General features: G+C 68.6%; 104 protein-coding genes, 1 tRNA gene and 1 pseudogene. 61 read left to right on the top strand and 45 right to left on the bottom strand.

The window, feature by feature from the left end; all coding sequences use genetic code 11:
- Positions 1-31: 31 nt before the first annotated feature.
- Entirely contained in the window at positions 32-1,183 is a 1,152-nt protein-coding gene (locus J7I98_RS29995) for a toll/interleukin-1 receptor domain-containing protein (protein WP_214928175.1), read from the bottom strand.
- A 586-nt stretch (positions 1,184-1,769) separates the two neighbouring features.
- Here J7I98_RS29995 and J7I98_RS29990 point away from each other — a divergent pair.
- The 3 genes from J7I98_RS29990 to J7I98_RS43025 all read left to right on the top strand — a co-directional run bounded on the left by J7I98_RS29990 (position 1,770) and on the right by J7I98_RS43025 (position 4,050).
- The gene (locus J7I98_RS29990) at positions 1,770-2,354 is read left to right on the top strand and encodes a hypothetical protein (RefSeq protein ID WP_214928174.1); all 585 of its coding nucleotides are present in this window, start codon (positions 1,770-1,772) and stop codon (positions 2,352-2,354) included.
- A 539-nt stretch (positions 2,355-2,893) separates the two neighbouring features.
- Positions 2,894-3,178, top strand: a complete 285-nt coding sequence (locus J7I98_RS29985) for a hypothetical protein (RefSeq protein ID WP_214928173.1) — start codon at positions 2,894-2,896, stop codon at positions 3,176-3,178.
- A gap of 557 nt (positions 3,179-3,735) precedes the next feature.
- Positions 3,736-4,050 carry an HAD family hydrolase gene (locus J7I98_RS43025; protein WP_374225189.1) on the top strand — a complete coding sequence of 105 codons (315 nt, stop codon included), beginning with the start codon at positions 3,736-3,738 and terminating at the stop codon, positions 4,048-4,050.
- Here the strand turns inward: J7I98_RS43025 and J7I98_RS29975 are convergent.
- The 6 genes from J7I98_RS29975 to J7I98_RS29950 all read right to left on the bottom strand — a co-directional run bounded on the left by J7I98_RS29975 (position 4,029) and on the right by J7I98_RS29950 (position 6,753).
- Positions 4,029-4,871: an NAD(P)-dependent oxidoreductase gene (locus tag J7I98_RS29975; protein WP_214928172.1), complete on the bottom strand. Its 843-nt coding sequence runs from the start codon at positions 4,869-4,871 to the stop codon at positions 4,029-4,031. The two genes, J7I98_RS43025 and J7I98_RS29975, sit on opposite strands and share 22 nt — an antisense overlap.
- Entirely contained in the window at positions 4,868-5,314 is a 447-nt protein-coding gene (locus J7I98_RS29970; RefSeq protein WP_214928171.1) for a guanylate kinase, read from the bottom strand. The genes J7I98_RS29975 and J7I98_RS29970 overlap by 4 nt, the downstream gene beginning before the upstream one ends.
- 137 nt (positions 5,315-5,451) lie before the next feature.
- Entirely contained in the window at positions 5,452-5,598 is a 147-nt protein-coding gene (locus tag J7I98_RS41475) for a hypothetical protein (protein WP_251021405.1), read from the bottom strand.
- A 228-nt stretch (positions 5,599-5,826) separates the two neighbouring features.
- Complete coding sequence (locus J7I98_RS29960) at positions 5,827-5,970, bottom strand: hypothetical protein (RefSeq protein WP_214928170.1); 144 nt, start codon at positions 5,968-5,970, stop codon at positions 5,827-5,829.
- A gap of 44 nt (positions 5,971-6,014) precedes the next feature.
- Positions 6,015-6,518: a hypothetical protein gene (locus J7I98_RS29955; RefSeq protein ID WP_214928169.1), complete on the bottom strand. Its 504-nt coding sequence runs from the start codon at positions 6,516-6,518 to the stop codon at positions 6,015-6,017.
- Positions 6,519-6,600: 82 nt separating this feature from the next.
- Entirely contained in the window at positions 6,601-6,753 is a 153-nt protein-coding gene (locus tag J7I98_RS29950) for a hypothetical protein (RefSeq protein ID WP_214928168.1), read from the bottom strand.
- Between the two features lie 713 nt (positions 6,754-7,466).
- Here J7I98_RS29950 and J7I98_RS29945 point away from each other — a divergent pair.
- Positions 7,467-8,924 (top strand): helix-turn-helix domain-containing protein, encoded by a 1,458-nt coding sequence (locus J7I98_RS29945; RefSeq protein ID WP_214928167.1) that lies wholly within the window; start codon positions 7,467-7,469, stop codon positions 8,922-8,924.
- Between the two features lie 11 nt (positions 8,925-8,935).
- A complete protein-coding gene (locus J7I98_RS29940) occupies positions 8,936-9,421 on the top strand; it encodes a hypothetical protein (RefSeq protein WP_214928166.1) in 486 nt (161 codons plus the stop codon).
- Between the two features lie 234 nt (positions 9,422-9,655).
- Here the strand turns inward: J7I98_RS29940 and J7I98_RS29935 are convergent, their stop codons facing one another.
- From J7I98_RS29935 to J7I98_RS29915, 5 genes are all read right to left on the bottom strand, one after another.
- The gene (locus J7I98_RS29935) at positions 9,656-10,867 is read right to left on the bottom strand and encodes an NlpC/P60 family protein (protein ID WP_214928165.1); all 1,212 of its coding nucleotides are present in this window, start codon (positions 10,865-10,867) and stop codon (positions 9,656-9,658) included.
- Positions 10,868-11,035: 168 nt separating this feature from the next.
- Positions 11,036-13,732, bottom strand: a complete 2,697-nt coding sequence (locus J7I98_RS42345; RefSeq protein WP_214928164.1) for a PQQ-binding-like beta-propeller repeat protein — start codon at positions 13,730-13,732, stop codon at positions 11,036-11,038.
- Positions 13,733-13,807: 75 nt separating this feature from the next.
- Complete coding sequence (locus tag J7I98_RS29925; RefSeq protein ID WP_214928163.1) at positions 13,808-14,086, bottom strand: hypothetical protein; 279 nt, start codon at positions 14,084-14,086, stop codon at positions 13,808-13,810.
- 18 nt (positions 14,087-14,104) lie between these two features.
- Positions 14,105-14,833, bottom strand: coding sequence for a TetR/AcrR family transcriptional regulator (locus tag J7I98_RS29920; RefSeq protein ID WP_214928162.1), 729 nt, complete (start codon positions 14,831-14,833; stop codon positions 14,105-14,107).
- Positions 14,834-14,884: 51 nt separating this feature from the next.
- Positions 14,885-15,814 (bottom strand): diiron oxygenase, encoded by a 930-nt coding sequence (locus tag J7I98_RS29915; protein ID WP_214928161.1) that lies wholly within the window; start codon positions 15,812-15,814, stop codon positions 14,885-14,887.
- Positions 15,815-15,981: 167 nt separating this feature from the next.
- Between J7I98_RS29915 and J7I98_RS29910 the strand changes: the two genes are divergently transcribed.
- Complete coding sequence (locus J7I98_RS29910; protein WP_214928160.1) at positions 15,982-17,079, top strand: ferritin-like domain-containing protein; 1,098 nt, start codon at positions 15,982-15,984, stop codon at positions 17,077-17,079.
- Positions 17,080-17,083: 4 nt separating this feature from the next.
- Here J7I98_RS29910 and J7I98_RS29905 read toward each other — a convergent pair whose 3' ends face one another.
- The 7 genes from J7I98_RS29905 to J7I98_RS29875 form a co-directional block, all read right to left on the bottom strand.
- Positions 17,084-17,557: a DUF3291 domain-containing protein gene (locus tag J7I98_RS29905; RefSeq protein WP_214928159.1), complete on the bottom strand. Its 474-nt coding sequence runs from the start codon at positions 17,555-17,557 to the stop codon at positions 17,084-17,086.
- A gap of 150 nt (positions 17,558-17,707) precedes the next feature.
- Positions 17,708-19,165, bottom strand: a complete 1,458-nt coding sequence (locus J7I98_RS29900) for a penicillin-binding transpeptidase domain-containing protein (RefSeq protein WP_214928158.1) — start codon at positions 19,163-19,165, stop codon at positions 17,708-17,710.
- A complete protein-coding gene (locus J7I98_RS29895; RefSeq protein ID WP_214928157.1) occupies positions 19,162-20,547 on the bottom strand; it encodes an FtsW/RodA/SpoVE family cell cycle protein in 1,386 nt (461 codons plus the stop codon). The genes J7I98_RS29900 and J7I98_RS29895 overlap by 4 nt, the downstream gene beginning before the upstream one ends.
- 135 nt (positions 20,548-20,682) lie before the next feature.
- Complete coding sequence (locus J7I98_RS29890; protein ID WP_214928156.1) at positions 20,683-21,177, bottom strand: SH3 domain-containing protein; 495 nt, start codon at positions 21,175-21,177, stop codon at positions 20,683-20,685.
- Positions 21,178-21,324: 147 nt separating this feature from the next.
- Entirely contained in the window at positions 21,325-22,620 is a 1,296-nt protein-coding gene (locus J7I98_RS29885) for a HAMP domain-containing sensor histidine kinase (RefSeq protein ID WP_214928155.1), read from the bottom strand.
- Complete coding sequence (locus tag J7I98_RS29880) at positions 22,617-23,405, bottom strand: hypothetical protein (protein WP_214928154.1); 789 nt, start codon at positions 23,403-23,405, stop codon at positions 22,617-22,619. Before J7I98_RS29880 ends, J7I98_RS29885 begins: the two co-directional genes overlap by 4 nt.
- Positions 23,406-23,546: 141 nt before the next feature.
- A complete protein-coding gene (locus J7I98_RS29875) occupies positions 23,547-23,873 on the bottom strand; it encodes a zinc-ribbon domain-containing protein (RefSeq protein ID WP_214928153.1) in 327 nt (108 codons plus the stop codon).
- A gap of 118 nt (positions 23,874-23,991) precedes the next feature.
- Between J7I98_RS29875 and J7I98_RS29870 the strand changes: the two genes are divergently transcribed.
- On the top strand, positions 23,992-24,819 hold the full coding sequence (locus J7I98_RS29870; protein ID WP_214928152.1) for an NERD domain-containing protein: 828 nt from the start codon (positions 23,992-23,994) through the stop codon (positions 24,817-24,819).
- Between the two features lie 228 nt (positions 24,820-25,047).
- Here the strand turns inward: J7I98_RS29870 and J7I98_RS29865 are convergent, their stop codons facing one another.
- Positions 25,048-25,989, bottom strand: coding sequence for an RNA ligase family protein (locus J7I98_RS29865; protein WP_214928151.1), 942 nt, complete (start codon positions 25,987-25,989; stop codon positions 25,048-25,050).
- A gap of 51 nt (positions 25,990-26,040) precedes the next feature.
- Complete coding sequence (ligD, locus tag J7I98_RS29860; protein WP_214928150.1) at positions 26,041-26,934, bottom strand: non-homologous end-joining DNA ligase; 894 nt, start codon at positions 26,932-26,934, stop codon at positions 26,041-26,043.
- A gap of 41 nt (positions 26,935-26,975) precedes the next feature.
- On the opposite strand from ligD, the gene J7I98_RS29855 reads away from it, so the two are divergent.
- The 3 genes from J7I98_RS29855 (at position 26,976) to J7I98_RS29845 (ending at position 31,018) form a co-directional block, all read left to right on the top strand.
- On the top strand, positions 26,976-27,983 hold the full coding sequence (locus tag J7I98_RS29855; RefSeq protein WP_214928149.1) for a Ku protein: 1,008 nt from the start codon (positions 26,976-26,978) through the stop codon (positions 27,981-27,983).
- A 185-nt stretch (positions 27,984-28,168) separates the two neighbouring features.
- Positions 28,169-30,229 carry a phosphocholine-specific phospholipase C gene (locus tag J7I98_RS29850; RefSeq protein ID WP_214928148.1) on the top strand — a complete coding sequence of 687 codons (2,061 nt, stop codon included), beginning with the start codon at positions 28,169-28,171 and terminating at the stop codon, positions 30,227-30,229.
- A 147-nt stretch (positions 30,230-30,376) separates the two neighbouring features.
- Positions 30,377-31,018, top strand: coding sequence for an HAD family hydrolase (locus J7I98_RS29845; protein WP_214928147.1), 642 nt, complete (start codon positions 30,377-30,379; stop codon positions 31,016-31,018).
- 47 nt (positions 31,019-31,065) lie between these two features.
- Here J7I98_RS29845 and J7I98_RS29840 read toward each other — a convergent pair whose 3' ends face one another.
- Positions 31,066-31,530, bottom strand: a complete 465-nt coding sequence (locus J7I98_RS29840) for an ATP-binding protein (protein ID WP_214928146.1) — start codon at positions 31,528-31,530, stop codon at positions 31,066-31,068.
- Between the two features lie 142 nt (positions 31,531-31,672).
- On the opposite strand from J7I98_RS29840, the pseudogene J7I98_RS29835 reads away from it, so the two are divergent.
- From J7I98_RS29835 to J7I98_RS29820, 4 genes and pseudogenes are all read left to right on the top strand, one after another.
- Positions 31,673-32,550: pseudogene (locus J7I98_RS29835) on the top strand (helix-turn-helix domain-containing protein).
- Positions 32,547-32,741: a DUF397 domain-containing protein gene (locus J7I98_RS29830; RefSeq protein ID WP_214928145.1), complete on the top strand. Its 195-nt coding sequence runs from the start codon at positions 32,547-32,549 to the stop codon at positions 32,739-32,741. Before J7I98_RS29835 ends, J7I98_RS29830 begins: the two are co-directional and overlap by 4 nt.
- 303 nt (positions 32,742-33,044) lie before the next feature.
- A complete protein-coding gene (locus tag J7I98_RS29825; RefSeq protein ID WP_214928144.1) occupies positions 33,045-33,446 on the top strand; it encodes a hypothetical protein in 402 nt (133 codons plus the stop codon).
- 844 nt (positions 33,447-34,290) lie between these two features.
- Entirely contained in the window at positions 34,291-34,584 is a 294-nt protein-coding gene (locus J7I98_RS29820; RefSeq protein WP_214928143.1) for a GYD domain-containing protein, read from the top strand.
- Between the two features lie 214 nt (positions 34,585-34,798).
- On the opposite strand, the gene J7I98_RS29815 is transcribed toward J7I98_RS29820, so the two are convergent.
- Positions 34,799-34,870, bottom strand: a tRNA-Arg gene (locus J7I98_RS29815).
- Positions 34,871-34,928: 58 nt separating this feature from the next.
- Here J7I98_RS29815 and J7I98_RS29810 point away from each other — a divergent pair.
- The 26 genes from J7I98_RS29810 to J7I98_RS29685 all read left to right on the top strand — a co-directional run bounded on the left by J7I98_RS29810 (position 34,929) and on the right by J7I98_RS29685 (position 62,523).
- Positions 34,929-35,468 carry a response regulator gene (locus J7I98_RS29810; protein ID WP_214928142.1) on the top strand — a complete coding sequence of 180 codons (540 nt, stop codon included), beginning with the start codon at positions 34,929-34,931 and terminating at the stop codon, positions 35,466-35,468.
- A gap of 78 nt (positions 35,469-35,546) precedes the next feature.
- A complete protein-coding gene (nrtL, locus tag J7I98_RS29805) occupies positions 35,547-36,491 on the top strand; it encodes an ArgS-related anticodon-binding protein NrtL (RefSeq protein ID WP_214928141.1) in 945 nt (314 codons plus the stop codon).
- 16 nt (positions 36,492-36,507) lie between these two features.
- Positions 36,508-37,899: a diaminopimelate decarboxylase gene (gene lysA / locus J7I98_RS29800; RefSeq protein WP_214928140.1), complete on the top strand. Its 1,392-nt coding sequence runs from the start codon at positions 36,508-36,510 to the stop codon at positions 37,897-37,899.
- Between the two features lie 98 nt (positions 37,900-37,997).
- A complete protein-coding gene (locus J7I98_RS29795) occupies positions 37,998-39,296 on the top strand; it encodes a homoserine dehydrogenase (protein WP_214928183.1) in 1,299 nt (432 codons plus the stop codon).
- Positions 39,297-39,302: 6 nt separating this feature from the next.
- On the top strand, positions 39,303-40,373 hold the full coding sequence (gene thrC / locus J7I98_RS29790) for a threonine synthase (RefSeq protein WP_214928139.1): 1,071 nt from the start codon (positions 39,303-39,305) through the stop codon (positions 40,371-40,373).
- A gap of 279 nt (positions 40,374-40,652) precedes the next feature.
- The gene (thrB, locus tag J7I98_RS29785) at positions 40,653-41,573 is read left to right on the top strand and encodes a homoserine kinase (RefSeq protein WP_214928138.1); all 921 of its coding nucleotides are present in this window, start codon (positions 40,653-40,655) and stop codon (positions 41,571-41,573) included.
- Positions 41,574-41,904: 331 nt separating this feature from the next.
- Complete coding sequence (rho, locus tag J7I98_RS29780; RefSeq protein WP_214928137.1) at positions 41,905-44,007, top strand: transcription termination factor Rho; 2,103 nt, start codon at positions 41,905-41,907, stop codon at positions 44,005-44,007.
- A gap of 221 nt (positions 44,008-44,228) precedes the next feature.
- The gene (locus J7I98_RS29775; RefSeq protein WP_308377993.1) at positions 44,229-45,986 is read left to right on the top strand and encodes a trypsin-like serine protease; all 1,758 of its coding nucleotides are present in this window, start codon (positions 44,229-44,231) and stop codon (positions 45,984-45,986) included.
- Positions 45,987-46,140: 154 nt separating this feature from the next.
- On the top strand, positions 46,141-47,265 hold the full coding sequence (locus tag J7I98_RS29770; RefSeq protein WP_214928136.1) for an LCP family protein: 1,125 nt from the start codon (positions 46,141-46,143) through the stop codon (positions 47,263-47,265).
- A gap of 136 nt (positions 47,266-47,401) precedes the next feature.
- Positions 47,402-47,620, top strand: coding sequence for a 50S ribosomal protein L31 (gene rpmE / locus J7I98_RS29765; protein ID WP_214928135.1), 219 nt, complete (start codon positions 47,402-47,404; stop codon positions 47,618-47,620).
- 114 nt (positions 47,621-47,734) lie between these two features.
- Positions 47,735-48,814, top strand: a complete 1,080-nt coding sequence (prfA, locus tag J7I98_RS29760) for a peptide chain release factor 1 (protein WP_214928134.1) — start codon at positions 47,735-47,737, stop codon at positions 48,812-48,814.
- Positions 48,815-48,840: 26 nt separating this feature from the next.
- A complete protein-coding gene (prmC, locus tag J7I98_RS29755; protein ID WP_214928133.1) occupies positions 48,841-49,686 on the top strand; it encodes a peptide chain release factor N(5)-glutamine methyltransferase in 846 nt (281 codons plus the stop codon).
- A gap of 44 nt (positions 49,687-49,730) precedes the next feature.
- Positions 49,731-50,378, top strand: coding sequence for an L-threonylcarbamoyladenylate synthase (locus J7I98_RS29750; protein WP_214928132.1), 648 nt, complete (start codon positions 49,731-49,733; stop codon positions 50,376-50,378).
- Positions 50,375-51,022, top strand: a complete 648-nt coding sequence (locus J7I98_RS29745; RefSeq protein WP_214928131.1) for a protein-tyrosine-phosphatase — start codon at positions 50,375-50,377, stop codon at positions 51,020-51,022. The genes J7I98_RS29750 and J7I98_RS29745 overlap by 4 nt, the downstream gene beginning before the upstream one ends.
- 117 nt (positions 51,023-51,139) lie before the next feature.
- Positions 51,140-52,414: a serine hydroxymethyltransferase gene (gene glyA, locus J7I98_RS29740; protein ID WP_214928130.1), complete on the top strand. Its 1,275-nt coding sequence runs from the start codon at positions 51,140-51,142 to the stop codon at positions 52,412-52,414.
- 113 nt (positions 52,415-52,527) lie between these two features.
- Positions 52,528-53,862: an MraY family glycosyltransferase gene (locus tag J7I98_RS29735; RefSeq protein ID WP_214928129.1), complete on the top strand. Its 1,335-nt coding sequence runs from the start codon at positions 52,528-52,530 to the stop codon at positions 53,860-53,862.
- A gap of 264 nt (positions 53,863-54,126) precedes the next feature.
- Positions 54,127-54,564 carry a hypothetical protein gene (locus J7I98_RS29730; RefSeq protein WP_214928128.1) on the top strand — a complete coding sequence of 146 codons (438 nt, stop codon included), beginning with the start codon at positions 54,127-54,129 and terminating at the stop codon, positions 54,562-54,564.
- Between the two features lie 228 nt (positions 54,565-54,792).
- On the top strand, positions 54,793-55,602 hold the full coding sequence (atpB, locus tag J7I98_RS29725) for a F0F1 ATP synthase subunit A (protein WP_214928127.1): 810 nt from the start codon (positions 54,793-54,795) through the stop codon (positions 55,600-55,602).
- A gap of 79 nt (positions 55,603-55,681) precedes the next feature.
- Complete coding sequence (gene atpE / locus J7I98_RS29720) at positions 55,682-55,936, top strand: ATP synthase F0 subunit C (protein WP_214928126.1); 255 nt, start codon at positions 55,682-55,684, stop codon at positions 55,934-55,936.
- Positions 55,937-55,977: 41 nt separating this feature from the next.
- The gene (locus J7I98_RS29715; RefSeq protein ID WP_214928125.1) at positions 55,978-56,523 is read left to right on the top strand and encodes a F0F1 ATP synthase subunit B; all 546 of its coding nucleotides are present in this window, start codon (positions 55,978-55,980) and stop codon (positions 56,521-56,523) included.
- Entirely contained in the window at positions 56,520-57,335 is an 816-nt protein-coding gene (locus J7I98_RS29710) for a F0F1 ATP synthase subunit delta (protein ID WP_214928124.1), read from the top strand. Before J7I98_RS29715 ends, J7I98_RS29710 begins: the two co-directional genes overlap by 4 nt.
- Positions 57,336-57,464: 129 nt before the next feature.
- Positions 57,465-59,060: a F0F1 ATP synthase subunit alpha gene (gene atpA / locus J7I98_RS29705; RefSeq protein ID WP_214928123.1), complete on the top strand. Its 1,596-nt coding sequence runs from the start codon at positions 57,465-57,467 to the stop codon at positions 59,058-59,060.
- Positions 59,061-59,080: 20 nt separating this feature from the next.
- On the top strand, positions 59,081-59,998 hold the full coding sequence (locus J7I98_RS29700; protein WP_214928122.1) for a F0F1 ATP synthase subunit gamma: 918 nt from the start codon (positions 59,081-59,083) through the stop codon (positions 59,996-59,998).
- Positions 59,998-61,440, top strand: a complete 1,443-nt coding sequence (atpD, locus tag J7I98_RS29695) for a F0F1 ATP synthase subunit beta (RefSeq protein ID WP_214928121.1) — start codon at positions 59,998-60,000, stop codon at positions 61,438-61,440. The genes J7I98_RS29700 and atpD overlap by 1 nt, the downstream gene beginning before the upstream one ends.
- 132 nt (positions 61,441-61,572) lie before the next feature.
- Positions 61,573-61,947 (top strand): F0F1 ATP synthase subunit epsilon, encoded by a 375-nt coding sequence (locus tag J7I98_RS29690; protein WP_214928120.1) that lies wholly within the window; start codon positions 61,573-61,575, stop codon positions 61,945-61,947.
- Between the two features lie 129 nt (positions 61,948-62,076).
- Positions 62,077-62,523, top strand: coding sequence for a DUF2550 domain-containing protein (locus tag J7I98_RS29685; protein ID WP_214928181.1), 447 nt, complete (start codon positions 62,077-62,079; stop codon positions 62,521-62,523).
- A gap of 77 nt (positions 62,524-62,600) precedes the next feature.
- Here J7I98_RS29685 and J7I98_RS29680 read toward each other — a convergent pair whose 3' ends face one another.
- The 3 genes from J7I98_RS29680 to J7I98_RS29670 all read right to left on the bottom strand — a co-directional run bounded on the left by J7I98_RS29680 (position 62,601) and on the right by J7I98_RS29670 (position 66,472).
- Positions 62,601-64,451 (bottom strand): glycoside hydrolase family 18 chitinase, encoded by a 1,851-nt coding sequence (locus J7I98_RS29680; RefSeq protein ID WP_214928119.1) that lies wholly within the window; start codon positions 64,449-64,451, stop codon positions 62,601-62,603.
- Positions 64,452-64,625: 174 nt separating this feature from the next.
- Positions 64,626-65,276: a response regulator transcription factor gene (locus J7I98_RS29675; protein ID WP_214928118.1), complete on the bottom strand. Its 651-nt coding sequence runs from the start codon at positions 65,274-65,276 to the stop codon at positions 64,626-64,628.
- Positions 65,273-66,472 (bottom strand): histidine kinase, encoded by a 1,200-nt coding sequence (locus tag J7I98_RS29670; RefSeq protein WP_308377992.1) that lies wholly within the window; start codon positions 66,470-66,472, stop codon positions 65,273-65,275. Before J7I98_RS29670 ends, J7I98_RS29675 begins: the two co-directional genes overlap by 4 nt.
- 151 nt (positions 66,473-66,623) lie before the next feature.
- Between J7I98_RS29670 and J7I98_RS29665 the strand changes: the two genes are divergently transcribed.
- Entirely contained in the window at positions 66,624-67,169 is a 546-nt protein-coding gene (locus J7I98_RS29665) for a hypothetical protein (protein ID WP_214928117.1), read from the top strand.
- Between the two features lie 270 nt (positions 67,170-67,439).
- Here J7I98_RS29665 and J7I98_RS29660 read toward each other — a convergent pair whose 3' ends face one another.
- From J7I98_RS29660 to J7I98_RS29650, 3 genes are read right to left on the bottom strand one after another with little or no spacing between them, the layout of a single operon-like run.
- Positions 67,440-68,012: a cob(I)yrinic acid a,c-diamide adenosyltransferase gene (locus J7I98_RS29660; protein WP_214928116.1), complete on the bottom strand. Its 573-nt coding sequence runs from the start codon at positions 68,010-68,012 to the stop codon at positions 67,440-67,442.
- Positions 68,013-68,025: 13 nt separating this feature from the next.
- Positions 68,026-68,781: an ABC transporter permease gene (locus J7I98_RS29655; RefSeq protein ID WP_214928115.1), complete on the bottom strand. Its 756-nt coding sequence runs from the start codon at positions 68,779-68,781 to the stop codon at positions 68,026-68,028.
- A 12-nt stretch (positions 68,782-68,793) separates the two neighbouring features.
- On the bottom strand, positions 68,794-69,576 hold the full coding sequence (locus J7I98_RS29650; protein WP_214928114.1) for an ABC transporter ATP-binding protein: 783 nt from the start codon (positions 69,574-69,576) through the stop codon (positions 68,794-68,796).
- A gap of 79 nt (positions 69,577-69,655) precedes the next feature.
- Between J7I98_RS29650 and J7I98_RS29645 the strand changes: the two genes are divergently transcribed.
- From J7I98_RS29645 to J7I98_RS29630, 4 genes are all read left to right on the top strand, one after another.
- A complete protein-coding gene (locus J7I98_RS29645) occupies positions 69,656-70,297 on the top strand; it encodes a TetR/AcrR family transcriptional regulator (protein ID WP_214928113.1) in 642 nt (213 codons plus the stop codon).
- Between the two features lie 138 nt (positions 70,298-70,435).
- On the top strand, positions 70,436-71,284 hold the full coding sequence (locus J7I98_RS29640; RefSeq protein WP_214928112.1) for a 3-hydroxyacyl-CoA dehydrogenase family protein: 849 nt from the start codon (positions 70,436-70,438) through the stop codon (positions 71,282-71,284).
- A 144-nt stretch (positions 71,285-71,428) separates the two neighbouring features.
- Positions 71,429-71,752, top strand: a complete 324-nt coding sequence (locus tag J7I98_RS29635; RefSeq protein WP_214928111.1) for an STAS domain-containing protein — start codon at positions 71,429-71,431, stop codon at positions 71,750-71,752.
- Positions 71,753-71,991: 239 nt separating this feature from the next.
- Positions 71,992-74,583: an ATP-binding protein gene (locus J7I98_RS29630; RefSeq protein ID WP_214928110.1), complete on the top strand. Its 2,592-nt coding sequence runs from the start codon at positions 71,992-71,994 to the stop codon at positions 74,581-74,583.
- A 96-nt stretch (positions 74,584-74,679) separates the two neighbouring features.
- On the opposite strand, the gene nucS is transcribed toward J7I98_RS29630, so the two are convergent.
- Positions 74,680-75,351 carry an endonuclease NucS gene (gene nucS, locus J7I98_RS29625; protein ID WP_214928109.1) on the bottom strand — a complete coding sequence of 224 codons (672 nt, stop codon included), beginning with the start codon at positions 75,349-75,351 and terminating at the stop codon, positions 74,680-74,682.
- 211 nt (positions 75,352-75,562) lie between these two features.
- On the opposite strand from nucS, the gene J7I98_RS29620 reads away from it, so the two are divergent.
- Complete coding sequence (locus J7I98_RS29620) at positions 75,563-75,955, top strand: SCO5389 family protein (RefSeq protein WP_214928108.1); 393 nt, start codon at positions 75,563-75,565, stop codon at positions 75,953-75,955.
- Positions 75,956-76,014: 59 nt separating this feature from the next.
- Here the strand turns inward: J7I98_RS29620 and J7I98_RS29615 are convergent, their stop codons facing one another.
- On the bottom strand, positions 76,015-77,049 hold the full coding sequence (locus tag J7I98_RS29615; protein ID WP_214928107.1) for an LLM class flavin-dependent oxidoreductase: 1,035 nt from the start codon (positions 77,047-77,049) through the stop codon (positions 76,015-76,017).
- 213 nt (positions 77,050-77,262) lie between these two features.
- On the opposite strand from J7I98_RS29615, the gene J7I98_RS29610 reads away from it, so the two are divergent.
- On the top strand, positions 77,263-77,595 hold the full coding sequence (locus tag J7I98_RS29610) for an ATP/GTP-binding protein (RefSeq protein WP_214928179.1): 333 nt from the start codon (positions 77,263-77,265) through the stop codon (positions 77,593-77,595).
- Positions 77,596-77,609: 14 nt separating this feature from the next.
- Here J7I98_RS29610 and J7I98_RS29605 read toward each other — a convergent pair whose 3' ends face one another.
- The 7 genes from J7I98_RS29605 to mce all read right to left on the bottom strand — a co-directional run bounded on the left by J7I98_RS29605 (position 77,610) and on the right by mce (position 87,455).
- The gene (locus J7I98_RS29605; protein ID WP_214928106.1) at positions 77,610-78,455 is read right to left on the bottom strand and encodes an ABC transporter permease subunit; all 846 of its coding nucleotides are present in this window, start codon (positions 78,453-78,455) and stop codon (positions 77,610-77,612) included.
- Entirely contained in the window at positions 78,452-79,696 is a 1,245-nt protein-coding gene (locus tag J7I98_RS29600) for an ABC transporter ATP-binding protein (protein WP_214928105.1), read from the bottom strand. Before J7I98_RS29600 ends, J7I98_RS29605 begins: the two co-directional genes overlap by 4 nt.
- A 142-nt stretch (positions 79,697-79,838) precedes the next feature.
- Complete coding sequence (locus J7I98_RS29595; protein WP_214928104.1) at positions 79,839-80,609, bottom strand: ABC transporter permease; 771 nt, start codon at positions 80,607-80,609, stop codon at positions 79,839-79,841.
- Positions 80,610-80,611: 2 nt separating this feature from the next.
- Positions 80,612-81,526 carry an ABC transporter ATP-binding protein gene (locus J7I98_RS29590; protein ID WP_214928103.1) on the bottom strand — a complete coding sequence of 305 codons (915 nt, stop codon included), beginning with the start codon at positions 81,524-81,526 and terminating at the stop codon, positions 80,612-80,614.
- A 181-nt stretch (positions 81,527-81,707) separates the two neighbouring features.
- A complete protein-coding gene (locus J7I98_RS29585; protein ID WP_214928102.1) occupies positions 81,708-82,646 on the bottom strand; it encodes a cellulose-binding protein in 939 nt (312 codons plus the stop codon).
- A gap of 183 nt (positions 82,647-82,829) precedes the next feature.
- On the bottom strand, positions 82,830-86,846 hold the full coding sequence (scy, locus tag J7I98_RS29580) for a polarized growth protein Scy (protein ID WP_214928101.1): 4,017 nt from the start codon (positions 86,844-86,846) through the stop codon (positions 82,830-82,832).
- A 168-nt stretch (positions 86,847-87,014) separates the two neighbouring features.
- Complete coding sequence (gene mce, locus J7I98_RS29575) at positions 87,015-87,455, bottom strand: methylmalonyl-CoA epimerase (RefSeq protein WP_214928100.1); 441 nt, start codon at positions 87,453-87,455, stop codon at positions 87,015-87,017.
- A 145-nt stretch (positions 87,456-87,600) separates the two neighbouring features.
- Between mce and J7I98_RS29570 the strand changes: the two genes are divergently transcribed.
- Together J7I98_RS29570 and meaB are read left to right on the top strand one after the other, a co-directional pair.
- The gene (locus tag J7I98_RS29570) at positions 87,601-88,803 is read left to right on the top strand and encodes an acetyl-CoA C-acetyltransferase (RefSeq protein ID WP_214928099.1); all 1,203 of its coding nucleotides are present in this window, start codon (positions 87,601-87,603) and stop codon (positions 88,801-88,803) included.
- A gap of 50 nt (positions 88,804-88,853) precedes the next feature.
- Positions 88,854-89,810, top strand: a complete 957-nt coding sequence (gene meaB / locus J7I98_RS29565; RefSeq protein ID WP_214928098.1) for a methylmalonyl Co-A mutase-associated GTPase MeaB — start codon at positions 88,854-88,856, stop codon at positions 89,808-89,810.
- A gap of 236 nt (positions 89,811-90,046) precedes the next feature.
- On the opposite strand, the gene J7I98_RS29560 is transcribed toward meaB, so the two are convergent.
- Positions 90,047-90,475, bottom strand: a complete 429-nt coding sequence (locus J7I98_RS29560; RefSeq protein WP_214928097.1) for a PepSY domain-containing protein — start codon at positions 90,473-90,475, stop codon at positions 90,047-90,049.
- A 124-nt stretch (positions 90,476-90,599) separates the two neighbouring features.
- Here J7I98_RS29560 and J7I98_RS29555 point away from each other — a divergent pair, with 124 nt between their 5' ends.
- Positions 90,600-91,262, top strand: coding sequence for a response regulator transcription factor (locus tag J7I98_RS29555; protein ID WP_214928096.1), 663 nt, complete (start codon positions 90,600-90,602; stop codon positions 91,260-91,262).
- Positions 91,259-92,692 (top strand): HAMP domain-containing sensor histidine kinase, encoded by a 1,434-nt coding sequence (locus tag J7I98_RS29550; protein WP_251021400.1) that lies wholly within the window; start codon positions 91,259-91,261, stop codon positions 92,690-92,692. Before J7I98_RS29555 ends, J7I98_RS29550 begins: the two co-directional genes overlap by 4 nt.
- 233 nt (positions 92,693-92,925) lie before the next feature.
- Here the strand turns inward: J7I98_RS29550 and J7I98_RS29545 are convergent, their stop codons facing one another.
- The 4 genes from J7I98_RS29545 to J7I98_RS29530 form a co-directional block, all read right to left on the bottom strand.
- Positions 92,926-93,402, bottom strand: coding sequence for a MarR family winged helix-turn-helix transcriptional regulator (locus J7I98_RS29545; protein ID WP_214928095.1), 477 nt, complete (start codon positions 93,400-93,402; stop codon positions 92,926-92,928).
- Positions 93,403-93,518: 116 nt separating this feature from the next.
- Complete coding sequence (locus tag J7I98_RS29540; RefSeq protein ID WP_214928177.1) at positions 93,519-94,307, bottom strand: AIM24 family protein; 789 nt, start codon at positions 94,305-94,307, stop codon at positions 93,519-93,521.
- Between the two features lie 8 nt (positions 94,308-94,315).
- Entirely contained in the window at positions 94,316-94,966 is a 651-nt protein-coding gene (locus tag J7I98_RS29535; RefSeq protein ID WP_214928094.1) for an AIM24 family protein, read from the bottom strand.
- Position 94,967: 1 nt separating this feature from the next.
- A complete protein-coding gene (locus J7I98_RS29530) occupies positions 94,968-95,606 on the bottom strand; it encodes an AIM24 family protein (RefSeq protein ID WP_214928093.1) in 639 nt (212 codons plus the stop codon).
- A 135-nt stretch (positions 95,607-95,741) separates the two neighbouring features.
- On the opposite strand from J7I98_RS29530, the gene J7I98_RS29525 reads away from it, so the two are divergent.
- From J7I98_RS29525 to J7I98_RS29510, 4 genes are all read left to right on the top strand, one after another.
- Positions 95,742-96,086, top strand: coding sequence for a DUF3817 domain-containing protein (locus J7I98_RS29525; protein ID WP_214928092.1), 345 nt, complete (start codon positions 95,742-95,744; stop codon positions 96,084-96,086).
- A complete protein-coding gene (locus J7I98_RS29520; RefSeq protein WP_214928091.1) occupies positions 96,083-96,376 on the top strand; it encodes an MTH1187 family thiamine-binding protein in 294 nt (97 codons plus the stop codon). The genes J7I98_RS29525 and J7I98_RS29520 overlap by 4 nt, the downstream gene beginning before the upstream one ends.
- A 168-nt stretch (positions 96,377-96,544) precedes the next feature.
- The gene (locus tag J7I98_RS29515; protein WP_214928090.1) at positions 96,545-98,323 is read left to right on the top strand and encodes a glycosyltransferase family 2 protein; all 1,779 of its coding nucleotides are present in this window, start codon (positions 96,545-96,547) and stop codon (positions 98,321-98,323) included.
- A gap of 3 nt (positions 98,324-98,326) precedes the next feature.
- Positions 98,327-100,282, top strand: a complete 1,956-nt coding sequence (locus J7I98_RS29510; RefSeq protein WP_214928089.1) for a kelch motif-containing protein — start codon at positions 98,327-98,329, stop codon at positions 100,280-100,282.
- A 109-nt stretch (positions 100,283-100,391) separates the two neighbouring features.
- Here the strand turns inward: J7I98_RS29510 and J7I98_RS29505 are convergent, their stop codons facing one another.
- The gene (locus J7I98_RS29505; protein WP_214928088.1) at positions 100,392-101,435 is read right to left on the bottom strand and encodes a glycoside hydrolase family 6 protein; all 1,044 of its coding nucleotides are present in this window, start codon (positions 101,433-101,435) and stop codon (positions 100,392-100,394) included.
- Between the two features lie 197 nt (positions 101,436-101,632).
- Between J7I98_RS29505 and J7I98_RS29500 the strand changes: the two genes are divergently transcribed.
- The 3 genes from J7I98_RS29500 to J7I98_RS29490 all read left to right on the top strand — a co-directional run bounded on the left by J7I98_RS29500 (position 101,633) and on the right by J7I98_RS29490 (position 104,324).
- Positions 101,633-102,142, top strand: a complete 510-nt coding sequence (locus J7I98_RS29500; protein ID WP_214928087.1) for a MarR family winged helix-turn-helix transcriptional regulator — start codon at positions 101,633-101,635, stop codon at positions 102,140-102,142.
- Positions 102,143-102,203: 61 nt separating this feature from the next.
- Complete coding sequence (locus J7I98_RS29495; protein ID WP_214928086.1) at positions 102,204-102,530, top strand: DUF3817 domain-containing protein; 327 nt, start codon at positions 102,204-102,206, stop codon at positions 102,528-102,530.
- Positions 102,531-102,623: 93 nt separating this feature from the next.
- A complete protein-coding gene (locus tag J7I98_RS29490; protein WP_214928085.1) occupies positions 102,624-104,324 on the top strand; it encodes a methylmalonyl-CoA mutase in 1,701 nt (566 codons plus the stop codon).
- Here J7I98_RS29490 and J7I98_RS29485 read toward each other — a convergent pair.
- Entirely contained in the window at positions 104,321-104,779 is a 459-nt protein-coding gene (locus J7I98_RS29485; RefSeq protein ID WP_251021398.1) for an ATP-binding protein, read from the bottom strand. The two genes, J7I98_RS29490 and J7I98_RS29485, sit on opposite strands and share 4 nt — an antisense overlap.
- A 108-nt stretch (positions 104,780-104,887) precedes the next feature.
- Here J7I98_RS29485 and J7I98_RS29480 point away from each other — a divergent pair, with 108 nt between their 5' ends.
- The 3 genes from J7I98_RS29480 to J7I98_RS29470 form a co-directional block, all read left to right on the top strand.
- The gene (locus J7I98_RS29480) at positions 104,888-105,712 is read left to right on the top strand and encodes a helix-turn-helix transcriptional regulator (RefSeq protein WP_214928084.1); all 825 of its coding nucleotides are present in this window, start codon (positions 104,888-104,890) and stop codon (positions 105,710-105,712) included.
- A complete protein-coding gene (locus J7I98_RS29475; protein WP_214928083.1) occupies positions 105,709-105,960 on the top strand; it encodes a DUF397 domain-containing protein in 252 nt (83 codons plus the stop codon). Before J7I98_RS29480 ends, J7I98_RS29475 begins: the two co-directional genes overlap by 4 nt.
- Positions 105,957-106,902 (top strand): RNA-guided endonuclease TnpB family protein (locus J7I98_RS29470; protein WP_214928082.1); only part of this gene is annotated, 946 nt, incomplete at its 3' end. The genes J7I98_RS29475 and J7I98_RS29470, both read left to right, overlap by 4 nt.

The raw sequence follows: 106,902 nt of genomic DNA, 5'->3' as shown, positions 1-106,902 counted from the left end.
CATTTACGGGACAGCCCTTAGCTTGCCCCCGTCAACCGATTGGAGGGCCCTCATGTGCTTCGCCAGCCTCAGCTACCGGTTGACCAAGCTCGTCAATCATCCGCCCCCACTCCTCGATGAGGGTCTGTCCGTCGATCACCTGTTGTGCAGCAGTCTGAATTGAGTTCATCAGAGGCCGCAGGGCTCGACTTCCAGAGGCCATAACTCTCGCCCCATCACTGACACTCTGCAAGTTCGGGACGGCTTCGCGCGCCGCTACGATCATCCCCATTAGTTGAGTGAAAAATTCGCGTGCCGTTTCCTCTTCTTCTTGAGTGACCTCACCCTCACTGATCATTCGAATAATCGTGATGATTCCCGGATCGATTCTGGATAGCTCTGCCGAATACCTCCCCCCGAGCTCCGACATCTTGGCAACTGGTTCACCCAGATCGGCCGCCAGCTCGTTAGTCACCCGCAAACGACCGGCGAAGCCTCCGCCGCGATCATCGGATTGCTGCATCAGAGCCGCCGAGTTTAGCGTCTTCTGATTGAGCGATTCAAGAACCTCGCCGAACTCCTGCACCGTCTCCGCCCACTCAGGGAGCGATACTTCCATTTCGGCGAGCGAGTCAAGGAAACCGGGCTGATCGACCTCTGTGTCATTCGAGGGGATTACGATGGGACCGCTAGCAGGCGGTGTCTCCAGAATCCCTTTCAAGCGCAGAGCGAGGTCATTGACCGCTTGACGGTACTCTGGGGAGTGTTCGTCTTCGAGACGAAGCTGACGCCAATCCACCCACTGGCGTCGCGCGATCAGTTGAACAACCTCGTCGCTAGAGTCCCCCTCGGTCAGTTGAGGAACATTCACATAGTGAATCGGAAGGATTAGGTCGTCAAGGCCGAGGCTTGCAGCGTGACTACTGAAGGTAATGATTTCGCGTCGACACTCCTGACTCTTAAGGAATTTCGGAGTGACGATTGGGATTAGAAAAGTTGTACTAGTGAGAGCGGAATCCAGGCGTGCACGCCACTGTTCACCCCAGGCGATGGAGTTATTGTCCACGAATACGTGGAGCTCATCACCTGTCGTAATCTCGAATGCGTGCGCGATGGCCTCGGCGAGGCGCCGAATGCGCCCCCCGTCAAGGTGGTCGTCGCGGTGGGTGTAGCTCCAAAACCCGGCGGGCCCAATGGCGTTCATGGCGCCGCATCTTATTCGACTCCACATGATTGATCATGGCCCCATAAGCTTCCGGCGAGTCGGGCAGTCTGTGGACCTGCCCGGTAAAGCACGACGTTGGGACCATGATCTTGCAGGCTCGCCCCAAAGTGGCTGCCTAGAGCCTGGAGCGGACCGCCCCAGTCACAGAGAGTGTCTCCCCCCTCATGCCCGCGCCGTGCGCGGGCCTTGATGAAGTAGAGAAAGTTCTACCGCACTCGGGCAGTGACGGTTTTCAAGACCAGTCCACCTACGGTCCCAGCAATGCGCTGACCTCGACAGACGGGCCGCGTCGCACTCTTCACCGGCCTTTCTGGCCAGAGGTTGGCCGCGATGGCCCGCGTAGCGGACCCTTACCCCCTCAATGCGAACTCCAGGTGAGCTGGTCGCTGAGGCGTCTCGGGTGCCTCCCCGCGTCCTGGCGAGCCAGGCTCCCGTCGAGACATACCGGGCCGCCGGATGGTCGCAGGTGATGACGCGAGCAGAGCGCAGCCGTCGGGCTTCTCCAGTTGCCAGCAGAGATCACAGACTCGACCATGAATGAGAGGCGTGAGGTAGGTGAGGCGTCATGGGCCTGCACATCTCCTGGGGAAAGTGCCCGCACTCTCCTCCCGAGCCGCCGCCGCCCGCGTTGCGCTGGCACGACCCGGGGCCCTTCGGCCTGACACCCGCTCGGCAGTCGATGTCCGGCGGAGCGGGCGCCCTCCTGGCAGGCTTTTCCACCGCACTCGTCGGAGTCATTGCTCAGGCTCCGGACAAAATCCGCTACTCGGGCTGGGCTTTGCTTCTCCTCACTCTCGCCGCAATGGCATTCGTCGCCTGCGTGCAATGTGGGTTCAATGCGCGCGCTCGCATGTACTCACACGCGGAGATCACGGAATGGCGCCCACTTCCGTGGACTGAAGATGAAGCCCAGAGTCTTCATAACGACCAGGAAGTGGAAGCAAAAACGGGGCGCAGATGGGAGCAGGCCGCCGAGTGGACATATCACTTCGGAATCATATTGCTGGCAGCTGGCATCGCTCTCGTACTTATACCCATGGGAGACTCGCAAGAGAACCAGCCCCGCTGGGTAGCTGCGTACGCGACCATGGCAGGCGGGTTCGTGAAGTTTCTCACCTACATAATAGGCTGGTGCAAAGACAGGAAGTGAGATAAGCCATGACTGACCGCGAGTCTCGGAGTACGCGGGCGCAGAATAGACAGGTACCCACAAAGGAAGAACGGCGGAAGGCTCGTGCGGCAGCAAAGGCGACGCGTCGACCCTTGAAACTCAAGGGCATAACCAAAGCGATCCGGCAAGGGCAACGTTGCAAAGACCATGGAGCGACGCACTGTAAGGAGTGTCCGAAGAAGGGACGCTCGCGGCGGCGGTCCAGGGCTATCAATCTGGAGCTAGCGCCCGCCTAACAACGGCTAATAATCCAAGAAACCAAGCGTGTTGTCGGGTCGGCGCTACGGGCAGGGAGGGATTTCGCCAGCGAGAGGGCGCAGTTCCGGCTTCCGCTGACGCCCTGGCAGCGCTTGACGAGGTAGGGAAAGTTCTACCGCGTTGGCTCCGTGACGGCCTATTGAGTTCTCCGGGTGCAGGCATAACTGCACCATAGCCACTCACACCGGCAAATCTTACTGAACGGCGCAAAATGGGCACATGATCGTCGATCCAGTACGACGTCCGGAGCGGAGATCCAAATGACCACACAGACTCTCGGTAGCGGCAGTACCACGAGTGCGGAAAACTTCTGGTACATCCTCGGATGGATCGCGTTCGGGGCGTCTTATTTCGCGAAGGTCCCCACCAAGAAGGCACTGTGCGAATACGGGCTCGTTGAAATGACTACGGCGGAGAGGTTTTGGTACGTCGTGATGAACATCGCCTTTGGCTCCGGGTACTTCGCCAAGGTCATCACGAAGAAAGCTCTCTCTGAAGTCGAACGAGCAGGCACAGGCAGTCAGCCATGGATAGCAAGGGGATGAGTCACAGTCCGTAGCTCTAGCGAGATCGGTCAGTGACGGTTGGCGCGTGGCGGGCAGTTCACCCCATCGGCTTTGACGTGTCAGACAGCGGCGCCTCCAGGCGTGTTGCACCGGATCGCGAGCAGCTCCAGCTGCACACGCGGTAGCTACTGAGGAGGTCTGAGGCAGGCCTCGCGTATCCTTCGCCGGGTGCAACGGCTCGCTCTCTTCGACCTGGACAACACGCTGATCGACAGGCAGGGCGGCTTGGTCGATTGGGCCCGTAGCTTCAGCGCGTCTCGCGCACTGCCTCCCCATGCGCAACGCCTGATTATCGATGTGCTTCGCGAGAGGGCGTACCCGGCCGACTTCGAGCGACTCAAGGATTCCCTCGGCCTCACCGAGCGGGTCGCCTCACTGTGGGGCGATTACGTCGTGGGTATGGCTGCCCGCGCTCGTTGTCGAGTGGGGGTGCTCAGTGACCTCAGCAAAATGCGGGCGGCTGGCTGGACGATCGCGGTTGTTTCACGAATGGAGCGACTGACATACAGACGGCGAAGCTGGAGGCAGCCGGGCTCGTGTCGCTGCTGGATGCCGTGTGCATCTCCGAGGAAGTCGGAGCGCGGAAGCCGTCCGTGGCGATATTCAACGTAGCGGCTGTCCGTTGTGGCGTCCGCCTTGCCGAGGGCGGGTGGATGGTGGGTGACAACCCCAAGACGGATGTCGAGGGGGGCCGGTCTGCGGGGCTGCGGACAGCATGGATCTCGGCCGGACGGCGGTGGCCGACTGATGCCCGCAGCCCCGATTTGAGGGCGGCGGACGTCTCAGCCGCGATCGGATCCCTGCTGGAGTGGGATGCACATTCCGATGCTTACCGCTCCGAGGCCTCGTGAAGCTGTGCGAGCGCCTCGCTCAAATCGAGCGGCCGATCTCTGGACATCGCCCACCGTTCCATGACTGCGGCGGAGGCCTGTGCCAGTTCGGCCGGCAGGCCTGCTTCGTACAGGGCGCTCTCAGCTTCACGCATCTCCGGTGCCCATCGCCACGCCCGTGCGGCGACCTTTGGGATGTACGCCGCCTCAGCGAGGTAGCTGCCCGTGCGGTCCTTCGCGACCTCTAGGAGTTCTTCTTCCAATCCGTGGTCGCTGGCAAGAGCGTAGGCGACAGCTGCGAGCATTCGACTGGACTTCTGGTAGCTGCTGTAGGCCAGCTTCAGTGCCGATGCCTTGCCGATCCCCCCGGCCAAGGGACGGGTTTGCACGGACGTCCCCTCGAAAAGCAGAGCGACGGACTCCAAGGCAGATTCTGGGCCGGACAAGTACATCCGGGGAGTCTTCGACGCTGAGGGCGGCGAGCCGATGACCGAGCCGTCAACAACGGCAGTGCCTGTACGCAGCAGGAGACCGCTGATGCGCGCCATACGGGCCGGGGAAATTGCGTTGCCCTCGATGTAGACCCCAGAGAAAGACTCTGAGGCAACAGCGGCTGCTACGTCTTCTGCGTTGGCTGGTGGGCAGAGACTGAGGATGATGTCGCAACGTCGGGACATCTCCCCGAGGTCACGCACGGGCGTGAGCCCATACCGCAGAGCCCTATCCTTGGTTGCTGCGCTCCGCCCCTCTGGGCACCAAAGGACTTCCGCCCCTCGTTCCCTTGCCTGTGCCGCAACGGCGGCACCCATGCTTCCGGGGTGCAAGATGCCCAGTGTCGTCATCCGACCAGTTTCCTGATGTTTCGTACTTCGGGCAGCGTCCCGACTGTGAGGGCGCCGTTGATGTTGCGGGCGGCCTGCGCTGGGGTGAGCCGATGGGTCTCGATGACGAGCGGCCATGGTTCGCCTGCGTGATCCAAGAGGTCCTGCCTGGTCTCGTGCCAGACCTTGAGCCGCACGTCTACGTCCTTGTCGCCGCGTCCTTTGCAGCGCTCCTCCGTGACCGCTTGAGGGCACCAGAGGAGGACCTTCGCCCACCGAATCGGGAACGCTCCGATGGCGCTCGCACCAGCGACCTGGCCCATGTGCAGCACGGGAATCCGACCGCCCTCCACTAGGTCGGACACCCCGCGTTGGTCAATGGCGTACTCGGCGTCGTACCGAGCATTGCGATACAGCAGCTCTCCCGCCTGCGAGAGCTCTTCGATGTGCTCACAGGTGGTCATTCGGTATCCAGTGGTCCGACCGGGACCGGCTTTGAGCCGCTGGAAGAGCGTGTACTCGGGGCGGAGGCACGCCAGTTCGGCCGTAACCGTGTCCTTCTCTGAGCCGGGAGGCCCATACAGGATCACGCCGGAAGGTGTCACAGGTCGCCTCCGCTAAGTACGTCCTTCGCCTCATCGACCATGGCCACGGCAGCGCCGAGCCGGAGCTGGACGGCGGATACGTCGACGCCGACTGCGCGGGCGCCGAGGGTTGCGATGTGTGCGAGGTTGTCGCCCTGCCGCACCCGAGGTCCAGGACCTCGGCGCCGGGGCCGTTGCCGAGGGCTTCGGCGCCGGGTCCGTGGTCGGGGTACTGGGTCCAGTTGAACCAGGTGGTGGCGCCGGCGGCGTTGGCGGGCGGGCGAGGTTTGACGCGCAGGGCGTAGTCGTCCCAGGCGGTGGTGGTCATGGGGTCTCCGGGCAGACAGGGGCCCCGGTCGCTGGCCGTGCGACCGGGGCCTGGTCGGGCGGGCTCAGTCGGTGGTGGGCAGCTGGTAGACGAAGCTGCGGAACCGAGGAGGCTCTTCGCCTTTGGGTGTCCGCTGCTTGGCCTCTTCCTGCTGCTCACGCACGAACTTCACGAGTTCCGCGTACCGGGGGTCTGTCCACTCCGTCATGGTGTGTCCTCCCATCCGGTAGCAGGGTACGCGCGGGGTTGCGGTCAAGCAGCTGTGCCAGGCAGGCACTCCGGCTTGGGGCCCGGCTTGATGGTGCAGTTCGGCGCGTGCTGGCAATTGGCGCTCACCTCGATAAGCGTGACGTCAGGCGGTGCCACCCACAGCTCACGGTCGACACTGAACCGGGCGGTCTCGATGGCGGCCATGGTCCGGTCGATGAACTCGGGGCCGTACCGACCGGCGTCCGGAAGCTCGGGGTAGTAGTGGACGAACCCGCCGCCGAGCCGATCGCATAGGCGGCCGTACAGGTCGGTGTGCAGGATGAGGGCGTGCCAACCCTCATCGACGATTCGGGACGGGGCGATGCCCTTGGCCCCCTCCGCCGCCACGGCGACGAACTTGATCGCCTCCAGCGTGATGCGGTCGGCGACGGCCGGAGCCATGTCGGGGTTGTCCTTCTGGACGGTGGCGGAGACGCCGGCGAACTCTGCGGGGGTCAGGTACGACCGGGCGTCTCGTACTGCGGACGCCGTACTGGTGGTACTCATAGTGGTGTTCTCCCGTTCTCTGGATGGGATGGACGTCCGCCTCGGCCGGGGTTCCTGGCCGGATGCATCGGCCGGGGCGGGGTCAGTCGGGCGGCCGCCTATGGCAGTCGCAGTCGCAGCGCAGCGTCTCGACGGGCAGCGCTATACCGGGCAGCCGGACGTCGCCGGGGCCGTGGCAGAGCTCGCACGCGTCGGCGCGGCATTCCGGCGTCTTGTACGTGGGTCTGCTGGGCACGGTGGTAGCGGTCACTGTGACTCGCCCGCCCTGCGCGGCCATGACGTGCGCGTCGGCCAGTGGTAGTGATCAGCGCGCCTGTGGTTCGGCTCCAGGGTGCAGCGCAGAGGCCGGCCGGACTGCGGGATCCAGCAGACGTGAGTCATCTGCACGCGCCGCACGGTCTGTACGGCGCTCACGACCCGTACCTCGCGGCGTTGGCGGCAGCAGCCTCGCGGCACGACTCGCACGCCAAGGTCTGCATCGGCGGGCCCGAATTCGTCTCGCCCCACAGTGCGTCGAGCTCAGTATCGGTAGGGCCGTTGTGCCACTCGCACCAGTCCTGAGGGACACCCATACCGGAGGCTTCGGGCGGCGCCTTCACCGGCTGGCCTCACAACGCCGGCACGTGCATTTGTCGCTGTCGTTGAGGGATTTCGGCAGCCGCTCGGGGTCGCCCTGCGGAACTGTCACCGTCGGCCCGACGTCACGCCGTTGCCCGTCGGCCGCTACCCGGTAAACCTTGATCGTCATCGTCATTGCTACGTCTCTTCCGACCCTCGGTATCTGTACTGGTCGCCCGGGGCGCTCCTCGGCTCCGGTCGCTCTTGTAGCGTCGACCGATCCGGTCAACTGCGGTATGACCGACGGGGGTTACCGAACCGGTAATACACTCGTTGCAGCTCCTGCAAGGTGCGCCCGCGTACATAAGATCGCTCCGGAAGTCGGCCCACATGGATGCCACCACCCCCGGCCCGCTCAACCCCGACGTACTCGACAGAGACGACGTCCGACGAGCCCTCGCTGAGCATGACTTCGCTGCCGCCTTCACCCTGATCAAGAAGTGGGGCGGCCTGTCGCAGAACCGGATCGGGGCGGCCTGCCAGCTCACCCCCGGCAAGGTGTCAACGATCATTAGCGGGGCGCAACGGGTCACGTCCTTCGAAGTGGTCTGCCGCATCGCCGACGGGTTACGCATCCCCGGCAGCCTGCTCGGGCTCGCTCCCCGACCGTGGGAGAAAACCACCGAGCCACCGGTCGTTCACCCGCCGATGCCGTCGGGTGAACGACCAGCCACAGACGACATTCCGTGGCGCCCCGACGCCACCGTCGATCTTGCCTCGCACCTGACTGGAAAAGATCTCGTGATGGACCGACGCGCGATGACTCGCGCACTAGCTGGAGCAACTGTCACCGGTGCTTCCCTGCTCGATTCCCTGGAAGGGTGGCTGCAGCCCGCCGCCGCGGTTCCGAGGCCACGCCGCCGGGGGCGCCTTGGCATGACCGAAATCAGCGAACTGGAGACGACGGCACGAGCGTTCCGACAGTGGGACCACCGCTTCGGCGGCGGCCTGCGCCGAAAGGCCGTACTGGGGCAGCTGAACGAGGTGTCGGCGAACCTCGACGAGCACCAGGCGCCGGACGTCGAAGCGCGCCTGTACCGGATCATGGCTCAACTCGCCGGAACCGCAGCCACGATGTCATGGGACTCCGGACTGCAGAGCCGCGCGCAGGACTACTACCGCCTCGCGCTGCGTGCCGCACATGCCGGGGGCGACGCTGTGTTCGGCGCGAACGTTCTCGCCGGGATGGCTCGGCAGATGCTCTACCGCGATCGGCCTGACGACGCGCTGCAGCTCATCAACCTTGCCCAAGAAGGCGCCCGCGACGTCATCGGGTCATGCGTTCGGGCGATGCTTCACACCCGCGAGGCATGGGCGTACGCAGCGCAGGGCAGGACTGCCGGCTTTCAACGAGCGACGGCGCGGGCCACCGAGGCGCTCGCCGCAGCAGTGCCGGGCGAGCAAGAGCCGTACTGGATTGCCTACTTCGACGAGGCAGAGCTCGCCGGGGTCACAGGGGGCAGACTCCTCGACATGGCCCGGCAGGACCCGCATCGGCACGCCGAACGAGCCGCCGCAGAGATCCGCTGTGCACTCGCTGCTCGCGGCCCCGAGGCCGGCCGTTCCCACGCACTTGACCGTATCGGCCTCGCCGAGTGCCGATTCCTCGCGGGAGACATCGCAGGGGGCGCAGAGGAGGCCCGACGGGCGGTCGGCGCTGCGCGGCGCACACAGTCCGGCCGGGTGCGCACGCAGCTTGGGCAGCTCTACCAGTACACCGTGGGGCACAGCGAGTCGCGAACGGTACGCAAGGCGCGCGATAGTATCCGCGACCTGCTGTCGAGCTAGGGAGGGGCCGCATGGTGACACTGGCCGTAACCGGTCACATGGATCTGACCGACGAGAGCGTGCCGCTTGTGAAAGCAGCCCTGCGCGAGCTGTTCCAGCCGTACCGCGAGGATCTCGTCGGCGTCTCGTGCATCGCAGCCGGCGCAGACTCGCTGTTTGCCGAGGCGGTTGTCGAGGCGGGCGGTCGGCTCGTCGTCGTGCTGCCCTCCCAGGACTACCGGCAAGCGAAGGTGAAGCCCGATCACGCCGAACTGTTCGACCGGCTGCACGCGGCTGCCGACGAGGTCCTCATCATGCCGCACGAGACCGCGAACCGGCAGGCATACGAGACGGCGAACGCGGTCTTGCTTGAGCGGGCAGACCGACTCGTCGCGGTGTGGAATGGCTCCCCTCCGTCAGCCAAGGGCGGCGGTACGGCGGATGTCGTGGTTGACGCGCGCGCGGCCGGTCTGCCGGTTGACGTCGTGTGGCCGGAGGGTGCCGAACGTCGGGCCTGACCCGAACGCACGAAACCGCCCCTGACCCGGCCGTAGCCGGAACAGGGGCGCGGTGCATCACGATCGGGCTACGTCGGCAGGTAGCCCGATCGCGCTGCGGCACTTCTACACGTCAGCCCTCTTGTACTGCGGCGAGAACATCAAAGCCGTGAGCGAGTACCTGGGGCACAGTGCGGAAGTCGGCACGTCGACGTAGCCCTAGCAGGGACCGGGCCTGGGGGCGGCGCCGGGTACTCACGCCCTCGGCGCCGCCTCCACCCCGTACCCCCGGTCCGACCCGATCGACGCACCGCCCGGGAGCCTCGGCGGGCTGTACGTCGCCAGTGCCCTCAGGCGCGGGTCGGGGCGGACCGCGCCCAGCACGGGATTCGCCGCGATCGGGGAGACCTTGACGCGGGCGCCGGGGCGAGGTGCCTGGATCACCCGGCCCTTGCCGAGGTAGATCGCCACATGCGTGGCCTTGGGGAAGTAGATCACCAGGTCACCGGGGCGCAGCTCCTTCAGCGAAACCTTCGGCAGCTGCCGCCACTGCTCCTGGCTCGTCCGTGGAATCTCACGCCCCGCATGCGCCCACGCCTGCGAGGTGAGCCCCGAGCAGTCGAAGGAGCGCGGCCCCTCCGCGCCCCACACATAGGGCTTGCCGATCTGCCGGGCGGCGTACGCCAGTGCCGCCCGGCCCAGCCGCGAAGGCTTCCGCGCGTTGGCCGACGCCGGGCTGCCGAGCGCCCCCGAGGTCAGCAGTTCACGCTGCGCCTCACCCGTCACTCGCGCCTCCAGCAGCGCGATCTCGGCGAGCTGATCCTGGGTCAGCGAAGCCAGCAGCCTCTCCACCTCGGACAGCCGCGCGCGCACCGCGTCCTGCTGGTTCTTCTGCTGCCGGGCCAGCGTCTGCTGCCGGGCGAGCGCGTACCGCTCTCTCGTCGCCAGCGCGTCGGCCTGCTTCTCGCCGCTCTCCAGCCGGGCGATGGTCGCGGCCCGGTCGGCCGCGGCCCGCTGGAGTACGTGTCCTTGGGACAGCGCACGATCCGGGTTCTTCGCCAGCAGCAGCCGCAGGTAGGGGGAGAGGCCGGTACGCCCCTGGTACTGCTCGCGCGCCAGCCGCCCCGCCGCACTCCGGCTTGCGGCGAGATCGGTCCGGGCCTTGGAGAGACCGGCGGTCACTGTCCTGACCTCGCCGAGCTGTTCCCTGATGGTTTCCTGAGTCGCCTTGTACGCCTCACTGGCCTCCTCGGCCCTCTGGTACAGCTTCTGGAGTTCGGTCAACAGCTCCGCGACGGTCGGCTCGGCGGACAGAGATTCGGCCGGCAGGGACTCGGCCGGCAGCGGCTCGGCGGGCGGCGTGGGCATGGCCGGTACACCTGCGGCGGATGGTGCCGGTACCGCCGCGATCACCGTTGCGGCAGCCAGGGCCACCGTACAGACGGACCGGGAAAGCTTGCCTGACACGTCATCACCTCCGGTTTCGCGGCCGGAAGCTCCGGCCTACTGGCGATGATGTGCAGGCATGCGAGCGGGGCGGATGGTGAGTGGTCGGGTTGGGCCAACGCCGTCACCCGTGCAGGGCCAATTCGCGACGCCACCGGCGTGGCGCCGCGTGCCCCCACCCGCCCCCTGTCAGTCGAGAGGCAGCGCGTAGAAGTTGCGGCCCCGCCACAGGACGGCTGTGCTGCCGGAGGTCTGTGCCCGGTACGAGGCCGGGTTACCGGGGTCCTCGGCGCCCGCGTCCTGGAACTTCCACAGGCGTCGGCCGTCGCGCGCGTTGATCGCGGTGGCCTGCGTGTCGTTCAGGGCGAAGACGGTACGGCCGCTGCCGCTCAGGACGACCGAGGGCGTGGAACGGCCCGGGTACTCCGTGTCGCGCTTCCACTGCTCGGTGCCGGTCGCCGTGTCGACGGCGTACACCTCGTTGCGGCTGTCGGCGACGTACAGCGTCTTGCCGCTCACGACGCCATGGCTGAAGCGGCCGGAGGTGTTCTTGAGCTTCCAGAGCTTCTTGCCCTTGCGCGTGTCGTACGCCTGCAAGTCGTCGTCCACCGCTGCGTACAGCTGCCCCGACGTGTCGTCCGTCGTGTCCGCGCCCTCACGCACCCCGTCGAAGTACTTCTGCCACAGCGTCTTGCCGCTCTTGCGGTCGATGAGGACGAAGGACGACCTGCCCTTGGCCTTCTTCTTCTGGGCCGGGGTCAGGGAGTCCGCCTCCTGGCGCAGGAGCAGACTGTCGGGGCGGATGCCGACCGCTTCGTAACGGGGGAAGGGGCCGGAATGTACGTCCGCCATTTCGGACCGCCACAGTTCCTTGCGCGCGGCCATGTCGTACGCGAAGAGGTAGACGCGCGTACGCGTCACCTTCTCGGTCTTCTTGCCCTTCTTCTTTACGTCGGCCGTCTCGATCCTTCCCGCGAACCAGGCCACGGGGCCGTCCACGGCCAGTTTCGCCCCGAGGGTGAACTCGCCGTCCTCTCCCTTGGTCAGCAGCGGGCCGTACGGGAGACGGTGCTTGACCTGCCCGTCCTTCGCGGACAGCCACACGAAATCGGTGCGGGTGATGACGAAGCAGTGGGTGTCGTCGGCGGCTTCGGGCCTGTACCCGGTGCCTGCGGCCTTCTGCGCCCAGAGGCGGCGGCCGGTACGCAGGTCCAGTGCGGTGGTCTGCTCCTCGCCAGGGATCAGCAGCAGCTTGTCGCGCCAGATGCGGGCGGAGGGACCGCCCGAGGTGAGCTCGACAGGGTGCCGGTAGTGCCAGAGAGGGGTCGGAGCCATGCCGGGCAGCGGCTTCTTGGCGGCGGCGGGCTTGGCGTCGGGGGATGCGGGCGGGGTGTCCTCACCGCCGGCGAGGGCCAGCGCACCGCCGCCGCCGATCACGAGCCCGGCGGCGCCGGCCGCGATCGCGGCGAAGAGGCCGCGTCGGCTGAGGCCGCCGAGGCCGTTGCCGACCGGAGCGGTGGCGGTGCGGGTGGATGGCAGGGCCGGAAGCTGCGGTGGCTGTGCGGGAGCGGTGGGTGGGAGGGCGAGTGCGGTGGCGGGGTGCGTGAGGGCCGGCCCCGAACGGGCTTGGGGGTCCCCCCGGACGAAGTCTGGGGGAGTGTCCTCGAACGCCGGACGGGCTGAAATACCCAGCCCCTCCGGCGGAACATTCAGCCCCTGGGGGTCCCCCCGGACGAAGTCTGGGGGAGTTTGAGGAGCGGGGTCCGGGGCGGAGCCCCCACTTGGCGGCAGCCGCAAATTGTCACTGCGGGAAGGGGCGGGTAGGGGAAGAACTCGCTCCCCACGCCCGCCACGCAGTGCCCCCGCACGGATAACCACGGTCGCGCCCGACCTCACGTCACCACCGGCACCCGCACCCGAGTCGGCACCCGCACCCGAGTCGGCACCCGCACCTGAGTCAGCACCGGCACCCAAGTCACCACCGGCACCGGAGCCCGCCCCCAGCCCCATCACCCGTCCCGCCTGTTCCGCCAGCGCCGTCAGCAGGCCGTCCGGGAGCCAGCCTGTGCGGGCCATCGCCGCCGCGCCCTCCAGGGCCAGATCCGCGGCCACCGTGCCTGGCGTCGGCCGGTCCTCCGGTGACTTCGACAGGCACCGGGCGATCAGCGGACGCAACTCCTCCGGAACCGCGGCCAGTTCGGGATCGGCGTGGGCGATGCGGTCGGCGGCCGCGTCCTGCGGGCCCGCCGCCAGCGGGGTCGCGCCCGTCGCGGCGTACGCCAGAAGCAGGCCGAGTACGAAGATGTCGGACGCGGGGCCGGGCTCCTGGCCCGCCACCTGCTCCGGCGTGAGGTAGTCGAGGCGTACGGACAACTGGCCGCCGGGCCCAGCTTCGGCGGCCGTCGCCGCACCCAGCGCACCGAACGCGGTCAGGCGCGGCCCGTCGGAGGCCAGCAGCACGGTGTCCGCGGCGAGGCCGTGGAGCACGGCGCCGGTGGCGTGCGCCCGGGAGAGGGTCTCGGCGAGGCCCGCACCAAGGATGCGTACCGTCCGCTCCGGCAGCGGCCCGGCGAGCGCGATCGCCTCGCCCAGGGTCAGCGCGGGCACGTACCCGCTCGCCGTCCACAGTTCGGGCCCCTCGGTACGGGAGCCGAGCTGCGCCTCCACCCAGCCGCCGGCCAGCCGTTCGGCAGTCTGCGCCTCCGCCTGGAAACGGCGCCGGAAGGCGGGCGACCCCGCGAGCGCGGGCCGGGCGACCGACACCACGGCCGGGGCACCGTCAGGAGCGTGCGCGAAGTACTGCACGGCGCTCGCGGTCTCGCGCAGGCGCAACAGCGTGGCGTACGGCCCGATTCGGCGTGGATCGTCCTGACGCAGCGCTTCCAAGGCGCACCCCCCGTGGTCACCGTGCCGGGGCCGCTCCTTCGTCCACAGCGGCCACATCCGGCACAACAGCCGATCTTATGGTGTGCCGTCGGGCTTCGACCAGGGCCACCTCGGCCGGTGACGACGCTCGCGCCCGTCCGGCGCGTATTCGTACTTCCAGCCGCGCTGGAGCCCGAGCCGCTTGGTGTGACCGGCGGGGACGCGGAGGTAGGCGTGCACGGTCGGCGGCCCGCCGGCGTCGTCCGGCACCGGCACCTCGTACCACTTCGGCGGGTGTCCGGTCGGCCCGACGAGGACCGGCAGCACGCGCCCGTCCAGGGGTCCGCCCACGAAGGGCGTGTTCTCGCTTCTCACCCCGTCAGTCTTACAGGGTCACAGGAGGTGGGCCGCCTCCGCGATCACCGGCAGCACGCGTCGTGCCAGCACCCCTGCCGAGCCGTCCGCCGTCTCGGTCGCCAGCGCGGCCCTCGTGACGGCCGCCGCCTGCGCGTCCGTGGCCGCGGTCGCGGTGAGCAGGGCGACGAAGTGGTCGACGAGCCAGTCCCGGAGCTCACCGACCGGCGGCTGCTTGCCCTCGTCGAGCCAGATGAGGGAGGCCGCCTCGACCGCCGTGATCCAGGTGCGGACCATCATCCGCAGCCGGGGTCCCGCCGTCCCCGCGACGTCGAGATGCGTCAGGATGTGCTCGGCCGCGGCCCGGCGCACCCCGTCGACGGTCGCGGTCGTACGGGAGGTCTCGGCGACGCTGCCGCCCTGGAGCAGTGCGCTGAACCCGGTGTCGTGCTCGTCGACGAAGCTGAGATAGCGGTCCAGGGCGCGGATGAGGCGCCGGGTGAGGGGCCCGGTCTGCGGTTCGGCGAAGCACAGCTTGAGTTCGTCGGCGGCGGAGCCGAGCGCGGCCTCGTACAACTGCTGCTTGCCGCCGGGGAAGTAGCGGTAGACGAGCGGCCGTGACACCCCGGCCGCCTCCGCCACGTCGTCCAGCGAGACGTCCTCGGGCGCCCGGTGTGCGAAAAGCGACAGGGCGGCGCCGAGGAGCTGGCTGCGACGCTCCTCGACACTGAGCCTGCGGTACGCGGGGGACGCTGCTGCCGGGGTCATGTCCGCAGCGTATCCCCGCGTTTGGACGGTTTGCGGTGTGCGGTCCGCGGCTTACGCGAGGAGGCCGGAACTCTTCCAGAGCCTGCGGCCGACGCCCTGCAGAACGCCGATGTCGTCCAGGAAGTCGGTGAGCCGCTTGGCGCCGCTCTGCATGACCTCGGCGCGGTGGCCGCTCGCCTTGACCTGGGCGACGGCCTCGCGGCGGTCGAGGCCGACGTTGTCGTACACCTTCGGGTTCACGAAACAGGTGGAGAAGACGCGCGCGGCCTCGCCGCAGCTGACCCGGGTGAGCTCCCGCTCCCAGAGCGGCGCGGTCACCATCTGGCGGCGCAACTCCTCGCGGGCGTACCGGACATGGCGTGCTTCCTCGACCACATGGATACGGGTGACGCCGCGCACCAGCGTCTGCACACGCTCGTCGGGGAACGTCAGCCGCTGCATCCAGTCGAGGATCTCCTCGCCGAGCAGCGTCGCCGCGAACGACCCGGGCGTGGTCGAGACGGTCTTCAGGACGCGGGCGAGGTTGTGGTAGAGCCTCGGCACCGGATACGACGGTGCGCCGGCCTTCTGGATCATCTTGGCGAACATCATCGAGTGCCGGCACTCGTCGGCGATCTCGGTGAGGGCGTATCGGACGTGGTTGCTGGTCAGCGACTTGTCGTAGATGTGCCTGACCAGCAGCTGCATCAGGATGATCTCGAACCAGATGCCGAGCGAGGCGAGCGAGGCGGCTTCGTGCCGGGCGAGGTCCATGCGCTGGTCCTCGGACATCTTGTGCCAGAGCGGAGTGTCGTAGAGCGATACGAGCTCGGGCGGCCAGAACCACTTGCCGTCCTCGACCGGGGCGGCCCAGTCGAGTTCGGTCTCGGGGTCGAACGAGTGCTTGGCGGATGACTCCAGCAGGCGCTCGGCGACCTGCTCACGGTCCTTGAGGAGGCCGAGTGCGTCCCTGAGTACGTCGCGTTCGGTCACTGTCGTCATGGCGGGGGGGCACCTCACGAGTGGGTTACCTGGGGTCACGACTTATGAGACTGCTTGTCAGCAAGGCAGTCAATCCCTCGTGCACGACTTGTTGACCCGCTGTCTACCAACGTGTGAGTCTGCCAACTGTCCGTCCTGTTAAGGGATATGCGGCAAGGGAGACGTCAATGTCGACGTACGAGCTCTACACCACGGCCCCGTCGGACCCCCTGTGGCAGGTGCCGGCCTCCGGCGCGGCCCGCTTCAGCTGGGAGTACGACGAAGGGCGCGCCCGCCTCCTGGCCCTCTACCAGAAGGGCAAGGACAAGCAGTGGGACGGCGCCACCCGCATCGACTGGGACGTCGAGGTCGACCCGTACGACCCGCTCGGCACCCCCGACGACGCGCTGAGCCTCTACGGGACCCGCCACTGGGCCAAGATGACCGAGAAGGACAAGGGCGTGCTGCGCCGCCACTACACGTCCTGGCAGTTCAGCCAGTTCCTGCACGGCGAGCAGGGCGCCATGGTGTGTGCGGCGCGGATCGTCGAGTCCGTCCCCGACCTGGACGCGAAGCTGTACTCGGCGACGCAGACGATGGACGAGGCCAGACACGCGGAGATCTACAGCCGCTTCCTGCACGAAAAGGTCGGGATGCTCTACCCGGTCAACGACAGTCTCCAGAGCCTCCTGGGCGACACCCTCCGCGACTCCCGCTGGGACATGCCGTACCTGGGCATGCAGGTCCTCATCGAGGGCCTCGCACTCGCCGCCTTCGGCATGATCCGCGATACGACGGACAAGCCGCTGCCGAAGCAGATCCTGGCGTACATCATGCAGGACGAGGCCAGACACGTGGCCTTCGGGCGGATGGCGCTGCGCGACTACTACAAGCAGCTGAGCGACGCCGAACTGCGCGAGCGCGAGGAATTCGTCATCGAGGGCTGCTACTTGATGCGCGACCGGCTGCGGGGCGTCGAGGTGCTGGAGAACTTCGGCGTGACGAAGAAGGAGGCCGAGGAGTACACGGAGCAGTCCGAATTCCTGCACCTCTTCCGGAAGCTGCTGTTCAGCCGGATCGTGCCGTGCGTGAAGGACATCGGCCTGTGGGGCCCGCGCCTCCAGAAGGCGTACGTCGACATGGGCGTCTTCGAGATGGGCAATTCCAACCTGGACCTCCTCATGACCCAGGACGAGGAGATCGCCGAACAGCTCGACAAGGAGCGCTTCGAGGCGGAGGAGCGGGAGCGGCTCGTGGAGATCGAGGAGGCGATCGCGCAGGCGTGACGGCTCAGCGCGTCTGCGCGGCGGCGGGCGGCGGGAACGACGTACGCAGCGTGAACGCATGCGGCGTCGGCCCGTGTTCGCGCAGGTGGAGGAGCGCCGTTTCGGCGTCCCGCAACGTCGGGCGGCTGCCTGCCTCCACCCACCACAGTGCGGTCATGGCCTCGTGCACGTGCTCGAACCACTCGCGACGCCGCGCCATGATCTCCCGGTGCCGACCCTGGTACATGTAGGCGGTCAGGGCGTCGGTGTCCCGCCACACCGACATATTGGCCAGCAGCCACTCGTCCCCGAAGATCTGCAGCTCGGTCGCGTTGCCGGCGTCGCTCTGGAGCCGCCAGACGAAGCCGTCGGCGGCGTCGGCGTCGGCGTTGACGGAGTCGAGGGCGTCGACGAAGTCCTTGAACTCGGGTGAGTCCAATGGGAACTTCATGCGGGATATGTTGACTTGGGCTAGTTCGTGAGTGGTGGTTATGGCCATGCGGGCAGAGTAATGATCTCCTCGGCGGGGCCGGGAGGGCGTTTCGCGGACCGAGACCCAGGGCGAGGCCGCTGCGCGGTGCCTGTTCCCCGGGTAGGGGAACTGCGCCGCAGGCAACCCGCACCCGTACCCCGCCCGCACCGCACCCACTCACCCACCCAACGCCGCCCCCATCACCCCCCGAGCGATCGGCGCCGCGCTTCCGCCGCCGCTGATGTCCCCGCGATCCGCAGACGCGTCCTCGACGACCACCGCCACCGCGACCCCCGCCGGCCCCGCACCTGCCTCCTGCGCCCAGGAGATGAACCAGGCATACGGCGTACCGGTGTTGTCCGTGCCGTGCTGCGCCGTGCCCGTCTTGCCGCCGACCCTGGCCCCGGTGATCGCCGCGTTCGTGCCCGTGCCCTTCTCGACGACGTCCACCATCATCTGCTGCAGCAGCCCCGCAGTGCCAGGGCTCATCACCTGGTGCAGGGTCTCCTGGTCGGTCCGCGAGACGACATCGCCGTCCGCCTGCGTCGCCGTGTCGACCAGATACGGCGCCTTGAGGTCACCGCCATTGGCGACCGCCGCCGCGACCATCGCCATCTGGAGCGGCGTCGCCCTCGTGTCGTACTGGCCGATGGCGGACAGCGCGAGCTGGTCGTCGGTCATGCTGGTGTCGAAGTTGCTCTTGGACACCCGCGAAGGGATCTTCAGCCCGCTGTCGTTGAAGCCGAACTTCCGCACCGTGTCGAGCATTCCCGCCATCCCCACCTTCACCCCCAGGTTCGCCATCACCGTGTTGCAGGAGAACCTGATCGCGAACGCCAGCGACGCGTTCCCGCAGCCGCTCACCTCGTTGGGGAGCACGGTGTTCGTGTGGGGCAGCACATACGGATCGGGCGTCTTCGTCGGCGCGTCGATGTCCGTCACCTCACCGGATTCGAGCGCCGCCGCCGCCGTCACGATCTTGAAGGTGGAGCCGGGCGGGTACGTCTGCCGGATGGCCCGGTTGAGCATCGGCTGATCCGGCGAGCCGTTCAGCCGCGACCAGGCGTCCGTGACCGCCTTCCCGGTCCCGGACAGCTGCTCCGGATCGTATGAAGGGCTGCTCACCAGCGCCAGGATCTTCCCGGAGTACGGCTCGATCGCGGCCACCGCGCCCTTCCTCCCGCCGAGCCCCTTGTACGCCGCCCGCTGGACCGCGCCCTTGATGGTGGTGACGGCGTGGCCGCCGGGCTGCTGGGAGCGGGTGATCTCGTTCCACAGGGGGAGCGGGGCCAGCATGGGATCGGTGCCGGAGAGGACGTCGTCCTCGGCGTTCTCGATGAGGGTCGTGCCGTACGTCTGCGAGGCGTAGCCGGTGACCGGTGCGTACAACGGCCCGTGCAGATAGGTCCGTTCGTACCGCAGCTGCTCGCCCGTGTCCTTCGACCCGGTGACCGGCTTCCCGTCGACGATGATGTTCCCGCGCACCTGCTGGTAGCGGGTAATGGTCTGGCGGCGGTTGGCGGGATTGTCGTTCAGCGACTCCGCCTCGAAGACCTGGATGCGGGCAGCGTTGACCAGCAGCGCGACGAGCAGCAGCAGACAGAGACCGGCGGCGCGGCGGATGTAGCGGATCACTTGCCGTCCTCCACGGTCACGACGGGCGCGATGACTCCCGTCTCGACGTGCTCGGGGCGCGGACTGCGGGCCGAGTCGCTGACCCGGATCAGCAGCGCCACGATGATCCAGTTGGTGACGACGGAGGAACCGCCCTGCGCCAGGAACGGCATCGCCATGCCGGTCAGCGGGATCAGCCCCATCACGCCGCCCGCGATGACGAACACCTGGAGGGCGAGGATCGAGGCGAGGCCGATCGCCAGCAGTCGGCCGAACGGGTCGCGCAGGGCGAGGCCCGCCCGGTAGCCGCGGGCCACGAGCAGCGCGTACAGCAGGAAGATCGCGGTGAGTCCGGACAGGCCGAGCTCCTCGCCCGCCGTCGCCAGGATGAAGTCGGACTTGGCGGCGAAGCCGATGAGGATGGAGTGGCCGAGGCCGAGCCCGGAGCCGAGCGTGCCGCCGGCCGCGAACGCGAAGAGCGACTGGGCCAGTTGGCCGGGGCCCTCGCCCGCGTCGATGGAGGCGAAGGGGTTCAGCCAGTCCTCGACGCGGCTGTTGACGTGCGGTTCGAGCGAGCCGACGACGAACGCGCCGACGGCCGCGAGGAGGAGCCCGACCGCGATCCAGCCGGTGCGGCCGGTGGCGACGTACAGCATGATCACGAAGAGGCCGAAGAAGAGCAGCGAGGTGCCGAGATCGCGCTCCAGGACGAGTACGCCGACGCTGAGCAGCCAGATCGCGACGATCGGGCCCAGGACGCGGCCGGTGGGGAGCTGGAGCTTCCAGAACTTGCGGCCGGTGTAGGCGAGGGCGTTGCGGTTCGCGGCGAGGTAGGCCGCGAAGAAGACCGCGAGAAGGATCTTGGCGAACTCGCCGGGCTGGAAGGAGAGGCCGCCGATCCGGATCCAGATCTTCGCGCCGTTCACGGCGGGGAAGAAGATCGGCACCATCATCAGGACCAGTGCGGCGGCGACGGAGATGTACGCGTAGCGCTGGAGGATGCGGTGGTCGCGCAGCAGGATCACGACTCCGATGAAGAGCGCGACGCCGAGGGTGGACCAGATGAGCTGGGTGGGCGCCGCCTGGTCCTTCGGGGTCTCCAGGTCGAGGCGGTAGATCAGCACCAGGCCGAGGCCGTTGAGGAGGACCGCGATGGGCAGGAGCAGCGGGTCGGCGTACGGGGCGCGGAAGCGTACGCCGAGATGGGCGAGGAGCGCGAGGACGCCGAGGCCCGCGCCGTAGCCGGCGACGTCGGGCGGCACGGCGCTGTTCTTGGCGAGGCCGACGGCGACATAGCCGTACACGGAGATGAGGACGGCGCAGACGAGGAGCGAGAGTTCGACGCCGCGCCGCTTGGGGAGGCGTACGCCGGGCGGGGGAGCATCCGTCGTCGTTGCGGTCATGTCGGGCAACGTAGCAAGCAGGCGGGCCGTATGTCCGTATATGTACGCTCACGCCCGAGGAGTTCGGTGACGGCTTCGCTGTGGAGTGAGTGCCGGACTCCTCGGGACGTGGGTGGAAGGGTTGTGTCCGCGGCCTCAGCACCAGCGCGGAGCGCGCCCGATGTTCTCGATGTACTTCGCCGAGCCCCAGGCCCAGGTGCCGTCGGTCAGCAGGTACCAGTGGTTGTTGCCCTTCACCTTGCCGCCGGTGGTCTTGCAGAAAATGTGGACGATTGCGCCATGCCGCTTGAAGCCGATGACCCGGCTGCTACGGGTGGGCTTGTCGCGCAGGATCAGCCCCTTCTTGGCGGTCACGCGGCCCTTGTACAGGCGGCGGCTCTCGATCTCGGTCTGAGGCTCTGCCTGGGGCTCGGCCTGAGCCTCGGTCTGCGGCTCGGTCTGCGGCTCGGCCTCGGGCTCGGCCCAGGGATCGGTCTGGGGCTCGGGCTGGGTCTGGCTCTGGGGCTGGGCGGGATCGGCCGCGCCGGGCACAGGGTCCGCGGCGAGTGCCGGACCCGCGGCGGTCATTGCAGCCACGGCGCCGGCCGCGGCGTACAGGCCGACCCTGCGGAGGGGAGAACGCACAGACATGCTGCCTCCATGGGAGGTGGGGGGCCTCCGCCACGGCTGACTGTGGCGAAGAGCGGCGGAGGCTCCGGTCCGTGACTGACTGACTGGCGAACTGGTCCTCAACTCGCGCGATTCACGCTAAATGCGACACACGGTGTTCGCAAAGTGTCAATCCGTGTGCGGATCGCCCGGCGATCCGCTCTCCCCGTCTTCCACATGCGGTGCCTCAGGCAATTCCAGCGTCGCGACCGCTCCGCCGTCCGGGGCGTTCGAGAAGGTCAGCTCCGCGCCGATGGCCCCCGCCTGGCCGACGGCGATCGTCAGCCCCAGACCGTGCCCCTTGCTCCCGGCGCGCGGCTCGGTCCTGAAGCGCTGCGGCCCGTGCTCGACCAGGTAGTCCGGATAGCCCTCGCCGTGGTCCCGGACCGTCACCACAGGCCCGTCCACGGTCAGTACGACCGGGGGGAGGCCGTGCTTGTGCGCATTGCCGAGCAGATTGCCGAGCACCCGCTCCAGCCGCCGCCGGTCGGTCTCCACGAAGGCGTCCCGTACGATCCGCACCTCCGCCGGACTCCCGGAGCCGCGCACCACGCGCTCCGCGAGCGGCCCCAGCCGGAACAGGTCCGGGCTGATCTTCTCGTTGCCCGCGTCCAGCCGAGAGATCTCCAGCAGGTCCTCGGTCAGCAGCCGCATGGCCCGTACCCGGTCCTGGACGAGCTGGGTCGGGCGGCCGGAGGGCAGCAGCTCGGCCGCCGCGTGCAGACCGGTCAGCGGGGTGCGCAGTTCGTGCGCCACATCGGCGGTGAAACGCTGCTCGCTCTGGAGCTTGCCCTGGAGCGTGGAAGCCATCGCGTCCAGGGCGCCGGAGACCGTGGCCACCTCGTCCTGCGGGCGGGAAGGGTCCTTGGTGCGCGGGTCGTTGACGCGCGCGTCGAGGTCGCCCGCGCTGATCCGGCGCGCGACCCCGGCGGTCTGGTGCAGCCTGCGCGTCACCCGGGTGACGGCGAAGACGCCGACGATCAGGGTGACGCCGATGGCGAGAATCGACGAGCCGACGATGGCCCGGTCGAGGCCCGTGATGGTCCGTACGCTCTGGGTGTAGTCGATCTCGGCGGCGATCGCCCTGCCGTCGGCAGGCCCCGCCGCCCACATGGTCGGGCGCCCTTCGTGGTCGCTGACGAGGCTTCCGCGCTTGCCTCGCAGGGCGAGGTCGCGCAGCGAGCCGGGCAGCCCGTCCGGGTCGATGCCCGCGCCGGGCGGCAGCGGCTCGCCCGCCTCGTACGCCCGGGTGGCGTCCCCCAGTTTGGTCAGCGCCTTCTCGCGGGCCTCGCTCACCGTCTGGTGGGTCACCGACACGTGCACGAGGGCGCCGAGAAGCGCCGCGAGCGCGCAGCACATTACGGCGATGAAGGCTGCGGCCTTCCAGGTGAGGAGGGCGGTCCAGGCGGGCAGGCGGGGCCTCATGAGGCACCACCGGCGCCGGCGGTGGCGGACTCCGGGCTGGGCGTCGGTGTCGGCGTCGGTGTCCGCGCCGCCGTCCGCGTGGGCTCCGGTCTCGGGGAGGCCGAGGGTGTCGCGTCGTCCCGGTCCATACGCAGAATCTCGTCCCGGGTGGGCAGCATCGCGCGCTGCCGGTCGTCCCAGGACCAGGCTGTCCTGTACTCGTATCCGGGAAGGATGGACGGCGCCCGGATGATCACGTCCCGGCCGGCCAGCGCCACGCTGATCACGGCGTCGGACGTGGACATGATCCGGATCAGCCGGCCTTTCTCGGCCAGATAGCAGCGCACCACGAGCTGATCCTCGGGCATGGAGATGCCGAGGATCAGCTCGTCCTTCCCGTCGCCGCTCAGGTCCCGGTAGTAGGCCTTGAGGACCGGGCAGGCCTTCGGTTTCGTATCGCACTCGCGGAGGCCTCGGGCGGTCTCCTCGTACATCCCGTCCGACCCGCTGTACTCCTCGGGGTTCGCCGCCTCCTCCGCCTGCGCGACGGCGACCGGCCTCACCTTTCGCACGTCGCCGCCCGGCACCTTGATCCCCTGCACCGTCTCGGTCTCGCCCTCGCCGTAGTCCAGGGGAGGGGTCGTCGAGGTAGGCCGGTCGGGCCAGAGCTGAGTGGGCCCGATGGCGGTGGGCGTCGCGCCCGCACTCTGGAGTCCACCCTCGTCGTCGCAGCCGGGCAGCGCCAGCAGCACGGCGGCGACGGTCAGGAGCAGCAGTGCTCCACGGGTGGTGCGGTGGGCGCTCAAGGCTCCCCTCTCGGCGGTGCGGTGCGTTTTGGGCAGATTCGTCTCCGCGTAGACCTTATTCGGAGGGAAGCACCTTTTCTGTACTCAGCTCTGCCGGCTCTACTGGCTCTGCTCTGCTCTGCTCAGCTCTGCGTACTGGAATCAGCGCTGATACGGATTCCGCCCGGGCTGCTGCGGCGCCTGCCCGTGCCCGTACCCCTGTCCATGTCCCTGTCCTTCTCCGCCGCCGCCCTGCTGCGCCTGCACCTGGAGCTGCTCCGCCTGCTCCTTGGGTACCTGCTGTTCGGCGCCGCAGAAGGTGCACTGTGTCGCGTACTTCGTCGAGAACGGGAACAGTGGAACGAAGAAGAGCGTGAACTTGCTGACCCGCTTCTTGAGCGTGTGCGCGGCCGGATTGCCGCAGCGCCCGCAGACGAGCGTGAGTATGGCCAGCTGGTAGAGATAGCTCCTGCTGCCAAAGATGATCATGCGTGGTCCCCTCCGCGGTCGGTGCGTGCCGTGCCGTCGAGTCTGCACCAAGCCGAACGGCAAGAGTTATTGCCCCTGCCGTGCGGGGACTGTTCCCATGGGCATGGGGTGATGGGACATGACGGGACTGCGGATCGTACATGCGCGCCACCAGGGCCAGGACCGGCTGTACGTGAGCCTGCCCGACGGCAGGATCATCGCCTGGTACGACAGGGAAACCGGCCGCGTAAGCCTGCTCGACGCCGATGCCAGGGACGCCGTACTGGCCGCCATCGCCCCGTACGCCACAGGCCCGGTCACCATCGGCCCCCCTCCGGTCCCCACCGCCGCCGACCTGGCCCGCCTTGCCCTGCACCCCGACGACGACCTGGCGCCCAACCGCCCCGGCGAGGCGCTGCTCGCCGAACTGGACCACACCCCCCACGCCGCGGCCCGCCGCTTCCGCACCCATCGCTTCCGTACCGACCCGCGCAGGGACGCCCTCGCGGCGCAGGAGCTGCTGGGCGGGGAACTCGACCGTCTGGAGGACGCCGGCTGGCGCGTACTCCACTCGGTACCGCTGCCGGGCGGGGCGTACATCGCCCACCTGCTGATCGGCCCGGCGGGCGCGATGAGCGTGCGCACGCTGTACGGGGGGAACGCGAGGCAGCGGGTCAGGATCGCCGACCCCCTGGTCACGATCGGCCGAGCCGCCCCCCTGCCCCAACTGCGCTGGGCCCGCCGAGAAGCAGAACGCGCGTCACTGGCCCTGGCGGCGGCGGTACGCCCGATCCTGGCGCTGACGGGCCAGGCCAGAGTGGACCCGGCGCCGACGCTGCGCGACGTAAGGATCCTGCGGGAACACGAGGTGGGGGACTTGGCGAGGGCGGGCGGCGTACTGAAACCGGCAGACATCGAATCCCTGTACGCGGCGGCGCGAGACCGGAGGACGTGGCTACGGGTGTAGGGCGTGTCCGGCGGATCATGCCTGGGCCGCGGGGCCTGGCACGCCCATCTGCGGCGTTGTCGTCGGTCGGCGACTCCCCCCAAGCTCTCGACTGCCCTCGAACAGGGGGACTCCCATGGCGTCGACTCTCTCCTCCGCCTTGCAGTTGGACCCGCCAGGCCCGCTCAGGGCACCGAGAACGCGCCGCACCCTGAAGCCGGCCTGATCCGCCGGACACGCCCGAAGCCTTCACCGCCCCTCGAACCGCAGCCTCCGCACCACGGTCGTCGCGTGCCGTCCCACAAACTGCTGCACCTCGGCCATAACCCCCGCCCCCACCCGCCGGTAGGCCACCTCACCGATCCCAATCGCCACGATCCGCCCCTCACCACCACCGTCACTGACACCCGCACCCCCCGCCAGCAACTCCCGTGCCTGCACCCGCACATCCGGCGCCAGCGGGCTGGACACCACCGGGGTGTCGTCGTCCCCCGCCAGCACCAACACCAGCGCACGCGGCCGCTCCGCACTCCCCGTGTAGCCGATCACAGCCGCATCGTGCGTATCCGAATGCCGCACCTTCACCCACGCCTTGCTGTCCCGCGGCCGGTAACGGGACGCCAGCGCCTTGCACACCAGCCCCTCCACCCCCGAGGCCACCAGCGTTTCGTACCAGAGCAGCGCACGATCCCGGTCGGTCGTCGCCATTACAGCCTGCACCTGCGGATTGACCCCCTCAAGCGCGGCGCCGAGCAGCTGCCACCGCTGGGCCAGCGGCAGTTCGCGTACGTCCTGCCCCGGCAGGGCTAGCACGTCGAAGGCGACGTACGACACGGCGACCCCGTCGGCCACCCGCGCCGCGTGCGGCCGCATCAACTGCACGAAGGAGAACGCGCCGTTCACCCAGGCGCACACCTCCCCGTCGAGAACGAGCCCCGCAGGCAGCCCGGCGACGGCGGCGGCGATGTCCGGAAATTCGAGCGCCATGTTCCGCCCGGACCGCGACTGCAAAAAGACAGCACCACCCGGACCGCCACCTCCGCCCCCAAAGGCCACGCACCGGAACCCGTCCAGCTTGACGCTGTACTGCACGCCACCCGGCAGCCCGTTCTCCACCGGCACCTCACTCACCGCGCGAGGCCGCATCACGTCAACAGGCGGCACCAAAGTGACGTCATCACGGTCACTCACGCCACCACCACCCACGCACCCGCTCACTCACCACCGCAACCACCCACCCACTCACGCCCGCGGCAAAGGCCGAGCCCGACCCGCATCGTTGAGCGCCCCCAGCAGATCCCCGAACCGCTCGATCCGCCCGCCCATGTCCCCCGCCAGAAAAACGAGCCGCCCCGGATCCGCCCGCCCGTCCTCGACCTCCTCCCAGGTCACAGGCGCCGACACGGTCGGCTGCTCCTTGGCCCGCAAGGTGTACGGCGTGGCCGTCGTCTTCGCGGCAGCGTTCTGGCTGAAGTCGACAAAGACCTTCCCGGGCCGCAGCGACCGTTTCATCCGATGGAGCACCAGCCCCGGAAGCGCACGCTCCGCCTCCACCGCGAGCCTCTTCGCGTACGCCGAGACCTCCTCGGACGGTGTCCGTTCCAGCGCCGCGAGCAGATGGAGCCCCTTGGCCCCCGACGTCTTCGCGTACGCCTCGATCCCGTCCGACGCGAGCCGGTCACGCAGCCACAGCGCCACCTCGCAGCACTCCGCGACAGTCGCCGGCGGCCCGGGGTCGAGGTCGAGGACGAGCCGGTCGGCGCAGGCGCGCTCGTCGGCCAGCCACTGCGGCGTATGGAACTCCACCACCAGGTTCGCCGCCCACACCAGCGTCGCCATGTCCTGTACGAGCACCTGCTGTGTCGTCGTCGCGTCCGAGTGCCGTACCTCCACCGTCTTCACCCACTCAGGTGTCCCCGGCGGCGGATTCTTGGTGAAGAAGAGCTGCCCGTCAGGTCCGTCCGGGTAGCGGAGAAAGGAAACGGGCCGGTCGCGAAGGTGCGGAAGAAGGACACCGGCCGTGACGGCGTAGTAGTGGACCACCTCGCCCTTGGTGGTCCCGGTGGCCGGGTACAGGACCTTTTCCAGATTGGAGAGGGCCAGGCGCCGCCCCTCCACCTCCGTGATCGGCGACATACGATGAGAATCCCACGGATCTCGACCAAAGGGGACGAATCGTGAGATCCATATGGAACGGCGCCATCTCCTTCGGCCTGGTCAGCATCCCGATCAAGCTGGTCAACGCCACCGAGCACCACTCGGTCTCGTTCCGCCAGATCCACACGACCGACGGCGGCCGGATCCGTTACCGGAAGGTCTGCGAACTCGACGGCGACGAGGTTCCGCCGCCCGAGATCGGCAAGGGGTACGAGGAGGCCGACGGCGCGATCATCCCCATTACGGATGACGACCTGGCCGCGCTCCCGCTCCCCACGGCCAAGACGATCGAAATCGTCGGCTTCGTGCCCGCTGCCGAGATCGACCCCCTCCAGATCGACGCGGCGTACTACCTCTCCGCGAGCGGCGTCCCCGCCGCCAAGCCGTACATCCTGCTGCGCGAGGCGCTCAAGCGCAGCGACAAGGTCGCCATCGCCAAGTTCGCCCTCCGCGGTCGCGAACGGCTCGGCATGCTGCGCGTAGTGGGCGACGTCATCGCCATGCACGGCCTGCTCTGGCCCGACGAGGTCCGCGAACCCGAGGGCGTCGCGCCGGAGACGAACGTGACGGTCCGCGAAGCCGAACTCGACCTGGCAGATGCCCTGATGGACACGCTGGGCGGGGTCGACCTCGACTCGCTGCACGACGACTACCGCGAGGCGGTCGAGGAGCTGATCGCCGCGAAGGTCGAGGGCGGCGGAAGGGTTCCGGAGTCCGAAAAGGCGGCTGCCGGAGCGGGTGGCAAGGTCATCGACCTGATGGCCGCACTGGAGAACAGCGTCCGCGCTGCCAAGGAGTCCCGGGGCGAGGGCGAACCGGAGGCCGAGGTCAGGCCGATCAGGGGCCGCAAGAAGCAGTCGGCAGCGACCGGAACAGACGCAAAGAAATCAACGTCAACGACACAAAAGAAGTCAACAGCAGCAAAGAAGACAGCAGCGGCGAAGGAATCGACCACGGCAAAGAAGTCGACCGCAACGAAAAAGTCGACGGCAGCAAAGAAGACAACGAGGAAGCGCACATCCGCCTGACGGACACGCGACCAGCGGCGACAGCCCCCACGCCAACCACCCGCACCTCTCGCCCAGTTAGCAGCAAATAGCGCAACCTTTCACACGCAAGACACCACTCCTTCCCGCCCCCTTCCTTTCCATCGGGTCCTCTTGGAACATTCTGTTCGGTTCCGTTTCCTCACACCCCAAGAGGGCCCACAGTCATGCCTGAACTCAATCGGCGGCGCTTCCTTCAGATCGCCGGCGCGACCGCGGGATTCGCCGCCCTGTCGAGCAGCATCGACCGCGCCGCCGCCATCCCCGCCAGCCGCGTCTCCGGCACGATCCAGGACGTCGAGCACATCGTCGTACTGATGCAGGAGAACCGTTCCTTCGACCACTACTTCGGCGCGATGAAGGGCGTACGCGGCTTCGGCGACCCGCGCCCGGTGACGCTGCCCAGCGGCAAGTCGGTCTGGCACCAGGCGGACGCCAACAAGAAGGAAACGCTCCCCTTCCACCCCACGGCCGACGACCTGGGGATGCAGTTCCTCCAGGGCCTCAACCACGACTGGGCGGGCGGCCACAAGGCGTACAACAACGGCAAGTACGACCAGTGGATCCCTGCGAAAACGCCGACCACAATGGCGTACCTGACGCGCGAGGACATCCCCTTCCACTACGCCCTCGCCGACAAGTTCACCGTCTGCGACGCGTACCACTGCTCGTTCATCGGAGCCACAGACCCGAACCGCTACTACATGTGGACGGGCTACACGGGCAACGACGGCACCGGCGGCGGCCCCGTACTCGGCAACGAGGAGCTGGGCTACGGATGGACGACGTACCCCGAGCGGCTGGAGCAGGCCGGTGTCTCCTGGAAGATCTACCAGGACACGGGCGACGGCCTGGACGCCGCAGGACACTGGGGCTGGATCAGCGACGCGTACCGCGGCAACTACGGCGACAACTCGCTCCTCTACTTCAACAAGTACCGCAACGCCAAGCCCGGCGACCCGCTCTACGACAAGGCGCGCACCGGCACCAACGTAAAGAACGGCGACGCCTACCTGGCCGACCTGAAGGCCGACGTACAGGCCAACACCCTGCCGAAGATCTCCTGGATAGCAGCGCCCGAGGCCTTCACCGAACACTCCAACTTCCCGTCCAACTACGGCGCGTGGTACATCGCCCAGGTGCTGGACGCCCTCACCTCCAACCCGGAGGTCTGGAGCAAGACGGCACTGTTCATCACGTACGACGAGAACGACGGCTTCTTCGACCACGTAGTCCCGCCGTACCCGCCGGCCTCAGCAGCCCAGGGCCTGTCGACAGTGGACACGACAACCGAGCTCTACAAGGGCGGCTCGGCGTACGCGGCAGGCAACTACGGCCTGGGCCCGCGCGTCCCGATGCTCGTGGTCTCCCCCTGGAGCACCGGCGGCTACGTCTGCTCCGAGGTCTTCGACCACACGTCGATCGTCCGTTTCATGGAAAACCGCTTCGGCGTACGCGAACCGAACATCTCCCCCTGGCGCCGAGCGATCTGCGGCGACCTGACCTCGGCCTTCGACTTCGCAACCACGGACGCCACGCCGGCCGAGCTCCCCGACACGGCGGCCTACGAGCCCCCGGACCACGACCGTCACCCGGACTACAAGCCGGTACCGCCGGCCACGGGCACGCTCCCGAAGCAGGAACCGGGCAGCCGCCCGGCGCGGCCACTCCCGTACGCCCCGTACGTAGACGCAGCGGTAAACGTGAGCGACGGCCGAATAGCCCTGACCTTCAGCCCGGGCACGGCGGCAGGAGCGCAGTTCTACGTAACGTCGGCAAACCGCACGGACGCCCCCTGGACGTACACCACGGAGGCGGGCAAGAAGCTCACCGACACGTGGAACTCCGCGTACTCAAAGGGCACCCACAACCTCACGGTCCACGGCCCGAACGGCTTCCTGCGCACATTCAAGAGCCCGGCGAAAACGAAAACCCCAGAGGCGACGGTCCGCCACAACGCAACAACAGGCAACCTGGACGTAACACTGACGAACCCCACGTCCACGGACGCCCACCTCACCATCACCAACACCTACGGCGGCGAGCCCCAAACCTTCACGGTCCGCCCGTCGGCCACGGTGACCCATTCGGTGGACCTGCGCGCGACAAAGCGCTGGTACGACGTATCAATAACCACCGACACGAACACGACGTTCCTACGCCGCTTCGCGGGCCACGTTGAAACGGGCGCGGCGAGCGTAAGCGACCCGGCGCTCATCACCACCTGAGAAACACCAGAACCGGGCCGCCCAATAACTCCAACGGGCGGCCCGGCCTCAAACGACGTAACAGACGGGCCGACATTTTCCACAGTCACTCGGACAGTGAAGGTCAGAACCGCAGTCCTGCGTCTTCGCCCCAGTAGCGTGCTGTGGGTGATTGAGACCATCGTGTTCGACATCGGCGAGACCCTTGTCCGCGACGACCGCCACTGGGCTTCATGGGCCGACTGGCTCGGCGTCCCCAGACACACCATGTCTGCCCTGGTCGGAGCCGTAGCCGCGCAAGGCAGGGACAACGCAGACGCGTTGCGCCTCGTAAAGCCCGGCATCGACGTCGGTGAGGCGTACCTGGCTCGCGAAGCGGCCGGCCGGGGTGAGCACCTCGACGAGTCCGACCTGTACCCCGATGTACGCCCTGCCCTCGCTGGACTCCGCAAGCAAGGCATTCGCGTCGTCATTGCCGGAAACCAGACCGCAAGGGTAGGCGAATTGCTGCGCGGCCTGGACCTCCCGGCCGACCTGATCGTCACGTCCGCCGAATGGGGGATCGCGAAGCCCTCGCCGGAGTTCTTCGAGCGAGTGATCGAAGTCGCCCAAGCCGAACCGCACGAGACCGTGTACGTAGGGGACAACCCCGCGGACGACCTGTTCCCCGCCAGGACCGCAGGCCTGCGGACGGCGCACATCCGCCGGGGACCGTGGGGCTACCTGTGGGCAGAGGACCCGACAGTCGTAGGGACAGCCAACTGGGCTATCGACACGCTCACCAAGCTGACTTCGATCACCGCCGACTGAGCATCAACAGAGCGGCGCCCCACCACGGGGCGCCCCCTTGTCTCGGCTCATCCGGCATGGCCTCCGCTCACGCACAGTTCGGCCCATACCGTCTTCCCGGACGGGGGCCGTGGCTCGGCACCCCAGCGCGCTGACAGAGCCTCGACGAGAAGAAGCCCGCGCCCGTGCTCCGCCGTCGACTCCGGCCTGAGCCGGACCGGCGGCCTTTCTCCCCCGCAGTCGGCGACCTCGATACGGAGCGTGGTGGTCTCGCCAGGGTGTCGGATGACCGCCAGGGTCAGCAGAAAGTTACGCCCCGGTACGCGGCCATGCGTGACGGCGTTCGTGGCCAGCTCGGCAACGAGCAGCGCGGCAGTCTGCACAGTCTCGCTGTCCCTGGCCCACCCCCAGTCAGCCAGTTGCTGTACGGCGAGCAGCCGCGCGAGGCGGGCGCCGCGACGGGTGGAACTGAGCTGTTGACTGAAGCGAGCTGCGTGGACGCCGAGTTGAGGCGCGTGGATTTCCGACTTCATGTGACAGAGCGTGGCCGGATGCCCGTACGCTGACCAGGGAAGCCGTCGGTACGGAGAGTGCGTGTACCGGTACGGTCGGTTGCTTGTCCGGGGTGGCGGTAGTAACCGGGCGGGCGGGTGCGCGGGTTGGGCGGTGGTCACGATGACGGACGGCATTCATCAGCGGGACGCGGAGCGCCGCCCCGATCCGCCGGAGGACACGGACGGCGCGGCGGATCTGAACCGGGCGGTGGGCAAGCAGCTCAAGCTGCTGCGGGAGCGGGCCGGGCTGACGCAGAAGGATCTGGGCGACCGCCTGGGGTACGGCGAGGACCTGATCTCGTCGCTGGAGCGCGGGCGCAGGACACCGCAGCCGGAGCTGCTGGACGCAGCTGACGATCTGCTGGACGCGGGTGGCCTGTTGAAGGCGACCAAGGAAGATGTGGCGCGGGCAAAGGCCAGGGCACGTGTGAGGCATCCGGCTTGGTTCCGGGACTACGCGCGGCTGGAAGCGGAAGCGGTTGAGGTCAATGACTACAGCAGCCATGACATTCCCGGCCTGTTCCAGACCGAACGGCGGGCGCGGGCCCTGTACCAGATGCGAAAGCCCCTGCTGGATGAGGAGACGATCGAGCAGCGGGTGGCCTCTCATATGGGCCGTCAAGAGATCCTGACCCGCTGGCCGTCTCCGATGGTCACAGCGGTGATGGAAGAGGCCGCGCTGCGGCGGCCGATCGGTGGGTGGGAAGTGCACAAGGAGCAGCTCGAACAGCTGCTCAGGCTGGGAAGGCTGCGCAGCGTCGAGCTCCAGGTCATGCCGATGGACAGAAGCGAGCACGCCGGGATGGGAGGCCCTTCATCCTATTGACGCCCAAAGGGAAGCCGCAGGTTGGCTACACGGAAGTCCAGAACCATACGCGTCTGGCGACGGATGCCGAGGAGGTCCGTATCCTGGCCGCACGCTACGGCAGTATCAGGGCTCAAGCACTCACTCCGCGAGAGTCCCTCGAACTGATCGAGAGGATGCAGGCAGACCGATGAGCACCGAGGGTTCCGCGCAACTCGCCTGGTTCAAGAGCAGTTACAGCGGCAACGAGGGTGGCGCGTGCCTGGAAGTGGCTGCCACACCCGATACCGTTCACGTGCGGGACTCAAAAGCACCGGCCAAGGCGCAACTCGCCTTCCCGCAGAAGAGCTGGGCGGAATTCCTGGGCTTCGCGGCCGGACGCTGACGCACCGTACATGGGGGCTGCGGGCGGACAGTTCGTAGCCCTGTGCACGGCCCCACGGGTCAGCCAGACCGATCGCATCGGTCATGTCCGCGTCCGAGATCGGACGCCGATGCTTGAGGTCTCCGTCCAGCAATTCCGCGTCGTGGGTGATCCTGTTGCGGCGCTCACATGGTGAACCGGCGCCTGACGCGTGCTGCTACGACGTTCAATGACCTCCGACGCGAACAGCGACCCAGTGCTCATCACAACCTGACCTACCACTGTGAGTCGGGGCGCCCACAGGTCAGCGCTACGCTGCGCGCTATGGCTGAGCCTTTCCTCACCGGTGGAGTACATCCTGCGTGTGGCATCTGCCCGTCCCGTCGATTTCCGCTCGGCGAATTCGATGTGTTCGAGCGCCCTTCGCACGACTGCCAGTTCAACCCTGTCGACGGCCACCGGTACACAGCGGCCGGCGTGCCGGTCTGTGTGCACCCGGAGAAGGTCGGGTTGCCACCGGGCAGGTACAAGACTGACGGCACGCCGTTCACAGCGGAGCTGAAGCTTCCGGCCGACGCGGCCGAACTGGACGTGTACTTGCATGAGGTGCTGCACAACGCAGCGCCCGGAGTGCTGGAACTGCTCATCGAGCAAGCTGCCCAGCAGATCCCGAGGGCTTTCCCCGAGGTGGACTCGCTCCAGGTGCTGCGCCGCGCACTCAACTAACCGCGAGGGGCCCATCGAGCAGCTGCGCCCACTTCATCGTCGACGGAGCGCGGCCTGCGGGCGCTGCGAGCCGTAGGCGAACCAGGACGAAGAGAGCGCTAGCTGAATTCAACCCTCAGTCTTTGCTCAAAACCCCATGCTCATGCCTTGTGTACCTGTGTAATGGACGGCAGTTACGGGACGGCGATCAGCCCGGACCACCGTTGTGGCGCGGAAGGTGACACGGCATTGCTCGCACTGAACAGCGAAGTGAGTCCCGTAGGATTCCTGTGCCGTTCCGTACTTCTCACAGAGGCTCTGAAAGCTGTGGAGCGCCACATACAAGGAGCTGATCGAGTCCCTTCATAAGGCGGTGCGCGACGCCAAGCCGGGTGAGGGTTGGTTCGAGGCTTTCCGGTTCCTCGACAAGATCGAGAAAGCATGCAGCAAACACGTCGATGAAGTGGCTTGAGTCTGGTTTCTCGATGAGCCCGGAGACGCTCCGGCGGGCATGGCTTCAGTGTCTCCGGGAAATCCTTTGTCCCGAATAGGGTCCGGGCCGCTCTAATCCTGGAGCGCGGAGCGTCTACCCAGGTCAGGGTGCTGCGTTCGCGCCTCGCTCCCGGAGGACCCATCTAACTTCGGCTGGTTCGAGGTCGAAGGAGGACCGCTGGACCGTCGAGGGTCCATAGAGACCCGCTGCCTCGTACAGCAGGTCGTGTCGGCGAGCTGACCACCGCTTGGGGAGTTCGAGCGCTGACCGCTCGCATCACTCGTTCTGGCGCGCTCCCTATGCGCATTGCGCGCGCAATGCCCAGAATCGACACACGATGTGTTGTGTCTTCTTCCTTGGGAGTGAAAGACCATGCCGACGTTTGTCACGTTGCTGAACTGGACCGATCAGGGGATCCGGGCCTACAAGGACACCACGCAGCGCGCCGAGGTCTTCGCCGCAGCGGCACAGAAGCTCGGGGCGAGGGTCCTGAACATCTACTGGACCGTCGGTTCGTACGACATCGTGGCGGTCGTAGAGGCGCCCGACGACCAGACCGCCACTGCGCTGCTCTTGCAGGTCGGCGGGTTGGGCAACGTCCGTACCACGACCCTGCGGGCCTTCGGTCGGGAGGAGATGGACCGCATCATCGCCAAAGCTGGCTGAGGACTTTCAGATCGAGGACCTGTTACGCGAGTACCAGTGGCACGCTCATTCCCCGTGACGCGGCCGACCTGCGCCGACGCGCCAAGATCGTGTCCACGAATAGTCCACAGAGTCCGTCATACGGCTACTCAGAGCGGCATACGGCTGCGCATACGCGAAGACCCCGTTCTCAGCGAAGCGCTGATGGCGGGGTCTTTGGGCACCTCGTACAAGGTGCCCCCGGCAGGATTCGAACCTGCGCACACGGCTCCGGAGGCCGTTGCTCTATCCCCTGAGCTACGGGGGCGTACCGCCGCAGTAAGCGTGGCGACGGGTTGAACACTACCAGCTCCTGCCGGGTGACCATGAACAGGTATTTCGTTCCCCGGCCGCATCGTCGCCGTACCCCGCACGGGGTGGAAGTGGACAAAACCCGGACGCAGCCCCGGGCGGCAACCTACCCTCGAGTTGTGCCAGGGGCGTCCGGTCGGGTGCTTGTTGTGGACGACAACAAGGTCATCCGGCAGTTGATCAGGGTCAATCTCGAGCTGGAGGGCTTCGAGGTAGTGACCGCGGCCGATGGTGCCGAGTGTCTGGACATTGTCGAGCGGGTCAGGCCTGATGTCGTCACGCTCGACGTCGTCATGCCGCGCCTCGACGGTTTGCGTACGGCCGCCCGCCTCCGCGACGACCCGCGGACGTCTCATCTGCCCGTCGCGATCATCAGCGCCTGTACGCAGTACGAGGTGGAGAGCGGCCTCGCCTCCGGCGTCGACGCCTTTCTCGCCAAGCCCTTCGAGCCGGCCGCGCTGGTCAGGCTCGTACGGCAGCTGATGCACCAGGAGGAGCCGCCGTCTGCCGACGGCAGGCATGAGGCCGGGCAGGCGGGGAGTGCCGTCGGGTGAGGGCCCTCAGCCGACGCCCGTGACCGGATGGCGAAACCGGTTCGCTAAGGGACCCCCCTCCTCCCATACGCTTGTCCCGTGACCCCCGCCGAGCTCTCCCGTACCGTGCTGCGCGCCGTGCGTCGCGCCGTCGAGGAGGACGTGTTGCGAGCGCCGGTGCCGGAGCGGGCCGTCGTCGAGCGGCCGCGGCCCGGGGGGCGTGGGGATTACGCCTCCAATGTCGCCCTCAAGCTGGCTGGGTCGGCGAGTTTGCCCGCCCGCGAAGTGGCCGAGATTCTCCGTCGCATCCTCGTCGTCGACGAGCAGATCGCCGACGTCGAGATCACCGGGCCGGGATTCTTGAATTTCACGCTCGTCCGCCCTGCTCAGGATGCCGTCGTACGTACCGTCCTCATCCAGCGCAGCTCGTACGGGCACGGGACCTCTGTCGACGGAGCCGGCCAGGTCGTCCAAGTCGCGGCCGGGGCCCATGGCGACGCCGTCGCCCGGCTGATGCAGGCCCAGGGCGTGACCGTTGTGAGGAGTGGGGCGGCGGACGGTGGTTTCCGGGAGGTCGTCGGCCGGCTCGGGCGTGACGCCGCCGTGTGGAGTGTCCTCTGGCCCACCTCCGTCGCCCGCCCCGACGACCTCCTCGTTCAGCGCGAGAGCAACCCCCTCTTCCGCGTCCGGTACGCCCACGCCCGCGCCCGGGCGCTCACCCGTAATGCCGCCGCCCTCGGGTTCGAAGCACGTGACGAAGCGGCTTACGGACGCCACGCCGCGCCCCTCCTCGGCGCCCTCGCCGACTACCCCGTCGTCCTCGAAGCCGCCGCCCGCCACCGCGCCCCCGACCGGCTCGCCCGTTACCTCGACGCGACCGCCGAAAGCTTCTTCCGCTTTCACGACGCCCACCCCGTCCTGCCTCTCGGCGACGAGAAACCCTCGGTCGCCCACCGCTCCCGACTGGCCCTCGCCGAGGCCACCGGGACGGTGCTCGCCGGCGGCCTGTCCTTGCTCGGCATCAGTGCCCCCGAACATCTGTGAGAGAGACAGAAGAACCATGAGCCGTTCCGCACACCCCGCCGGGCCCCGTCACGCCGACGTCTACCCCGAGGGGCACTACACCGCCCCGCCGGCCGACCTCAACGTCCTCGACGAGAAGGTCTGGGCCCGGACCGTACGACGTAACAGCGACGGCGTAGTCACCGTCGGCGGCATCGAAGTCAGCCGCCTCGCCGAGGAGTTCGGTACGCCCGCCTACTTCCTCGACGAGAGCGACTTCCGCGCCCGCTGCCGGGCATGGGCCGACGCCTTCGGGCCGGACGCGGACGTGTTCTACGCGGGCAAGGCCTTCCTCTCGCGGGCCGTCGTCCGCTGGCTGATGGAAGAGGGGCTGAATCTCGATGTGTGCTCCGGCGGCGAGCTGACTACCGCCCTCGACGTCGGCATGCCCCCCGAGCGCATTGCTTTTCATGGGAACAACAAGTCCACCGAAGAAATCGAGCGCGCCGTACGTCTGGGCGTCGGGCGGATCGTTCTCGACTCCTTCCAGGAGATTGTCCGCGTCGCGCACATCGCGCAGAGCATGGGTAAGCGGCAGCGCGTCCAGATCCGGGTGACGGTCGGCGTCGAGGCTCATACGCATGAGTTCATCGCGACCGCCCACGAGGACCAGAAGTTCGGGATCGGGCTCGCCGGCGGGGAGGCCGCCGAAGCCGTGCGGCGGGCCCTCAAGCTCGACGGGATCGAGCTTGTCGGGATTCACTCGCACATCGGGTCCCAGATCTTCGACATGGCCGGGTTCGAGGTCTCCGCGCGGCGCGTCGTTCAGCTGCTTGCCGACGTACGGGACGAGCACGGCGTCGAGCTGCCCGAGATCGACCTCGGCGGCGGCCTCGGCATCGCGTACACCTCCGAGGACGACCCCGCCGAGCCGCACGAGATCGCCAAGGCGCTGAACGAGATCGTCGGCCGGGAGTGCGAGGCGCACGGGCTGGCCACCCCCCGTATCTCCGTCGAGCCGGGACGCGCCATCGTCGGGCCCACCGCCTTCACGCTCTACGAGGTCGGCACCATCAAGCCGCTGGAGGGCCTGCGTACGTACGTCAGCGTGGACGGCGGCATGTCGGACAACATCCGCACCGCCCTGTACGACGCCGAGTACAGCGTGGCTCTCGTGTCCCGGACCTCCGACGCCGAGCCGATGCTCAGCCGCGTCGTCGGCAAGCACTGCGAGAGCGGGGACATTGTGGTCCGGGATGCTTTCCTGCCCGCCGATCTCGCGCCCGGGGATCTGATTGCCGTGCCCGCCACCGGCGCTTACTGCCGTTCCATGGCGAGCAACTACAACCACTCGCTGCGCCCGCCCGTCGTCGCCGTCAATGATGGTGAGGCGCGCGTGATTGTCCGGCGCGAGACGGAGGAAGATCTCCTGCGTCTTGATGTCGGCTGATGAAATAGATGTCTCGCAATCTGGACGAGGGGCAGAAACTCCCGTCCAGTGAGTGAGACTGGTTCACACTCAAGTTTTAGAGGAAACGAGGTCGGATGATGCGTACGCGTCCGCTGAAGGTGGCGCTGCTGGGCTGTGGTGTGGTCGGCTCAGAGGTGGCGCGCATCATGACGACGCACGCCGACGACCTCGCCGCCCGCATCGGGGCCCCTGTCGAGCTCGCAGGGGTCGCGGTGCGGCGTCCCTCCAAGGTCCGTGAGGGCATCGATCCCGAGCTGGTCACCACCGACGCGACCGCCCTGGTCAAACGGGGCGACATCGACGTCGTCATCGAGGTGATCGGCGGCATCGAGCCCGCCCGTACGCTCATCACGACCGCCTTCGAGCACGGCGCGTCGGTCGTCTCCGCGAACAAGGCGCTGCTCGCCGAGGACGGCGCGGCCCTGCACGCCGCTGCGGAAGAGCACGGGCGGGATCTGTACTACGAGGCCGCCGTGGCCGGTGCCATTCCGCTTGTACGGCCGCTGCGCGAGTCCCTCGCCGGGGACAAAGTCAACCGCGTGCTCGGGATCGTCAACGGCACGACCAACTTCATCCTCGACAAGATGGACACGAGCGGAGCCGGTTACTCCGAGGCGCTCGACGAGGCCACCGCGCTCGGTTACGCCGAAGCCGACCCCACCGCCGACGTCGAGGGATTCGACGCCGCCGCCAAGGCCGCCATCCTCGCCGGAATCGCCTTCCACACCCGGGTGCGGATCGGCGACGTACACCGCGAGGGGCTCACCGAGGTCACTGCCTCCGACATCGCCTCCGCGAAGCGCATGGGGTGCACGGTCAAGCTGCTCGCCATCTGTGAGCGCGCCGCCGACGGCAAGTCCGTCACCGCGCGCGTCCACCCCGCGATGATCCCGCTGACCCACCCGCTGGCCTCCGTACGCGAGGCGTACAACGCGGTCTTCATCGAGGCCGAGGCGGCCGGGCAGCTGATGTTCTACGGTCCCGGCGCCGGCGGTGCGCCGACCGCGTCGGCCGTGCTCGGCGACCTCGTCGCCGTCTGCCGGAACATCGTCGCCGCGACCACCGGGCCCGGCGAATCCGCGTACACCCGGCTGCCCGTCAGCCCGATGGGCGAGGTTGTCACGCGGTACCACATCAGCCTCGACGTGGCCGACAAGCCGGGCGTACTCGCCCAGGTCGCCACGGTCTTCGCCGAGCACGGCGTATCGATTGATACGGTCCGCCAGCAAGGCCGACCGGACGGAGACGGCGAGGCGTCTCTCGTCGTCGTCACCCACCGCGCGCCCGACGCCGCCCTTTCGGGGACCGTCGAAGCGCTGCGCAAGCTCGACACCGTGCGCGGTGTCGCCAGCATCATGCGTGTTGAAGGGGAGTAAGGACCCATGACCAGCAAGGGCACCCACCAGTGGCGGGGCATCATCGAGGAATACCGGGACCGTCTTCCGGTGACGGCGACGACGCCGGTCGTCACGCTCGGTGAGGGCGGTACGCCGCTCGTACTGGCGCAGGTCCTCTCCGAGCGCACGGGTTGCGAGGTGTTCCTCAAGGTCGAGGGCGCCAACCCCACCGGGTCCTTCAAGGACCGCGGCATGACCATGGCGATCACCCGCGCCAAGGAAGAGGGCGCGCAGGCCGTCATCTGCGCCTCCACCGGCAATACGTCGGCCTCGGCCGCCGCCTATGCCGTACGCGCCGGAATGGTCTGCGCCGTACTCGTGCCGCAGGGCAAGATCGCGCTCGGCAAGATGGGCCAGGCGCTGATCCACGGCGCCAAGATCCTCCAGGTCGACGGAAACTTCGACGACTGTCTGACGCTGGCACGCGGCCTGTCGGACAACTACCCGGTGGCGCTGGTCAATTCGGTCAACCCGGTCCGTATCGAGGGCCAGAAGACCGCCGCCTTCGAGATCGTCGACGCGCTCGGTGACGCCCCCGACATTCACGTACTTCCCGTCGGCAACGCCGGAAACATCACGGCGTACTGGCGCGGCTACCGCGAATACGCGGCCGACAACATCGCCACGCACACCCCCCGAATGTGGGGCTTCCAGGCTTCCGGCTCGGCGCCCATCGTGCGCGGCGAGGTCGTCAAGGACCCGCACACCGTCGCCACCGCGATTCGCATCGGCAACCCCGCCTCGTGGCAGTACGCCCTTGAGGCGCGGGACGAGTCGGGCGGCTTCATCGACGAGGTGACGGACCGTGAGATCCTTCGCGCCTACCGGCTGTTGGCCGCGCAGGAGGGCGTCTTCGTCGAGCCCGCGTCGGCGGCCAGCGTCGCCGGTCTGCTCAAGGCCGCCGAACAGGGCAAGGTCGACCCCGGCCAGAAGATCGTGTGCACAGTGACCGGAAACGGCCTCAAGGACCCGGACTGGGCGGTGGCGGGAGCGCCGCAGCCGGTCACGGTGCCGGTGGACGCCGCCACGGCCGCAGAGCGCCTCGGCCTCGCGTAGGCGCAGAAGCGCACAAACGCGGGCTCAAGCGCAAACGTAAAGGCCGTAAGGTCAGACATAGGCGCACAGGACGGTACGCGACACGCATCGTGCGCCTCCTGTGCGCCCTATGTCGTCACAGAACCTTCCTTCGATAGGCTGTACTCAACCCGCCCCGCCGCATATGCCGCGGTGCTGCCGCCGTCATGGCCTTCGGGTGTTCGTACGTCCTGCAAAATGTCGCAGTCTCAAAATGTCGCAGTGAAAATCCCGCAGTCCCACAAGGAGAGTCGTCGAGCGATGGCCGGTCCCGCGTTCCGCGCCGCCGCCGTAAGGGTGCGCGTTCCCGCCACCAGCGCCAATCTCGGTCCTGGCTTCGATGCCCTGGGCCTGTCGCTGGGGCTCTACGACGATGTCGTCGTCCGGGTCGCCGACTCCGGCCTGCACGTCGACATCGCAGGTGAGGGCGCCGAGACGCTGCCCCGCGACGAGAGTCACCTGCTCGTACGGTCGCTGCGTACGGCCTTCGACCTGCTCGGCGGACAGCCGCGCGGCCTCGAAGTCGTCTGCGCCAACCGCATCCCGCACGGCCGCGGCCTCGGCTCCAGCTCCGCCGCCATCTGCGCCGGCATCGTCGCCGCGCGCGCCGTGACCATAGGCGGCGACGCGAAGCTCGACGACGCCGCCCTGCTGGAGCTGGCGACCGAGATCGAGGGCCACCCCGACAATGTCGCCGCCTGCCTGCTCGGCGGCTTCACGCTGGCATGGACCGACGGGGGCGCGGCGCGGGCGATCAGGATGGACCCCGCAGATTCCATCGTTCCGGTGGTCTTCGTACCCGGAAAGCCGGTGCTGACGGAGACCGCCCGCGGACTGCTGCCGCGTACCGTCCCGCACGTGGACGCGGCGGCCAACGCGGGCCGCGCGGCACTGCTCGTGGAGGCTCTGACCAGGCGTCCCGAGTTCCTGCTCGCGGCCACAGAAGACCGACTTCACCAGGACTACCGCGCCCCGGCGATGCCGGAGAGCGTGGCCCTGGTCAACCGACTGCGCGCGGACGGCGTCCCAGCAGTCATCTCCGGTGCGGGCCCTACGGTGCTCGCTCTGGTCGAGGACAGTGCGGCCGACAAGGTCGCACAGCTGGCGGGCGAGGGGTGGGCAGCCAACAGGCTGGCTCTCGACGCCACGGGCGCGAGCGTTTTGCCGCTCGGCTCGTCGTGACACGCGATTGCCGGTGAACGAGAGGGGGAATATTTGTTGGATCCGGTAGTGTTAATCTCAAGTCTGCACCCGGCGTCCTTGTGGCGCGGTGCATCGTGTCCCCGTTCGGGACCACCATTCTTCCGGGAGCCTCCCCAACTGCCTGAGCAGCCTGCCTGAGCAGTTTCGAGCACGCTCCGGAACCGGTAAAGAGCCGGAATCCAGCACGTTTATCTCCTCCGCCGTATCCGGCGGACCACCGCCCCGGCACGGTTTTCCAAGACCGCAGTCGGACAGCACAACCGGTCGCCGAGCCAGACAGGCCGACGTCCGCTCCAGGGAAGGACCCTTCGTGAGCGACACCACCGATCTGATGGGCGTGACTGCCGACAACAATGTCGACAACGCCGCGCCCGCCACAGGTGCTGCCACTGGTAGTGCCGCACGGCGCCGCCGCTCCGGCACCGGCCTCGAGGGCATGGTCCTGGCCGAGCTGCAGCAGGTCGCGTCCGGCCTCGGGATCAGGGGCACAGGGCGTATGCGCAAGAGCCAGCTGATCGAGGTCATCAAGGAGGCGCAGGCCGGAGGCTCATCCTCCGCCAAGAGCGCCGACACGGCCGGCTCTGCCGCCGAGACCAAGCCGAAGCGCCGCGCCACCTCCAAGGCCCGTACGGGCGACGAGGCGGCGGCCACGGCCGCTGCACCCGCCGCCGCTGCTGCGCCCGCTGCCGAGAAGGCCGTGGCCCAGCAGCAGATCGACATTCCCGGGCAGCCGGCCAGCGACGACCAGCCGGTCGGCGAGCGCCGCCGGCGCCGGGCCACCGCGCAGGCGGGCAGCCCGGAGAGCTCTGTCGTCACCGAGGTACGGGCCGAGCCCAAGACCGAGGTGAAGGCCGACAGGACCGACGCCCAGCCCGAGGCCAAGGCCGAGGCTGCCGTCGACACCGCCGAAGGCCGCCGGGGTGACCGCCAGGAGCGCGGTCAGCGCGGTGACCGCCGTGAGCGCGGCAGCCAGCGTGACCGCGGCGAGCGCGGCGAGCGCGGTGACCGCCAGGACCGTGGCGAGCGCGGCGATCGTGGCGATCGCCAGGACCGTGGCGAGCGCGGTGAGCGCCGTGACCGCGGCAAGGGCGACGACCAGGGCGGCCAGCGCCAGCAGCGCCAGGGCGGCCAGGCCCAGGGCGGCCAGGCCGGACCGCAGGACGACGACGACTTCGAGGGTGGCCGCCGTGGCCGCCGCGGCCGCTACCGCGACCGCCGTGGCCGTCGTGGCCGCGAGGAGTTCGGCAGCGATGCGCCGCCGGTCTCCGAGGACGACGTCCTGATCCCCGTCGCGGGCATCCTGGACATCCTCGACAACTACGCGTTCATCCGGACCTCCGGCTACCTGCCGGGTCCGAACGACGTGTACGTGTCGCTGGCCCAGGTCCGCAAGAACGGTCTGCGCAAGGGTGACCACGTCACCGGCGCCGTCCGCCAGCCCAAGGACGGCGAGCGCCGCGAGAAGTTCAACGCGCTCGTCCGCCTCGACTCGGCGAACGGCATGGCGGCCGAATCCGGCCGCGGGCGCCCGGAGTTCAACAAGCTGACACCGCTGTACCCGCAGGACCGTCTGCGTCTCGAGACCGACCCGGGCGTGCTGACGACCCGGATCATCGACCTCGTCGCGCCGATCGGCAAGGGCCAGCGTGGCCTGATCGTGGCCCCGCCGAAGACCGGTAAGACCATGATCATGCAGGCGATCGCCAACGCGATCACCGTCAACAACCCCGAGTGCCACCTGATGGTCGTCCTCGTCGACGAGCGTCCCGAAGAGGTCACCGACATGCAGCGGTCGGTGAAGGGCGAGGTCATCTCCTCGACCTTCGACCGCCCGGCCGAGGACCACACCACCGTCGCCGAGCTGGCCATCGAGCGCGCCAAGCGTCTCGTCGAGCTGGGTCACGACGTGGTCGTCCTGCTGGACTCGATCACCCGTCTGGGCCGTGCGTACAACCTTGCGGCTCCCGCCTCCGGACGCATCCTGTCCGGTGGTGTCGACTCGACCGCGCTCTACCCGCCGAAGCGCTTCTTCGGTGCGGCGCGCAACATCGAGGACGGCGGCTCGCTGACCATCCTGGCCACCGCGCTGGTCGAGACCGGCTCGCGCATGGACGAGGTGATCTTCGAGGAGTTCAAGGGCACCGGCAACATGGAGCTCAAGCTCGACCGGAAGCTCGCCGACAAGCGCATCTTCCCGGCTGTCGACGTCGACCCGTCCGGCACCCGTAAGGAGGAGATCCTCCTCAACGCGGAAGAGCTCGCCATCGTCTGGAAGCTGCGCCGGGTGCTGCACGCACTCGACTCGCAGCAGGCGATCGAGCTCCTGCTGGACAAGATGAAGCAGACGAAGTCGAACGCCGAGTTCCTGATGCAGATCGCCAAGACGACTCCGTCGGGCAACGGCAGCGACTGACCGCCGCAGCGCCAACTCGGCCGCCCCGTCACGAAAGTGGCGGGGCGGCTTTGTTGTGTCCGGCCGTAAACCTGTTTTACGGGGAGATGTTGTCAAGTTGTAGTCACTCGTTGGTCACAAGTGGCTGTCGTTGAACGGGAGTCGGTCGTACGATCAACCGGCCACAGGTGGGGGGATCCATTTGGGGCGTCCTCATAGATCTTGAACAGGAGTCCCGAGTGATCTCTGGCAAGCAGGGCGGGAAGCACCGCCGCCGGATACGGATAGCCGTACCGGCCGCCACCGCCGCGATCGCCGCCGCAGTTGCGGGCGTGATGCTCATGGCGCCGGCCAATGCCGCGGTGCCGGTCCCGAAGCCCACCGCCGAGCCCGCCGTCAGCGGCCCCTCGCAGGCCGAGCTGGAAGCCCGCCTCGCGTCCGCCGCGAAGAGCGCCGACCAGCCGCCGCAGGCGTCGAAGTTCTCCACGAGCTCGTCGGACTCGACCATCGACCCGAAGATCATCGGTGGTACGACGACCACCATCTCCTCGGCCCCGTGGATGGCGCAGCTCTTCTACGAGGACGGCGACAACTCGTTCTTCTGCGGCGGCGCCGTCATCGCGCCGACGAAGATCCTCACCGCCGCCCACTGCGTCAAGGGTGCCGACTGGAAGAACAAGGGCGTCGTCGTCACCGGCACCGAGAAGCTGGCGACCGCCGACGGCCACGGCGGCGCGGTCACCGGTGTCTGGCGCCAGTGGAACCACCCGTCGTACAGCGACACCACGCTGGACAACGACATCGCGGTCCTGACCCTGGCTGCCCCCGTCAAGGCCACGCCGATCAACATCACGAAGTCGGACGACACGACGTCGTACAAGCCGGGCACCAGCGCCACCGTCTACGGCTGGGGCCGCACCAGCTCCACCAACGACAACATCTCGCCGACGCTCCGCAAGGCGACCCTGCCCATCAACTCCGACACCACGTGCGCCAATTGGCAGCTCGGCGGCGAGTTCGTCAAGGGCCACATGGTCTGCGCCGGCCAGCCCGCGAGCGGCCAGGACAGCGGCACCGTGTCGGCCTGCAACGGTGACTCGGGCGGCCCCCTGGTCGTCGGCGGCAAGATCGTCGGCGTCGTCTCGTGGGGCATCGAGGACTGCGTGGAGAAGGGCGCCTACAGCGTCTACAGCAAGGTCAGCACGTACGCCGGCTCCGTCGTCCCGCGCGTCGACGACGCCAACATCTCCGGTGACCACCGGGCCGACGTCTTCGCCCGCCGCAGCACCGGCGGCGAGCTGTTCCAGTACACGTCAAAGGGCACCTCGTTCGCCACGCGCGTCTCCTGGGGCGACTTCAGCGGCACCAATGTGATCCTCCAGACCGACCTCAACCGGGACGGTTACGAGGACATCGTCATCCGGGTCAAGGGCAGCGGCGACGTCTACTGGCTGCACTGGGTGCCGTCCACCGAGACCTGGGCCGAGACGAAGATCGCGTCCAGCTGGAGCACCAGGCGGCAGATCATCGTCCCCGGTGACGTCACCGGCGACGCCCTGCCCGACATGCTGTCCATCGACTCCTCGGGCGTCCTGTGGATCTACCCGGGCAAGGGCAACGGCACCTTCGAGGCCCGCGTCCAGGTCGGCACCGGCTGGAGCCAGTACAACTCGGTACGCGGCAACGGTGACTTCACCGGCGACGGCAAGGCCGACCTGATCGCACGCAAGTCCAGCACCTCGGAGATGTTCCTCTACAAGGGCACGGGCAAGGCCGGCACCGCCGCCTTCTCCGCCCGCCAGGAGGTCCGTACGTGGAGCGGCTACAACGCCTTCGACGCGGCCGGCGACATCACCGGTGACGGCAAGGCCGACTACCTGGCCCGTACGCCCGGTGGCACGCTCTACCTCTACCCGGGTACGGGCAAGGCCTCCTCGGAGATCTTCGCCACACGCATCAACATCGGAACCGGCTGGCAGCAGTACAACATCTTCGGCTGAAATCCCTGGTGAGAGGGGTTCGCGTCCCGCTCGCCCGCGTCGTACGCCAAACGCCCTGTGGCCCCTGCCCCCAGCAGGGGCCACAGGGCGTTGTGCAACCCTTCACGCTCATCTGTCGTCTCACAAGTGCCGACAAACCGTAACTGGGGAGACCATGACCGAGCAGAGCAGGGGCGGCCGAATACGCGGCACCGGCAAACGCCGGAAGGAGCCCGGCAGCCGCTCCAGGGCCTGGACCCTCACCGCATGGGCTGCGGCAAGCGTGGTGCTGCTGGGCGGCACAGGGCTCGGATACGTCTACTTCAAGCTCAACGGCAACCTCAAGGGCGTCGACATCAACACCCAGCTCGGCGCCGACCGCCCCGGCGACGTCGACAACGGCTCGCTGGACATCCTGGTTCTCGGCTCCGACTCCCGCTCCGGCGACAACGCCGCGTACGGCAAGGACGAGGGCAGCGCCCGCTCCGACACCGCGATGGTCGTGCACGTCTACGAGGGCCACAAGAAGGCCAGCGTCGTCTCGATCCCGCGCGACGCCCTGATCACCCGCCCCTCGTGCACGTCCGACAGCGGCGGCGGCACCGTCCCGGGCGGACAGCGCCAGATGTTCAACACGGCGTACGAGACGGGCGGCCCCGCCTGCGCCGTCAAGACCGTCGAGAAGATGTCCGGCATCCGCATGGACCACTACATCGAGGTCGACTTCACCGGCTTCACCGAGCTCGTCGACGACCTGGGCGGGGTGGAGATCACCACCAAGCAGGCCATCGACGACGACAAGAGCCACCTCCACCTGAAGCCCGGCACGCACACCCTCGACGGCGAGAAGTCGCTCGGTCTCGTACGGACCCGCAAGGGTGTCGGCGACGGCAGTGACCTCGGTCGCATCCAGCTCCAGCAGGCCTTCATGAAGGCCCTGATCGACCAGGTCAAGGACGTCGGCGTCTTCACCAGCCCGAAGAAGCTGTACGACCTCGCGGACAGCGCCACCAAGACCGTCACCACCGACTCCGACCTGGCCTCCGTCAAGGAGCTGGCGAGTTTCGCGAGCGGCCTCAAGGGCATCGGCGCGGGCGACATGGAGATGGTGACGCTCCCCGTCCAGTACGACCCGGCCGACCCCAACCGCGTCATTCCGCTCCAGCGCCAGGGCCGGCAGGTCTGGGACGCCCTGCGCCAGGACAAGCCCGTGCCGGCCTCCGCCACCAAGGACTCGGCGGGGGACAAGGGCGACGCGGGCGATGTCGTGGCGAGCGAAGCCGGTGAAGCGAGCCGGTAGAGAGCCGGGAATAGTTCCGGTCCGTCCCCGGTTTTGGGAGATGCGGCCAGTGCTGGCAGACTGGTACGTCGGCCCCGGTTCACGTACGCGCAATCCGCGCGCACGACCCGGCGCCCTCCCGAAACTAGGAGACACCTTGAAGCGCGAGATCCACCCCGAGTACGTCGAGACCCAGGTCAGCTGTACCTGTGGCGCCGAGTTCACCACCCGCAGCACGATCGCCAGCGGCAACGTCCGTGCCGAGGTCTGCTCCGAGTGCCACCCGTTCTACACGGGCAAGCAGAAGATCCTCGACACCGGTGGCCGTGTGGCCCGCTTCGAGGCCCGCTTCGGCAAGGCTGCCGCCGCGAAGTAGCGAGCCATTGCGCCGGTCCTCGGCCGCTCCGTACAGGGGCGGGGAGGACCGGCGCTTTGTCGTGACGCACAGTCCGCACTTCCCTTTCGTTTTTTGCTACCCAGGAGCCCGAAGATGTTCGAGGCGGTCGAGGACCTGATCGGCGAGCACGCCGATCTTGAGAAGAAGCTGGCCGACCCCTCGGTCCACGCGGATCAGGCCAATGCGCGCAAGCTGAACAAGCGCTACGCCGAGCTGACCCCGATCATCGGCACGTACCGGGCCTGGAAGCAGACCGGCGAGGACATCGAGACGGCACGGGAATTCATCGCCGACGACCCGGACTTCGCCGTGGAGGTCAAGGTCCTGGGCAAGCAGCTCGACGAGCTCACCGAGAAGCTGCGGCTGCTCCTCGTCCCGCGCGACCCCAGCGACGACAAGGACGTCATCCTCGAGGTCAAGGCGGGCGCGGGCGGCGACGAGTCGGCCCTGTTCGCCGGTGACCTGCTGCGCATGTACCTGCGGTACGCGGAGCGCGTCGGCTGGAAGACCGAGATCATCGACGCCACCGAGTCCGAGCTGGGCGGCTACAAGGACGTCCAGGTCGCGGTGAAGACCAAGGGCGGCAACGGCGCGACCGAGCCCGGCCAGGGCGTCTGGGCGCGGCTCAAGTACGAGGGCGGGGTGCACCGCGTGCAGCGCGTGCCCTCCACCGAGTCCCAGGGCCGCATCCACACCTCGGCGGCCGGTGTGCTCGTCACGCCCGAGGCCGAAGAGGTCGACGTCGAGATCCACGCCAACGACCTGCGCATCGACGTCTATCGCTCGTCCGGCCCCGGCGGCCAGTCCGTCAACACCACCGACTCCGCGGTCCGCATCACGCACCTGCCGACCGGCGTCGTCGCCTCCTGCCAGAACGAGAAGAGCCAGCTCCAGAACAAGGAGCAGGCCATGCGCATCCTGCGCTCGCGGCTGCTCGCCGCGGCCCAGGAAGCGGCCGAGCAGGAAGCCTCCGACGTGCGCCGCAGCCAGGTCCGCACAGTTGACCGCTCCGAGAAGATCCGTACGTACAACTTCCCGGAAAACCGCATCTCGGACCACCGCGTGGGCTTCAAGGCGTACAACTTGGACCAGGTACTCGACGGAGACCTGGAGGCCGTGATCCAGGCCTGCGTCGACGCGGACTCCGCCGCCAAACTCGCGGCCGCCCAGTAAAGCCCCCTGCAAGCCGGAGGACCGGGATGAATCTGCTGCTCGCCGAGGTGGCTCAGGCCACCCAGCGGCTGGCCGACGCCGGCGTGCCCTCACCGCGATTCGACGCGGAGGAGCTCGCCGCGTTCGTGCACGGTGTCAAGCGGGGGGAGCTGCACAACGTCAAGGACGCCGACTTCGACGCCCGCTACTGGGAGACGGTCGCGCGCCGCGAGGCCCGCGAGCCGCTGCAGCACATCACCGGACGCGCCTTCTTCCGCTTCCTGGAGCTCCAGGTCGGGCCCGGGGTCTTCGTGCCCCGCCCCGAGACCGAATCGGTCGTCGGCTGGGCCATAGACGCCGTACGCGCCATGGACGTCGTCGAGCCGCTCATCGTCGACCTGTGCACGGGATCGGGTGCCATCGCGCTCGCCATGGCACAGGAGGTGCCGCGCTCGCGCGTGCACGGCGTGGAGCTCTCCGACGACGCCATCAAGTGGACCCGTAAGAACGCCGAGGGATCGCGCGTCACCGTCCACCAGGGCGACGCCCGCACCGCCCTGCCCGAGCTGGACGGACAGGTCGACCTGGTCGTCTCCAACCCGCCGTACATTCCGCTCACCGAGTGGGAGTACGTCGCCCCCGAGGCCCGCGACCACGACCCCCAGATGGCCCTCTTCTCCGGCGAGGACGGCCTCGACCTCATCCGCCACATCGAGCGCACCGCACACCGCCTGCTGCGCCCCGGCGGCGTCGTGGTCATCGAGCACGCCGACACCCAGGGCGGCCAGGTCCCGTGGATCTTCACCGAGGAGCGGGGCTGGGCCGACGCCGCCGACCACCCCGACCTGAACAACCGGCCCCGCTTCGCTACGGCCCGCAAGGCCATGCCGTGACCGGCGGCGTACCAGACCAGACCCCGCCCGAGGAGGCCCGTTAAATGGCACGGCGATACGACTGCAACGACGCGACCGACCGCAAGACCGGTCTTCGCGAAGCCGCGGCCGCTGTCCGTCGTGGCGAGCTGGTCGTGCTGCCGACCGACACCGTCTACGGCATCGGGGCCGACGCCTTCAGCGCCGAGGCCGTCGGCGACCTCCTGGAGGCCAAGGGCCGCGGCCGCAACATGCCCACGCCCGTCCTCATCGGCTCCCCGAACACCCTGCACGGCCTGGTCACCGACTTCTCCGAGCAGGCCTGGGAGCTCGTCGATGCCTTCTGGCCCGGCGCCCTGACCCTCGTCGCACGCCACCAGCCGTCCCTCCAGTGGGACCTCGGCGAGACGCGCGGCACCGTCGCCATCCGCATGCCGCTGCACCCCGTGGCCATCGAGCTGCTCACCGAAGTCGGCCCGATGGCCGTCTCCAGCGCCAACCTCACGGGCCACCCCGCCCCCGAGGACTGCGACGCCGCCCAGGACATGCTCGGCGACTCCGTCTCCGTCTACCTCGACGGCGGCCCGACCCCCGGCATTGTCCCGTCGTCGATCGTCGACGTCACGGGCAAGGTCCCGGTCCTACTGCGGGCCGGCGCGCTCGACGCCGAGGAGCTGCGCAAGGTCGTACCCGACCTCGAGGTGGCCAGTTGACCGCCCTTGACGGGCGTGGCATAGCCGAAGGCAGTACGAGCGACACCTTCCGTATCCTCCACGTCAGCACCGGCAACGTCTGCCGCTCGCCGATCACCGAGCGGCTGACCCGCCATGGCCTCATCGACCGCCTCGGCGACCCCCTGACGGGCGGCCTCGTCGTGGAGAGCGCGGGCACCTGGGGGCACGAAGGCGCCCCCATGGAGGCCAACGCCGCCGCCGTGCTCGCCGACTTCGGTGCGGACGCAGCCGGTTTCACCGGACGCGAGCTGCTCGACGAGCACGTCATCCGCGCCGACCTCGTGCTCACCGCGACCCGCGACCACCGCGCCCAGGTCATCTCCATGGGCCACTCGGCGGGCCTGCGCACCTTCACGCTCAAGGAGTTCACGCGGCTCGTACGGGCCATAGACCCGGCGACGCTTCCCGACCCGCTCCAGGACGGCGTGGTGGAGCGCGCGCGGGCCCTCGTACGGGCGGCGGCGGCACTGCGGGGGTGGCTGCTCGCGCCCAGCGTGGAGGCCGACGAGGTGTACGACCCGTACGGTGCGCCCATCACGTTCTTCCGCTCGATCGGCGACGAGATCAACACGGCACTGGACCCGGTGGTCACGGCGCTCACGGGCGTCCCGGCCCACCACTGACGACTTTCGGGCAGACGCGGGGCCGGGGGAAGAAAGACGCGTCGTACGCCGGGCGGGCCGCCAGGGGGCGTCCTACATTGGAGGGGCCGCAAGTCCCTGCCAGGCCCGGAGCCAGCCATGCCGGTCACCACCGCACCCGCAGCCACCGTTCAGCAGGCGCACACCGCCCCAGGCCCCGACTTCGACGCGCTGCGCCGCAGCGACCCGGAGATCGCCGATGTCATCCTCGGCGAAATGGGCCGCGAGGCCGGCGGACTTCAGCTGATCGCGGCCGAGAACTTCACTTCGCCCGCCGTCCTCGCCGCCCTCGGCTCCCCGCTCGCCAACAAGTACGCCGAGGGCTACCCCGGCGCCCGTCACCACGGCGGCTGCGAGATCGTCGACGTCGCCGAGCGCATCGCGATCGACCGCGCCATGAGCCTCTTCGCCGCCGAGCACGCCAACGTCCAGCCGCACTCCGGCTCCGCCGCGGTCCTCGCCGCGTACGCCGCCCTGCTGCGCCCGGGCGACACCGTGCTGGCGATGGGACTCCCGTACGGGGGACATCTCACCCATGGCTCCCCGGCCAATTTCTCCGGCCGTTGGTTCGACTTCATCGGCTACGGCGTCGAACCGGACACCGGCATCATCGACTACGACCAGGTCCGCCTCCTGGCCCGTACGCACCGCCCCCGAGCCATCGTCGTCGGCTCCATCGCCTACCCCAGGCACCCCGACTACGCGCTCTTCCGCGAGATCGCCGACGAGACCGGCGCCTACCTGATCGCCGACGCCGCCCACCCCATCGGCCTGGTCGCCGGGGGAGCGGCGCCCAGTCCCGTCCCGTACGCCGATGTCGTCTGCGCCACGACCCACAAGGTGCTGCGGGGCCCGCGCGGCGGCATGCTCCTGTGCGGCGCGGACCTGGCCGAGCGCATCGACCGCGCCGTGTTCCCCTTCACACAGGGCGGCGCCCAGATGCACACGGTGGCCGCCAAGGCGGTCGCCCTCGGGGAGGCGGCGGCGCCCGCGTTCACGACGTACGCCCATCAGGTGGTCACCAATGCCCGCGCGCTCGCCGAGGGGCTCGCGGCCGAGGGCGTGGCCGTCACCACCGGCGGCACGGACACCCACCTGATCACCGCGGACACGGCTCCGCTGGGCATGGACGGCCGTACGGCCCGCGGCCGCCTGGCGGCCGCCGGCATGGTGCTCGACACATGCGCCCTTCCGTACGGCGACGCGCGCGGCATCCGGCTGGGGACTGCGGCCGTCACCACGCAGGGCATGGGCGAGGCCGAGATGGCGCGTATCGCGGAGCTCTTCTCGATGGCGCTGCGCGAGGACAGGAAAGCGCTGACGGAGGTACGGGAGCTGGCGGACGGGTTTCCGCCGTATCCAGCACGGGATTGAACGCGCCCGAGCGGGTCGTGCAACCATCAGCCGGTACCCGTATGTCTTCGAGTGCGTGGCCGCAAAGCTAGGCTGTGGGGCTGAGATGGCCGGCGATACCTGTGGGGCAGCCCGTGCGTGAATATCTGCTGACGCTCTGCGTCACGGCGGCGGTGACATATCTGCTGACCGGACCGGTGCGGAAGTTCGCCATCGCGACCGGCGCGATGCCGGAGATCCGTGCCCGCGACGTACACCGGGAGCCGACTCCTCGGCTCGGTGGCATCGCGATGTTCGGCGGTCTGTGCGCCGGTCTGCTGGTCGCGGACCATCTGCAGAACCTGAACAGCGTCTTCGAGCTGTCGAACGAGCCGCGCGCGCTGCTGTCCGGCGCCGCGGTGATCTGGCTCATCGGCGTACTGGACGACAAATTCGAGATCGACGCCCTGATCAAGCTGGGCGGCCAGTTCATCGCCGCAGGCGTCATGGTCATGCAGGGTCTGACGATCCTGTGGCTGCCCGTCCCGGGCATCGGCCCCGTCTCGGTGACCGCCTGGCAGGGCAACCTGCTCACCGTCGCGCTCGTCGTGATCACGATCAACGCGGTGAACTTCGTGGACGGCCTCGACGGCCTCGCGGCGGGCATGGTCTGCATCGCCTCGGCGGCGTTCTTCATGTACGCGTACCGGATCTGGTACGGGTACGGAATCGAGGAGGCCGCCCCCGCCACCCTCTTCGCCGCGATCCTGATGGGCATGTGCGTCGGCTTCCTGCCGCACAACATGCATCCGGCCAGAATCTTCATGGGCGACTCGGGGTCGATGCTCATCGGCCTGGTCCTGGCCGCCGGTGCGATCTCGGTCACGGGACAGGTCGATCCGGACGCGATGAAGCTCTTCGCGGGCGGCAAGCGCGAGGCCACGCACGCGATGCTGCCGGTCTTCATCCCGCTGCTGCTGCCGCTGACGATCATCGCGATCCCGGTCGCGGACCTGCTGCTGGCCATCGTGCGGCGTACCTGGCAGGGCAAGTCGCCGTTCGCCGCGGACCGCGGACACCTGCACCACCGACTGCTCGAAATCGGCCACTCGCACAGCCGCGCCGTGCTGATCATGTACTTCTGGTCGGCCCTGATTGCCTTCGGCGCCGTCGCCTACTCGGTGCACTCGGCGAGCATGTGGATCGTCCTGGGCATCGTCACGCTGAGCGCGGTCGGCCTGGTGCTCCTGCTGCTGCCGCGGTTCACGCCGCGCGCCCCGCGGTGGGCGGAGGCCTTTGTCCCGCCGCGATACCGCAGGAGCGGCAGGGAGTGGCACTCGGCGGACGCGGCCGATGCGACGGATGTGACGGACGAGGCGGTGGACGAGCCGCAGGAGCGCGCTCCGATGCCGGCGGGCGTCAACGGCGCGACCGCCATCGGGCCCCGTTCTCGGTTCCCCGAGCGGCGCAAGGCCGGAACGTCTCGCTGACGATTTGGCGCGCTGCATCCCAATACCAGCCAAAGTGTCGCCGTGTCGTGCACAGACGGGCGGAGTCACTCTCATGTGTGACAGTCGGCACACCTCTTGGTAAAGACCTCATCAAATAGTTTGTGATACCGTTCACGAGACCCGGCGACAGGGCCGAAGGACCGTAGTGCGACGGCCCTTTGGGCACGAGGTGACACCTCGGTCCCGGCTTACGCTCGTCCATGACGACACTTACTGCCCCCACCATCTAGCGGAGCTGCCGCCATGCCGTCCAACGACGCCCGCATCCTCCTTCAAACCGTCGTACCCACCGCTGCCGTCGGCGCTGTCGCCGTCGTGATCGGCGGACTGGTCGTCGGTGGCAAGGGGGCGCTCGGCGCAGTCGTGGGTGCGGCGGTGGCCATCGCTTTCATGGGGATCGGACTGGTGGCGCTCCAGAAGACCGCGAAGCAGCTGCCGCACCTGTTCCAGGGCATGGGGCTTTTGCTCTATGTCACTCAACTGCTGCTGCTTTTCGGTTTCCTGGCCCTGTTCAAGGGAACCGACCTGTTCGACTTCAAGGTGTTCGCCTTCACGCTCCTCGCGACAACTGTCGTCTGGATCGCGGCGCAGGCGCGCTCCTACCTGAAAGCCAAGATCCTTTACGTTGAGCCCAGTTCGTCCGAGGCCGACAAGCCGAAGAAGACAGGGCCCTCGACGTGAAGGGTAGGGCCGGGATAAATGGCCGTTCGAGATCCTGCTATCGTCCGGTGCCAACTGCGGCACTGCGGGCGCGGGCATCCGAGCTGACGCCTGTCCCAGCGCGAGGCTCGATGCCGAACCGCCCCGCCCACGTCCGTAAGACCACCAGTCCAGTGCCGACCCGCGGCTCCGTGCCGCGCCGACACAACGAGGTTGCCGTACCTATGCGCCACGCTGAAGGAGCCCGCGGTGAGTGCTGACACAACGCTTGCCTTTGATGCGAGCTGCCACATTTTCACCGGATGCGGGTTCCCGGCTCCGGGCCTCCACACCTTCGTGTACAAGCCCATCTTCACGGTGTCGGGGTTTGAATTCACGAAGCCGATGCTGCTCGCGCTCCTCGGCTCGGTTCTGATCGTCGCCTTCTTCTGGGCGGCCTTCAACAAGCCGAAGCTGGTGCCGGGCAAGGTTCAGATGATCGGTGAGGCGGGCTACGACTTCGTACGCCGCGGCATCGTGTACGAGATCATCGGCAAGAAGGACGGCGAGAAGTACGTCCCGCTGATGGTGTCGCTGTTCTTCTTCGTGTGGATTCTCAACGTCTGGTCGATCATTCCGCTCGCCCAGTTCCCGGTCACTTCGCTGATCGCCTTCCCGGCTGTTCTGGCGGGCATCGTGTACGTCCTGTGGGTCTCGCTGACCTTCAAGAAGCACGGATTCGTCGGCGGCTGGAAGAACATCACCGGCTACGACAAGTCGCTCGGCTGGGTCATGCCGCTCGTCGTCGTGATCGAGTTCTTCTCGAACTTGATCATCCGGCCCTTCACTCACGCGGTCCGGCTCTTCGCGAACATGTTCGCCGGCCACCTGCTGATCGTGATGTTCACGCTGGCCGCGTGGTACCTGATGAACGGCATCGGCATTGCCTACGGCAGCGTCTCGTTCGTCATGGTCCTCGCGATGACCATCTTCGAGCTGTTCATCCAGGCCGTCCAGGCGTACGTCTTCGTGCTCCTGGCCTCCAGCTACATCCAGGGCGCGCTCGCCAAGAGCCACTGAGCCAGCCCCGCACCCCTGAGTCCAACAGACGTCCGGTGGCCAACCCCCACCGGTCCGTGAAAGAGAAGGAAGTAACGGCATGTCCGCTGCTCTGGAAATGATCAACCTCGCCGACGCCAAGACCACCGTCGTCGGCAACGTCGCCTCGATCGGCTACGGCCTCGCGGCGATCGGCCCCGGCGTCGGCGTCGGCATCATCTTCGGTAACGGCACCCAGGCTCTCGCCCGTCAGCCCGAAGCTGCCGGCCTGATCCGCACCAACCAGATCATGGGTTTCGCCTTCTGTGAGGCGCTCGCCCTCATCGGCATCGTCATGGGCTTCGTCTACCAGTAAGCCGGACCGACAGCCCAACCCCTTTCACGGAAGGCACTGATGTGAACGCTCTGTTCCTTGCGCAGGCGGAGGAGCCTCAGAATCCTCTCGTCCCGCATCTCGACGAGCTGGTCATCGGTCTGATCGCCTTCGTTATCGTCTTCGGCTTCCTCGCCAAGAAGCTCCTCCCGAACATCAACAAGGTTCTGGAGCAGCGCCGCGAGGTCATCGAGGGCGGTATCGAGAAGGCCGACGCGGCTCAGACCGAGGCCCAGAGCGTGCTGGAGCAGTACAAGGCCCAGCTCGCTGAGGCCCGCCACGAGGCCGCCCGCCTGCGCCAGGAGGCGCTGGAACAGGGCACTGTGCTGAAGGAAGAACTTCGCGCAGAGGGTCAGCGCCAGCGCGAGGAAATCATCGCCGCAGGCCACGCCCAGCTCGAGGCGGACCGTAAGCAGGCCGCACACTCGCTGCGTCAGGACGTGGGCAAGCTCGCCACCGAACTGGCCGGCAAGCTCGTCGGCGAGTCCCTCGAGGACCACGCCCGGCAGAGCCGCACCATCGACCGTTTCCTCGGCGAGCTCGAGGAGAAGGCCGAGGCTGCGCGATGAACGGAGCGAGCCGCGAGGCACTGGCCGCCGCACGCGAGCGTCTCGACGCGCTGACCGACAACACGTCGGTCGACGCGGCGAAGCTCGCGGGCGAGCTGGCCGCCGTCACCGCGCTGCTCGACCGCGAGGTGTCGCTGCGCCGGGTCCTGACCGACCCGTCGCAGGCCGGTGAGGCCAAGGCCGGACTGGCCGCGCGAGTACTGAGCGGTCAGGTGGGCGGCGAGACCGCCGACCTGGTCTCCGGCATGGTCCGCGCCCGCTGGTCGCGCTCGCGTGACCTGGTCGACGCGATCGAGGTACTGGCGGACACCGCCGACCTCACCGCGGCGCAGCAGGCAGGCGCGCTCGACAACGTGGAGGACGAGGTGTTCCGGTTCGGCCGGATCGTCTCTTCCAGCACTGAGCTGCGGGCGGCGCTGACCGACCGGGTGGCCACGGCCGCCGCCAAGGGTGAGCTGCTCCGCAGCCTGCTCGGCGGCAAAGCCCACGCTGTGACGGAGCGCATCATCGTGCGTCTCGTGACTCAGCCTCGTGGACGTAGCCTGGAGGCGGGCCTCGAGTCCATCTCCAAGGTCGCCGCGGAGCGCCGGGACCGCATGGTCGCGGTGGTCACGTCGGCGGTGCCGCTGACCGACCAGCAGAAGCAGCGTCTCGGCGGAGCACTGGCGAAGCTGTACGGACGCCAGATGCACCTCAACCTCGACGTGGACCCCGAGGTCCTCGGCGGGATCCAGGTGCGCGTCGGCGACGAGGTCATCAACGGGACCATCGCGGAGCGCCTCGAAGAGGCGACCCGCCGCATGGCCGGCTGATCAGCCACCAACTGAACAAGCATCACCGGCGGCCCGGTTGGGCCGTGCAGAGATTTGCAGAAGATTCCTGGGGGTCGGCCCCCAGACCCCCAAGAACTTCGGGCCCAACAAGGAGAGCAGGGAACCCAGATGGCGGAGCTCACGATCCGGCCGGAGGAGATCCGGGACGCACTGGAGAACTTTGTCCAGTCGTACCAGCCGGACGCGGCCTCGCGCGAGGAGGTCGGCACGGTCAGCGCTGCCGGCGACGGCATCGCAAAGGTCGAGGGTCTTCCCTCGGCCATGGCGAACGAGCTGCTGAAGTTCGAGGACGGCACCCTCGGTCTCGCCCTCAACCTTGAGGAGCGGGAGATCGGTGCGATCGTCCTCGGCGAGTTCAGCGGTATCGAGGAGGGCCAGCCGGTGCAGCGCACCGGTGAGGTGCTCTCCGTCGGCGTCGGCGAGGGTTACCTCGGCCGCGTTGTCGACCCGCTCGGCAACCCGATCGACGGTCTCGGCGAGATCGCGACCGACAGCCGCCGCGCCCTCGAGCTGCAGGCCCCTGGCGTCATGGTCCGCAAGTCGGTCCACGAGCCGATGCAGACCGGCTACAAGGCCGTCGACGCAATGGTGCCGATCGGCCGTGGCCAGCGTCAGCTGATCATTGGTGACCGTCAGACCGGCAAGACCGCTCTGGCCGTCGACACGATCATCAACCAGCGCGACAACTGGCGCTCCGGCGACGTGAACAAGCAGGTTCGCTGCATCTACGTCGCCATCGGCCAGAAGGGCTCCACCATCGCGTCTGTGCGCGGTGCTCTGGAGGAGGCGGGCGCGCTCGAGTACACGACGATCGTCGCCGCTCCCGCGTCCGACCCGGCCGGCTTCAAGTACCTTGCGCCGTACACCGGTTCGGCCATCGGCCAGCACTGGATGTACGCCGGCAAGCACGTCCTGATCATCTTCGACGACCTGTCGAAGCAGGCCGACGCCTACCGCTCCGTGTCGCTGCTGCTGCGCCGTCCGCCGGGCCGCGAGGCCTACCCGGGCGACGTCTTCTACCTGCACTCGCGTCTGCTGGAGCGCTGCGCGAAGCTCTCCGACGACATGGGCGCCGGTTCGATGACCGGTCTGCCGATCGTCGAGACCAGGGCGAACGACGTGTCGGCGTTCATCCCGACCAACGTCATCTCGATCACCGACGGCCAGTGCTTCCTGGAGTCCGACCTGTTCAACGCGGGCCAGCGCCCGGCGCTGAACGTCGGTATCTCGGTCTCCCGTGTCGGTGGCTCCGCCCAGCACAAGGCCATGAAGCAGGTCTCCGGCCGTCTTCGCGTGGACCTCGCCCAGTACCGCGAGCTGGAGGCGTTCGCCGCCTTCGGTTCCGACCTGGACGCGGCCTCCAAGTCGTCGCTGGAGCGCGGTAAGCGCATGGTCGAGCTGCTGAAGCAGCCGCAGTACGCGCCGTTCCCGGTCGAGGAGCAGGTTGTCTCCGTCTGGGCCGGCACCACCGGCAAGATGGACGACGTACCGGTCGAGGACATCCGTCGCTTCGAGGCCGAGCTGCTGGAGTACCTGCGCCGCGAGCGCAAGGACCTCCTCACCTCGATCGCCGAGGGCGGCAAGATGTCGGACGACACGCTGCAGTCCATCGCCGACGCCATCGCGGCCTTCAAGCGGCAGTTCGAGACCTCCGACGGCAAGCTTCTGGGCGAGGACGCCCCGGCCGTCAACGTCTCCAAGTGACGACGGAAGGGACCTGACTCATGGGAGCGCAGCTCCGGGTCTACAAGCGTCGCATCCAAGCCGTCACCGCGACCAAGAAGATCACCAAGGCGATGGAGATGATCGCCGCCTCGCGCATCGTCAAGGCGCAGCGCAAGGTGGCGGCATCGATGCCGTACGCGAACGAGCTCACCCGTGCGGTGACCGCGGTAGCGACCGGCTCCACCACCAAGCACGCCCTGACCACCGAGGCCGAGGCGCCGACCCGCGCCGCGGTACTGCTCATCACGAGCGACCGCGGTCTGGCCGGCGGCTACTCCTCCAACGCCATCAAGGCGGCGGAGCGGCTCCGTGAGCGGCTCAGCAGTGAGGGCAAGGAGGTCGACACGTACATCGTCGGCCGCAAGGGTGTCGCCTACTACGGCTTCCGCGAGCGCAAGATCGCGGAGTCGTGGACCGGCTTCACCGACAGCCCGAGCTACGGGGACGCCAAGAACGTCGCCGCACCGCTGATCGAGGCCATCCAGACGGAGACGGCCGAGGGCGGTGTCGACGAGCTGCACATCGTCTTCACGGAGTTCGTGTCGATGATGACGCAGAACCCGGTGAGCAACCGGATGCTGCCGCTCTCGCTCGACCAGGTAGCGGAGGAGGGTGGCGCGAAGGGCGAGATCCTTCCGCTGTTCGACTTCGAGCCGTCGGCGGAGGACGTCCTCGACGCCCTGCTGCCGCGCTACGTCGAAAGCCGTATCTACAACGCACTGCTGCAGGCTGCCGCTTCCGAGCACGCCGCCCGCCGCCGCGCGATGAAGTCGGCGACCGACAACGCCGGGGACCTCATCAAGAGCCTCTCCCGGCTTGCCAACGCGGCCCGACAGGCCGAAATCACCCAGGAAATCAGCGAGATCGTCGGTGGCGCCAGCGCTCTGGCCGACGCGACCGCGGGGAGTGACAAGTAATGACGACCACTGTTGAGACGGCCGCCGCCACGGGCCGCGTCGCCCGGGTCATCGGCCCGGTCGTCGACGTGGAGTTCCCCGTCGACGCGATGCCGGAGATCTACAACGCACTGCACGTCTCGGTTGACGACCCGGCCGAGGAGGGCGCGCGCAAGCTGCTGACCCTCGAGGTCGCCCAGCACCTGGGTGAGGGCCTCGTCCGCGCGATTTCGATGCAGCCCACCGACGGTCTGGTCCGCCAGGCCGCGGTGACCAACACGGGCGAGGGCATCACCGTCCCCGTCGGTGACATCACCAAGGGCAAGGTGTTCAACACCCTTGGTCAGATCCTGAACGAGCCGGAGGCCGAGGCTCAGATCACTGAGCGCTGGCCGATCCACCGCAAGGCCCCGGCCTTCGACCAGCTCGAGTCCAAGACCGAGATGTTCGAGACCGGCCTGAAGGTCGTCGACCTTCTCACCCCGTACGTCAAGGGTGGAAAGATCGGTCTGTTCGGTGGTGCGGGCGTCGGCAAGACGGTCCTCATCCAGGAAATGATCATGCGTGTGGCGAAGCTGCACGAGGGTGTGTCGGTGTTCGCCGGTGTCGGCGAGCGCACCCGTGAGGGCAACGACCTCATCGACGAGATGACCGAATCGGGTGTTCTGGACAAGACCGCGCTGGTCTTCGGCCAGATGGACGAGCCGCCGGGCACGCGTCTTCGCGTCGCCCTGTCCGCCCTGACCATGGCGGAGTACTTCCGCGATGTTCAGAAGCAGGACGTGCTGCTCTTCATCGACAACATCTTCCGCTTCACGCAGGCCGGTTCCGAGGTCTCCACGCTGCTCGGCCGTATGCCGTCCGCAGTGGGTTACCAGCCGACCCTGGCCGACGAGATGGGTGTGCTCCAGGAGCGCATCACCTCGACGCGTGGTCACTCGATCACCTCGATGCAGGCGATCTACGTCCCCGCGGACGACCTGACCGACCCGGCGCCGGCGACCACCTTCGCCCACCTGGACGCGACGACCGTTCTGTCGCGCCCGATCTCGGAGAAGGGCATCTACCCGGCGGTCGACCCGCTGGACTCGACGTCCCGCATCCTGGACCCCCGCTACATCACGCAGGACCACTACGACGCGGCCAGCCGCGTCAAGGGAATCCTGCAGAAGTACAAGGACCTCCAGGACATCATCGCGATCCTCGGTATCGACGAGCTGGGCGAAGAGGACAAGCTTGTTGTCCACCGCGCCCGTCGCGTCGAGCGCTTCCTGTCGCAGAACACCCACGCCGCCAAGCAGTTCACCGGCCTGGACGGTTCGGACGTGCCGCTCGACGAGTCGATCGCCGCGTTCAACTCGATCTGCGACGGCGAGTACGACCACTTCCCTGAGCAGGCGTTCTTCATGTGCGGTGGCATTGACGACCTCAAGGCGAAGGCCAAGGAGCTCGGCGTCTCCTGAATCGTGTGAGTCGCTCACGTGACTCAGATGACTCGTGGGAGAGGGGCGGGTACGTCCCGCCCCTCTCCGTACGCCCCCTAGAATTGACCCAACACCCGGCTCAACCGCCGGGTGGTGACCCGAGGAGCCACCTTGGCTGCTGAGCTGCACGTCGAGCTGGTCGCGGCGGACCGTAATGTCTGGTCCGGCGAGGCCTCCCTGGTCGTCGCGCGCACCACGTCCGGCGACATCGGCGTCATGCCCGGTCACCAGCCGCTGCTGGGTGTGCTGGAGTCGGGCCCGGTGACGATCCGTACGAGCGACGGCGGCACTGTCGTCGCCGCTGTGCACGGCGGGTTCATCTCGTTCGCCGACAACAAGCTGTCTCTGCTCGCAGAGATCGCCGAGCTGGCGGAAGAGATCGACCCGGCGCGTGCCGAGCGGGCGCTGGAGCGGGCGAAGGCGGAGGCGGATGCCGCTGCCGAGCGTCGCGCCGCCGTCCGACTGCGCGCGGTTGCGGGACACTGAGTCCCGCGCCGAGAGATTTGACTCAGCCGCGGCCCGTACTGGTACTCCAGGACGGGCCGCGGCTGAGGCGATACAGCTGAATTTCTGTTCTCTTTACTGGTACTGGATGACGCGAGGAGGTCGGTGGAGATGTTCCTCGCTCTGCTCGTGAGCGGCTCGGTAGTCGCGCTGGTACTGGTGGGACTCTTTGTCTTCGGACTGCGCCGGCGGCTGATCCAGCGCTCCGGCGGCACCTTCGACTGCAGTCTGCGCTGGAACACCCCCGAGGAGTCCGACACGTCGGGCAAGGGCTGGGTGTACGGCGTGGCCCGCTACAGCGGGGACCGCATCGAGTGGTTCCGCGTCTTCTCGTACGCCCCGCGCCCGCGCCGCGTGCTGGAGCGCTCGGCGATCGAGGTGCTGTCGCGCCGCCATCCCGAGGGCGAGGAGGAGCTGGCGCTTCTCTCCGACGCGATCATCCTCGGCTGTGTGCACCGGGGGATCCGGCTGGAGCTGGCGATGAGCGAGGACGCGCTGACCGGTTTCCTCGCCTGGCTGGAGGCGGCGCCTCCGGGCCAGAGAGTCAACGTCGCATAGAGCACAGAAAGAGCCGGGGGGACAGGTCGCAACCTGTCCCCCCGGCTTTTTCAGGCCTTTTTTACTTCAGACCGTTTTCACTTCAGACCGTTGTTGATCGCGGTCACCAGCTCACCGTTGGCGGTGTCACCGCTGAATTCCCAGAAGAACGCGCCTCCCAGGCCCTGCGTCTTCGCCCAGCTCATCTTGGAGCCGATGGTGGCGGGGGTGTCGTAGCTCCACCAGTCGGTGCCGCAGTGGGCGTAGGCCGTGCCGGCGACGGTGCCGTTGGCCGGGCACTTGCCCTTGAGGACCTTGTAGTCCTCGATGCCGGACTCGTACGTACCGGTGGCGGCGCCGGTCGCCGTGCCGCCCGGCTCCTTCTGCGTCACGCCGGTCCAGCCGCGCCCGTAGAAGCCGATGCCGAGCAGCAGTTTCTTGGCCGGTACGCCCTTCGCCTTGAGCTTGGCGATCGCTTCGGCGGAGTTGAATCCGGCCTGCGGGATGCCGGTGTACGAGGTCAGCGGGGAGTGCGGGGCCGTCGGGCCCTTGGCCGCCCAGGCGCCGAAGAAGTCGTACGTCATCACGTTGTACCAGTCGGAGTACGCGGCCGCTCCGGCGTAGTCGGTGGCGTCGATCTTGCCGCCGGCCGAGGCGTCGGCGGTGATGGCCGCGGTGACCAGGTTGTTCGTACCGAACTTGCCACGCATGGCCTGCATCATGTTCTTGAACGCGGCCGGGCCGCTGGTGTCGCAGGACAGACCGCAGGCGTTCGGGTACTCCCAGTCGAGGTCGATGCCGTCGAAGACGTCGGCCCAGCGCGGGTCCTCCACCAGCTTGTAGCAGGAGTCGGCGAACGCGGCCGGGTTCTTGACGGCCTCGGTGAAGCCGCCGGACCAGGTCCAGCCGCCGAACGACCACAGCACCTTGAGGTTCGGGTACTTCGCCTTGAGTTTGCGCAGCTGGTTGAAGTTGCCGCGCAGCGGCTGGTCCCAGGTGTCGGCCTTGCCGTCGACGCTCTGGTCGGCGGTGTACGCCTTGTCGATCGCCGCGAAGCTGTCGCCCATGGTGCACTTGCCACCCTGGACGTTGCCGAACGAGTAGTTGATGTGCGTGATCTTCCCGGCGGAGCCGGAGGTGTCCAGGTTCTTCACGTGGTAGTTGCGTCCGTAGATGCCCCACTCGGTGAAGTAGCCCAGCTTGACCTGGTCACCCGGGCCGGGGGTCGGGTCGGTGCCGCCGCCGGTGGTCTTGACCGCGCGGGCGCCGCTGACCGGGCCCGTCTGGTCGGCGGTGTCGCGGGCCTGGACCGTGTACGAGTAGTCGGTGCCCGCGGTCAGGCCGCTGTCGTTGTACGACGTGCCGGTGACCGTCGCGACCTTGGCGCCGTCGCGCAGTACGTCGTAGTTCTTGACGCCCTTGTCGTCGGTGGCCGCGGTCCAGGACAGGCTCACCGACGTATTGGTGATGGTGCTCGCGGAGGGGGTGCCGGGTGCGGACGGCGGGTTGTCGCCGGGCACCGAGCCGCCGTCGCAGGAGCCGCCATTGAGCTTGCAGCCCGCGGGGGAGCCGGCCCCGGTGCCGTTGAAGCCGAAACTGACGCTGGCGCCGGGGGCCAGGTTGCCGCCCCAGCTCTTGTTCTTGGCGGTCCAGTGGTTGCCGGAGTTGGTGACGTCGGCGTCCCAGGCGGAGGTGACGGACGTACCGGTGGGGAAGTCCCACTCGACGGTCCAGGTGCTGAGGGTGGTGGTTCCGGTGTTCTTCACCGTCCACTTGCCCTCGAAGCCGGTGCCCCAGTCCGAGACCTTGGTGTACGAGGCGGTGGCCGATTCGGCGGCCTCGGCGGGGGAGGCCAGGCCGACCATCGCGGCGAGGGGCACGACGAGTGCGGTCAGTCCGGCTGCCGCTCTGGTTCTGAAGCGCGTGCGGAGGGGGGTAGTTGTACTCAAGGGTGCTCCCGAGAGAGAGGTCCGGCGGTGAACGGGGATAGGACCTGCGCCGCTGCTCGGTGAGCACTCGTTGTCATGACACGCTCACCACTGCGGTGCGGTGAGCGTAGGAAGGTCTGGACCAATCGTCAAGAGGTCTGGACCATAGGAACGGGTCTCGCGGTCATCGGGAGTTCAGATGCCAAACTCCTGTGCGAGTACGGCGGCTTGCACCCGGCTGCGCAACTCCAGCTTCCCCAGCAGCCGGCTCACATGCGTCTTCACCGTGGCCTCCGCCATCGTCAGCCGCAGCGCGATCTCCGCATTCGACAGGCCCTCGCCCAGACACGAGAGCACCTCCCGCTCGCGCCGCGTGAGGACGTCGAGGACCGCGGGATCGGGCGCGTTGGGGGAGCGTACGGGCGCGGGCGCGGCGAACTCGGCGATCAGCCGGCGGGTGACGGCGGGCGCGATCAGACCCTCGCCGCGCGCCACCGTACGTACCGCCTCGATCAGATCCTTGGCTTCGGTGTTCTTCAGCAGGAAGCCCGATGCGCCCGCGCGCAGCGCCCCGAAGACGTACTCGTCGAGATCGAACGTGGTCAGCATCAGTACGTCGGCGAGCTGCTCGCCCACCACCTGCCGGGTCGCAGAGACCCCGTCCAGGCGCGGCATCTGCACATCCATCAGGACCAGGTCCGGGCGGAGCTCGCGCGCCATACGGACCGCCGCCTCGCCGTCGCCCGCCTCCCCGACGACCTCGATGTCCTGCGCGCTGCCCAGGATGAGCACGAGGCCCGCCCTTACGGCTGCCTGGTCCTCTGCGACCAGTACCCGAATCGTCATGCGGACAGCTCCGTATCGTCCTCTGCGGGCAGTTCCGCCCGTACCTGCCAGATCTTTGTGCCGTCCCCGGCCGTGACGGGGCCCGCCTCCATTTCCCCGTCGAGCAGCGTCACCCGCTCCTGCATCCCCACCAGGCCCGCCCCCGAACCGGGTGCGCGCGGACCGGGGCGCTCGCCGTACGGGCTGGTCACCAGCACTTTGAGCAGCCGGTCGGTGTGCGTGAGCGCCACGGTGACCGTGCCGGGGGAGGCGTGCTTGAGTGCGTTGGTCAGCGACTCCTGGACGATCCTGTACGCCGCCATCTCGACCGGCGCCGGCAGGCGGCCGCCGGACTCGCGGCCGTCGTCGAGGACGAAGACGAGGCCGCTGTCGCTGCCGAACGTGCGTGCCTTTGCCAGCAGGGCCTCCAGGCCGTCGAGCGCCGGGGCGACGGCCGGCTCCTGGTCGCCGCTGCTGTCGCGGAGCAGGCCGATGAGCCTGCGCATCTCCGACAGGCCCTGGACGCTGTTCTCGCGGATGACCGTGAGGGCGTCGGTCGACGCCTTCGGCTCCCCGATCGACAGGGCGGCCGTGGAGTGGATCGCGATCGCGGAGAGGTGGTTGGCGACCATGTCGTGCAGCTCGCGCGCCATCCGTGAGCGCTCGGCCGCTATGGCCTGGTTACGGTCGATCTCGGCCAGCAGCGCGGTCTGTTCGGCCCGCAGGCGTGCCGCTTCCGCCGCCTCACGGTGGTTGCGCAGGGTTGCGCCGGTGAGCGCGGGAGCGAAGGACACCAGGCCGGTGACGACGCCGATGAGCAGGGCCTCGGGGCGGCGGAGCCAGGCGAGTGCGGCGATCGTGATGGCGACGGTGATCAGACCGGTGGTCACCGGGATCCGGCGGGCGGACGCCGGGGTTCCGTACACCACGGCGGCGTACATCACGTCCGTGAACATGATGACGGTCGCCAGGTTGCCGTGGGTGAACTGGTCCGCGATCACCGCGACCGTGCCGACGATCAGCGCCGTACGCGGGCACGACCTGCGCAGCAGCTCCAGGAAGGCCATCACCGTGAGGGGCACGAGCGTCACCCAGGACGGCAGGAGCTCGCGGAAGTCGGTGGTGTGCAGCCCGAGGCCCCACAGCAGAACGCCGCCGAGCAGGCCGGTCAGCCCGAGGAGGATGCCGTCGCGGTGGGGGAGTGGGAACCGGATCACTCGACCATCCAACACGGTACGGACGGGCACGTCGTCCCCGCCCGGGGTGAGCGTCGGCTACATCGAAGGATGCAGTGCGGGTTCGTCACTGGCGACGACGAATCACGGTCCTGGGGACGGGAGGGTTGAAGCGTAACGGGAGGAGAGATCTGTGATCGTCACGCTGATCATCATCTGCGAAGTCGGCTTCTGGGTGCTGCTGGCCGGGGGACTGGCCCTGCGCTACCTGGCGAAGATGCCGCGCACGGGGGCGGCGGTACTGCTCATGGAGCCGCTGCTGGAGGTCGTACTGCTCGTGGTGACGGCCGTCGACCTGAAGAACGGCGCCGAGCCGGACTGGAAGCACGGGCTCGCGGCGGTCTACATCGGCTTCACGGTGGCGCTGGGCCATCGCACCATCAAGTGGGTCGACGCCAGGGTCGCTCACCGCTTCGCGGGCGGGCCTGTGCCGGAGCGGGCGCCGAAGTACGGGACGGCGCGGGCGGTGCATGAGCGGAAGGTCGCCGGGCAGTGGATTCTCGCTGCGGTGATCGCGTTGGGGCTGCTGCAGGCGGCGGTCTGGTACGTGGGGGGTGACGGTGATGTCGGGTCGCTGCGGATGTGGCAGCAGAAGATGCTCATTGCGATCGGCATCAATGTGATCATCGCGGCGAGGTACACGGTCTTCCCGAAGCGAGCTCCGGTGGGGGCGCGTTAGGGCGTGTCCGGCGGATCAGGCCGGCTTCAGGGTGCGGCGCGTTCCCGGTTCTGGTGAACGGGGTCTGGTGCGTGCAGCTGCAAGGCGGAGGAGGGAGGCGAAGCCGAGAGCTTGGGGAAGAGTGACGACAACGCCGCAGATGGGCGTGCCAGGCCCCGCGGTCCAGGCATGATCCGCCGGACACGCCCTGGTTCTCCCCACCCCGCGGAGAGGCTCCAATGGAGCCCCTCCAGCGGTTGAGGAGCGGGGAACTGCGCGCCGCAGGCACCCCTACCGCTCGCCGCCCGGCACCCACAGCACGTCCCCGACCTCCTTGTTCGCCACCCGCGCCAGGATGAAGAGCAGGTCGGACAGCCGGTTCAGGTACGTCGCGGTCAGCGGGTTCATGACCTCGCCGTGGACCTCGAACGCCGCCCACGTCGACCGCTCAGCCCGCCGTACCACCGTGCACGCCTGGTGCAGCAGCGCCGCGCCCGGCGTGCCCCCCGGCAGGATGAAGCTGCGCAGCTTCTCAACCTGCTCCAGGAAGTGGTCGCAGTCCGCCTCCAGCTTGTCGATGTACGACTGCTCCACCCGCAGCGGCGGGTACTTGGGGTCCTCGACGACCGGCGTCGACAGGTCCGCGCCCACGTCGAACAGGTCGTTCTGGACCCGGACCAGGACCTTCACGACCGCCTCGTCGAGCTGCCCCAGCGCGATCGCCGTCCCAATGACGGCATTCGCCTCATTCGCGTCGGCGTACGCCGAGATCCGCAGATCGGTCTTGGCGGTGCGGCTCATGTCGCCCAGGGCGGTGGTGCCCTTGTCGCCGGTACGGGTATAGATGCGCGTCAGATTGACCATGTGGCCAGCCTAGTTACGCCCCGGCTTTCCGGAAGACGCGTGTGCCCACCGTCACGGAGACAAGCACGAAGGCGATCGCCACGACTACGCCGTACAGCATCGCCGTACTCGCGTAGTCGCCCACGTACCCCGCCCGTACCGCGTCCACCAGATAGCGGAACGGCATGAAGTGCGACAGGACGTCCAGCCACCCCGGCGCGAGCGCCATCGGCAGCATCAGGCCGGAGAGCAGCATCGACGGCATCGACAGCGCGTTGATGACCGGTCCGAATTCCTGCGCCTTGGAGACGTTCAGTGCGAGCGCGTAGGACAGCGAGGCGAGCGCAGCCGTCAGTACGGCCACGAACGCGAAGCCGATCAGGATGCCGCCGAGGGGCGCCCGCAGACCCATGACCAGCGCGGCCAGTACCAGCAGCACCGCCTGGAAGACGAAGAGCGCCGCATCGCGCAGAATCCGGCCCAGCAGCAGCGCGAGCCGGCTGACCGGCGTGACGCGCATCCGCTCGACCACCCCGAACTGCTTCTCGATGATGATCGCGAATCCGGAGAACGACGCGCCGAACAGGCCCAGTTGGAGCAGCAGCCCCGGAACGAGGATCTGCCAGGAGTCGCCCTCGGAGCCGAGCGGCAGATCGGTCAGAAGGGGTCCGAAGAAGAGCAGGTAGAGGAGTGGCATCAGTACGCCGAAGAGGATCTGGAACTTCGATGCCAGGGTCTGGCGGGCGTACCGGCCGAAGATCAGTGCCGTGTCGGAGAGAAGTGCGGACATGAGAGAGGGCTCCTAGACGGCTACGGGGGTGGCATCGGCGGGCGCGGCGCTGCGCCCTGTGATGGCGAGGAAGGTGTCCTGGAGGGACGCGTCGAGCGAGCCGCCGTACTGGAGCTTGAGCGCGGTCGGTGTGCCGTCGGCGACGATCAGGCCCTTGTCGACGACGACGAGGCGGTCGGAGAGCTCGTCGGCCTCGTCGAGGTAGTGCGTGGTGAGGAAGACGGTGGTGCCCTGCTCCGAGCGGATCCGGCGCACCAGGTTCCACAGGTCGGCCCGGCTGCCCGGGTCGAGCCCGGTCGTCGGCTCGTCGAGGAAGAGCACCTCGGGGCGGTGGGTGAGGCCCATCGCGATGTCGAGCCGCCGCCGCTGGCCGCCGGAGAGGGCGCCGCACTTGCGGTCCATGAGGTCAGTGAGGCCGAGGTCGCGGGCCAGTTCGTCGGCGCGGGCGGCGGCCTCGGCCTTGGGGAGGCGGTAGAGGCGGCCCTGGGTGACGAGCTCTTCGCGTACGGAGACGTTGACGTCCACGCCGCCGGACTGGGCGACGTAACCGATCCTGCTCCGTACGCCCGCGGGGTCGCGGAGCAGATCGCAGCCCGCGACCGTCGCGGCGCCGCCGGTCGGCGGGAGCAGCGTCGTGAGCATTCGCAGGGTGGTGGTCTTGCCGGCGCCGTTGGGGCCGAGGAAGCCGAGGATCTCGCCGGGCTGCACGGTCAGGTCGATGCCGCGGACGGCCTCGACGGGGCCCGCCTTGGTGGTGAAGGTCCGGGTGAGGCCGGACGTGCTGATGATTGCCATGACCCAAGAAAAGCAGGGTCGCTTGAACTTTGCAATCACTCTAAGTTTTCAGCGAAGCCAAGGAAGTTAGGATGGAGGCATGGCTGAGGGACTCAGAGAGCGGAAGAAACGGCAGACCAGGCAGCTCATCTCGGACATGGCCACCGGCCTGTTCCTGGAGCGCGGCTTCGACGCGGTCACCATCGCCGAGATCGCGGAGGTCGCGAACGTCTCCGTCAACACCGTCTACAACTACTTCCCGGCCAAGGAGGACCTCTTCCTCGACCGGAGCAGGGGAGTCGTCGACCGGCTCTCCCGCTACGTACGTGCCCGCCACAAGGGGGAGTCCGCGACCGCCGCCGTACTGCGCGAACTGCGCGAGGCCGTCGAGAACGTCTCGCCGTCCGTCGGGCTCTTCGACGGCTACGGCGCCTTCATGCGCGTCGTACAGGAGGCGCAGAGCCTCAGATCGCGGCTCTGGGCAATCCAGCAGGAGCAGCTGGAGGACCTGGAGCAGACGCTGCGCGAGGAGGCCGGGGCCGAAGCGGACGACCCGCTGCCGGTGCTGGTGGCCGGCCAGCTGTCGTGGCTGCACTCGATGCTGATGGGGTGGATCGGGCGCGAGATCGTGGCCGGGCGCAAGGCTGCCGCGGTGTCCCGGGAAGCGCTTGTCCTCATCGACGAGATGGAGGAGCTGCTGAGCGACAAGGCGCTCAACTACGCGGTGCGAGCCGCCGAATGAGGCGTACCAGTGTGATGTCCGTCATTTGAGACGTGACGCGCATCTCTTCGCCTCCTCTCGGCCCCTCACGGACGCTAACCTCCGCCGGAGAGCCTGTGGTGGACAGGCGTTGAGGCCAAAGAAATCAAGGGGTGTGTCGTGGCCAGGAAGCTCGCCGTCATCGGAGCCGGACTCATGGGGTCCGGTATCGCGCAGGTCTCGGCGCAGGCGGGCTGGGACGTCGTCCTGCGCGATGTCACCGACGCCGCACTGACCCGCGGCCGCGACGGCATCAAGGCCTCGTACGACAAGTTCGTCTCGAAGGGCAAGCTGGAGGCCGCGGACGCCGAAGCCGCGCTCGGCCGCATCACCACGACCACCGACCTCGACGCGGTCGCCGACGCGGACATCGTCGTCGAGGCCGTCTTCGAGAAGCTCGAGGTCAAGCACGAGATCTTCCGCGCCCTCGACAAGATCGTCCGGCCGGACGCGGTCCTCGCCTCCAACACCTCCGCCATCCCGATCACCAAGATCGCGGCCGTGACGGAGCGTCCGGAGCGGGTCGTCGGCGCCCACTTCTTCTCGCCCGTCCCGATGATGCAGCTCTGCGAGCTCGTACGCGGCTACAAGACCAGCGACGAAACGCTCGCCACCACGCGCGAGTTCGCCGAGTCCGTCGGGAAGACCTGCATCGTGGTCAACCGCGATGTCGCGGGCTTCGTCACCACCCGCCTCATCTCGGCGCTCGTCGTCGAGGCCGCCAAGCTCTACGAGTCGGGCGTCGCATCGGCCGAGGACATCGACATCGCCTGCAAGCTGGGCTTCGGACACGCCATGGGCCCGCTCGCCACCGCCGACCTGACCGGTGTCGACATCCTGCTCCACGCGACCAGCAACATCTACACGGAGTCGCAGGACGAGAAGTTCGCGCCGCCGGAGCTGATGCGCCGGATGGTTGACGCGGGTGACATCGGCCGCAAGAGCGGGCAGGGCTTCTACAAGCACTGAACCGCGCCAAACCCCCTTGGGTTCACCCCCAAGGGTGAATTCGGTATCGGTTCGCTTACAGACGGCAACTTCCTTGCCCGTACGGCAGTCAGTTGGTGCAAGGAATCAGGACACGGAGAACTGACCCACTCTCGGGGAGCGCATATGCACATCAGGGGCGACCACGTCGAGCTGGTCGTCGGGGGCCGCCTCGACGTCCGCAGCGCGGCGGACGCCCGTACGGTCCTGCACTCGGCCGTCGACGACGGAGTCGGCGATCTCGTGCTCGACCTGACCGAGCTGGACTCCTGGGACGCCACCGGACTCGGTGTCATCATGGGCGCCCACCGGCGGGCCGGGCGGGCGGGCCGAAGGCTCGTGCTGCGCGGTGTGCCGGCCCAGATGCAGCGCCTGCTGGTGGCGACGCGGCTGCACCGCATCCTCGCCATCGAGGGCGGCATCGAAGCCGAGTCGCTGCCGCGCGTCTGAGTGCGCGCGGCGTCCACGCCTGCGGACGCGCCATCCTGGACGCACAATCCTCACGAGACTGTGACGTCCCGGGCGGGGTGGCACCCCTCCTGTTCCTGGATACTGTGCGAAGGTCTAGGGTTCGGTCGCCTGCCGATTGACGAACCCGAGTACGGCGGGCACCGGACCAGAAGCGACAGCGGGCGTGTGAAAGGCCGGGAGGGGCATCCGCACGCAACCGCATCTGGGGGGCTAGGACCATGGACCCGATGAACCGGGGACCGGAAGAGTACGGCCACGACAACGACCACTTCGGCGAGACCGAAGCCGGTGACGCATCGCGTCGGCCACCACAGGACGCGCTGCCACCGGCCATGGGGCAGCTCAAGGGCGGCGAACAGCCCGCGGCACCGGCGCCCGCGCCCAAGCCCGCTCTCGCCCGCACAGTGCAGGTCATCGCCGGTGACTTCCTGCTCACCGTCAACCCCGTCGACGGCAGCGAGATCGAAGCCTGCCCGCCCGGAGAGCGGCCCCCGCGGCCCGTACGGCACACCGCCGACGACCGCGCCGAGCTGCTGCGCGCGGCCCAGCCGCCCATCGCGCCGGGGCCCGTCGTTCCCGACCGTCCGCTCCTCGAACGCCAGGAGGAGCGTGAGCGACTCGTACGCCTGCTGGCGCGCGGGCGCTCCGTGCGGCTGACCGGACCCTCCGGATCCGGTCGTACGGCCCTGCTCGACGCCGTCGCCGCCGACTGCGCGGACCTCGCGCCCGACGGCGTCGTACGGCTCTGCGGCAGCCACCGCGCGCCCGACGAACTCCTCCGCGACCTCTTCGCCGCCGTATACAGCGCGCCGCTGCACCGGCCCGACCGGGCGGAGCTGCTCGGCCTCGTCCACGAGATCGGTGCGGTCGTCGTCCTCGACGACCTGGAGTTCGGCGGAGCCGCGCTCGACGAGCTGCTGGAGGCCACGCCCGAGTGCGCCTTCCTGCTCGCCGCTACGCCCGACGTCGCCGCCCCCTCGCCCGACTCGCACATCGAAGAGGTCTTCCTCGGCGGTCTCGGCCGCAGCGCGGGCCTGGAACTCCTGGAGCGGGCCGTGGACCGGCCGCTCACCGAGGACGAGGCCAACTGGGCCGGCGACCTCTGGTTCGAGTCCGAGGGCCTGCCGATGCGCTTCGTGCAGGCGGGCGCACTGCTGCGGCAGCGCGACCGGCTGCGCGCCGACCCCAACGCCTTCGACGAGTACGGCGTCTTCAACGAGCAGCCGGTCGACGCGCCCTTCGACGCCGAGGACGGTCACGACGTACCACTGCCCTCGCTCGCCGAGGGGGCGGCGCCCGTCGCGCTGCTCGCGTCCCGGCTGAGCGACTCCGCCCGCGCCACCCTGCGCTTCGCCCTCGCCCTCGGCGGCGAGGTCCCGCACCGGGCGCACCTGCCGGCGCTCGTCGGCGACACGCACGCCGACGCCGCGCTCGGCGAACTGCTCAGCTGCGGGCTGCTCTCGCCCGTCGGCTCGCGCTACCGGCTGGCGGCCGATGTCGCCGTACAGCTGGAGGCCATCGGGTACGCGGACGACGTGACGGAGCGGGCGCACACCGCCGCCCAGCACTACGCCTGGTGGACCGGGCACCCCTCCGTCACGCCCGAGCGTGCGGTGGCGGAGGCCGACGCCGTCCTCGCGGCGCTGAGCGGGCTGGTGCCGGGTAGTGAGGCGGGGCATCCGAGTGCCGCCGTGCTGCTGGCCCGTACGGCCGCACCCGCCTTCGCCGCCGGACTGTGCTGGGGCTCCTGGGAGCGGGTCCTGCGGACCGGCCTGGAGGCTGCGCGACTGGCGGGCGAGGTTGCCGAAGAGGCGTACTTCCACCACGAGTTGGGCGTCCTCGCGCTCTGCACCGGCCGCCTCGACCGGGCCCGCGCCGAGCTGGAGGCCTCCATCGCGATGCGCGGTGCCGTGGCCGACAAGAGCGGCACGGTCGCGGGGCGCAGGGCGCTCGCGCTCGTCGCGGACCGCTCCGGCGCGGGTGTCGGAGCAGGCGCTCCGGCTCTCGGCGGTCGTACGCCCGCGGGCGAGGAAGTGCCGGCCGCGCGCTACGAGGAATCGGCTTCGCCGCCCGGCGGCGTACCGGCTGCGGCCGCACCGTTCATGCTGCCCGAACGGGTCCAACTGGCGGGCGAGGACAGCACGTTGGTCACGCACCGCTCCGACGCGGGTGGTGGGGGCGGTGGTCCTCGCGCCCTGCTCAGCGGCGCCCGGCGCAACATGGTCGCCGCGGGCGCCGGCGCACTGCTCGTCGCCGTACTTGGCACTGTGGTGACGCTCGGCGCGACATCCGAGGACGAACAGCCGCCGAACAGGGTCACGTCCGAGCAGTCGGCCAACGAGGACGACGGTCAGGACGGCCTGACGGCCGACGAGCCGACCCCCGGCTCGACGAAGCGCCCCGGCGACCCGGGCGTCCCCGCGGGCCCCGGTACGTCCGGACAGCCCGACCCGGGGGAGAGCGGGGACAGCGGGGCTCCCGGTGACCCGTCCACGAGCGGCAAGCCGACGGACGACGATCCCTCGACGCCGGGGAGCAAGCCGCCGTCGTCGAGTGGGTCCACTCGGCCGGGCGGGGGCGGTTCTACGCCGCCCCGGACCACGCCGCCGCCGAGCCCTCCGACGTCCAGCAGCAGGCCGCCGTCGACGCCTCCGCCGACCACGACCAGTCCTACGCCGTCCACGTCGCCGTCGACGCCTCCGCCGGACACGTCGGATTCGGCCAGCGCGCCGGCTTCGTCCAGTGCGTCGGCGACGGAGTCGGCGCCGGAGCCGGGGGCGGAGTCGCCTTCGTCGAGTGCGGTGATCTAGGGGCCGCGGGGCTCCGCCCCGGACCCCACTCCTCGAACCTCAAATGCCGGACGGGCTGGATATTCCAGCCCGTCCGGCATGTGAGGGATCAGGTCGCTAGAACAGGCGGAGCTTGTCGTCCTCGATGCCGCGCATCGCGTTGTAGTCCAGGACCACGCAGCCGATCCCGCGGTCCGTTGCCAGTACGCGCGCCTGCGGCTTGATCTCCTGAGCCGCGAACACGCCCCGTACCGGCGCCAGATGCGGGTCCCGGTTGAGGAGTTCGAGGTAGCGGGTGAGCTGCTCGACGCCGTCGATGTCGCCGCGCCGCTTCAGCTCGACCGCCACGGTCGCCCCGTTCGCGTCGCGGCACAGGATGTCCACAGGGCCGATGGCGGTGGGGTATTCACGTCGGATCAGGGAGTAGCCCTCGCCGAGGGTCTCGATGCGGTCGGCGAGGAGCTCCTGGAGGTGCGCTTCCACGCCGTCCTTGACGAGCCCGGGGTCCACACCGAGCTCGTGCGAGGAGTCGTGGAGGATCTCCTCCATCGTGATGATCAATTTCTCGCCCGCCTTGTTGATCACCGTCCAGACACCGGCGTCGTCCCCGGTGCCCTCCTTGAGGGTGCAGGGCGGCGACATCCAGTTGAGCGGTTTGTACGCCCTGTCGTCGGCGTGAATCGAGACGCTGCCGTCCGCCTTCACCAAGATCAGACGGGGCGCGGAGGGCAGATGGGCGGTGAGCCGGCCCGCGTAGTCCACGGAGCAGCGGGCAATGACGAGACGCATGGGGCGCAACGCTACTCGACGACCCGTGCTCTACGCGATTCGCCCAGTAAGACCCCGTTCGTTGTTGGCTGGTTGTGTTCCCAATCTCCTGGTGCGGGCCCGGACACGCGCTTACCGTGGATGCAGGAGGTCGTCGTGCGTGCACTCTGCGTCGTCGCCCGCCTTCCCTGCCCGTAAGACTCCGCTCCGCGGGGTCGCGAGAGGAGAACCCATGTCGCTCGACGTCTCACCGGCACTGTTGGAACAGGCCGAGCGAGGCGATGTCGACGAAGCCGCATTCGTCGACTGCGTCCGGACCTCCCTGCCTTACGCATGGGAGATGATCAGCTCTCTGGTGGCTCAGCTGAAGGTCGACGGTGGCGAGTTCGCCGACAACCAGACGCCCCCGCCGGACGAGCAGGCACGTGGTCAGCTGCTGCGTGCACTCGCGAGTGACGCGATTCGCGGTGCGCTGCAGCGGCACTTCGGCGTACGTCTTGCATTCCAGAACTGCCACCGCGTAGCGGTGTTCCCGCTGGACTCCACCTCGGACGAGCGGCACGCCCGCTTCACCTCGATCAGGGGCCAGCTCCTCAACCAGTCTCCGGAACTGCGGGACTGCTGAGGCAGTGCTGCCGCTCCGGATTGCGGGAGGTACGTCCAGTACGGAGCGGCAGCATTCCATCACGCCAGGAGCGGCAGCACCTCGGACCCCAGCCGCCGAACGTTCTCCTCGGTGGTCGCCAGGTCGCCCGATCCCTCGGCGAGCAGTGCGAAGCGCGTGATGCCCGTACGCTCGGCCGTCGCCGCCAGCCGGTCCGCGGCCAGCCGCGGCGGCCCCACCGGGTGCAGCTCGCACAGCATCTCCGTGTACGCGACGGGGTCTCGCATCGCCCGGTGCCGTCCGTCGACCGTGACATGGGCGTCGAGACCCCGTTTGAGCCAGCCGGGCATCGCCTTGGTGAGCATCTCCGTGGCGTCCGTCGCGCGGTCCGCGATCTGGGCCAGTCCGGCCGACACATGGCCCGTCGTGGCGACCTTGTCCGGGTCGTGCCCCGCGGCGAGTGCCTGCGTACGCCACAGGGCCACCATCTCCGCCTTGTCCTGGTCGCCGCAGTGCATGCCGAGCAGCATCGGCAGTCCGCGCTCGGCGGCCATCCGCACGCTTTTGGGCGAGGTGCAGGCGAGGACGGTCTCCGGGCCGTCCGTCGCCGTTTCGTCCAGCAGCTCGTCCGGCCTTGGTACGACGGCGACTTGGCGGAAGTTGAACCGCTCTCCGCTGGCCTCGACGCGCGGCTCGCGCAGCCATCGCAGCAGCAGGTCCAGTGACTCCGGGAACCCCTGCTCGTACGCCGAAAGGCCCGAGCCGAACACCTCCAGGTCCACCCACGGCCCGCCCCGCCCGATGCCGAGCGTGAAGCGCCCGCCGGAGGTGAGGTGCAGCAGCGCCGCCTGCTCGCCGAGGGCGACCGGATGCACGGTCGGCAGGACACTGACCGCCGTACCCACGCGGATGCGCCGGGTGCGGCCGAGCAGAAATGCGGCAAGGGTCACGGCGGACGGACACACGCCGTACGGTACGAAGTGGTGTTCGGCGAGCCAGACCGAGTCCAGTCCGGATTCCTCGGCGACTTCGGCCGACCTCACCGCCCGGTGCAGTGCCTCCCCCTGGCCCTGACCCGGAAACTGGGCCGCCAGTACAAAAGTTCCAACGCGCATCGCCTTCTGCCTCCTTGCGGCCGACGCGGCATCCCCCTTACCGGCAACAACGTCTGACACGTGCCAAAGGCACGGGTGCGACGGAAGTTGTTGCGATTTTCCGGTAAACCGGCTCCGGTGTACGTCCGGCTCTCCTGCCGTGCGGTACGCGTACCCCTGTCGGATGGCCCTAGGCTGGGGGAAACCAGTCCGATCTGACCCGTGAGGTTCTACGTGTCCCCGCGCCGCAACCGCCCCAAGGGCGGCGAGAAGCCGAACGAGCTCGACAGCGGAGCAGCGGCAGGTGACAGATTCGGGCTGCAGAGCACCGAGTCGTGGCAGGGCGAGCAGTGGTCGGTGCGCCACGTGGCCGGCGCGAGCGCGGCGGGCAAGCGCTACCGCTGCCCCGGCTGCGACCAGGAGATCCCTTCCGGAGTACCGCACTTGGTCGCCTGGTCCGAGTACGGCGGCGTGGACGACCGGCGGCACTGGCACAAGGCCTGCTGGAACGCGAAGGACCGCCGCACCTCCAGGGTGCAGCGGTCCCGTAACGCCCCGCGCCACTGAGGCAGCAGGCGCAGTTACACGTCGCGCTTCTCCAGGGCGAGGAAGGCGCCGCCGAGCGCCGCCGCCGTCACGCCCAGCAGGATCCACAGCGGGTCCCAGCCGGACGGTCCCGACGGGGTGACCGAGGCGTCGTAGAAGACACCGAGCTGGTTGGGGATCGAGTACTCGAAGAGCGCCTGCTGAAGGTCGGCCAGCGTCTCGGAGAACATGAACATCGCCAGCACCAGCGGCAGCAGCACCACACCGATCATGATGGTGATAGCGCCCGCCGAGTGCCGGATGAGCGAGCCGACGGCGAGCGACAGCAGGCCCAGCGTCGCGACGTAGAGGCTGACGCCGACCGTCGCACGCAGCCAGTCCTCACCGGTCGGCGTGACGCCGTCCAGTGCACCGGTCTGGAGCGCTCCGACCATCGCCGTGGTCACCAGGGTGATGACGAAGGACAGCAGGAAGAAGACGATCGCCTTGGCGGCCAGCACGCGGGAGCGGCTGGGGCACGCCGTCAGGGTCGTACGGATCATGCCCGTCGTGTACTCGGAGGCGACGGTCATCACGCCGAGCGTGATCACCGGGATGCTGCCGAGCAGTACGCCGAAGAAGCCGAGGCTGAGGACCGGGGTCTCGCCGAGGTCGGCGCCGGAGGAGCTGACGGCCACCGTCGAGAGCACGCCGATGCCGAGGACGAGCACGATCATCACACCGAGCGTCCAGACCGTGGAGCGCACGGAACGGATCTTGGTCCACTCGGAGGCGAGCGCGTCACCCAGGCTCGCCTTGCGCACCGGGATCGGCGAGATGTACGAAGCGACGCCCTGCTGCTGGTACTGCTGCGGGGCCTGCTGCTGGTACGGGGTCGTCATCGGGCGTCCTCGGGGCTGTCGCTCTTGGTCAGGTCTGCGGCGGGCGACCCCGCTGGCGGCGCTGTCGGCGCCGCCGGCGCGGCGGGCTGTGCGGCGGGCTGGGCCGGCGCGGAGGCGGGCGGCGCGGCGGGCGGCGCGGCCGGAGCCGCCGCGTACGGGTTCTGGACCGGGGCGGGCGCCTGGCCCGGCGCGGGGGCACCGCCGAAGGGCTGTCCGCCGGCCTGGGGCGGCGGCGGGGCGTACCAGCCCTGCTGCGGCGCCTGCTGTGCGGGCTGGGCGTACCCGGCGGGCTGCTGCGGCTGCTGGAAGCCGGCCAGCTGGTCGGCCGTCGAGCGGTAGTCCACCGCGCCCTGTGTCATCCGCATGTACGCCTCTTCCAGCGAGGCCTGGTGCGGCGAGAGCTCCCACAGCCGTACGTCGGCGCCGTGCGCGAGGTCGCTGATGCGCGGCAGCGGCAGCCCGGTGACGCGCAGGGCTCCGTCCTGCTCGTTCATGACGTGCCCGCCCGCCTCGGAGAGTACGGCGGACAGCTTCTCGCGCTGCTGCGGCTCGGTCTGCGGCGTACGCACCCGGGCGAAGTCCGCGGAGTTGGCGGAGATGAAGTCCTTGACGCTCATGTCGGCGAGCAGCTGCCCGCGTCCGATCACTATCAAGTGGTCGGCCGTGACCGCCATTTCGCTCATGAGGTGGCTGGACACGAAGACCGTACGGCCCTCGGACGCCAGCGTCTTCATCAGGTTGCGGACCCAGAGGATGCCCTCGGGGTCGAGACCGTTGACCGGCTCGTCGAAGAGCAGCACCTGCGGGTCGCCGAGCAGCGCGGCGGCGATGCCCAGGCGCTGCCCCATGCCCAGCGAGAAGCCCTTGGAGCGCCGCTTGGCGACGTCCTGGAGGCCGACCACCCCGAGCACCTCGTCGACCCGCTGGGACGGGATGCCGGAGAGCTGCGCCAGCGACAGCAGATGACTGCGCGCGCTGCGCCCGCCGTGCACGGCCTTGGCGTCGAGGAGGGCGCCCACCTGGCGAGGGGCGTTGGGGAGCTTGCGGAAGGGGTGACCGCCGACGGTGACATGGCCCTCGGTGGGCTCGTCGAGCCCGAGGATCATGCGCATGGTGGTGGATTTGCCGGAGCCGTTGGGGCCCAGGAAGCCAGTCACCGTGCCCGGGCGCACCTGGAAGGAAAGGTTGTACACGGCCGTCTTGGCGCCGTAGCGCTTCGTCAGGCCGACTGCCTCGATCATTCTGCAGCCCCATCGACAGGTCGGGTGGTCGGGGCTGTGACCAGATGGCCGAACGCGCCCCCGTAAGGGTTAGGAGGATAACCGCGCACTGACGGTTCCGGCCAAGCCGGAGACGGCACCGAACCGTGACCGGAGAGCCGGACTAGGCGTCCCGCCGCTTCAGCAGGACGTATCCGCAGGACACCGCCGCGACGGCCCACAGCGCCATGATCAGCAGTCCGCCCCACGGGCCGTACGGGGTGTCGTCGTCGAGCGGCGGCACCACCTGCATGATCTTGCTGCCCGCCTGGTCGGGGAGGTACTGGCCGACCTTCTTCGTCGCGGAGACATTGCCCAGGATCGGGGCGAGCAGGAAGAAGACCGGCATCAGGATGCCGAGCGCGAGCATCGGGCTGCGCAGCATGGCGGCGACGCCCATCGAGAAGAGTGCGATGAGGGTCATGTACAGCCCGCCGCCGATCACCGCGCGCAGTACGCCCGGGTCGCCGATGCCGGCCCTCAGGTCACCCAGGATCGCCTGGCCGAGGAAGAAGGCGGTGAAGCTCGTTGCCATGCCGACGGCGAGTGCCAGTGCCGCCGCGACGGTGATCTTGCTGAAGAGGAAGGTGCCTCGCTGCGGAACAGCGGCGAGGGACGTCCTGATCATTCCGGTGCTGTATTCGTTCGACACCACCAGCACACCGAAAACGATCATTGCAAGCTGCCCAAGACTCGTTCCCGCGAAACTCACGAACGTCGGATCGAAGGTGAGCTTGTCCTCCGCGCTCATGTTCTTGAATTCGTTCCTGGAAAGAATACTGATCAGTACGCCGAGGGCAATTGTGGCGATTGCGGAGAGGCTGAGTGTCCATACCGTGGACTGAACCGATTTGATCTTGGTCCATTCCGACTTGAGCACCTGCGTGGCCGCCATGGTCAGGCCTCCTTCGAGTGCGCGTGATATTCGACGGACTCCGCCGTCAGTTGCATGAAGGCCTCCTCCAGGGACGCCTGCTGAGGGCTCAGTTCGTGCAGTACGAGCCGATGCCGGGCAGCGAGCTCGCCGAGCGCCTCCGCCGTCGCGCCGTCCACTTCGAGCGTCCCGTCGACCGCGCCGATCCCGGTGATCCCGGCCTCGTGCATGACGTCGCGCAGACGCTCCTGCTCCGGGGAGCGCAGGCGTACGTAACTGCGCGAGTTCTCCCGGATGAAGTCCGCCATCGTGGTGTCGGCGAGCAGCCTGCCCTGGCCGATGACGACCAAGTGGTCGGCCGTGAGCGCCATTTCGCTCATCAGGTGCGACGAGACGAAGACCGTACGGCCCTGGGCCGCCAGCGACTGCATCAGATTGCGGACCCAGTGGATGCCCTCGGGGTCGAGACCGTTGACCGGCTCGTCGAACATCAGGATCTCGGGGTCGCCGAGCAGCGCGCCCGCGATGCCGAGCCGCTGCCCCATGCCGAGCGAGAAGCCCCTGGCACGCTTCTTCGCGACCGCCGTCAGGCCCACCGTGTCGAGGACCTCTTTGACGCGGCTGCGGGGGATGCCGTTGCTCTGGGCAAGGCACAGAAGGTGGTTGTACGCGCTGCGGCCGCCGTGCATGGCCTTGGCGTCCAGGAGCGCGCCGATGTACTTCAGCGGATCCTTGAGGTCGGCGTAGTGCTTGCCGTCGATACGGACATCGCCCGCCGTCGGGTTGTCCAGGCCCAGCAGCATCCGCATGGTGGTCGACTTGCCCGCCCCGTTGGGCCCCAGGAAGCCGGTCACCATGCCCGGCCGTACGGTGAAGGTCAGATGGTCGACGGCCAGTTTGTCGCCGTAACGCTTCGTCAGCCCCGTCAGCTCGATCACTGAAATTCACCTCGCGAATGCGCCTCGGTCTGTGGGCCTGCCTGGTTGTCCGGCCGGGGGTCCGGGGGGCGTCCCCCGGGAGAGCACAGCATGACGGCCACGCTAAGGGCGCAGAAAGCCCCCCGCCACTGGAATGGCAGGGGGCCTTTTGGGGCTGATTGCGTCGTACGCGTGCCGGTGGTCAGCGGGTCTGCTGCGCCGGGACGCCGCGGGTGATCGGCTCGTCGTCGGCGGGGGCACCGGCGGCGGCGACGGCCGCACCGGTCAGCGTGGCCAGCATCTCGCGGACGTTGGTCAGCTGCGCGTTGATCGAGTCGCGGCGGTTGGTGAGCGCCGCCAGCTCGCGCTCGGATTCGCTGCGGATCCGGTCGGCCTTGGCGTTGGCGTCGGCCACGATGTCCTCGGCCTGGCGCTGCGCGGTCTCCACCGTCTGACGGGCGCGGCGCTCCGCGTCCGTACGAAGCTTCTCGGCCTCCAGGCGGAGCTGCTCGGCGCGGTGCTCGATCTCGGCCAGACGCTTCTCGGCCTTGGCCTGACGCGAAGCCAGGTCGCGCTCGGACTGCTCGCGGCGCTTGGCCAGGTTCGTCTCGAAGTCCGCGGCGGCCTGGGCGGCCTTGGCGCGGGTCTCCTCGAAGAGCGCGTCCGCCTCCTCGCGCTTCTGCTGCGCGTCCTTCTGAGCCTCGGTGCGGAGCGTCGAGGCGTCACCCTTGGCCTTCTCGACGATCCGTACGCCCTCGTCCTCGGCCTTCGCCTTGCGCTCCGAGGCGAACGATTCGGCATCGTTGCGCACCTGCTGGGCGGCGGACTCGGCGAGCTCGCGGTGCTGCTCGGCGGCGCGACGGGCCTCCTCGCGCAGGTCCTTCGCCTCCTCCTCGGCAAGACGGAGGATCTTCTCGACGCGCGCACCGAGACCGGCGTACGACGGCTCCGCGTCGCTCACCTGGGCCTGGGCGTTCTGCGTCTCGAGGTGGAGCTCCTCGATGCGCTTTTCCAGAGCAGTGATTCGGGCCAGAGCGCTGTCACGGTCGGCGACGAGTTTGGTAATGCGGTCGTCCACCTGACCGCGGTCGTAACCACGCCGCACGAGCTCGAAGCCGAATGGGGAGGAAGTGTCGCTCATGAGGTTCCTGTCGAATGAGACCGGTGAGGTGATAGGGGGAATCCTAGGGGCCCGAGCGGCGTGTCATCGAGCCATTGCCAGTTTGATCTGGAGAATGACCCCCCTTTTGAGTGGCTAACCGCCAGACAGCTTGCCACCCGCAAGGATGAACACCCGCGTGAAGCACTTGACTGGGGCTCCTGGCTACCCCTCGGAAGACTTGCCACCCGAACGATTCCCGCCCGCCGCCGCGCCCGCTTTGACCGCACCCGCGGCAGAGCCGCTGTTCGGTGCCGTTTTGCCGCCCCCGGCAGGTGCCTCAAAAGATTCCAACGCCTCAAGTACGTCCTGGACACGGGAGATTTCGGCCTGAATGTCCTCACGGCGGCGTACCAGCACATCGAGCTCGCGCTGCCCGTCGTCGACCAGACGCTTCGCCTCGGCCTCCGCCTCGGCATGCACCCGCTCGGCGTCCCGTACCAGCTCGGCCTTCTTCCGCTCGGCCTCCTTGAGCAGCCCCTCGGCCTTCTTCACCGCGGCGAGCCGGACCTTGCCGGCCTCGGAACTCGCGTCGGAGACCATCGCCTTGGCCTTCGCCTCCGCCTCGGCCTGCTGCTCCGTGGCGGCCTTCACCAGCTTGTCGACACGCTCGCCGGCCGTCCGCATCTGCTCGGACGTCTCGCGCCGGGCCCGCTCGTGCAGCTCCTCGATCTCGCTCTCCACGCGAGCGCGCAGCTCCTCAGCCCGCTCCCTTATGGCGGTGGCGTCCCTGCGTGCCCCGACCAGCAGCTCGTCGGCGTCCGTACGGGCCTTCTCCACCAGGGAATTGCCCTCGATCGTCGACTCCGCGACCAGCCGCTCGGCCTCGTTGCGGGCCGCGCCGACCATCGTGTCGGCCTGCTCTTCGGCCCGGGTCGCCGCGAGCAGGGCCTCCTCCTGGGCCTTCGTCATCAGCTGGTCCGCCTGCTCCGCGGCGTCCGCACGGCGCTTGGACGCCGCCTCGCGCGCCTCGTCGACCAGCCGGTCGGCCTCGGTCCGCGCATCGCTGCGCATCCGCTCCGCCGCTTCCTCGGCGTCCGCCCTGACCTTCTCGGCCTCGGACCTGATGCGCTCCGCCGCCTGCTGGGCGGAGCCCACCGTCTCGGCGGCCTCCGCACGCAGCCGCTCGGCCTCGCCGCTCGCATCCGAAATGAGCTTGTCCGCCTCGGCGCTCGCCTCGGAGACGAGCTTGTCCGCCTGCGACGCGGCGTCCCCGCGGCGCTTGTCGGCGGCCTTGCGCGCCTCGTCGAGGACCTGCCCGGCCTCTTCGCGTGCCTCGGCGCGCAGCCGCTCGGCGCCGGCCTCGCCGTCCGCCTTGATCTGCTCGGCCTCGGAACGGATCCGGGTCGCATCCTGCCCCGCGGCCGTCAGCGCCTGCACGGCCTCGGCCGCCATCCGCTCGGCCTCGCTCGTCGCCTCGCCGATCAGCCGGTCCGCCTGCGCCGCCGCGTCGTTACGGATGCGGTTGGCGTCCTCGCGGGCCTCGGCGCGCGAACGGGCTGCGTCCTGCTCGGCCGAAGCCAGCGCGTCGGACGCCTCCGTACGCATCCGCTGAGCCTGCTCGGAGGAGTCGGAACGCAGCCGGTCCGCCTCCTCGATGGCCTCGCCGACCGTGCGCTCCGCGAGCGCCTTCGCCGCGTCGGTCTCCTCCTGCGCCTGGCGGCGTACCCGGGTGGCGTCCTCGGTGGCCCGCTCCCGCTCCTCGTACGCGTCGGCGCGGACGCGGTCCGCCTCCTCCTGCGCCTCGGTCTTCGTACGCTCGGCGGCGTGCTCGGCGGCGGAACGCAGCCCGGCGACGTCCTGCTCGGCCTGCTCGTGCAGCCCGGCCACCGCGTCCCGTACCTGCTGCGCCGTCTGCTCGGCGGCGGCCACCAGCTCGGTCGCCCGGTAGTCCGCCTCCTGGACCAGGCGCTGCGCCTCGGTCTGCGCGTCGTCGACCCGCTTGCGGGCCGAAGCCAGCAGCTCCTCGCTCTGCTCGCGGGCCTGCGCACGCTCCTGCTCCGCCTCGTCGCGCGCGGCGGCCAGCGTCTCCTCGGCCGTCCGGCGGCGCCGCGCGGCCTCCTCCTGTGCCGCGGCCAGCGCCTCGGCGGCCTCGGCCCCGACGCGCTCAGCGGCGGCCGCGGCCTCCGCGCGCATCCGGTCGGCGCTCTCCTGCGCCTCCGCCTTGAGCCGCTCCGCCTCGTTCGCGGCCTCACTGCGCAGCCGTACGGCGACGGTCTCGCCCTCGGCGCGCGACTGCGACGCATCGGCTGCGGCCTCGTCACGGAGCCGCTCGGCCTCGGTCTCGGCCTGCGCCTGGAGCGTACGTACCCGCTCCGCCGCCTCGGTCCTGAGCCGCTCGATCTCCTCGCCGGCCTCCCGGCGCAGCCGCTCCGCCTCGGCCCGTGCGTCGCGCAGCGCCTCCTCGGCGGTGGCGACGCGCTGCTCGGCCTCGGTGTGCAGCCGGGTCAGTTCCTCGGCGGCCTCCTCCTGGCGGGCCGCGATGCCGCGCTCGGTCTCCTCGCGCAGCGCGCGGGCGGCCTCCTCGGCGTCGGCCGTGGTGCGCTGTGCCTGCTCGTCGGCCTCCGCGCGCAGCTGGTCGGCCTCGGTGCGGGTGCGCTCCAGGGTCTCCTCGGCCTGCCTGCGCAGCGTCGTGGCGCGCTCGATGGCCTCGGCGCGGACGCGCTCGCTCTCGGCGGCGGCGGAGGTGCGCAGCTCGTCGGCGTCGGCCCTCGCCTTGGTCAGCAGCTCCTCGGCGGTCCTGGCCGCCTCCTCGATCTGCTGGACGGCCTCCCGGCGGGCCTCGCCGCGGATCCGCTCGCCCTCCGCGACCGCCTCGGCCCGCAGCTGCTCGGCCTCGCCGCGCAGCCTGCGCGCCTCCTCCTGCAGCTCGACCGTCTTGGCCCGGTACTCCTTGGTGTCGTCCTTCGCGGCGCCCTTGAGCTGGTCGGCCTGCTCCGCGGCCTCCTGGCGCAGCCGCTCGATCTCAGCCTCCGCCTCGCGGCGGATCCGCTCGGCCTCCTCGGACGCCTTGCGGGTCGTCTCCTTGGCGTCGTCCGACGCCTTGGTGAGAACCTCTTCGGCCGTACGGGCAGCCTTGGCGAGCTGGGCCGCCGAATCCTCGGCGGCGGCCGTACGGGCCTTCTCTGCGGCCTCCGCGACCAGCCGCTCCGCCTCGGCGCGGGCATCGGCGCGCGCCTGCTCCGCCTCGGCCTTGAGCGCCTCGGCGTCCTTGGTGGCCTCGGCGACGAGCCGGGCGATCTCCGACTTGGCGGTACGGGTGCGCTGCTCATTGACCGACTCGGCGGTCGTCAGCTGCTTGGCGGCCGAGTCCTTGGCCTCGGTCAGGACCTTCTCGGCCTCGGCGCGCGCCTCGCGCAGCGCCGTCTCGGCCTCCTGCATCCGCTGCTCGGCGGTGCGGCTGAGCTCGGCCGCCTGCTGCCGTGCCTGGTCGGACTCGGCGGTGGTCGTCGAACGCAGCTGCTCGGCGTGGGTGGTCGCTTCCTGCGCCTGGTTGGACGCGGCGTTCAGCAGGCGCTCGGCGTCCTTGCGGGCGCGCAGCAGAATCGCTTCGGCCTCGCTGCGGGCGTTCTCGGCCTCCGCGCCGAGCCGCTGGCGGGCCTCACGGGCGACCCGCTCGGCCTCCGCGCGGGCGGCGGACAGAGCCTGCTCGGCCTCGGCGCGGGACTCCTCCAGGAGCCGGCGTGCCTGTGACTCGGTACGGGCGCGAAGCTGCTCCGCCCACGCCACGTTCTCGTTGACGTGCGCCTCGACGGTCTGCCTGCGCTCCGCCAGCTCCTGGTCGAGGCGCTGGCGGCGGGTGACGGCCTCCGAATGCAACTCCGCCTGGAGCCTTGCCTGGTGCTCGGCGTGCTCCTGGAGGATCCGCTGAGTCTGCGCACGGGCGTCGCGCAGTTCGCGTTCGGCGTCCGTGCGCAGCTGGTCGGCTTGGATCTGGGCGTTACGGAGCAGCTGTTCGGCCTGGTAGCCGATGTCCGCCGCGTCGTAGGCAGGTCGGGACGCGAGGTTGCGACGCGCCTCGTGGAGCTTGGCGCGCAACACCTCGACCTGGTAGCCGAGGTCCTCGGCGTGCTGAACGGCCTTCTCCCGCTCGGTCTTCAGCCGCTCCATCTCGGCTTCGAACCGCGAGAGATGGTCGGCTTCAGCCCGCGGTGGGCTCTCCTGGCGTTCGTAGCCCCGCACTGCGCGGTCCCATCCGTCCCCTGGTCGCAACTCTTCCGAACAAGCACCACCCTGACATCGAGCGGCCCCCGGGGGAATGGTGTCAGATCAACAGAGAGGCATGGGTCACAGGCCCCGGACCGGCCCGGGACCGGAACGGCCCACTCTACCGGCCGTGCAATCCGGAGGTCAGTGCTCCGTGGCGCCGGCGGGGGCCGAAGTGACCAGTTCTGTCAGTACCCCGTGACAGTCCTTGGGGTGCAGGAATGTGATACGGGATCCCATCGATCCGATGCGCGGCTCGTCGTAGAGAACCCGCACACCCTTGTTACGGATGGCCTCCGCGTCGCCGTCCACGTCGGCGGTGCCGAAGGCGATGTGGTGGACCCCCTCACCGTTCTTGGCCAGCCACTTTCCCACCGCGGAGTCCTCCCGGGTGGGCTCCAGGAGCTGGAGGTACGAGGCGCCGCCGTCCGACGTCTCATTGATCTTGAGCATGGCTTCGCGGACGCCCTGCTCCTCGTTGACCTCGGAGTGGAAGACTTGGAAACCGTAGGTCGAGCGATAGAACTCGACCGTCTTGTCGAGGTCGAAACAAGCAATTCCGATGTGGTCGATTCGCGTCAGCATGGGTCCAGTGCAGCGCTATTCACGGTGGTTACGCAACGTGCGCGCGATCACACTCGCTGCCCGGTGACCCGGCCCGTACCGCTCAGTACATTGAGGTAAACCCTCGTTCACTACCGCGTCACTACACCTCAAGGGGCCGTGCCTCATGTCTGGAACGAACCGCACCACCTCCGTCATCGTCGCCGGCGCCCGTACGCCCATGGGGCGTCTGCTCGGCTCCCTCAAGTCCTTCTCCGGTGCGGATCTTGGCGGATTCGCGATCAAGGCGGCGCTGGACCGGGCCGGAATCGGCGGCGACCAGGTCCAGTACGTGATCATGGGGCAGGTCCTCCAGGCCGGAGCGGGCCAGATCCCGGCACGCCAGGCCGCCGTCAAGGCCGGCATCCCGATGAACGTGCCCGCGCTGACCATCAACAAGGTCTGCCTCTCTGGGCTCGACGCGATCGCGCTGGCGGACCAGCTGATCCGTGCCGGTGAGTTCGACATCGTCGTGGCCGGCGGCCAGGAGTCCATGACGAACGCCCCTCACGTGCTGCCGAAGTCCCGTGACGGCTTCAAGTACGGCGCGATCGAGATGCTCGACTCCATGGCGCACGACGGTCTGACCGACTCCTTCGAGGGCATCGCCATGGGCGAGTCCACCGAGAAGCACAACACCCGGCTCGGCATCGCGCGGGCGCCGCAGGACGAGTTCGCGGCGCTCTCGCACCAGCGGGCCGCCGCCGCCCAGAAGAACGGCCTCTTCGAGGCCGAGATCACGCCCGTCGAGATCCCGCAGCGCAAGGGTGACCCGGTTCTCTTCTCGAAGGACGAGGGCATCCGGCCCGAGACGACCGCCGAGTCGCTGGGCAAGCTGCGGCCCGCCTTCGCCAAGGACGGGACGATCACGGCCGGTACGGCCTCGCAGATCTCGGACGGTGCGGCGGCTGTGGTCGTCATGAGCAAGGCCAAGGCCGAGGCTCTCGGGCTTGAGTGGATCGCCGAGATCGGGGCCCACGGGAACGTGGCCGGGCCCGACAACTCGCTTCAGTCGCAGCCCTCGAACGCGATTGCGCACGCGCTGGGCAAGGAGGGGCTCGGCGTTGAAGATCTCGACCTGATCGAGATCAACGAGGCGTTCGCCGCGGTCGCCGTCCAGTCAATGAAGGACCTCGGAGTTTCGCCGGAAAAGGTGAACGTCAACGGTGGCGCGATCGCCCTCGGGCACCCGATCGGCATGTCCGGTGCGCGGGTCGTCCTGCACCTGGCGCTGGAGCTGAAGCGCCGTGGCGGCGGCGTCGGTGCGGCGGCGCTGTGCGGCGGCGGCGGTCAGGGCGACGCTCTGATCATCAAGGTGCGGGGCAACTGAACCCCTTGCCTTTGTAGTCGTAGTACGCCGATTCAAGGAGCGGAGCTGTGATGCAGGACGTCCCCGAGCTGGTGGCTCAGGCGCGAGAGGGCCGGCCGCGTGCCGTTGCCCGGCTGATCTCGCTGGTCGAGGGGGCGTCCCCGCAGCTGCGCGAAGTGATGGCGGCGCTGGCTCCGCTCGCCGGCAATGCGTATGTCGTGGGGCTTACCGGCTCGCCCGGTGTCGGTAAGTCGACCTCTACGTCGGCGCTCGTTTCGGCGTACCGGCGGGCCGGGAAGCGGGTCGGCGTGCTCGCCGTCGACCCGTCGTCGCCGTTCAGCGGGGGCGCGCTGCTGGGCGACCGGGTGCGGATGTCGGAGCACGCGTCGGATCCCGGTGTCTATATCCGGTCGATGGCCACGCGCGGGCATCTCGGCGGGCTCGCGTGGGCCGCGCCGCAGGCTATCCGGGTGTTGGATGCGGCCGGGTGCGATGTGGTGCTCGTGGAGACGGTGGGCGTCGGGCAGTCGGAGGTGGAGATCGCCTCCCAGGCCGATACGTCGGTGGTGCTCCTTGCCCCTGGGATGGGGGACGGGATCCAGGCCGCGAAGGCGGGCATCCTGGAGATCGGTGACGTGTACGTCGTGAACAAGGCCGACCGGGACGGGGCGGACGCGACCGCGCGCGAGCTCAACCACATGCTGGGGCTCGGGGAGTCCCGGGGGCCGAACGACTGGCGGCCGCCGATCGTGAAGACGGTGGCGGCGCGGGGCGAGGGCATCGACGAGGTTGTCGAGGCGCTGGAGAAGCACCGGGCTTGGATGGAGGAGCGGGGGGTTCTCGGCGAGCGGCGGGCGAAGCGGGCGGCCCACGAGGTGGAGACGATCGCTGTCACCGCGCTGCGGGAACGTATCGGCGACCTGCGGGGGGACCGGCGGCTCGGGTCGCTGGCGGATCGGATTGTGGCGGGCGAGCTTGATCCTTATGCGGCGGCGGATGAGTTGGTGGCGGGGTTGACTGAGGGGTAGGTGTCGGGGTGCGGCGCCGGTGCGGTGCGGTGCTGTGCTGTGCCGACGTCGGTGGGTCCGTGCGGGGGCGGGCCGCTCCGGGGGGCGCCATTCGGGACTGCATGATTTAGCTGCCCGGCTTGGGCTGCGTTTGCGAAGCCAGTAACTTGCGCACAAATCACGCTTTACGTCCCGAACAGCGCCCCCTGCGCGACCCGCCCCCTCGCGCCGGTGGGTGGTGCCGGCCTTCGTTCGGGTCAGTCGTTGTCGCCGTCGTCCGCGTCGTCCGCGTCGTCCGCGTCGTCAACGTCGTCCACGTGGGACTTGAGTACCTTGGCCGTCTTCGCGTCTACGTCCAGCTCGTGCTCCTTGCCGTCCTTGCCGTCGATTTCGATCTCCCAGAGCAGACGGCCGTTGCTGTCGTCGTCGTCCAGGTCTATCGACGTCACCTTGCCGGGGGCCGACTTCAGGGCCGTCTCCATGGCCTCGTTGGCCGTGACCTGTGTGCTCTTGGGGGCTTGGGCGCCGTCGTCCTCGTCGTCGTCGAATGCCGCTGCCGGGACGCTGGTCGTCCTGGTGCTTGTCGGCTGCTTGGCTTCGTCGTCCGCCGTGGCGAAGGCCGTCGTGGTTCCGCCGACGATGAGCAGGGCCGCTGCGGCCGTGGCGATGGCGAGCTTGCGCTTCATGAGTGTTCTCCCGAGCAGACGTTGGTTGTGTTCGTTGCTGTGGAACCAACATGGCCGAGCGATGCTGAAGGCAGCCTGAAGCCGCCTGAAGGAGTCTTCAGGTTCGGTTTGCGAAGCTGTGCGCATGCGCTTGTTGATCGTGGAGGACGAGAGGCGGCTCGCGGTGTCCCTGGCCAAGGGGCTCACCGCCGAGGGCTTCGCCGTGGACGTGGTGCACGACGGGCTCGAAGGGCTACACCGGGCGGGGGAGGGCTCGTACGACCTCGTTCTGCTCGACATCATGCTGCCCGGAATGAATGGGTATCGGGTGTGTGGTGCTCTGCGGGCCGCCGGGAACGACGTGCCGATTCTGATGCTGACGGCCAAGGACGGGGAGTACGACGAGGCCGAGGGGCTGGACACCGGTGCTGATGATTATTTGACCAAGCCGTTTTCGTACGTGGTGCTGGTTGCTCGGGTCAAGGCGCTGTTGCGGCGGCGGGGTGGTGCTGGTGCCTCGCCGGTTGTCGCTGTCGGGGATTTGCGGATGGATACCGCCACTCGGCGTGTGTACCGGGGCGAGGACGAAGTCGTTCTGACCGTCAAGGAGTTCGCCGTACTTGAGCAGCTGGCGGTGCGGGCGGGCGAGGTGGTCAGCAAGGCGGAGATCCTGGAGCACGTCTGGGACTTCGCGTACGCGGGTGATCCGAACATCGTCGAGGTGTACGTGAGCGCGCTGCGGCGCAAGCTCGGCGCCGGGCGTATTCAGACGGTGCGCGGCGCCGGGTACCGGCTGGTGGCGGGATGATGCGGCGGCTCTTCGGGTCCGTACGGGCGAGGGCCTCGCTCGGCGCGACCGTGGTGGTCGCGGTGGCGCTGGTCGCTGCGGGGCTGGCTGTGCTGTTGGTCCTGCGGGCCAATCTGACCGACCAGGCGGAACTTCAGGCCGAGGTCGACGCGCGGGATGTGGCTTCTCAGGTGGCCCTGGGGCATGCGTACGGCGGGCTGGACCTGCCCGACGACCGTCCTGTGCAGGTTGTTGACGAGGGCAGGCGTGTGGTCGCCGTCAGCGAGGATCTGGAGGCGATCGAGGGGGCCGGGAGTCCGGCGGTGCGGGCCGGCGGTTCTGGGGAGCCGGTGGGTGATGACGACGACGATGATGACGACCCGGGGCGCGGCGAAGTGTCCGGGGACGATCCTCGGATGTCGTCCGGCAGCGCCACGGTGGACGGCGAGCGGGCCGACTACCGCTTCGCCGCCGTCGAGGCGACCGCACCCCAGGGGCAGACCGTCACGGTGTACGCGGGTGCGCCCCTGGCCACCGAGCAGGACGCGGTCGGTACGGTGCGCGAGGCCATGCTGATCGGGCTGCCGCTGCTGCTTGTGGTCGTGGGCGGCGTGACCTGGCTGGTGACACGGCGGGCGCTGCGGCCGGTGGAGGGCATCCGGCGGGAGATGGCCGCGATCACCGCCTCGGAGGACCTGTCCCGGCGGGTTCCGGAACCGGACGCGCACGATGAGGTGGCGCGGCTCGCCGTGACCACCAACGAGACGCTCGCGGCGCTGGAGGCGTCGGTGGAACGCCAGCGGCGGTTCGTCGCCGACGCGTCGCACGAGCTGCGCAGCCCGATCGCTTCACTGCGCACGCAGCTCGAAGTGGGCTCCGCGCACCCCGAGTTGCTGGATGTGGAAGGTGCGGTGCGTGACACCGTACGGCTTCAGGGGCTCGCCGCCGACCTGCTGCTGCTCGCCCGGCTGGACGCGGGGGAGCGGCCGGGGCAGGGGCGGATCGATGTGGCGGCGCTCGTACGGGAGGAGGTCTCTCAGCGTTCGGACCGGCTGCCGGTGGCGGTGAACATACGGGCGGGCGAGGCCGAAGTGGAGGGATCACGCGGGCAGTTGGCGCGGGTACTGGGGAATCTGCTGGACAACGCGCAGCGTCATGCGCGGAGTTCGGTGGAGGTGACTGTGCGGCGTGAGGGTGCGGCTGTGGTGGTGGAGGTCGCCGACGACGGGGGCGGGGTGCCGGTGGAGGAGCGGGAGCGGATCTTTGAGCGGTTCGTACGGCTCGACGATGCGCGGAGTCGCGACGACGGCGGCGCGGGGCTGGGCCTGGCCATCGCGCGCGATGTGGCGGAGCGGCACGGGGGGACGCTGACGGTGGCGGAGGCGGAGCGCGGGGCTCGTGGCACTGGGGGTGCGGTGTTCGCGCTGCGGCTGCCGGTGGCGGGAGGCTGAGCTGAGCTGCGCCCGCCCGCGGCGGGCAGCGCGTCCCACCCGCCCTCCCTTTTCAGGGAGTTGCGGGATGTGAACGTCTCCCGTGGGTGCTTCAGCGTGCCGTAGCCCGAGTGGCCCCCCTGCCGGGTCGTGTCAGGGGTGCGTTGGGGGGAGGGGGCTGCCGGGGTTCGCTGTTCGGGGTGGTGGGGAGTGGCGGCTCCCCGGGGTTTGTGGTGCCGGCGCGCGCAGGGGGGTCAGGACCTGCCGCGGCGGCCGCGTAGTTGGTCTACCACCGGGGTCAGCGACGCCTTCATGTCGGCCAGCGCCTCGGGGGCCAGCATGCCGATGAAGTGCTTGCGCACCGACTCCACGTGGTGCGGCGCGACCTTCTGCATCGTCTCGCTGCCCTCGTCGGTGAGGACGGCGTACAGGCCCCGCCTGTCGGACTCGCAGTTCTCCCTGCGGACCAGCCCCGCGTTCTCCATGCGCGTGATCTGGTGGGAGAGGCGGCTCTTGGACTGAAGCGTGGCGGCCGCGAGGTCGCTCATTCGCAGCCGGCGTTCCTCGGACTCGGAGAGGTTGACCAGGATCTCGTAGTCGTTCATCGTCAGCCCGTACGGCTGAAGGTCCTTTTCGAGTTGGTAGGTCAGCAGCCGATTGGCATCCAAGTAGGTGCGCCAGGCGCACTGCTCTGCATCGGTCAGCCAGGGGGTGGCCGTCTCGGTCTCCATGTATGGATTCTACCTAAGAAGTTGAATGCTGGACGAAGTCGCGGAGTGTGACGCCCGGCACGACCGGCGCGCAGAAGGGGCGCAGGCGTTCGACGTCACACTCTGCAGACTACCGCTCACAGGCCGAAGCGACGCTGGAGGTCCCCCAGCTGACCGGGAAGACGCGGTGCGGCCCCGTGTTGACCCTGGCCGGAGCCCGGTCCGCCGCCTCCGCCCGGTACGCCCGGCTCGTGCGGGGTCGTGCCCGTGGCCTGCTCTGTCATCAGGAGTTCGGTGGACTGGAGCAGTACGGTTCCCGCTCCCACGAACTCGAACTGGTGCTCCTCGCCCGACGTGCCGCCGAGGCCGGTGAGTGACCGGATTCCGCCCATGACGCCGGTCATGTACCCGTGGTCGTAGTGGTGGCAGGGCGACGGGCAGTCCGCCCAGCCGACCAGGGCCTGCGGGTCCACGCGGATCGGCGGCTCCATGAAGACCACCGGGCCGTTGGAGGCCGCCACGAACTTGCCTGTGCCGATGAGGGTCAGGAAGCCGGGGACGATCGACTGCTTCAGGGCAAGCGTCGGCTCGTACGCCAGAAGGTTGCCGGAGCGGATGGTGAGGTTGCCGTTGTCGAGGTCGAAGCTGTTGACGTCGAACGCGCGGTCCGCGAGCAGCATCTTGCCCTGACCCTCCGCCACCACCCAGTCGCTCGCGTGCAGCGGCGAGTGGAAGCTGGTGCGCAGGAGACGGTCGAAACGGCCGTGGCCGATGCCGTTGAAGTCGATCTGCCCGTAGTAGGCGATCATCTTGCCCTTTTGGAGGAACCACTGGCTCCCCTTGAGCTCCACGCAGAAGGTGTACGCGTTGACGTTGTCGTCGGAGGGGAGGGTGTGCGGGTCGAAGACGACAGGGCCTGCGGGCATGGGGGTGTTCACAGCTTTTCCTCCGAGGCCTGTACGTACACCGCGCCATTGCCGGACAGCTCCAGCTGGAACGCCTCGCCGGAGCCGCGGCCCACCATGTCGCGCCAGCCGAGTGCGGTGGAGAGCTTGTTGCGTACGTCGCCGTGGTGCGCGACGTACGCCTGCGGGTCGACATGCACCGGGCGCTGCGGGGTGATGGGGAGCTCGATCACGCCGCCGTGAGCCATCACTGCTACCGCGCCGTGGCCCTTGAGGGTGGTCGTGAACAGGCCCTGGCCCGTGACCTGGCCGCGCACCATGCCCATGACGCCGCCCTGCGAGCCCATGAACATCGTGCCCTGGGTGAGGGTGCCGTCGAAGGCCAGGAGGCGGTCCGCCTCGACGTAGAGGGTGTCGCCGGCCAGGTTGATCACCTGGATGTGGTGGCCGCCGTGGCCGAAGACCACCGTGCCCGAACCCTCGACCGTCATGAGCGGGGTCGCCTCGTCGGCCACCCGGCGGCCGATCATGGACATGACGCCGCCCTGGCCGCCCTGGATGTTGGGCGTGAAGGAGACGTCGCCCTTGTACGCGAGCATCGCGCCGCGCTGGCTGAACAATTTCTGGCCGGGCGCGATTTGTGCCTCGACCATGCGGGAATTGATCTCGGTGAACGGCATGTCAGACGTCGCCCCCGATGGTGTTGCGCTCGCTGGGCTGCACGTAGACGAGACCCTCGCCCTCGAAACGGATCTGGAACGCCTCGCCCGAGCCCTCACCGATGAGCGTGCGGAAGTTCACACCGGACTGGAAATGCTGCTGGAGGTTCCCCTGGTGCGCGATGTACGCACCCGGGTCGACCTGGAGCGGGTACTGGGAGGAGACGCGCAGGACGACCGCCGGGCCGTCCGACATGATCGCCGCCTGGCCGCTGCCTTCCACGGTCGTGGTGAACAGACCGTTGCCGGTCGCGCCGCCGCGCAGCCCCGTGAATGAGGTGCCGGTGCGCAGACCCGCGTCCGTACAGAGGAGATTGCTGGACTCCACGTACAGCTTCTCGCCGTGGAGCGATACGAGACTGATCTCGCTCGCGCGGTCGGCGAAATAGCAGGTGCCGTGGCCCTTCACCTCCATCACGGTCATCTGCTCGCCGGTGAGTCGGCGCGTCACCATGCCGCGCACGCCCTCACCGCCGCCGGACATCTTCTTGAAGGCCATCTGGCCGTCGTACGCGACCATCGAGCCGTTTTTCGCTTTGACGGCGTCGCCGGTCATGTCGACGGCGAGCACCTTGCTGCCTTGGAGTCGGAACTGAGCCACGGAGGTGACGGTATCCCGTGGGCGCGACCCTGATAAAGGGGCGCAGGGCGTGGCTGTCACAATGGGGGCCGAGCTTGTGCGTCCGTTCACAAGATCGACAGTGACCGTTTTCCGCGACTACGAAGGTTGCCCTCCGTGGACATCAAGACCGCTTCCGCACTCCGCCGCCTCCGCCTGGTCTCCATGCCCGAGGCGGTTTCCTTCCTGCTGCTGCTCGTCTGCTCGGTGCTCAAGCGCACGACGGAATTCAACGCGGTCCCGGTCATGGGCGCGGTGCACGGTCTGCTCTTCGTCCTGTACGTCCTCTTCTGGGCGGACGCCTGGAACCGCGCCAAGTGGCCGCTGAAGACCGCAGCCTTCTACTTCGCGATGTCCGTCCTGCCGACCGGCGGCTTCTTCGCCGACCGCGGCCTCAAGCGCGAGGCCGAGGACGCGATCATCGCCGGGCGTGCCCGCCAGGAAGGCGTGGTCGGCGCATGATCGTCGCCTTCTCCGTCTCCCCGCTGGGTGTCGGCGAGGACGTGGGCGAGTACGTCGCCGACGCCGTCCGCGTGGTACGCGAGTCGGGGCTGCCGAACCGCACCGATGCGATGTTTACGTCCATCGAGGGCGAGTGGGATGAAGTGATGGACGTCGTCAAGCGTGCCGTGGCCGCCGTCGAGGCCCGCGCCCCGCGCGTCTCCCTGGTTCTCAAGGCCGATGTACGCCCCGGAGTCACCGACGGCCTGACCTCCAAGGTCGAAACGGTGGAGCGCCACCTGAGCGCCTGATCCGGCTGCCGACGCCGGCCGACGCCGCCCCCGACCGCGCTAGCGGTCGGGGGCTTTGTCGTGCCTGCGCGACAGGCAAAACCGCCCGCTCGGACGCCCTTGGTTCGACACGCCGACAAATCTCCCCTTCTGTAGGGGTATCGGGGCAGCTCGACAGTTGGAGGCACTGTGCGACCGGAGGGCTACGACTACGAGACTCACAGCCTGCTCGCCGGGCCGATATCGGAGCCCGGCCCCGGCCCCTATCGCGTGCGGTATCGGAGCCTCATGTCCCAGGAGCCGCGCCGAATACGCGCCGTGCTGCTGATGATCCTGGCACCGCTCCTCTCGGCCGTCCTCCTGGTCTACCTGGTCTGGCCCACCCAATGGACCAAGCGTGAGGGCGGCGACCGCTGGCTGGTACATCTCGACTTCGTGATGCTGCTCGCGATCGGGCTGATCATGTTTTTCATGCTGGTCAACGTGGTGTCGGTCGCACACGCCACGCTGGTCGCCAGGGACCCCATACCAGTGACTCCCGAGCGCGGCACCCGGGTCGCGTTCCTCACCACGTACGTGCCCGGCAAAGAACCGATCGCGATGCTGCGGGCCACGCTCGAAGGCGCGGTCCGGCTCCGGCACGACGGGCCGCTCGACATATGGCTCCTCGACGAGGGCGACGGCGTACAGGCCAAGACGCTCTGCGTGGAGCTGGGCATACGGCACTTCACCCGCTGCGGCGTACCCGAGTGGAACAGGAAGAAGGGCCCGCACCGGACGAAGACCAAGCACGGCAACTACAACGCCTGGCTCGCCATGCACGGTCACGCGTACGACTTCTTCGCCTCCGTCGACACCGACCACGTCCCGCTCCCCAACTTCCTCGAACGGATGCTCGGTTACTTCCGCGACCCGGACGTGGCCTTCGTCGTCGGACCGCAGGTGTACGGGAACTACAGCGAGTGCGTCACCAAGGCGGCCGAGTCGCAGCAATTCCTCTTCCACGCACTGATCCAGCGGGCCGGCAACCGCTATGGCGCCCCCATGTTCGTCGGCACCAACAACGTCGTACGCGTCACCGCGCTCATGCAGGTCGGCGGCCTCTACGACTCGATCACCGAGGACATGGCCACCGGCTTCGAGCTGCACCGCAGGAAGAACCCGGTCACCGGGCACTTCTGGCGTTCCGTGTACACCCCGGACGTGCTGGCCGTCGGTGAGGGGCCCGCCTCGTGGACCGACTTCTTCACACAGCAGATGCGCTGGTCCCGCGGGACGTACGAGACCCTTTTCCGGCAGTACTGGAAGGCGCCGTTCCGGGTGCCGCCGGGTCGCTTGCTGACGTACACGCTGATGCTCGTGTACTACCCGATGACCGCCGTCAACTGGCTGCTCGGCATCCTCAGCTGCGTCCTGTTCCTGTGGTTCGGGGCCTCCGGCACCCAGGTCTCCTCCTCGGTGTGGCTGATGCTCTACAGCGACGCCGCGGCCCTCCAGGTCGGGCTTTACCTGTGGAATCGGCGGCACAACGTATCGCCGCACGAGCCCGCGGGTTCGGGGGGACTCGCGGGCATGGTGATGTCCGCGCTCTGCGCGCCGGTCTACGCCAAGTCGCTCGTCTCGGCGCTGCTGCGCACCCGGGGCAGGTTCGTGGTCACGCCCAAGGGCGGCGAGGCCAGCCCCGACCGGCTGATGACCTTCCGCATCCACCTCTTCTGGGCCGCGGTGCTGACCGTCTCGCTGGTCGCTTCCTTCCACTACGGCCACACCCATGCGGCGATGCGCACCTGGTCCGTACTCGCGCTGATCATCGCTCTCGCGCCGGTCGGCGTCTGGTGTTGGACCTCGTTGCGTGCGCGCCGCGGCAGGGCCGCGGTCGTCGTCGGCACGAGCGGCACGAGCGGCACGAGAAGAACACAGGGTGAGGAGCCGGAGCCCGCGTTCGCCACGACGACCGAAAGGAGCTGACGCATGGACTACCGGCCGACGAAGAAGTTCAAGAAGACACTCCTCGGCAGCGGCGCGGTGGTGGTGCTCGCCGGTCTCAACGCTCCGGCCGTGCTCTCGTTCGCCGAGGAGAAGTACCACGCGTACAAGATCGCCCAGCCCGCCTACAAGGCGCGGTACGGCTCCTGGCACACCGTCGACATTCCGAAGGAATACCGTACGAACGCGATCCACGCGGCCCTGCTCCACACGGGCAAGGTGCTGATCATCGCGGGCTCCGGCAACGACCAGAAGAAGTTCGACGAGGGTTCCTTCGACACCGTCCTGTGGAACCCGGCGGACGACTCCTTCAAGCTGGTGCCCACGCCCGAAGACTTCTTCTGCGCCGGACACTCCCAACTCCCCGACGGGCGCCTCCTGGTGGCGGGCGGCACCGCCCGCTACGAGGTGCTCGGCGACAAGGTCATGCGGGCCGGCGGCGGGATGCGGGTGAAGAACGAGAGCCCGGACAAGCCCATGACGTTCAAGAAGGGCACCCGCTTCCACTCGCCTTCCGGGGGGACGTACGTCTCGAAGTTCGACGTGACCGTGCCGAAGGCCAAGCGCGAGTCCGAGATCACTTACGCCAAGAACGGGCGGATGATGCCCTGGAGGACGAAGGTCGTCGCGGCCGAGGCCCGGGTCTTCGTCGAGGCCGTCAAGGAGGGGCTGCAGGGGGTCACCAAGAAGGCCGCGCAGTACGAGATCGAGGGGCTGAAGGGCGACGACGCCGCCAATGCGTACGGGATCGCCCAGGAGATCACCATGGAGAAGCAGGACTTCCAGGGGATCAAGGCGGCGTACGAATTCGACCCCAGGGCGGAGAAATACGTACCCGTCGACCCGATGAAGGAGGCCCGCTGGTACCCGACGCTGGTCACCCTCCAGGACGGCAAGGTGCTGGCCGTCTCCGGGCTCGACGACGTCGGCGCGATCCTCCCGGGCGACAACGAGTACTACAACCCCAGGACGAAGAAGTGGTCCAAGGCACCCTTCCGGTACTTCCCGACGTATCCCGCGCTCTTCCTCACCAAGGGTGGCAAGCTGTTCTACTCCGGGTCCAACGCCGGGTACGGGCCCGCCGAAAAGGGGCGCCTGCCCGGGATCTGGGACCTGGCGACCAACACCTTCAAGAAGGTCGGCGGTCTCACCGACCTCGATCAGACCGAGACGTCGGCCTCGCTCGTCCTGCCGCCCGCGCAGGACCAGAGGGTGATGATCCTCGGCGGCGGAGGAGTCGGCGAGTCCGACAAGGCGACGGGCCGTACGGCGATCATTGACCTGAAGGAGGACAGTCCGGCTTTCAGGGACGGGCCCCAACTCCCGCAGGGGACCAGGTACTTGAACAGCGTGATCATGCCGGACGATTCGGTCTTCACGAGCGGCGGGTCGAGTGACTACCGGGGGCGGGGCGCCAGCAACATCCTCAAGGCGCAGTTCTACGACCCGAAGAGGAACGAGTTCAGGGCCGCGGCCGAGCCGAGGGTCGGGCGCAACTACCACTCCGAGGCGCTGCTGCTGCCCGACGGCCGCGTCGTCACCTTCGGCTCGGACTCCCTCTTCGGCGACAAGAGCAACACCAAGCTCGGCAAGTTCGAGCAGCGGATGGAGATTTACACGCCGCCGTATCTCTACCGGGACAAGTCGCTGCGGCCGGCGCTCGGACAGGGGCCGCGCGAGCTGGGCCCGCAGAACAGGGCGACGTACAAGACCGCCCATCCCGAGCGGATCGCGCGGGCCCGGCTGATGCGGCCCAGCGCGGTCACCCACAACACGGACGTCGAGCAGCGCTCGATCGAACTCGCCCTGACGAAGGGCAAGGGCGAGGTGACGGTGGAGGTGCCGGGCGACAAGTCGCTGGTGCCGCCCGGCTGGTACATGCTCTTCGTCACGGACGTGGAGGGCACGCCGTCGGAGGCGAAGTGGCTGCACGTGGAGTGAGCATGCCCCTCGGGGCTAGGGCGTGTCCGGCGGATCAGGGTGCGGCGTGTTCTTGGTGCTGGTGGGCGTGCCAGACCCCGCGGCCCAGGCATGATCCGCCGGACACGCCCTACGCGTCCTTGGCTCTGCGGGCCAGGCCCAGCGCGTACTCCGTCCACCAGGTGCCTGCCGCCGGGCCGCCACGGCACTCGCCGTCCGATTCGCCCGGCCGCTTGATCCACAGGTACGCGTCCAGGCGCGGTACGCCGGTGCGGTCGCTCGGCGGCGTACCCAGAGCGCGGCCCGGCGGATTGCACCAGGCGTCGGGGCCGTCGCCGGACAGTCGGCCGTTCCCGTTGCGGCTGCTGTCGATCACGAAGTGGGCGCCGTCGAGCAGGCCGGAGAGCCGGGTGCCGTATGCCTCTACGGTGTCGTCCGTCTGGAAGTTGGAGACGTTGAGGGCGAAGCCGTCGGCGCGCTCCAGGCCCGCCTTGTAGAGGGGCACCACGAGGTCCCTCGGGTCGCGGATCCAGGCCGGATTGCCCGCGTCCAGATAGACCTTGGTGTTCGGGTTCCGCTTGAGCCGGTCGACGGCCTCCGAGAGCAGCCGGTAGCGCTCGGCGTGGTGATCGGCGCGGGTGCAGCCGTCGATGATGTGCGCGACGGCGTCCGGCTCCAGGATGACGACGGCCTTGTTGTCGGCGATGTTGTCGGCGAAGGCGCCGATCCAGCTGCGGTACGCGCGGGCGTCCCGGGCGCCGCCGGCCGAGTGCTGGCCGCAGTCGCGGTGCGGGATGTTGTACGCGGCCAGCACCATCGTCCGCCCGGCGGCCCTGGCCCCCGCCCTGGCCCGGCGGATCTCGGGGCCGGGGTCGTCACCCGGTCCCCACAGGGCCATCGGCCGGTCCGCGATCCTGCGCAGCACCTGGGCGTCGCCGTTGCGGCCCGCCGCCTCCCAGTCGGCGACCTGGCGGGCGGCGTCGCTGTCCGGGTCGACCCAGAAGGGGGACGAGTTGCCGATGGGGGCGTGGGCCCGGGCGGCGGACTCGCGCTGCTGCCCGTGCTCGGGCCCGGAACTACCGGAGGAGGAGCAGCCTGCGGCGAGGAGTGTGGTGAGTGCGAAGAGGGCGACGGATGCGGCGGTGAGCGAGCGGGTCGGTCTGCGGCCGGACATCCAGCCCCCTTGGGCGGTTCGACGACTGGCGGTAGGTGGTGCGAACCGGGCAATCATTACATAAGGGGTATATAGGGCTTGGGTGCGACACCAGGGGTGGGGTGCGGGTGCCTGCGGCGCAGTTCCCCGCACCCACTCAAAGACCGAAGCGCGAGACGGGGCTGTTCACCATATGACCGGCGGGTAGGGTCGACGGCGTGCCAAAGCCGCTCAGCCTCCCCTTCGATCCCATCGCCAGAGCCGACGAACTCTGGCAGCAGCGCTGGGGTCCCGTGCCCTCGATGGCCGCGATCACCTCGATCATGCGCGCGCACCAGATCCTGCTCGCCGAGGTCGACTCCGTCGTCAAGCCGTACGGACTGACCTTCGCCCGGTACGAGGCGCTCGTGCTGCTCACGTTCTCCAAGGCGGGCGAGCTGCCGATGTCCAAGATCGGCGAGCGGCTGATGGTCCACCCGACGTCCGTCACGAACACGGTCGACCGGCTGGTGAAGTCCGGCCTCGTCGACAAGCGGCCGAACCCGAACGACGGGCGCGGCACGCTCGCCTCCATCACCGAGAAGGGCCGCGAGGTCGTCGAGGCGGCGACCCGGGACCTGATGGCGATGGACTTCGGCCTCGGGGCGTACGACGCGGAGGAGTGTGCGGAGATCTTCGCGATGCTGCGTCCGCTGCGGGTGGCGGCGAAGGATTTCGAGGAGCAGTAGGGCGGTGACGGGCTCCGCCCCGCCCGAAGATCGCCGATTGCGCCCGGTTACGCTCAATGCCATGAAGTCGAATGTGCTGTCCCGGTACCGGGTGATGGCCTACATCACCGCCGTATGGCTGCTCGTGTTCACCGCCGCGATCATCGCGAAGTATGCGTTCGAGGTCGGCGACACCATGCTGATCTCGCAGATCCACGGCGTGCTGTTCATCATCTACGTCGTCTTCGCCTTCGACCTCGGCACCAAGGCGAAGTGGCCGTTCGGCAAACTGCTGTGGGTGCTCGCGGCCGGCTGCATCCCCTTCGCCTCGTTCTTCGTCGAGCCGAAGGTCACCCGTGAGGCCCGTTCGCTGATCACGGACGCCGCCCCGGCGACCGCCAAGGCGTAGTTCTTCCCTCTTTCAGCGCTGGCCACCGCCGCGAGCAATGCTCACGGCGGTCAGCCATCGACATTTACTAGGACGTCCTAGTAAATTCGAAGTATGGACGCTGACGCGATTGAGGAAGGCCGCCGACGCTGGCAGGCCCGTTACGACAAGGCCCGCAAGCGCGACGCGGACTTCACCACCCTCTCCGGAGACCCGGTCGACCCGGCGTACGGGCCCCGCCCCGGCGACACGTACGACGGCTTCGAGCGGATCGGCTGGCCCGGGGAGTACCCCTTCACGCGCGGCCTGTACCCGACCGGCTACCGGGGCCGGACCTGGACCATCCGCCAGTTCGCCGGCTTCGGCAATGCCGAGCAGACCAACGAGCGCTACAAGATGATCCTGGCCAACGGCGGCGGCGGGCTCTCCGTGGCCTTCGACATGCCGACGCTCATGGGCCGCGACTCCGACGAGCCGAAAGCGCTCGGCGAGGTCGGCCACTGCGGTGTCGCCATCGACTCGGCGGCCGACATGGAGGTCCTCTTCAAGGACATCCCGCTCGGAGACGTCACGACCTCGATGACGATCAGCGGCCCGGCTGTCCCCGTCTTCTGCATGTACCTGGTCGCGGCGGAACGCCAGGGCGTGGACCCGGGCGTACTCAACGGCACGCTCCAGACCGACATCTTCAAGGAGTACATCGCCCAGAAGGAGTGGCTCTTCCAGCCCGAGCCGCACCTGCGCCTCATCGGCGACCTCATGGAGCACTGCGCGAGCTCCATCCCCGCGTACAAGCCCCTGTCGGTCTCCGGCTATCACATCCGCGAGGCGGGCGCGACGGCCGCGCAGGAGCTCGCGTACACGCTCGCCGACGGATTCGGTTACGTCGAACTGGGCCTGTCCCGGGGCCTGGACGTGGACACCTTCGCGCCCGGTCTGTCCTTCTTCTTCGACGCGCACGTCGACTTCTTCGAGGAGATCGCGAAGTTCCGCGCGGCGAGGAGAATCTGGGCGCGCTGGATGAAGGACGTGTACGGCGCCCGGACGGACAAGGCGCAGTGGCTGCGCTTCCACACCCAGACGGCGGGCGTGTCCCTGACCGCGCAGCAGCCGTACAACAACGTCGTCCGCACGGCGGTCGAGGCGCTGGCGGCGGTCCTCGGCGGCACGAACTCCCTCCACACCAACGCGCTGGACGAGACGCTGGCTCTGCCCTCGGAACAGGCGGCGGAGATCGCGCTGCGCACGCAGCAGGTCTTGATGGAGGAGACGGGCGTAGCAAATGTGGCGGACCCGCTCGGCGGCTCCTGGTACATCGAGCAGCTGACCGACCGTATCGAGGCCGACGCGGAGAAGATCTTCGACCAGATCAAGGAGCGCGGAACGCGGGCGCACCCCGACGGGCAGCACCCGATCGGCCCGATGACGTCCGGCATCCTGCGCGGTATCGAGGACGGCTGGTTCACGGGCGAGATCGCCGAATCGGCCTTCCAGTACCAGCGGTCGGTGGAGAAGGGCGACAAGCGGGTGGTGGGCGTGAACTGCCACCACGGCTCGGTGACGGGTGACCTGGAGATCCTCCGCGTCAGCCACGAGGTCGAGCGCGACCAGGTACGAGTCCTGGGCGAGCGCAAGGCGGCCCGGGAGGAGGCCAAGGTCAAGTCGACCCTGGCCGCGCTGCTGGCGGCGGCCCGCGACGGCTCGAACATGATCGAGCCGATGCTGGAAGCGGTACGGGCGGAAGCCTCGCTGGGCGAGATCTGCGGCGTACTGCGGGACGAGTGGGGCGTGTACACGGAGCCGCCGGGCTTCTAGTACGCGAGCTCGGCCCACACCGTTTTGCCCGGCGCGGGCGCGCGGCCGGTGACGGACCAGCGGGTCGCGAGCTGTGCGACGAGATACAGACCACGGCCGCCCTCGGCGTCGGAATCCGGCGCGGGGGCGGCCGTTGTCGTGGGCTGCCGTTCGGTGCGGGTGTCGCTGACCTCGACGCGGATGGTGTGGGTGGCGGATTGCGTGAGGCGTACGTGGAAGTCGCGGCCGGGGACGTGGCCGTGGCGCACGGCGTTGGCGGTCAGTTCGGCGGCGATGAGGGTGACGGTGGTGTTGGTGTCGGAGGTGTAGGGGTGGCCCCACGCGTCCAGGCGGTGGGAGACGAGCCGACGGGCGAGGCGGGCGCCGCGTGTGGTCGAGGTGAAGTGCATGCCGAACTCGTGGGTTGCGGTGCGGGTTTGGGGGAGTACCTCGGACGAAGGAGCTTGTGCGTTCATGGGCATTACGGTTCCGGGCGCGGCGTAGCTTGGCGAGAAGGGACGCGCCTACCGGGCAGGCTGTAAGCGGGGCGTGCCGTACGTGTACACGCGTGGAGGTGCGGGACCATGACCGACCAGTTGCCGGACGATCCGTCGGGGTCCGGGATTCTTCAGGTGTTCGGGCGCCAGTTGAAGCTGTTCCGCGAGAGAGCGGGTCTGGAGCGCCCGGAGTTCGGCTCTGTGACTGGCTACTCGCCCTCCTCCATTGCCGCGTTCGAGCAGGGGAGGCGTATCCCGCCGCCGAAGTTCATCGACAAGGCGGATGAAGTGCTGGGTGCGGGTGGGGTGCTGAGCACGATGAAGGGCGAGGTCGCGCGGGCGCAGTATCCGGCGTTCTTCCGTGACGCGGCGCGCTTGGAGGCGGAAGCCGCTGACCTTCAGGTCTACGACACCCATGTAATCAACGGCCTGTTGCAGACAGAGGAGTACACGCGGGCGCTGCTCGCCATGCGACGCCCTGTGCTGGACGACGAGACGATCGAACTTCGCGTGGCGGCCCGACTGGCCCGGCAGGAGATGCTCGAACGCAAGCCGATCCCACTATTGAGCTTCGTCTTCGAGGAGCCCGTCCTCCGCCGCCCCTTCGGCGGAAAGGCGGTGCTTCGTGGCCAGTTGGAGCATCTGCTGCTCACCGGTCAGCGGCGTAACGTCGAGATTCAGGTCATGCCCCTGGATCGGGAGGACAACGCCGGGGTGGATGGTGCGTTCACGGTAATTGCGCCGACAGACGGCGAGGAAGTCGCATACATGGAGGTCCAGGGGCAGAGCACACTAGTGACTGAACGTACGCATGTGCGAGCCTTCGCGGCGCGCTATGGGATTATCCGAGCACAGGCTCTCACCCCTCGTGAGTCCTTGGCCTTCATCGAGAAGTTGCTGGGAGAGGTATGAACGTCGTGCGCGAACTCGACTGGTTCAAGAGCAGTTACAGCGGCGCCGAGGGTGGCCAGTGCGTCGAAGTCGCCATGACCTGGCGGAAGTCCAGCTACAGCGGTGCCGAGGGCGGCGACTGTGTCGAGGTCGCCACCTGCCCCCACACCGTCCACGTACGGGACTCCAAGCGCCCCGACAGCGACGTGCTCACCTTCGACGCCGCCCAGTGGGCCGGATTCGTCGCCTTCGCACAGCGGATCGTATGAAGATCGTCGCGGAGGTTCGTCTCATGCCGACGCCCGAGGTGGCGTCGGCACTTGAGTGCACCCTGCGCACGGCGAACGACGCGGCGAACTGGCTGTCGGGCCAGGCGCACGAGCGGGGTGAGACCTCCCGCAAGGCGTTGCAGGGCTTCGCCTACCGCGACCTGAAAGACCGGGGGCTGTCGGCGCAACCCGCGCTGCATGTGCTGCGGAAGGTCGCCGACGCCTACACCACCCTGCGGGCGAACATCCGCAACGGGAACCTCGGCAAGCCGGGGTCGAAGCGCCGCCGGAGGGCAGAGGGAAAGCCGATCGGGTTCCGGCCGGACGCGGCACAGCCGTATGACGACCGGTGCCTCAGCTGGCAAGTGGACGAGCGGACCGTCAGTATCTGGACCGCCGCCGGACGTATCCGGGGGGTACGGTTCGTCTGCTCCGAGCAGGCCCGTAAGCTGCTGGCCGAGCACCGCAAGGGCGAGTCTGATCTTGTCCACCGTGACGGCATGTGGTTCCTCATCGCCACGTGTGAGGTCCCCGAGGCCGAGCAGTACGAGCCGGCCGATTTCCTCGGCGTGGACCTGGGCATCGTCAACATCGCCACCACCTCGGACGGGAAGATCCACGCTGGACGCGGGCTGAACCGCTACCGCAAGCGTCAGCTTGCCCTGCGGGCGAAGCTCCAGAAGAAGGGCACCCAGTCAGCCAAGCGGGTCCTTAAGCGGCAGCGCCGCAAGGAGCAGCGCAAGGCGACCGAGGCCAACCACATCATCTCTAAGCGCATCGTGACCGAGGCTGAACGCACCGGGCGCGGAATCGGCATGGAAGACCTTGCCGGTATCCGCCAGCGGGTACGGCTGAGAAAGCCCCAACGGGTTGCGTTGCATTCCTGGGCCTTCGCCCAGCTCGGACAGTTCGTGGAGTATAAGGCCCGCAGGGCCGGTGTCC

Origin of the sequence: Streptomyces sp. ISL-98 (assembly GCF_018614055.1) — a bacterium.
Taxonomy (GTDB): Bacteria; Actinomycetota; Actinomycetes; order Streptomycetales; family Streptomycetaceae; genus Streptomyces; species Streptomyces spiramyceticus.
Note: the sequence above shows the minus strand (reverse complement) of the source record. Positions and strands in the feature narration are given on the sequence as shown.

What these genes read in the sequence shown, in the direction of transcription:
- J7I98_RS29995 (WP_214928175.1), bottom strand. Translation starts at nt 1,183, where the DNA reads ATGAACGCCATTGGGCCCGCCGGGTTTTGGAGCTACACCCACCGCGAC.
- J7I98_RS29990 (WP_214928174.1), top strand. Translation starts at nt 1,770, where the DNA reads ATGGGCCTGCACATCTCCTGGGGAAAGTGCCCGCACTCTCCTCCCGAG.
- J7I98_RS29985 (WP_214928173.1), top strand. Translation starts at nt 2,894, where the DNA reads ATGACCACACAGACTCTCGGTAGCGGCAGTACCACGAGTGCGGAAAAC.
- J7I98_RS29975 (WP_214928172.1), bottom strand. Translation starts at nt 4,871, where the DNA reads ATGACGACACTGGGCATCTTGCACCCCGGAAGCATGGGTGCCGCCGTT.
- J7I98_RS29970 (WP_214928171.1), bottom strand. Translation starts at nt 5,314, where the DNA reads ATGACCACCTGTGAGCACATCGAAGAGCTCTCGCAGGCGGGAGAGCTG.
- J7I98_RS29960 (WP_214928170.1), bottom strand. Translation starts at nt 5,970, where the DNA reads ATGACGGAGTGGACAGACCCCCGGTACGCGGAACTCGTGAAGTTCGTG.
- J7I98_RS29955 (WP_214928169.1), bottom strand. Translation starts at nt 6,518, where the DNA reads ATGAGTACCACCAGTACGGCGTCCGCAGTACGAGACGCCCGGTCGTAC.
- J7I98_RS29945 (WP_214928167.1), top strand. Translation starts at nt 7,467, where the DNA reads ATGGATGCCACCACCCCCGGCCCGCTCAACCCCGACGTACTCGACAGA.
- J7I98_RS29940 (WP_214928166.1), top strand. Translation starts at nt 8,936, where the DNA reads ATGGTGACACTGGCCGTAACCGGTCACATGGATCTGACCGACGAGAGC.
- J7I98_RS29920 (WP_214928162.1), bottom strand. Translation starts at nt 14,833, where the DNA reads ATGACCCCGGCAGCAGCGTCCCCCGCGTACCGCAGGCTCAGTGTCGAG.
- J7I98_RS29915 (WP_214928161.1), bottom strand. Translation starts at nt 15,814, where the DNA reads ATGACGACAGTGACCGAACGCGACGTACTCAGGGACGCACTCGGCCTC.
- J7I98_RS29910 (WP_214928160.1), top strand. Translation starts at nt 15,982, where the DNA reads ATGTCGACGTACGAGCTCTACACCACGGCCCCGTCGGACCCCCTGTGG.
- J7I98_RS29905 (WP_214928159.1), bottom strand. Translation starts at nt 17,557, where the DNA reads ATGGCCATAACCACCACTCACGAACTAGCCCAAGTCAACATATCCCGC.
- J7I98_RS29895 (WP_214928157.1), bottom strand. Translation starts at nt 20,547, where the DNA reads ATGACCGCAACGACGACGGATGCTCCCCCGCCCGGCGTACGCCTCCCC.
- J7I98_RS29890 (WP_214928156.1), bottom strand. Translation starts at nt 21,177, where the DNA reads ATGTCTGTGCGTTCTCCCCTCCGCAGGGTCGGCCTGTACGCCGCGGCC.
- J7I98_RS29885 (WP_214928155.1), bottom strand. Translation starts at nt 22,620, where the DNA reads ATGAGGCCCCGCCTGCCCGCCTGGACCGCCCTCCTCACCTGGAAGGCC.
- J7I98_RS29875 (WP_214928153.1), bottom strand. Translation starts at nt 23,873, where the DNA reads ATGATCATCTTTGGCAGCAGGAGCTATCTCTACCAGCTGGCCATACTC.
- J7I98_RS29870 (WP_214928152.1), top strand. Translation starts at nt 23,992, where the DNA reads ATGACGGGACTGCGGATCGTACATGCGCGCCACCAGGGCCAGGACCGG.
- ligD (WP_214928150.1), bottom strand. Translation starts at nt 26,934, where the DNA reads ATGTCGCCGATCACGGAGGTGGAGGGGCGGCGCCTGGCCCTCTCCAAT.
- J7I98_RS29850 (WP_214928148.1), top strand. Translation starts at nt 28,169, where the DNA reads ATGCCTGAACTCAATCGGCGGCGCTTCCTTCAGATCGCCGGCGCGACC.
- J7I98_RS29840 (WP_214928146.1), bottom strand. Translation starts at nt 31,530, where the DNA reads ATGAAGTCGGAAATCCACGCGCCTCAACTCGGCGTCCACGCAGCTCGC.
- J7I98_RS29830 (WP_214928145.1), top strand. Translation starts at nt 32,547, where the DNA reads ATGAGCACCGAGGGTTCCGCGCAACTCGCCTGGTTCAAGAGCAGTTAC.
- J7I98_RS29825 (WP_214928144.1), top strand. Translation starts at nt 33,045, where the DNA reads ATGGCTGAGCCTTTCCTCACCGGTGGAGTACATCCTGCGTGTGGCATC.
- J7I98_RS29820 (WP_214928143.1), top strand. Translation starts at nt 34,291, where the DNA reads ATGCCGACGTTTGTCACGTTGCTGAACTGGACCGATCAGGGGATCCGG.
- J7I98_RS29810 (WP_214928142.1), top strand. Translation starts at nt 34,929, where the DNA reads ATGAACAGGTATTTCGTTCCCCGGCCGCATCGTCGCCGTACCCCGCAC.
- lysA (WP_214928140.1), top strand. Translation starts at nt 36,508, where the DNA reads ATGAGCCGTTCCGCACACCCCGCCGGGCCCCGTCACGCCGACGTCTAC.
- J7I98_RS29795 (WP_214928183.1), top strand. Translation starts at nt 37,998, where the DNA reads ATGCGTACGCGTCCGCTGAAGGTGGCGCTGCTGGGCTGTGGTGTGGTC.
- thrC (WP_214928139.1), top strand. Translation starts at nt 39,303, where the DNA reads ATGACCAGCAAGGGCACCCACCAGTGGCGGGGCATCATCGAGGAATAC.
- thrB (WP_214928138.1), top strand. Translation starts at nt 40,653, where the DNA reads ATGGCCGGTCCCGCGTTCCGCGCCGCCGCCGTAAGGGTGCGCGTTCCC.
- J7I98_RS29770 (WP_214928136.1), top strand. Translation starts at nt 46,141, where the DNA reads ATGACCGAGCAGAGCAGGGGCGGCCGAATACGCGGCACCGGCAAACGC.
- prfA (WP_214928134.1), top strand. Translation starts at nt 47,735, where the DNA reads ATGTTCGAGGCGGTCGAGGACCTGATCGGCGAGCACGCCGATCTTGAG.
- prmC (WP_214928133.1), top strand. Translation starts at nt 48,841, where the DNA reads ATGAATCTGCTGCTCGCCGAGGTGGCTCAGGCCACCCAGCGGCTGGCC.
- J7I98_RS29750 (WP_214928132.1), top strand. Translation starts at nt 49,731, where the DNA reads ATGGCACGGCGATACGACTGCAACGACGCGACCGACCGCAAGACCGGT.
- glyA (WP_214928130.1), top strand. Translation starts at nt 51,140, where the DNA reads ATGCCGGTCACCACCGCACCCGCAGCCACCGTTCAGCAGGCGCACACC.
- J7I98_RS29730 (WP_214928128.1), top strand. Translation starts at nt 54,127, where the DNA reads ATGCCGTCCAACGACGCCCGCATCCTCCTTCAAACCGTCGTACCCACC.
- atpE (WP_214928126.1), top strand. Translation starts at nt 55,682, where the DNA reads ATGTCCGCTGCTCTGGAAATGATCAACCTCGCCGACGCCAAGACCACC.
- J7I98_RS29710 (WP_214928124.1), top strand. Translation starts at nt 56,520, where the DNA reads ATGAACGGAGCGAGCCGCGAGGCACTGGCCGCCGCACGCGAGCGTCTC.
- atpA (WP_214928123.1), top strand. Translation starts at nt 57,465, where the DNA reads ATGGCGGAGCTCACGATCCGGCCGGAGGAGATCCGGGACGCACTGGAG.
- J7I98_RS29700 (WP_214928122.1), top strand. Translation starts at nt 59,081, where the DNA reads ATGGGAGCGCAGCTCCGGGTCTACAAGCGTCGCATCCAAGCCGTCACC.
- atpD (WP_214928121.1), top strand. Translation starts at nt 59,998, where the DNA reads ATGACGACCACTGTTGAGACGGCCGCCGCCACGGGCCGCGTCGCCCGG.
- J7I98_RS29685 (WP_214928181.1), top strand. Translation starts at nt 62,077, where the DNA reads ATGTTCCTCGCTCTGCTCGTGAGCGGCTCGGTAGTCGCGCTGGTACTG.
- J7I98_RS29675 (WP_214928118.1), bottom strand. Translation starts at nt 65,276, where the DNA reads ATGACGATTCGGGTACTGGTCGCAGAGGACCAGGCAGCCGTAAGGGCG.
- J7I98_RS29660 (WP_214928116.1), bottom strand. Translation starts at nt 68,012, where the DNA reads ATGGTCAATCTGACGCGCATCTATACCCGTACCGGCGACAAGGGCACC.
- J7I98_RS29655 (WP_214928115.1), bottom strand. Translation starts at nt 68,781, where the DNA reads ATGTCCGCACTTCTCTCCGACACGGCACTGATCTTCGGCCGGTACGCC.
- J7I98_RS29650 (WP_214928114.1), bottom strand. Translation starts at nt 69,576, where the DNA reads ATGGCAATCATCAGCACGTCCGGCCTCACCCGGACCTTCACCACCAAG.
- J7I98_RS29645 (WP_214928113.1), top strand. Translation starts at nt 69,656, where the DNA reads ATGGCTGAGGGACTCAGAGAGCGGAAGAAACGGCAGACCAGGCAGCTC.
- J7I98_RS29635 (WP_214928111.1), top strand. Translation starts at nt 71,429, where the DNA reads ATGCACATCAGGGGCGACCACGTCGAGCTGGTCGTCGGGGGCCGCCTC.
- J7I98_RS29630 (WP_214928110.1), top strand. Translation starts at nt 71,992, where the DNA reads ATGGACCCGATGAACCGGGGACCGGAAGAGTACGGCCACGACAACGAC.
- nucS (WP_214928109.1), bottom strand. Translation starts at nt 75,351, where the DNA reads ATGCGTCTCGTCATTGCCCGCTGCTCCGTGGACTACGCGGGCCGGCTC.
- J7I98_RS29620 (WP_214928108.1), top strand. Translation starts at nt 75,563, where the DNA reads ATGTCGCTCGACGTCTCACCGGCACTGTTGGAACAGGCCGAGCGAGGC.
- J7I98_RS29615 (WP_214928107.1), bottom strand. Translation starts at nt 77,049, where the DNA reads ATGCGCGTTGGAACTTTTGTACTGGCGGCCCAGTTTCCGGGTCAGGGC.
- J7I98_RS29605 (WP_214928106.1), bottom strand. Translation starts at nt 78,455, where the DNA reads ATGACGACCCCGTACCAGCAGCAGGCCCCGCAGCAGTACCAGCAGCAG.
- J7I98_RS29600 (WP_214928105.1), bottom strand. Translation starts at nt 79,696, where the DNA reads ATGATCGAGGCAGTCGGCCTGACGAAGCGCTACGGCGCCAAGACGGCC.
- J7I98_RS29595 (WP_214928104.1), bottom strand. Translation starts at nt 80,609, where the DNA reads ATGGCGGCCACGCAGGTGCTCAAGTCGGAATGGACCAAGATCAAATCG.
- J7I98_RS29585 (WP_214928102.1), bottom strand. Translation starts at nt 82,646, where the DNA reads ATGAGCGACACTTCCTCCCCATTCGGCTTCGAGCTCGTGCGGCGTGGT.
- mce (WP_214928100.1), bottom strand. Translation starts at nt 87,455, where the DNA reads ATGCTGACGCGAATCGACCACATCGGAATTGCTTGTTTCGACCTCGAC.
- J7I98_RS29570 (WP_214928099.1), top strand. Translation starts at nt 87,601, where the DNA reads ATGTCTGGAACGAACCGCACCACCTCCGTCATCGTCGCCGGCGCCCGT.
- meaB (WP_214928098.1), top strand. Translation starts at nt 88,854, where the DNA reads ATGCAGGACGTCCCCGAGCTGGTGGCTCAGGCGCGAGAGGGCCGGCCG.
- J7I98_RS29560 (WP_214928097.1), bottom strand. Translation starts at nt 90,475, where the DNA reads ATGAAGCGCAAGCTCGCCATCGCCACGGCCGCAGCGGCCCTGCTCATC.
- J7I98_RS29555 (WP_214928096.1), top strand. Translation starts at nt 90,600, where the DNA reads ATGCGCTTGTTGATCGTGGAGGACGAGAGGCGGCTCGCGGTGTCCCTG.
- J7I98_RS29550 (WP_251021400.1), top strand. Translation starts at nt 91,259, where the DNA reads ATGATGCGGCGGCTCTTCGGGTCCGTACGGGCGAGGGCCTCGCTCGGC.
- J7I98_RS29545 (WP_214928095.1), bottom strand. Translation starts at nt 93,402, where the DNA reads ATGGAGACCGAGACGGCCACCCCCTGGCTGACCGATGCAGAGCAGTGC.
- J7I98_RS29540 (WP_214928177.1), bottom strand. Translation starts at nt 94,307, where the DNA reads ATGCCCGCAGGCCCTGTCGTCTTCGACCCGCACACCCTCCCCTCCGAC.
- J7I98_RS29535 (WP_214928094.1), bottom strand. Translation starts at nt 94,966, where the DNA reads ATGCCGTTCACCGAGATCAATTCCCGCATGGTCGAGGCACAAATCGCG.
- J7I98_RS29520 (WP_214928091.1), top strand. Translation starts at nt 96,083, where the DNA reads ATGATCGTCGCCTTCTCCGTCTCCCCGCTGGGTGTCGGCGAGGACGTG.
- J7I98_RS29510 (WP_214928089.1), top strand. Translation starts at nt 98,327, where the DNA reads ATGGACTACCGGCCGACGAAGAAGTTCAAGAAGACACTCCTCGGCAGC.
- J7I98_RS29505 (WP_214928088.1), bottom strand. Translation starts at nt 101,435, where the DNA reads ATGTCCGGCCGCAGACCGACCCGCTCGCTCACCGCCGCATCCGTCGCC.
- J7I98_RS29495 (WP_214928086.1), top strand. Translation starts at nt 102,204, where the DNA reads ATGAAGTCGAATGTGCTGTCCCGGTACCGGGTGATGGCCTACATCACC.
- J7I98_RS29490 (WP_214928085.1), top strand. Translation starts at nt 102,624, where the DNA reads ATGGACGCTGACGCGATTGAGGAAGGCCGCCGACGCTGGCAGGCCCGT.
- J7I98_RS29485 (WP_251021398.1), bottom strand. Translation starts at nt 104,779, where the DNA reads ATGAACGCACAAGCTCCTTCGTCCGAGGTACTCCCCCAAACCCGCACC.
- J7I98_RS29480 (WP_214928084.1), top strand. Translation starts at nt 104,888, where the DNA reads ATGACCGACCAGTTGCCGGACGATCCGTCGGGGTCCGGGATTCTTCAG.
- J7I98_RS29475 (WP_214928083.1), top strand. Translation starts at nt 105,709, where the DNA reads ATGAACGTCGTGCGCGAACTCGACTGGTTCAAGAGCAGTTACAGCGGC.